The organism is Nocardia citri (assembly GCF_054065835.1).
Genome location: NZ_JBSUQM010000006.1, coordinates 168,539 through 280,271, shown reverse-complemented (window position 1 = coordinate 280,271; position 111,733 = coordinate 168,539). Strand labels below are relative to the sequence as shown.

Here is a 111,733-nt window from a genome sequence, read left to right as displayed (position 1 = left end):
GGCGCAGGCTGTCGGCTTGCTCTCACCTCTCCAGACTGGGTCGATCCATCCGCCTGATCAAGGGCCGGAAGTCCCGGCGAGTGACCGTCTGTCATCGCGGCGGGCCGGTACCGTCATCGTCCGGATCCCCGGACCAAACCGCCGCATCAAGCTGGTTTCCGGCGTACGCATCCACCGCGACCGTGGAGACCACTCAGCGAGCTGTCGCGCTCGACTGCGGAGCTGGCGGAGATGTCTCGTAGCTCTGCGGCTAAAGGGCGTGTGGCCGAAGGTTGTTCAGGTGAGCGGCTGGCCGGTGAAGCTGGCAACGATCAGACGGGCGTCGCCGTCTGACTCGCCCGCGGGATTCACTGATCAGTAGACTCCTGGCGTGACCGATCTTGCGGATTTCGCGCGGCTGATCGCCGGTGACCACGGCCTATGCGTCGTATCGACGTTGCGGGCGGACGGCACGATCCAGTCCTCCCTGGTAAATGCAGGTGTGTTGAACCACCCCGAGACCGGTGAGCAGGTGGTCGGGGCGGTGGTACGTGGCGGTACCCGCAAGCTGGATCACCTTCGTGCCCGGCCGCGCATGACGGTAGTCGTCCGTGTCGGTTGGGAGTGGGCCGCTGTGGAAGGGTCGGTGTGGATCGCCGGTCCGCAGGATCCGGCCCCAGGTATCGACGCCGAACGGTTGCGAATGCTGCTGCGTGAGGTGTTCACCGCGGCCGGTGGCACCCACGAGGACTGGGACGAGTACGACAGGGTGATGGCCGCGGAGCGTCGCGCGGTCGTCCTGGTCATACCGGACCGCGTCTACGGCAACGGCTGAGGGGCTCATCGACCCACGCCGGATCGCTTCTCTCCGAGGAGCGGAATTTCGGTGGTGGCTGAAACCCCATGGGGGAGCTGCGCGACTCGAATTGTGTGGAGTGTTTCGAGGGTGTCGAGTGCTTGGGCGACGTCGGGTGGTGGGGAAGGGCGCGCAGCGGCGTACCCATTGTGATCCGGGTGCTCGGACGCAGGCGGCGAGAGCGGAGGCGCGGGGCGTCGGCGACCGCTCTGGAGCCGGGATACTGTCGTGCGTAAGGCTGCGCTACGCCGCCGATGGGCGGGATTGCCGAACTATTACCCACCGCTTCCCATGTGGTGGAATTTTGCTATTGGTCTTGTGAATTCGTGGTTGCGGCAGGCGTGCTCAGGGAATTATGTAGCGCATGGATTCGAGGAACGCCGCCGCGCGGTTGCTCGCAGAGATCCTTGCCGCCGGGTTCACCGTGGAGGGGTTCATCCGCTGCCTGCGGGCCGACCCGACCGCCGACACCGCGGTGCTACCGCCATTGACGACTCAGTGGCGGATACCGCCGCCGGGGCACAGCTACTGAACCCGAACGCGCTGGGTAGACAAGTGGTTCCGTGCGCCGATCGCGGCAAGGTGCGGGATCGTGTGGGCGGTGGCCACTTCGGACGGGTGGGAAAGCCGGTCAGCACGGTTACGTCGCTACCGTGCTGAAAATACGGTGCCCGGTCGCGCCGTACGAACGTCGGTTGCCCTGACGTCCGGCGAATACCTGTCGCCACGCGTCGAAATTTACCGGCACCTCCGATCAATCCCAGCTCCGGTTTCGGGGCGCCTCCATAGTGGTTTCCGGCGCCTGGCCTGGATGGTGTCGGTATCTCAGTCGAACGGGGCTTTGTCGATGCCGCAGGTGGTACCGGTCGGGGGCAGTTGCCCGGACGTCAGGTACTCGCGCTTGACCTGTTCGGCGCAGGTGCTCGCGACGTACATGCTGCTGTGGCCCGCGCCCTCGATCACGACCACCTGGGCGCTGGCGAGTTCGGCGGCGCCCGCGATCGCGCCGGGCAGCGGTGTGGCCGGATCGAATCTGCCATTGAGGACCAGAATCGGGGCCGAGGTCGAGCGATTCCACGGGCCCGTGTACCGGTCGGCGTCGTGGCCGTGCCAGAAGGCGCAGACGGTTTGGCCGAAAACGCCGACCCGTCCGAAGTATGGTACCCGCTGGTCCTCTGTGATGGCCGCGCGACTGTAGACGGCGGGATCGGTGGGCACGGCGCTGTCACTGCATTGGATCGTGTAGTACGCCTCGGTGCGGTTGCCCAGATACGAGGCCTCAGCGATCGACCGCAGGCCGGCCAGAGACGGAAGGCTGGTACCCGAATCGAACAGCGTCTGCAACAGGGTGGCAAGGTCCGGATAGGTCGACGGCTGCGAAAGTTCGCTGGCCGCAGCGATGATCGCCGAATAGGTCCAGGTCTGATCCGCCACCTTGATGGGCGCTATACGCGCTCGCTGAGTGAGCACCGTCCATTTCAATCGTGGATCGCCCGCACCGAATGCGCAGCGTGGACCGGCCACCGCGCATTCGCGGAGGAAGTCGTCGAAGGTCTCCGCGATACCGTCGGACACATTCTGTCGGGTGTCCAATGGGACTGTGGTGCCCTGGCCGTCATGGCCGTTGATGTTGCCCTCGAAGTCCAGCGACCCGTCGAATGCCATCGCCCGCACTCGGCTCGGAAACATGTTCGCGTAGATCGCGCCGAGTTGGGTGCCATAGGAAATTCCGTGGTAAGTGAGTTGTGGATCGCCGACCGCGCGGCGCAGCAATTCCAGATCGCGCGCGGTATTGGCGGTGGACGCGTGATTCAGGATCGGCCCGGCGTTGCGTTCGCAGCGGTCGGCGAGTTCCTGCGCGTGCGCGAAGTACGCGGCTTCGCCGCTGGCATCCGTCGGCATTTCCGGGCTGGAGTCGAGAAAGGCGCGTTGTTCGCCGGTATTCGGGAAGCAGCGGGTTGCCGAGCTGCGCGCCACCGACCGCGAATCCCAGGCCACGAGGTCGAAGCGCGACCGCAGCTCATCGGAGAACAACCACGGCCACCGAGCCCGCTCCCGGAGCCGGTCGACGCCGGATGGGCCGGGGCCGCCGAAATTGACGAACAGGGTGCCGATGCGACGGCTCGGATCAGTGGCCGGCAGCTTGATCACCGCAAGGTCGATGTGGTCGCCATCGAGCTGGTGGTAGTCCAGCGGCACGCGTGCGGCGGTGCACTGAAAGCCGTCCTGGCAGTCGGACCAGTGCAGTTCCGGCGTCGGCGCGGCCTCGGCGAGACTATCCAGATAGGGGTCGACGCCGTCAGTGGCTGTGGCGGGCGTGCCGAGTGCGGCGGCACTGAAGACGAGCGCGAGTACCACAGCGCTGATTCGACGAGAACCGCCGTACCGCAATCGCCGGACCAATGAAGCCTCCTGTGCGTAGATCACCGAAACCCCAGACAGCGCCGGATCAGGGAAAGAAGTCATTCCTGAGTCGTAATCGACTGGTGAGAGCATCCCGATCGCCGAACGGCGCCCGCTGATGATTGTAGGAATGCATTCAAATGTCAACTGCGGCAAATAGTTCAGACTTGCAATGTAACTGGCTGCGCATCATGCTCGCCGAGTCCGTGCCCGTGGCTCCCAATCTTGTTTCACTCTCTTCTCCGCCGCCACGCCGAGGTGTCGCCTGGGTCGACCTCGCGACCGCACCAGCTCCGCACTCGCCTCTCGTCGCATCAGAAACGGACAGGCGCGCCGCATCTCGGCGGGTCGACACTTTGTGAAGTAGCGGGAAGTATGCTGACGAGCGCTGCAGCGGAGTTTGACCACCCGGTCCGTCATTGCGAACGGAGGCGTATGTCGAGCGATTCCGAACCGGAAACGGCGGGCGTCAATCGGCGCGCGGCGATCGGCACCGGCGCCGCGGCGTTGGGTGGAGCCGCATTGGGCCCGGGATTGATGGCGGCTACCGGCTGCGCCGACACCGTCGCGAGCCAACTGCCGAATACCGGTGAGGTCGCCGAGAACCTGCAGAACTCCCCGCACCTATTCCATCTCACCTCGGCGGATCCGCAGCGTTTCGACGGTGGCACCCTGCAAGGCGCGCACGAGGGTAGCTTTCCGGTGCTGGCCGGGCAGAACGGATCGGTCTACTTCGTGCGTCTGGAGCCGGGCGGCATCCGCGAGCCACACTGGCACCCCAGCGCCTGGGAAATGAACTATCACATTTCCGGCACCGCGAAATGGACCATTCTCGGCACCCACTCCGACGGCAGCTACCACACCCAATCCTTCGAAGCCCACCCGGGCGACCTCGTATTCGCACCGCAGGGCTTCTTCCACTACTTCGAGAACGCGCGCACCGACGCACCCCTCGAGGTCCTCATCGTGTTCAACACCAGTGCGGCCGAAACCAACGACGACATCGGCATCCTCGCCGCGGTCAACGCCATCCCGCGCTCCGTTCTCGCCACCGTGCTCGGCGTCCCGGAATCCGCCTTGGCGGGCATACCCACCGATATCAAACCGGTCGTTGTCACCAAACGACACTGACGGCAATCGCCACGGCCGCACCGACATTCATCGCCGGTGCGGCCCGCGATGGGCGCGTGGTCTGCGGGTCACGCGCAAGCCCCATACGCTCGACGAGGCGGCGAGGCTCATGTAGCGCGCGTAGGCGAGGATGACCAGCAGCACGCCGTAGTCGCCAAGTCCGCGTCGGCAGTACCGTGGCGCACCCGGCGATGATCAGGATGACGTCCGGAACCAGTGCGGGCGCTCCGAGCGGCGATATCGGTGCCGCGCTGGGTATTCGGCGAGCGGACGTTTTCGGTGCCGGACGTAGACCGGTGGGGCAGGTGTATCCGATGGTTGGCGAAGTTCTGAATCTTCGACTTGCGAGGAGGGCTGGTGAGGAACAAACTGGTTCGCCGGATTGTCGGCGTCGGCGCCAAGCTGGCATTGGCCGCTGCGGTGGTAGGTGCGTTGGTGCTCGGCCAGCACAGCGTCGCTCGTGCCGCGCAGACGTTCACATTCCAGCTCCCGCTGGTGAAAATAACCCAAACATGGGGTGTCCCAACGCAATTGAGCATCTACCTGACCGCGACCGTCGGCGACAACCCCGGAGTCACCACCTTCGGTGTCGCCAACCCGGGCCCCTTCGGCGGCAGTACCGCTCTCGATTCCCACGCCCGGATCCAGTGGCTGAACCTGACGACCGGAGCATCCGGTGTCGCTGACGTGGCCGATCGGGAAACGGCGCCGCAGCCGAGCAACTGCGCTCCCGTGCCGGTGCCGGTGTTCACCGGAGCCGGCCGGATCATCGCACTCGCTACCGCGGGCGGCCTCGGTATCACCGTGTCCTCAGGCGTCGGCACTTTCACGGCTGTCTGAGCCCTGCGATGTGCCACAGCGGTGCGAACCCGGACTTCCGCCCGGAACCGCTGTGCCACCCGGATTTCAGAAGGTACGCCGCGATAGTTGTTGGTAGTCGGATCATTCGATCCGGCAATGCTGACCGATCATTGATCCGGCGCGTCACCGCTCGAGCGGGCCGGAGGATGCCGGTACGGGGCAATGCCGATATCGGCATCGGATAGCAGTTCGGCCAGGCCGACTTCCAAGTGTTCGGCGGTCCTGCGCAGTCCGATCGCCACCGTGCGCGCGGGTGTGTCCGCGCTGCTCTCTAGTCGGATCGGGGCGACGGCCATCCCGTCGATGTCGATGCGACAGATATATGCCCGATCCTGCGCCGTCCGGTCTGGGCGGGGCCTCCTGATCGTGATGAGGACCCGCTTGCCATCCACGGCGAGGGTTCTGGTGGCCAAGACCGAACCTCTCCCGGAAGTCATAGCGCCACACTATGACGATCCCTTGGATTGCAAGCCATTTCGACAGCGTGGCGACACGCCCATGCCGAGCCTCGTGCTGGGCCTCGTCCATGATCCAGGCCGCGATCTGGGTGCAAGGGGTGAATCCGAGTTTGCTCAGGATGTGTTCGACGTGGTGCTGTGCGGTGCGTTGGGTCAGGCACTACCGGCGGGCAACTCGGTCGGACTCATCTGCCACGCCTGTGTCAGGGCGTCCTTCAAATGACGCTTTTGCCCGCGCACCTTGACGCTATCGGTCGGTTGTGGGTTCAGTGCCTGTTCCATCATGTGCAGAAACCGCCGTCGGGTCACGCCGAAGGTCACGAGCAGTTCGCTTGCGGTGGCGCCGCCGAACGGTGCCCATCGGATCGCGAAACTGACCACGGCTTTCGCCGCCGCGTCGAGCGCCTTCGCGCCCTCCATGAGTTCACATTCGCGCAGCGATGTCCGCACCCACCACGCGTCGTAGCGGGGCTCGACCACGGGAAGATGCTTCGACCGCACATGGGGCGAACCACCCCCGCACTGCGCCGCGGGACGAACGCCATCCGATTCGGGTGTCGCCTGGCAGACCGCGAAAACCGGGAAGCGATCGATGCGAGGACGCGGCTCGAACCGCACCCGGACCGGCAGGTCCGGAGAGGGTGTGACCTCCCCTTCGATCGTCGCGTATACCCACGGCCCTTCGTCGAGTTCCACGATGGCGATCGTCAACGGCACCACCTGGTCGTGCGGATGGCTCATGCTTCGGTGCACGAGCCGCCACGAGACGATGGAACCGTGACCCGACGATGGCGACCACTCGAGGTCCCAGGACCGGCACGACGAACATTCGGCGGTCAACGGTGCGAACAACTTGTCACAGCGCCCACAGCGCCGAATCATCATGGTGTTGTTCGTCTCGACGGGATTGCTGCTGGATTTGTATGTGTGCTCGGACACGGGAACCTCGGAGTGATAGCCACCAACGCTGTCCCCAACAAGGGTCTACGCCGGTTCGTCCGAACGCGACGGTAGAACTACCTGGGATATACCTATTTCTGCCCGTGGTCCCTTCGTTTGCCCAGGTCGTGTGTGCGCGGCCTGGGCGGCTACTTGCGCGCGGGACGGACATCCGAGTGTACCGAGGATGTTCTCCAGGTGCCGGTCGACGGTGCGCGGCGACAGCGCCAGCCGTTGGGCGATCTGCCGCTCGGACCCTCCGCGACGAGTTCGGGCACTTGCCGGTTGGGCCGTGAGCACGGTGTCCTCGTGTTCGTCCGCCTGGCCGGGGTCGAGTGCGGAGTGGATCGCTTGGGCGTGCCGATGCGAGCAGCTCCCGAAGCCGGGGATCTCCCGCTGCCGTCCGACGAAACCTTGTCACCGCGAAGTGGTAGGTTGGGCCACCACGCGCGTGGGCTTACTTCACCCCCCATAGGACCGAATCCAACCGGGCCAGGGGCTCCGAGTAGGCCCGGTTTGCGAAGGTCGTCCTCGAACCTGATTGCCCAGCGCGCGGGATGCGGATTGTGCTCCGAACACTGCCCGCCGGTACCTACTTATGCCGACGGAACCCGGGTGAGCTGCGGATATGGGTGACGAAGTGGGTGTTTCTACCCATGTCGACACGGCTTAGATCTGTGACGCTCGGTAGTGAGCAGGAGGTCGACCTTGAATTCTCACCATATGTGCCCAACCGATGATGGCCGCCAACGGCAGGCACTACGCCCACGACGGGGTGGAGGCGGCGATGGATAACGTATGTCGAACCGAGGTCGACGGAATGCGTGTGACGTGGCGATTGATTCAGAATCGGCTGATCTCGATCATCTCTGTGGACGACGCGGCTGACGCCTCACCGGTGCTGTCGTTCGGCCCCGCCACCTATCCGGATCTCGCACTAGCACGAGAACTCCATCCCGGACTGGCCGCGCTGTGGGACGCGGTGCGCCACGACTTCTGGTCTACCCTTATTCCGCCACGCCGGAATAAGGGTAGACGTTGGCAACCGTCGTGACGACCGCTGCGTGCCCCGAGCCATCGGCACCGATCGTCGAACCGTCCAGCCAGGCGAGTATCGGGACTCGAATCGCTCACCCGCTGCTGCGCGGCACCATCGGATTCGGGTTGGGGACCCTGGCGCTGATCAATAGCCGGTTCGAGCACCTGCTTTGGCTTGGCCGTCTGCTCGAGTTACCGGCCGCCGCGCTCGTCCCCCCGCACGGCACCAAACGCCGGACCGTTCGGTTAGGCGAGTTCCGCGCCGAATGGTTGTGGCACGAAACCCTGCCCGACCCGCGGCAACGGCACGATTCGGTCCTGCTGTACTTCCACGGCGGTGGGTTCATCGGCGGCGGCATGAATACCCATCGACGCCTTGTCGCCAAAATCGGACATGCCAGCCGGATGCCCGCATTCAATGTCGACTACCGACACCTACCCGACGCGCATTTCACCGAGACCCTCGACGACGCCGTCAAATCGTACGAATACCTGCTCGAGCAGGGCTTCCAACCCGAGCGCATCATCGTCGCCGGAGACTCGGCGGGCGGCGGGCTCGCGTTCCGAATGGCCCTGGCAACCCGGGAACGCGGGTTGCCGATGCCCGGCGCCATCTCCGCGATCGCACCATGGGCCGACTTCGATTCGACCACCCGCGACGCCCACCCCAACCGGCACCGAGATTCCTACATACCCACTCGGATCCTGGATTTGATCGCGCGCCACGGCGTTGCCCTCGACGGCCAACTCGACCTGGCGTGGTCTCCGGTCAATCACGATTTCACCGGTCTACCGCCGGTTCTCATCCAGGTCGGCTCCACCGAATGCCTGTTGCCGGACGCCGAGATGCTGGCTGAACGCTGTGCTCGAGCGAACGTCCCGGTACGGCTGCAGATCTGGGACCGCGCACCGCACGTCCACCACATCGCCGCGGATTTGCTTGCCGACGCTCGAGCCGCGATCCACGATCTGGGGCTGTTCCACCGCGAAATCTTGGCCTGACGCGCACCTCCTGCTGACCGCTCGGGCACTGCCCTCGTCAGTACCAGTGGTGTTGCTGCCAGAATGCCCAGGCCCCGTCGGGGCTGCCGTAGCGCTCATTCATGTAGTCGTAGGTCCAGCGGATTTGGGTGAGCGGGTTGAAGCGCCAATCCCAGCCGTGGGTTTGCATCTTTTCGGCGGGCAGTGCTTGGCCGAGGCCATAGGCGCCGCTTTGCGGGTTGATGGCGAACACGTCCCAACCGCTTTCGTGGGTGATGACGGCGTCGAAGGCCGGGAACTGGTGCAGCGGTACGACCGTCAGGGCCAGGGCTCTGGTGCCCAAGCGGAGCAGTGAGGTTATGAGTCCGGCGGGTGTCGCCGAGTCGCGTGGCCCGGCTGTGGGGGTGACGGTGATGTCGCTGGTCTCTTCGGTAGCCGTGGCGATGCCGTCGTCCAGGTTGTCGGCGGACGTGGCGATGCTGTCGTCGGTCCCGTCGGCGGACGTCGCCATGTTGTCGTCCGGTCCGTCGGCGGTTGTGGTGATGCTGTCGTTCGCATCGTCGGTAGCTGCGGTGAGGTAATGGCCGAGACCGTCTGGATACGTGGCGCCGTCGTTGTTCGGGGGATCGGCGGATGTAATGACGCCGTCGTCTAATCCGTCGATGGCTGTGGCGACGTTCTCGCGCGGACCGCCTGTGGCTGTGGTGGCGCCGTTGTCCGGGGCATCGACGGATGTGCCGGCGCTCTCGTCCAGATCGTCGACGAACGTAGCGACGCTGTCGTCGGAACCCTCGACGACGGCTGAACCGGCACAAACTATGAGGGCACCGACCGCGATTGCGGCCGCGGCGAAGCGCAGCATCGGCTCTCTCCTTAGCTGTATTTGCCTTCCGTATCGATGGGTGTCATGAATTCGCGTAGATCAGCTCGTCCGAATGGTCAAGCCGGGATTATCTTGCAGCACAGTACCGATCGGCTGGCCGAGAAGCAGCGCGACGTGGCCGCAGCCGAGATCGAAGGCGGAACTGACCGTGACGATGGCGCTGCTGAGGCCGAGCGCCCTGGTGCCCGCGAAGATCGGTCCGCCGCTGTCGCCGCAGCGAAACGATCGGGCGGTCGTCGTTCATCCGGATTCCGGCGAATACGGCTGGGTAGGCGGCGCGGGCCTGCTGTGCGAATTCGACAAGCCGACGCGCATTTTCGGTGCGTACGAGATATTCGTGCGCATCTATTCCCAGGTCGCTCTCCAGGGCCGCGATCAGTCCGGGCGGCAGTGCGACGGTATCGGGCTGTGGTGCGGCCGTGGCCGGATGCGCGATCGAACCTGCGATTGCCACCGTGGCACAGCAGCCGAGTGCTGCGCGCCGGGTTCCCGACCTCATCGATCCGCCTCCTGACTATGCGTCGAAGTATGCGATGAACGCTATGTCACATCCGTCACAAAACGGACTATTTGGTTCCATAGCGTGTCGATGCCCGCGGCGCACTATGTCAAACCGAGTCCGTGTGCGAGTACCGGCCACGATCGCTTCAATTCGTCTTCCCAATAACCCCACGAATGTGTGCCCTCGTCGAAATCGTAGGTCGCCGGAATATCGAGCGATATCAGCTTCGCCTGCAGATTCTTCATGCAGTAATTTGCGGCTGCCTCGATCGCGCCGCCGAACAAAATCTGATTTGTCAGCCCGTCGAGGCCGGGGTCGGCATGCGGTTCGTTCAGCGTGTCGTATTTTCCGGGCAGGCCATTTCCCGAGGAAAGGTAGAGGTCGATGCCGCGCAATTTATCGGCGTGCAGGTATGGATCGTTTTTCGTCCATTCGGGTGAACCGACCGGACCCCACATGTTGTCGGCATTTCCGCCGCCCCAGGCGATCACGGTTTTCAGGAATCCGGAACCGATCGGATCGCTTGTCTGCGCGCAGCCGCTGAACGCGGCAGCCGCTCGGTAGAGGCCGGGTTTGGCAATGGGCAGACCGAGCACCGTGGCGGTGGAGGCGGAAATTCCGGCGATCGCGTTGACTCCGTCGGTGCCGAGCGCGGCATCGATCAGCGGCGGTAGCTCTTCGGTGAGGTAGGTCTTCCATTTATTGCGACCGAGTACCGGATCATCGTTGATCCAGTCGGTGTAGTAGCTGAACCTGCCACCGATCGGCTGGACCAGGTTGACATTCTTATCCGACAGGAACTGACGCGCGTCGCTGCGTTCCTCCCATGATGCGTCGTCCTGACCGCCGCCTGCGCCGTTCAATAGATATAAGCTCGGCCGGGGTATCGAGCCATCGGCAGGACGTTGGACCTCCACCGGGAATTCGGCGTCCATCGCCGCGGAATAGACATGAAGTCGGAAATTTCGGTCGTCGATGTGTTCGACGTCGGTGATATGCGAACCATCTTCCGATGCCGTACCGGTAGAAATCTTCGCGGACGTGGTGACCTCGGCCGATACCGTCGGCGCACCGACCACCGTACCGATAAGGATTCCCACGACAGCGATGCCGAGCACTGATCGCGCCCGGCACGATTTCGGCACGCCGCTGATTACACCCCTGTTCATACCAAAGCTTTTAGCATCAGGATTCCGGCTGATGTCGTACCGACACGTCGTGGGCAGGTTCCTGCCCGGGATGAAACAGGTACGGCCGCGATGCACGGGCGTTAATATGTCTAGCGCGCCACCTCACCGGTTGGGGGTGTGTGCGCGGCATTGGGATCGCACCACCTACGTGTCGGTGCCGCATCAAGAGCCGGCGACGCGGACGGCGTGACCCGCTCTTCCACGAGTGGTCGGGGACCCGGTGGCTGGAGAAATGCCATGACCAGAACAATGAATTTCGACTTCAGGGCGCTGCGATCCGCGATCGCCGGGCCGGTATTCGCTCCTGACGACGCCGGTTATGACCATGCCCGCTCCATCTGGAACGGAGCCATCGACCGGCGGCCCGCGGTGATCGCCGAATGCCTGTCTTGCGAGGATGTGGCCGCGGCATTGGCTTTCGCCAGGGACAATGAGCTCGAGGTAACCGTGCGTGGCGGTGCCCACGCCTACAGCGGCACGGCGGTCTGCGACGGCGGCATGATGATCAATCTCGGCGTCATGAACAGCGTCGTAGTGGACCCGAAAGCCGGGACGGCCCGGGTCGGCGGCGGCGCCACAATGGCGGACATGGATGCCGTGACCCAGGCGTACGGACTGGCTGTGCCCGGCGGGATCATCAGCGATACCGGCGTCGGTGGCCTCACGCTGGGTGGTGGCATGGGGTGGCTGACCCGGATAGCCGGACTTTCGATCGATAATCTCGTTTCGGCGCAGGTCGTACTCGCCGATAGCCGGATAATCCGGGCATCCGCCGATGAGAATCCGGACCTGTTCTGGGCGCTGCGTGGTGGTGGCGGAAACTTCGGCGTCGTCACCGAATTCGAATATCGCGCGCATGAGATCGGACCCGAAGTGCACGTCGGGTTCTTCTTCTGGCCACTGACGGATGGGACCGCCGTACTACGTCTGGTTCGCGAGTTCATTCCGATGATGCCGCCCAGGTCGGGCGTGTTGGTCGGCGTCGGGATATCCGCGCCGCCGGAGCCTTTCGTGCCCGAGCATTACCACTTCGTGCCGGGGTATGCCCTTATCGTGGCCGGTTTCGGTACTGCCGAAGAACATGCGGTGATGGTGGCGCCGATTCGCAGTGTGCTCAGCCCGCTCTTCGAATTCATTTCCCCCATACCCTTGACCGGATTGCAGTCGATGCTCGATGCGGCGGAGCCGTGGGGCATCTACGGATATGAGAAGGCGCTCGATCTCGATGACTTCTCCGACGAGGTGATCGCGGTCCTGACCGAGCAGGCCGGGAAGAAGACATCACCACTGTCGTTCATGCCGATCTTCACCCTCGATGGCGCCTTTACTGCCGTCGGTGCCGACGACACCGCATTCGGTGGCGCGCGCACCGCGCACTACGTCTGCAATATCACGGCCGCGGCCTCCGATGCCGAGACCTTCGTCGCCGATACTGCCTGGGTGCGCGCGACCTGGGAAGCGCTGCGGCCGCTCGCCGCCAACCCGGGTGGATATGTCAACTTCATGACGGAGTCCCGCGAGGACCGGATCCGCGCATCCTATGGATCGGCCAAATACGCGAAACTGGTCGATATCAAGACCAAATACGATCCCGAGAACGTCTTCCACCGCAACGTCAACATCAAGCCGGGCTGATCAGTACACGGTTCCCATGGTCGAGGGCTGCGTGCGAAACCTCGTCCGCGCAGGAATGTGGTTGATCAGGGCTGCTCGGGCAGCCGACGCCAGGCCCCGGCAGAGTTTTCGGGTCAGCCTGCGGCGGCCGTGCGGGGATGAGCGCGCTGGACCACGTCGGCGAGCAGGGTGTTGAAGCGGTCGGCGGCCTCGATATTGCCGAGGTGGCCGGTGGGCCAGACCTGATAGTCGGATAGATGACCAGCCCGGGTCAGGGCCTCGACGATCGGGCGGGACATGCGCTCGGGCAGCAGGCGGTCTTCGGCGCCCGCGATAACCGTCGTCGGCACCGTCAGGAACTTGGCCGCATCGCCCAGGTCCAGGTCGGCGAGGGCGGCCGCGTGCAGGCCGCGGGTGAGCGGGCGACACGAGCGGACGATGCCGAGCGCGAAGTCGACCTCGTCGCGGGTGGCCGACTTGGACATCACCCGGGCCTTGAAGACCGCGCTGACCGGCCAGCCACCCGGCAGCGGAATCGGTGCGGTGAGTGCGGTTTTCGCGACGACGAGCGGTACGCGGACGTTGGCGCCGAATACGGTCACCGGGCGATTGGCCAGCATGAGCGGCTTGTTGAACAGCGGCAGCAGATCGGTCTCGTAGCGGATATCGCTGGCCGCGGTATTGGCCAGGATGACGGCGCAGGCGCGCCGCGTGACCTGCTCGGGATAGCGGGATGCCCACGCCTGCAGGGTGATTCCACCCATGCTGTGGCCGACGAGGACGGCGCGCTTGCCGAGCGGGAGGGTGGCCTCGAGTACGGCTTCCAGGTCGTCGGCGAGTGTCTGCGCGCCGGGGCCGCTGCTACCGAGGGTGCTCTCGCCATGCCCGCGCTGATCGTAGGCGACCACGCGGTAGCGGTCGGCGAAGGCATTGATCTGCGGATTCCAGTACTCGATGCAGCAGCTCCAGCCGTGGATCAAGACGATGACATCGCCATCGGCGGGGCCGTAGGCGTGGACCCTGAGCTTGGCCCCATCCCCAGTGGTGACCGGGATGATCTCGGGTGTGGCGGCGGGCGTGTTGAGCGACGCGGTCCGGTAGGTCCGGGACCGGAGTCCGGCACGGTAGGCAGCGGTCAGCGGTCCGTCACCGCACACTTCCGCCAGCGTCCTCATCGACTTGACCAGCATTAGAGCACTCCTTTGTGTCTGCCGCCACAGTACGTCGCAAGCTCGAGTGCTTGCAAGTGCTAGCACGCCCCGTGGTGGAAATCCTGGCGCTATCAGGTGGATACCCGAAATTAGGTCGGCCAATAGTCCATCCGGAAGAAACATCGAGCGCGAGCCTCTTTCTGTGGATATCGCCCAGCCCCGAGGCGCTCGTTACCTCCGCGCAGAGCCGCCTGGTCGGCGCGGTCACCGGCACCAGCTACCGGTTCCGGGCCCGACCGTTCGGATCTGGTCGGGTCGGGCGGCCGCGACTACCTTTGATGCTTGTGGAGATAAGGAATGCGGTATCGGTCGCACCCGCAGGGGATCCTCGCCCCGAACAGCCGAGGCGCACCGGGCTGCGCGCCACGGGGTGGCCGCTGGTGGCGGCAGGCCTCGGGGTCGGGGCCGCGCTGCTGCTGCATTTCCGGGATCCGCACAGCGCGGGTTCCTATGGTGTCTGCCCGGTCTACGCGCTGACGGGGTTCTATTGTCCGGGCTGCGGCGGTATGCGGGGCATGCACAATCTGACCGACGGCCGAATTCTCGATGCGATACACAGCAATGTGCTCGTGCTACCGCTGGTGCTGGCCTTCGTGCTGTGGATCGGTGACTGGTCGATCCGGGCCTGGCGCGGTGAGCGGATGCGACTACCCCGGATCGGCCGCACCACGATGTGGGTGTTCTTCGCGCTGCTCATCGGCTATACGGTGCTGCGCAATACGCCATGGGGGACCTGGCTCACGCCGGTCTAGCCGCCTGCAGGTAGGGCTTCGTATATGAGCGATTCGCTGAAAGAGCGCGTGCGGGCCAAACTATTGCGCCAACTCCATGAGGACGTCCAGGACCAAGAGCAGGACGATCCGCGCCAGATCTCGGTCGGGGCCGATCTCGACGCACTCGACAGCGTCGCCGAAGATCATCCGCTGGTCGAAGAACTCGCGGCGCGCTACCTGGTTTTCTAACGCGAGTTGCTCGTACCGGCCGGTCCACCGGACGGCGGCAATTGCGGCAGCGGCTCGGTGCGCAACCACGCTTCCCATAGCGATCGCAGCGGCACCAGACTGTAATGTCCGGCCAGATCGGTGAACTCCTCGGTGCTCACCGATGCGTGCCGATGGCGAATCGTCCACTCGTGCAGTAGATCCCAGAAGGCCGGTTCGCCGAGCTCGAGGCGCAGCGCGTGCAGGGTGAGGGCGCCGCGTTTGTATACGCGATCGTCGAACATGCGCGGTGGGCCTGGATCGCCGATGATGATGTTCTGCGGCTCCCTGGACAGATTGTGTCGGGCGGCGCGCGCCAGCTGATCGGCCGTCGGCCCGCCCGCGGCCTCCGACCAGATCCACTCGGCATAGCAGGCGAAGCCTTCGTGCAGCCAGATATCGCGCCACTGCCGAATAGTGAGGCTATTGCCGAACCACTGGTGCGCGAGTTCGTGCGCGACCAGGCGTTCCGCACCGCGGCGGCCGTCGCAGTGATTGGCGCCGAAGACGGAGATGCCCTGTGCCTCGACCGGGATCTCGAGGTCGTCATCGGTGATCACGACGGTGTACGCCTCGAACGGGTACGGACCGAACTTCTCGGTGAACAGCGCCATCATCTTCGGCTGGCGCTCGAAGTCGTGGTCGAAAGCGGCGCGCAGCCGTGGCGGGACGACGGCCTGCATCGGCACCGAACCGCGCGGGCTGTCGATGCGATGTTTCCGGTACGGCCCGATCTGGATGGTGGCCAGATAGCTCGACATCGGTTCGGACTGTTCATAGACCCAGGTGGTCTGGCTCGCCTTGGTCTGCTTGCGCACCAGGGTGCCGTTGGCCAGCGCGTAGTACGGGGTGTCGGTGGTGATCGAAATGCGGTAGCTGGCCTTGGAACTCGGATGATCGTCACAGGGGAACCAGGACGCGGCGCCGTTGGGCTGACTGGCGACGAGGGCGCCTTCGGTCAGTTCCTCCCAGCCGACCTCCCCCCACGGCCCGCCCACCGGCTTCGGTATGCCCGCGTACTGGATGACCAGGCTGAGCACCGCGCCCGCCGGAATCCGCTGCTGCGGGGTGATCACGAGTTTGCCGTGCTGATGGATGTATTTCGCGGGCTTGGCCCGGTTGACGAAGACCTTGGCGACGGTGAGCGCCTGGGACAGGTCGACCGCGAAACGGTCCCGCACGGCGGTGGTCACCGCGGTGATCGCGGCCCGGCCCGCCAGCCGGTTGCTGGCGACCTTGTAGGTGAGCTCCAGTTCGTACCGCGATACCCGATAACCCCGATTTCCGTTCTGCGGTAGGTATTCGTCGATGGGTTCTTCGTAGAACTTGCCAGGCATCAGTTGGCTGCTCCGGCCTCGCTCGAGCTCGGCGCCGCACCCGACCACGGCGCGATCGGATTGCCCCACCAGCGGGTGGACGGCGGTACGGTGTCCCCGCGCATGACCAGCGACGCGGGACCGATGGTCGCGCCCGCGCCGATACTCGCGGCGGGCAGGGCGACGCAATGCGGCCCGAGGGTGGCTCCGGCACCGAGGGTTACGGTGTCCATGGCCATGATCCGATCGTGGAAGAGGTGGGTCTGCACCACACACCCTCGTTCCACGGTCGCGCCGTCACCGAGTGTCACCAGGTCTGCCTCCGGTAGCCAATAGGACTCGCACCATACTCCGCGGCCGATCTTGGCACCGAGCCCACGAAGCCACAGATTCAGTACGGGGGTACCGGTCGCCGCGCGCGCGAACCACGGCGCGGCAACGGTTTCGACGAAGGTGTCGGCGACCTCGTTGCGCCACACGAACGAACTCCACAGCGGATGTTCCTCGGCGCCGATGCGCCCGACCAGCAGCCACTTCGCGGTGACCGCACTCGCGCCCGCGATCGCACCGGCGGCCATCAGGACCAGACCGCAGAGCAGTCCGGCGATCAGATAGCCCGCCGATTGCGCGATCCAGGCCAGCGTGAACAGCACGCCGAGACCGATGGCGAAGGTGACGAGCACCGGGACGAGTCGGCAGGTCTCGACTATGCCGCGGAAAACCTTCAGCCGCAGCGGCGGATCGAAGGTGCGTTCGGTATCGCCGGTTTCGGAGGCGCGCCGCAGTCGCACCGGTGGGCTGCCGAGCCAGGATGAACCCGCCTTGGCCTTGGACGGAGCGGCCGAAAGCACCGCGACCAGCCCGTTTTTCGGCACCCGTCGACCGGGGGCGGTCATACCGGAATTGCCGAGGAAGGCGCGCTTGCCGACCTTCGCATCGCCGATATGCAGCCAGCCGCCGCCGAGTTCGTAGCTGGCGATCATGGTGTCGTCGGCGAGGAACGCGCCGTCGGCGACCGTGGTGAATTTCGGCAGCAGGAGCACCGTCGATGCCTCGACGCTCTTACCGACCTTCGCGCCGAGCAGGCGCAGCCACAGCGGGGTCAGCAGGCTGGCGTAGAGCGGGAACAGGAGGGTGCGCGCCGAATCCAGTAGCCGTTCGGTGGCCCACGCCTGCCAGCCGACCCTGCTGCGGACGGGGTGATGGCCCTCGATGAGTCCGATGCTGAGCAGCCGGACCGCGATGACCGTGGCCGCGGCGTACAAGGCGAGGCTGAGCAGCGTTGCGACGGGCAGGATGGCGAAGCCCTTGCCGAGCGCACCCGCGAGGGTTTGCGCGTCGCGGATGAACCAGGCGATGAATGCGCCGCCCGCGGCCAGACCGAGAATGGGCATGGCCGCCAGCACCATCGAGGTCACGCCGAAAATCGCGACCCAGTGCGCGGCTCGTGCCGGGGTGTGCGCGGGCCAACGATGCTGGGCTTTGCCGACTTTCGTGGCGGGCGAACCGGCCCACTCCTGTTCGGCCTTTACTTTCCCCGATACCGACGATCCGGCCGCGATCTCGGCATTCTTACCTATTTTGCTGCCGGGCAACAGGATCGAGCGCGCACCGATCACCGCGCCGGCACCGATGGTGATCGGTCCGATGTGTACGACATCGCCATCGATCCAATAGCCGGACAGGTCGACCTCGGGCTCCACACTGCACCCGTCGCCGAGTTCGAGCATGCCGGTGACCGGCGGCAGGGTGTGCAGGTCGACGCCGTGGCCGATCTTCGCGCCGAGTGCCCGCGCGAACGGCACCATCCACGGTGCACCGGAGAGGCTCTCGGCGCCGCTGGCCTCCGAGAGCCGGACCGCCGCCCACAGTCGCAGGTGCTCCGACCCGCCGCGCGGATAACTGCCGGGGCGTACGCCGCGCAGCAGAATTCGCGCGCCGGTCGCGCAGGTGACCATGCGACCGGGCGGTGAGATGAACAGCAGGAACGCGGCCAGCGTCCACCACCAGGACAGATGCGGCAGCCACGGCAGTGAGCCGGACCAGCCCGCGATATTGCCGACAATCGCCAACCAGGTGAGCCACTGCAATCCGGTGAGCGTAGTGAGCGGGATGATGGCGAGCATTTGGGCGCATTGGGCGCGCAGCGGCGTCGGGCCCACGATGCGTTCCTCGACCTCGGCGCTCGGCGCGGTCTCGTCGAGCAGCTCGGCCAGTGCGCCGAGGCGTGGATGGTCGTAGAGATCGGCGACGGTGATGCGTGGATAACGTTCGCGCAGTGCGGTAACCAACTGGGCGGCCGAGAGCGAGCCACCGCCGAGATCGAAGAAGTCGGTATCCGCTCCGGTGACCTGCGCACCGAGAATCGAATCCCACAGCCCGGCAACCCATTGCTCGGTTTCGGTGAGATCGCCGTTCGCGGTGTCGGTTTCGGCGGTATTCGGCAGTGGCCACGGCAGGGCGTCGCGGTCGACCTTGCCCGAGGTGCGGGTGGGCAGGTCGGCGACGATGGCGAGTCGGGGGACCAGCGCGGCCGGAAGTTGTTCGGCGAGTTGGGCTCTAGCTGCCTTGAGGTCGAAGTCGGGTGCGGTGCCGGTCAGGTAACCGACGAGGATCTTATTGCCCGCCTTGGTGGTTCGGATCGCGGCCGCCGCTCCGGTGACGCCGGGTAGGTGCTGCAGGGCGTTATCGAGTTCGCCGAGTTCGATGCGGCGGCCACCGAGTTTGATCTGATCGTCGGCGCGGCCGAGGAAGACCAGGCCCGCGCTGTCCTTGCGGACCAGATCGCCACTGCGGTAGGCGCGGTCCCAGCCGAGTGATGGCAGCGGAGCGTACTTTTCGGCGTCCTTGGCCGGATCGAGGTAGCGGGCCAGGCCGACACCGCCGATCACGAGTTCCCCGGATTCGCCCTCGCCGACCGGATTTCCGGCGGCATCGACGACGGCCAGATCCCAGCCGTCGAGGGGGAGCCCGATCCGGACCGGGAAGCCGCCGTCGAGCAGCGCCGCACAGGCGACGACCGTTGCTTCGGTGGGGCCGTAGGTATTCCAGACCTCGCGTTCGGAATCGGTATCCGATTCCGGGTGTTCGTGGGACTGCGCGTGGTCTACTACCTCTTCGTCGCCCTTCGCCCGCGCCGAGTGCTTTCCGGCAAGACGTTCGGCGAGTTCGGGCGGCACCGCCTCGCCGCCGAAGATCAGCAGCCGGACCGGGTCGAGTGCCTCGACGGGCCAGGTCGCGGCCAGGGTGGGAACCGTCGAGACGATGCTGATTGCGCGCCGGACCAGCCAGGGCCCGAGATCCGCACCGGTGCGGACCAGGGCGCGCGGTGCGGGCACCAGGCAGGCGCCGTTGCGCCAGGCCAGCCACATTTCCTCGCATGAGGCGTCGAAGGCGACCGAAAGTCCGGCGAGCACCCGGTCACCCGGACCGATCGGGGCGTTCGGCAGGAACAGGCGCGCCTCCGCATCGACGAAGGCGGCGGCATTGCGGTGGGTGACGGCGACGCCTTTCGGGGTGCCGGTGGATCCGGAGGTGAAGATGATCCAGGCGTCGTCGGCGGGGGTCGGGCGGACCGTCGAATCCGCGGCGGTCGGTTCGGACCGTTCGGCGGCGGCCACCGTCGGTTCGACGCCCGCCGCCGTCACGATCGCGGTGACGCGGGCCTCACCGAAGACGAGTCGGGCGCGTTCCTCCGGGTCGTCGGCGTCCACCGGAACATAGGCCGCACCGGCATACAGAATGGCCAGAATAGTGACGTAAAGCTCATATGAGCCGGACGGCATGCGCACCCCGACGCGGTCACCGGGGCGCACACCCTCCGCGGTCAAGCGCACGACTCCGGCATCGATCTCGGCCAGCAATTCGGTGTAGCTGAGCACCACATCACCGTCGTCGATAGCAGGGGCTTCCGGATGGGCCGCCGCGGTGCTGTTCAGGATGTCGACAAGGGTTCTGACCTGCGGCGCGAGGGTGCCGCGCAGCAAGGGTTCGGGGGTGTGGAGCCCGTTCGTCGGGTCCGTGCCCGCCGCGGTGTCGACCTGCGGCTGTAGCATCGTGTCCTGCCCACCTCTCATAGACCTGCCTTGCGCTTCCTCGTTGTTGTCTCACAGCCGGGTTACCAGTGGGCGAATGCCACGTGTGGCCAACTGTCTACGGTACCTGCGGTATCGGTCAAACCTGTTCGCCGAGCGCTTTGAGTGCCAGGCGGTGCAGGGTGCGCCGCTCCTGCTCATCGAGTCGATGCAGCACCCGCTCGGTGGCCCTTTCGATGAGTTCATCGGTCTTGCGGCGCTCGGCGCGCCCGGACGGGGTGATGGTGAGCCGGTACTTGCGCCGGTCTGTCGCATCGCGGGTGCGGATGACGAATCCGGCCTCTTCCAGGCCATCGATCAGCCGGACAACCTCGCTGCGGTCGATGCCGAGCGCGGTGGAGACCTGCTGCTGGGACAGGTCGTCGAACTCCTCCAGGCAGACCAGCACCCACTGTTCGCGCAACGAGATGCCCAGCTCGGCGTGTACGGCCTTGTGCAGCTTGCCGAGCGCATAGGTCGGGAAGCGGAGCAGGCCGCGGGGGTGAATGTGGTCAGCGGGCATCAGGTGATTGTATCTATTGTTGATCAATAAGATTGTTGATAACCTCCGCAATCTCGACGTCGACAAATAGCGGAGGATCCATGTCGGATACTCGAACGGCTCTCGCCGCCGCACCCGCACTCGAACCCATTCCCGCACGGGTGTGGCGGGTGGCCGGTGTGGTGGTCTTCGGTGCGACCATGAGCATGCTGGACACCTCGCTGGTGAATATCGGGCTGAACTCCATCGCGACGGATCTCGGTGCGGCACTGGACAGTGCCCAGTGGATCGCGAGCGGCTATCTGCTCGCACTCGCCGTCATGCTGCCGTTGTGCGGTTGGCTCGGGCGGCAATTCGGCATGGACCGGGTCTGGTTGACCGCGCTCGCCGGGTTCACGGTGACCTCCGCACTGTGTGCGCTGGCTCCGAATATCGGCTGGCTCATCGGGTTTCGGATCGCCCAGGGCTTGGCGGCGGGTCTGTTGGTGCCCGCCGGGCAGACGCTGATCGGTCAGGTCGCGGGTCCGCAGCGGCTGGGCCGGGTGATGAGTGTCTCCGGTATCGCCGTGGTCGCCGCGCCCGCGATCGGGCCGACCATCGGTGGTGTGATGCTGGCGAATCTGGACTGGAAGTGGTTGTTCCTGATCAACATTCCGTTCGGACTGGTGGCATTCGTGCTGGCGTATCGGCTGTTACCGCGGGCGGAGGCGACAGGTAACGGTGGTCGATTCGACGCCACCGGATTCGCGTTGATCGCGGTCGGGCTATCGACGTTGGTCTATGGACTCGGCGAATTCGGCAGTCGCGGTAGCGTTTCCGCGCCCACAGTGTGGGTGTCGATGGTGGTCGGGGTGCTGGCGCTCGGCCTGTTCGTGGCCCGATCGGTGCGCGGGGGCGGTGCGCGCCTGCTCGATGTCGGACTGTTCCGGCATCCGGTATTCGCGACGGCCAATGTGGCGAATTTCTTCGCGGGTGCGTCGATGTATGGGGCAATGCTATTGCTGCCGTTGTACTTTCAGGTACTGCATCGGGACGGCATCATCGCGACGGGTCTGCTGCTCATATCCTTCGGGATCGGTAGCATCATCGCGCTGCCCATCGGCGGCCGGTTGACCGACCGGTATGGCGGCGGCGTGGTCGCCGTGGTCGGTAATGCGGTGACGGTCGTGGTCACCGTGCCATTCGCGCTCGACGGTGCCTCGATGAATCCGGTTGTCGTGCAGGTGCTGCTGTTGATTCGAGGCCTGGCTAATGGATTGACGGGCGTGCCGATGGTGGCCGCGGCCTACGCCTCGGTGCGGCGCGAGCAGTTGCCGGATGCTGCATCGTTCGTGATTATTCTGCAGCGGGTCGGCGGGGCGATCGGCGCGGCATCGCTCGCGGTGGTGCTGTCTCGCGCGGCTGGTGCCGGGCTGTCGGTGGATGCCGGATTCCGGCACGCGTTCTGGTGGCTCACCGCCGCGTCGATCATCTCGTTGGTCGCGGCACTATGGCTGTGGCGCAAGGAGATTCAGCCGAAGCTCTGACGCATGACGGATTACGCGGCCGAGGCGGCCGTGCCGATGCCGAGCGCGGCGAGAATGGCCGCGCTGATCTGCTCGAGCCGATCGCGAACTCGGGGACGGCGCAACATCGTGACCGCCCGCGACGCCAGCAAGGCGAGCAGGATCATCTCGACGGCGGCAATGGAGCATTCGATGGCGCCGAGCGCGAGGGTGTTCAGGAAGGTGATATCGGTGCAGAATTGCGGCAGCACCGCCAGATAGAACAGCCCGACCTTCGGGTTGAACAGGCACGACACCACGCCCGCGGCGAATGCCGAGCGAACCGAAGTTTGCGCCTGCGCAACCGGCTGTCCGGGCGCTGTGGCGGTGCGCGTCCCGCGTTGCTTGCGGTGCTCGATCAACGCCCGAATTCCCAAGTACACCAAATAAATTCCGCCGATGACCTTCAGCGTCCGATAGGCCGTCGCGGACTGCTCCAGCAGGGCGGCGACGCCCGCCGCGACCACTACCGCCCATCCGATCCCGCCCAATGCCGAGCCGATCGCCGCGGCAATGCCCGGTCGCGCATCCACGATCGAGAATCGCAGCACCAGAAACGAATCCGGGCCGGGCGTGATCGACAGCAGTATGCACAGGCCGACAAAGCTGAGCAGTAGCGAAAGCGTCACCGGTCGATCAGACCGCACGGCGCCCAGTACCGCAAGGTTATTTATTCGACTGCATGTGTATGCAGGAAAGGTTCGGTTGACAGGACGGTGCGGCATCTGCCAATCTTTCGGTTCAGGTCATGAGTACCAGCGTCAAGCCCCGGCTAGCTGGTCGGCAACCCTCCTCCGCGGTGGGGTGCTCCGGGTGACGACCGGGCCGCAGCCCGACCGGGTGCGGCAAGCGCGGACTCGGATGAGCACCAGTTTTCGGGTCCCATAGCCGACGGGATTTGTGATGACCGCTGCAATCGATCAAAGCTGTGCCGCCCTCGCTCGGGTCTCCGGTGACGATCTGCGGGTGCCGCTCGTACAGGGCGGAACGACCACCTACGCGAACTTCGACTACGCCGCAAGCGCACCGGCATTGGCGCAGGTCACCGACCGGGTGCAGCAATTGCTGCCGTACTACGCGAGTGTGCACCGCGGTGCCGGTTACGCCTCGCGGATCTCCACCGAGTGCTATGAGGCCGCGCGTGGTTCGGTGACCCGCTTCCTCGATGCCGCCGACGACCAGGTCGTGGTGTTCACTCGCAATACCACCGATGCGCTGAATCTGCTCGCCGCCTGCGTGCCCGGCGACACCGTGGTGCTCGATATCGAACATCATGCGAACTTCCTGCCCTGGACCCGGCACGGCCGTCGTGTCGTGCGGGCGGCGGCGACCGTCGAGGAGACCATTCGTCAGCTGATCGCCGAATTGTGCAGTAAGCCAGCCGCATTGCTCGCGATTACGGGCGCGTCGAATGTGACCGGCGAGGTGCTGCCGCTGGAGCGGCTGGCCACCATCGCGCACCAGTGTGGTGCCCGCATCCTGGTCGATGCCGCGCAGCTGGCGCCGCATCGTCGAATCAGCCTGCGCGACACCGGAATCGACTACCTCGCATTCTCCGGGCACAAGCTCTACGCGCCGTTCGGCGCGGGAGTGCTTGTCGGACGCCGGGATTGGCTCGATGCCGCCGAACCGTATCTGGCGGGTGGCGGCGCCGTTCGCGAGGTCACCACCACCGATGCGGACTGGGCACCCGCACCGCAGCGCCATGAGGCCGGTTCGCCGAATGTCCTGGGTGCGGCCGCGCTCGCCGCCGCATGTGACGCGCTGTGTGCGATCGATCCGAAAACCCTTGCCGTGCATGAGCGACGGCTCGCCGATCGACTGCGCACCGGCCTGTCCACGATTCCGGGGGTCACCCTGTTGCGCATTTGGAACGATAGCCCCGACACCGTCGGTATCGTCGCCTTCACCCTGGACGGATTCGTCCCCGGCCATGTCGCGGCCTACCTCTCCGCCGAACACGGCATCGGCGTTCGCGACGGCCGCTTCTGCGCCCATCCGCTGCTCGCGCGCCTCGGTCTGGACGGTGCGCTGCGTGCCAGCATCGGTCTCGGCACCTGCTCCGCCGATGTGGACCGGTTGGTCGAGGCCATCGCCACCCTGGTCACCGAGGGCGCGTCGTGGAATTACGCTGGCACCGACGGTCTCTGGAATCCGGTGCCCGAGACCCGTCCGTTCGCCCGCCCCGACGCCACCGACGGCGCCGCGCCCTGCTCGATCGGCTGATCGGATCCGACCGCGCAGTCGCCGCGCAGTCGCCGTGCAGCGTCGGGCGCACTGATCGTCACCCGGCGAAACCGTAAACCCGGCCGCACGGTCGGCGCCGCGCCCGGTGTGGTCGGCCCGATCGGATCCGATTGCGCTCGATCTATAGCTTTGCCGCGCAAGCGAATCCGCCCGGCCGCGCTCAGTCTTCGAGCGAGGTCGGGCGGTAGTAGCGGCCGCGGTAGTAGAGCAGCGGTGCGGCGCTGGGTTGTTCGTCGGTATTGTCGTGGACCCGCGTCACCAGCCCGACGACGAAGGTGTGATCCCCGATGGGGATCCGCTGTTGGATGGTGGCGCGGATCCAGATGGGCGTGCCGTGCAGCACAGGCTCGCCGGTGTCCAGCGTGGTCCACAGGGAGCGGTCGCTGAAGCGTTGGTCGGCGGTGCGGGAAAAGCGCTTGGCCAGATCGTGCTGATGTTCGCCGAGGAAGTGGATCACCACGGAATCGGCCGCCCGCAGTGCTGTCAGGCTCGACGACGTGTGGGCGATATTGAAGGAGACCAGCGGGGGTTCCAGGGACAGCGATGCGAATGAGGTGGCGGTGAAGCCGACCGGCCCGTTTTCCGAGCCGATGGTGACCACGGTGACGCCTGCGGGATAGTGCCGCATGGAGGCGCGGTACTGCTCGGCGGTGATACCGCTCAGGTCATCGGGAATCCGGACATCCGCCGCGGGGGGTTGAGCATCGGTCACAGCTGCGCCTCGCCAGCGCTCGGCTCCGCTGCGACCGCTGGTGCTGCGTTGATGGTTGGCTCGCTCACATGACGAAACTACGCCGGGTTTGTCGGTAATTGCTAACCCCGGAATCCTGAAGCTGTCAGGAAGGGCAAAGTAGCGGAATCCTGACGCTGGCCTCGGAATCAGACTCGTGGTGCAGCGTTGCTGATGATGCGGTGGATGGTGGAGCGGCCGACGCTGTATTCCTCGGCGAGGTCTGCCAGGCTCACGTCGTCGGCGGGGTCGTGGTAGCGGCGGTGGATCGTTTCCGCGCTGTGAGGGGAAGTTTCGGCTGTTTACCCTTGAGGCGGCCCTTCGCGCGGGCCTTGGCCATACCCTCGCGGGTCCGCAGGTGATTGAGGCTGGCCTCGAATTCGGCGACCATGGCGAGGGTCTGGAGGAACAGTTCGCCGAACGGGTCGGCCCAGTTGTAGATCTGGTTGCCGAGCCCGAACAGGACATCGCGCTCGCGCAGGCTGGTGAGGATCTCGCCGGCCTCGGCCATGCTGCGGGCGAAACCGGTCGAACTTCGTGGTGGTGAGTACGACCTGCCGCCGGGTAGCGGCGGCTGCGGCTGAGGTAACCGCGGTGAGCGCGTTGTCCAGGCCGGTGCGGTTCTTTCGGGTGGTGCCGGAGAATCCTTTGTCGATGAAAATCCGCTCACGCGGCACCGCGAGGGCGAGCAGTTGCTCGGTTTGGATCTCGACTTCTTGTTCGTCGGTGGAGCAGCGCACGTATCCGACACGGAAGGGCTCGATCACGCCGGAAATCGTTCCATAGGACGGGGGTTCACCGGAACAGTTCGCGGAACACCTCTACGGAACACCGGCGACTAGCGTCGGAATGGTCTCGCCACGGTGTTCCGTTGGCGGATCGCCCTACGGAACACCCCTTGCGTGGTTGAGCCCGGCGTTCATGCTGAGGACTGCCGTGCCGCTCCGCGTGATCGAGGTTCCGGTCCGAGTCGAACCGTGGGGCTGCGACACAGGTGTGTTCGGGGACGAGCCGCTGTTGTGGTCGGAGGTTGCTGTCGTGGCCTCTTATTACTATCGCCGCCATGCGTACTGATTTCCACCGAGCTGCCGAGATAGTTCATCTGGCAATGGGTTTCGACTGGTCGTGGTCGGAGGAAGACCTGGGCCGGTTCTGCGGTGCCGCCGGGGTGGACCGTCGGCGCGCGGCATCCGTCCGGGGGCGAGCTTCACGACTGACCTCGCACATCGCCTGGATGGGCACACGTTCATCAGCGACAAACAGGTCTACGACATCGACTTCTTCGCCAGTGATGTCCTGCCCGAATTCGTGACGGAATCTGTTCAGGCGGCCCAGGGCCGCACAGCCAGTTTCTCGGCACGGGCGATTCACCTGAACCTCCGTAATCCGAAGTACCAGCAAGCTCAGGACGAGTGGGATGAATACTGCGGAACACCGAAGACAGCGAGGGGTAGCCTCCAGCGCAGACCGCTCACACATTTCCACCGTCGCTCCGACGTTGGCTGGCGGACGTCGATGCGGACCTCGTCACCAGGTCGATCATTCCTTCAGGGCATCGGATCAGGCGGCCAGCCTCCTTCAGGATTCCGGGGCCGTCTTGCCGCGCCTTCGGAGCGCGGCAAGACCGGCGAGTGATAGCTACCGCGTGTTCTGTGATGGTGAGGTCACAGGTGCGCGATTGCGGCGTAGGCGCGTCGGCCGTCCTCGGGGGTGAGTGGTGATTGGACGGGGGTGCGGGGGTGATGTTCACGGTGAGGGATTCGTCAGTGGGCTGACGGCTTCGGGTGAACAGCGGTCGGGGCAGCGGGCCGGTCGGGGCGGTGACGGCTGCGGCGAGGTCGGCCAGGCCGTTGAGAGCGTTCAGCGCCGAGTGAGCGATGTCGTCGGTCCACGGCCGTGCCGGGGCCGGCGCTGTGATTGCACTGATGTCGTGTAGCCGTGCGGCGGCCGGGGTGGTCGGCGGGATCGGCGGTGGGATCAGGTAGAAGGAGCTGATCAGTCCGTGCAGGGCCGAGACGATGTCGCCGGCGGGTGTATCACCTGGGTTGGTCTCGACGTCCGGGTCGACATCGGGTGATTGGGCCGGCCGTGGGCGGGTTTGGTAGACGGTGACGCGGCCGTTGGTGTCGGCTTTGACGACCTCGCTGACCACCGGCACGGTCTGCCCGGCTTCGATCTTGTCCGCCAGTGCGGGGTTGATCGCCCGGATCCGGGCCAGTACCGCGGGGTCTTTGAGTTTGTCGGGCAGCAACGACTCCAGATACGGTTCGGAGGTTTGGGGGACCTTCACCGTCCCGCCGTTCCCGTCGGGGACCTGGCGGCCACCGAGTCCGGGCTTGCCGGGCAGCCCGCCCTTCTCTTCGGGCACCCAGATCGCATCCCCGGCAACTCCGATCAGGTCGAGGTCATCGGAACCGCTGCCCTCATACACCTCTTGCCCTTGGACTTCCCGCATCCGCGCCCGGCCCGCGACCTTGCCCATGTCCTCGCTGGCGCGAGTGAAATCACCCCACTTCGTGCCAGTCCGCTCCGCGAGCAGCTGTAGCAGATATTGTATTGCGGTATCAGATCAGGATTATCTTCACGCAGTTTGTTAAGAAGATCCCTGTACCCGTTGTCGGAGATGCTGAGTTTGCTGGTGTCGACGCCGAGTTTCGCAGCCCACCAGTCGCGGGCGGTTTTGAAGAAGTAGTGCTCGAATTGGGATTCGGCTCGTTCGCCTATGTATTTCCACAGTTCTGTTTTCTCTTCCGGGGTGAGTTTGATCGAGTGGGGGTCGAACAATTCCATCAGGAACGCGAAATCACCGCTGGCGTCCGGGTCGGTGACGAAATCTCCGGCGTTGGGGCCGTCGGCCCAGATCAACCGGTTCTTCGAATTGCGTCGCGTGGTCGGTCGCTCGGGATTACCGAGCGGCACCCCGTCGCCGTTGTCACCGGCCGCACCCCCTTCCCCACCGTCACTGCCGCCGTGTTCGTCGCCGGTGTCGGGTTCGCCCGCGCTCTCTGCGGGGTCATCGGTCGCGGCGCGAGGCATGACTGGATGCATCCGCTGAAACAGTGGGGGCAGCAGGACCGGTTCGGGTTCCTTCGCCGGAGCGGGGGTGATGGGCGGGGCAGTCTCGGGGATCCCGGGCAGCTCCGCGGGCGAGATCGGCGGCAGTGGAGCACCGGGTGTGTTCGGGTCCGGTGTCAGGTTGGGGATCGGGGCCGTCTGAGGAGCCGGGGCCGGCACGACGGTCGGAGGGGGTGTCGGGTGTGGTGCCGGGGGCGGTGAGGGAACCGTTCCTGGTGTGGTGGATCCTTGGTTGCCGTCCGTGGCGCCTCGGTAGCTGCCGACGATGGCACCGGTGACGCCGCCGATCACGGCCCCGGCAACGCCACCAACGATCGCTCCCTCCGGGCCGCCCAGGGCACCGACCTCGCCGCCGTCCTCAGCGCCGGCCAGAACCCCACCGATGATAGGGCCCGGATCGAATACGAACTTCGGTTCGTCATTCATGCGTGGAAAACCTCACAAAAGAAAGCGAGGCGACACCACACGGTGGTGTCGCCTCCAAGATGATCGACCAACACCCGCCACATCCCATGCGGTGGACGGTGCTGATCAGGGCAAAGAAAAACCGCCCGGGGGAAACTCCGGCGCGGTCAGATCGTCAGCTATTCAGTAATTCCTCGGTTCTCAGACTTCGTAGTTGTATTCCTCCCGCATCGGCGGAATCGCATCCATCCGCGCCTGATAGACCGGATTCACAAAATTAAGGTATATTCTGTCTGCGGCATGTGACAGCTCAATATTCACGCCATCCAGGTCCCAGCGCAGTTCGGGCTCAGCCCCGCTTATGCGCCTACTAGGTTCTCCATAAATGCCATTGAGCCGGTCGGCCAACTCACCAAAGGCATTGGCCAAGAACTCCACACCGGCGGACTCATCGGGCTCGTCCAAGTGGTCGGTGACGCGCAGGGTTACCCATTTGATCTCATCTCCGTGGCCGGTCACCAGCGCGGTGGGGCGGTTGATCTCTAGCGGACTGGTCAGTGGCCAGTCGAATGGGCCGCGGTCGGAGACCTGCCAGCCGAGCGCGTCGAGGAAACCACCGAGGTCGTCCGCGGCCCAGGTCCAGTCGAACCCGGTGGCGATCCGGGCGGCCTCGAGGGCGCCGTCGATGTCAGCGTGCATGAACAAACACTACTTTCTCGGAAGAGCGATATTGGAAGTCGAGCGGCGTGATGGTGCTCGACTCGAGGGGCGGTGACCGACTTGCGGGGTTGCCGACCTGACCGCGATCAGTGGGCGATGCCACCGCCATACGGTCGACACGGGCATGGGACCGACTGCAGATACGTCGTCGGGAGCGCCACTTCGGGCCCGTCACACAAAAGCCGCTCCCGTGTTTACGGGAACGGCTCTGACGTGGGCGAAGCTACCGAATCGACCCCATCCCCAGCCGACGGCGAAAGCCTAGCACGCCCACTGTGACAAACCCGGAAAAACGATCCTTCACCGCAGGTAGAACATAATCTTTAGGATTGCCTCAGATGACGGAACGCCTGGCATTCGGCCACCCCTGTCGGCCAACAGTGGAGCCGCGGAACGGTGTGGCTCCCCAGAGTGGTTGAGACGGTGCACGATTCCCTGTGGATGGGCAGCTGACAGAGTTGTGCCGTCCCTAGAATGATCACGTACGTCTCGATGCCATGCCAATGGGATGCTGGCTGCCCTTCTCACGATGCTCGCCCGCAAGCCCGTGACCCATCGGACCGCGCCCGGACGCTCATCGGCGGCGGAGCGCTGCGTGGGCGGGCCGTCGACGCGGGCTTGGTCTTGATCATCTCTCGGGCTTCAGCACGCGACGCGTTCCCGGGACAAGTCCAGGCGGGTGGTCATGTCGAGCCGGAACCGGCCGTAAGGGTTGATGTTCGACCAGAACAACGGACTCAGTGCGCGGCGCTCGGTGTCGCCGACCAGATCGTGATTCCGCGGTCCGCGCTACTGCGGGGCGGGCATGGAATTCAATCCACGTCGATGGCAAGCCCGGCGGTAATGCGCATGAGTTCACGAAACGAGGTGCGGAACAGGGTGTTCGGATGGCCGCCCGCGGCCCAGACCTCCCGGTGCGTGGACAGTGCGTTGTCCACCCAGGTCGGCAGGTTGGTGGGATGGCCGACCGGTGCGATGCCGCCGATGGCCTGACCGGTCACCGCCTGCACCATCTCGGCGGGGGCGGGGGTGAGCCTGCCTTCGAGCCGTTCGCTGGTGCGCTCGAGGTGGACCTGATGTGCGCCGGAGACCAGTAGCAGCACCGGATCATCGTCCAAGAGGAAGACCAGTGATTTCGTGACAGCACCGATGTCGATACCGAGTGCCCGCGCGGCATCGGCGGCGGTGGGCGTGGGGGCGGGCTGAGTGACGATGACACCGTGGTGGCCGCGCGCGATCAGGGTATCTGCGACCCGGCATGCGACTGGTGGAAGCGACCTGCGCATGGAACCAGAGTAGAGCGATTGCGGGCCGTACGCGGGCCGAATTTCGTCGGTCAGTATTCGGGGTAGCCCTCGGTGGGCCCGAGCATCTGATCGATCCGATCGTGCACGACCCGTGCCAGTTCGGTCACGCTGCGCTGTGTGACGCGTTCGTGCACAACGGAATCGAAGGCGCGGTCGAGATCGGTTTGGGAGAGCGCGAGCAGTTCGACATCCGCCTTGGCCAGCAGCGCATCTCGATTCGGATAGGGGCGGGCGTCGGCGAGCGTGGCCGCCCAGGTGACATTGCAGCAGACTTCGAACAGTGCGTGGACGGCGTGGGCGCGAGTCATGGCGTTGAAGCGGTCCAGCCCTATTCCTTGATGCATCAACATGATGGTCTCCCAGCCCGATGATGCGGGGATGCTGTCTCGACCATGATGCGGCTGATGTGGACGCCGGAACCAGTGCGTGGCCGCGATTTTGCGCAGCGTTTACACGCGGCGCGGACAGGACGACTGGCCTGATCACACCTGCTTTACGCTCGACGAATGACTGATTGGCGGGCCTTCACCGTGGCGACCGAAGATCACATCGCGCAGGTCACTTTGACCGGCCCCGGTACGGGCAATGCCATGGGTCCGGACTTCTGGCGGGAGTTGCCGGAGATCTTTCGCGAGTTGGACCTCGATGCCGAGGTGCGCGCCATTGTGCTCACCGGCTCCGGAAAACATTTCTCCTACGGACTCGACCTGCCCGCGATGGCCGGGATATTCGGTCCGCTGCTGGCGGATAAGGCTCTGGCCGCGCCGCGTACCGAATTCCTCAACGAGGTGCGTCGGATGCAGGCCTCGGTGACCGCCGTGGCCGATTGCCGCAAGCCGGTCATCGCCGCGATCTGCGGCTGGTGCATCGGCGGTGGGCTGGACCTGATCGCCGCCGCTGATATCCGCTACGCGAGTGCGGATGCGAAGTTCAGTCTGCGCGAGGCGAAGGTCGCGATCGTCGCCGATATCGGATCGCTGCACCGGCTGCCCGGCATTATCGGCGAGGGGCGGCTGCGCGAACTCGCCTACACCGGTAAGGACATCGACGCGGCGCGTGCCGAGAAGATCGGCCTGGTCAACGATGTATTCGCCGATCAGGAGGCGGTGTTGGACGCGGCGCACGCGACCGCGCGCGAGATCGCCGCGAATCCGCCGCTGGTGGTGCAGGGTGTGAAGGATGTGCTGGAGCAGCGCACCAAGGATCAGGTGGCCGCCGGGCTGCGTTACGTCTCCGCGTGGAACTCGGCATTCCTGCCGTCGGAGGATCTGACCGAGGCCATCCAGGCGGTATTCGAGAAGCGGGCCCCGGAGTTCAAGGGTCGGTAAAGGCCCCTTAATCGCTTGCCCTCGCCGCGGACACGCGCACATACTTGTATTACGCAACTAATTGATTGGCACAAGCAAAGGTGAGTCGAGTGGATGAGGACGAGCCGTCGGTCGAGACGATAGCGTTTGAGCTCATCCGGCTGAAACGGATTCAGGAGCGGACCGCGGCGCAATTGCGGAGTAAGGACGGTGTGGATCCGGCGGCGTTCGCGGTTCTGTTCCGGCTGCTCTGTGACGGGCCGATGCGCTCGGGCGCACTCGCCGACGCGGTGCATTCGGATGCGTCGACGATCAGCCGGCATGTCGCCCACCTGGTTGAGCGGCAGTTGGTCGAGCGGCAGGCCGATCGCAACGACGGCCGCGCCACCGTACTGGTCGTCACCGAGCGCGGTCGCGAAGTCGCCGAGCGAATCCGCAGGCGCAGGCGCGAAAACTTGACCCGGGTGATGGCGGCCTGGACGTCGCAGGACCGGGCCACTTTCGCCGGGCTGCTGCGGCAGTTCGTCGACGACTTCGAGCAGGCCATGCCCGCCATGCTCGCGGCCATCCGACAGGACCAGAACATGTACGACCTCGAGACGGAGAACAATTCGTGACCGCACCGGCGGCCGTGGAGGAATCCACGGGTTTCACCCACAGACAGATCCTGACCATCATGAGTGGTCTGTTGCTCGGCATGCTGCTCGCGGCGTTGGATCAGACCATCGTGTCCACCGCGATCCGCACCATCGCCGACGATCTCAACGGCTATTCGATGCAGGCCTGGGCGACCACCGCCTACCTGATCACCGCGACGCTCGCGACGCCGCTGTACGGCAAGTTGTCCGATATGTTCGGCCGCAAGCCCTTCTTCATGGCGGCGATCTCGATCTTCGTGGTTGGTTCGCTGCTGTGCACGATGGCGCAGTCGATGTATGAGCTCGCGGCGTTCCGCGCATTCCAGGGACTCGGTGCGGGCGGCCTGATGTCGCTGGCGTTGACCATCCTCGGCGATATCGTCAGTCCGCGTGAACGCGCCAAGTATCAGGGCTACTTCCTCGCGGTATTCGGTACATCCAGCGTGATCGGCCCGGTGCTCGGCGGTGTGTTCGCCGGGCAGGACACCATCCTCGGTGTCAGCGGCTGGCGCTGGGTCTTCCTGGTGAATGTGCCGATCGGCCTGATCGCGCTCGGCGTCGTCTCCAAGGTGCTCCGGCTGCCGAAGCGGCCGCATTCCACCGACCGGGTGGACTGGTGGGGTGTGCTGGTACTGGCCATCGGGTTGGTGCCGCTGCTCGTCGTCGCCGAACAGGGGCGCGAATGGGGTTGGGGCAGTGGACGATCCATCCTCTGTTATGTGATCGGCGTGCTCGGCGTCATCGGATTCGTGCTGGTCGAGAAGGCCATGGGGGACAAGGCGCTGATTCCGCTGCGGATGTTCGCCAATAAGACCTTCGCACTCGGCGTGGTGATCTCGGTCGTGGTCGGCTCGGCGATGTTCGGCGGAATTTCCCTGCTGCCGCAGTACCTGCAGGTGGTGCGTGGGTCCAGTCCGACGATGGCGGGTTTGCAGATGCTGCCGATGGTGCTCGGGATGATGACCGGCTCGATCGTATCCGGCCAGCTGATCTCGCGAACCGGTCGCTACCGGATCTTCCCGCTCATCGGCGCGGGCATGCTGACACTCGGCCTGTTCCTGCTGCACTTCGTCAATGCCGATAGCCCACTGTGGCTCGCGATGATCTTCATGGCCTGCACCGGATTCGGCCTCGGCAATCTGATGCAGCCACTCACCATCGCGGTGCAGAATGCGTTGCCGCCCAAGGATATGGGCGTCTCCACCGCTGCGGCCACCTTCTTCCGGCAGATCGGCGGCACGATGGGTGTCGCGGTATTCCTCTCGATTCTCTTCGCGCAGCTGACGCCGAACATCTCCACCGAGATGCAGGCCGCGGTCGCCGATCCGGCGTTCCAGCACGCCGTGATCGAGGCCTCGCACAGCAGTAATCCCGCTGATGCCGCGCTCGCGAAAGGCCTACTCGCGCAGGATACTTCGGCGGCCGGTGGGGTACTGAAGGACAGTTCGATCGTGCAGCAGCTGAGCCCGGAGCTGGCCCGGCCGTTCAAGGTCGGTTTCGCGGAGTCCATGTCGACGGTATTCCTGTCGGTGACCGGTATGGCTCTGCTCGCACTGATCCTGGTGGTGTTCTGGAAGGAAGTACCGCTGCGGACGGTCGCCGGAATCCAGGCGGCACGTGGTGACACGGCGACCAATGGATCCGATGTTCTCGAGCGCACCGGTTTGGTGACCGCGGGTGGCGAGGCACTGAGTCCGCCTCAGGAGTCGGTGGATGCCGTGGCGTCGACCAACGGTGCCGGACCGAAATCGACAGGTGCCGCTGGTTCGGTGTGAGTCCGGCGGATGCGCCCGGTGCCAGTCGGTACCGGGCGCATCCGGTACCGACTGCCCTGACCGTTCGTCGGCATTCAAGTGCGTACTGCCGCCGCCGGTAGCCTCACCGTAGCGTCTCGGACATGCGGATCCTGAAGACCTGCGCCCGATTGTTCGTCGCTGATCTCGACACCGCGCTGCCGATTTACGAGAGCATCGTCGGTGCTCCAACGGATCTGCGGTTCGGCTTCGAGCAGGCGCAGATCGCGGCGGTCGGCGATTTTCTGCTCATCGCGGGCGCACCCGAACATATCGACCGCTATCGCTCGACAGTCGGACCGGTCATCGTCGATGACCTCGACCAGTTGATCACTCACCTCACGGACTCCGAAGCCGCGGTGACCGGTGGACCATTCACCAGCGAGACCGGCCGATTCGCCTACCTTCGTCACCCTGATGGGACCGATGTCGAATACGTCGAATGGTCGCCACAGGTGCGGGCCCGAGTGTTCGGTTGAACTCGGATGAGGGTCCTTGTCCGACAGTGCTTCTCGCGGAATCGCGCGGTATTCGATAGGCTTTCCGAGGGCGCGGCGTAGTGTCCCGAAGAGTGTCAGCTGGGCGCGAATCCGCCCAGCTCGAACCCGATCGTCAACGCCAGCAACGAACCTCCGGCCAACACAGCTGTGAGGGCATAGCCGATGGCCGCACGTCGCGTCGTGGGCCACAGCGCCAGCACCGCGGCCGGTGCGAGCAACATGGTCGAGGCGATGATCCAGGTGATCCAGTACGAGGCAGGTACCTCGATCGGACGGGCTCGCAGGTGTGCTGGGGTTGCCGGGATTTCAGGAAGGTCCAGCCATTGCCGGATGACGAAAACGGCCGGCAGGAATACGAACACCGCCAGAACGAGCCCGGCACCGATACCCCACAAGGCGCTACACCGTCGTGTCGCGGTGGGCCGGTTGGTGGTTGGCATGTGCTGGATCCTTCATCTGTCGGGTCATGCGTGCTCGTTCAGCGACAGGCGTGCTCCCTTATGCGGCACTGCCCCGCCGCCAGCGCGCAACCGGAGTTGAGTTCGTACAGGTGGATCTTGCCGGTGTAGTCGTGAACGAACAACAGCCAAGGCGATCCGCCACGCTGTCGAAGAATTGGGCCAGCGCGCGAAGTAGTGCAAAGCATGCGGCAGTGCCGATCAATCGGCGCCCGCACGGGGCGACCTAGGGCGTGGTGGATGGGGTGGTTGAACAAGCGCCATTTGGTACCATTTTTGGTACCAGAACGAATCGAGGAAGTGGACATGACTGCCGCGATCACCGCAAGCGAAGCCCGTAAGAACCTATTTCCGCTGGTCAAGGCGGTCAATGAGGACCACGACACGGTCGAGATCGTGTCCAAGGCGGGCAACGCTGTATTGATGGCCAAGGACGATTATGACTCGCTTATCGCCACGGTCACCTTGTTGAGCGGTCGTGACGGCGCGCGTCTGCGTCGCTCGATCGCGCAGCTCGAGGAGGGGGCCGGCAGAGTGCGCGAGTTGATCGAGGAATGAAGCTGGTCTTCTCGGAGGTCGCGTGGGAGGAGTACACCTCCTGGCTGCATCGTGACCGGACGGTCTTGAAGCGGGCCAACGCAGTGATCAACGATATCCTTCGCGATCCGTTCACTGGGATCGGGAAGCCGGAGCCGCTCAAGCACGACTTGGCGGGCTACTGGTCGCGGCGGCTCACTCAGGAGCACCGGATCGTCTATCGGATCGAGGGTGACGATATCTGGATCGCCAAAGTCGGCACTCACTACGAATAGGCGCAGGCCGACCGATTGGCAGCGAGATTCGGTGTGTCCAGTTCTTGCGTTTCCGGTTGACATGGCCACGGCGATACCCATGCATGCTGACAGTGCATCGAGCCTGCGGATCTCGTAGGACGCGACGGTTCGAACCGACTTCTTCTGATCCGCGAACCGCTTGCGCTCGGCCACAGTGAGTTCCGTGTCGTCGTGGGCATCCGCTGACAACGGGCATCGCTTGTTCGGGGTGAATCCATGGGATGTGCCCGCGCCCGGTGTCAGTAGGTGTCGGGCGCGGACATCGGACTGTGACCAAGGCTAATTCTTCAACGCCCGAATCATATGTACGAGCGTCTCCGCGCCTGCTTGTATCGTTTTTTCGTCTTGGCGCAATATTTTGAACTCGCCGCGCCAGCCGTCGATAGTTGCAGATAGCATGGCGTATTGTGTCGGGGCGTTTGTGAACGGTGGTAAAGCCTGCTGGATCTGTGGGGTATCCGTGACGGTAACATCGTCAACCATCAGGGTGCGTGGAGTACCGCTGCCGGCGGCAAGTGATGGCGTGGGTGCAGGAGGACCGTCGAGGAAGATATATCCAAGATATTCCTCGTCCGCGCTATGGTAATCACATCCATTTCCGATGTCGATCTTCTCGGTCATCGGCTTTGTTGCGATGACGGCCACGCGAAGGTTTTCGGCATGAAAATTCGTAGCGTAGAACTGTTTCGGAAAGTCGCATAGTTCTTGAATAGTGTGACTACTTAGTTGAATCTCGCTGGTACTCTCGGTATGAGATTTTGGCAATATTCCGCAGCCAGAAAGAACAATCGCAAGCATTACCAAGGGTATGGATCTCGGATTCATTCTGCCGCCGTCCATGCTGGAGTCGGATCATTGGTGTCGAACTCGGTGGAGGCGCTTTGCGGCCAATGATCGTTGTAAATACCTTTCGGATTGCTTACAGCGAACTTTATGTTATTTATGCTGTCGACTTCAGCTCTCAGGGCAGTCGTGAGGGTCCTCATGAACGTCACTACGTTGTCGGTTGCGACTTTAAGTAGATCTATTGCGTCTGAAATTCCCCACGGCGTTTCGACGAAGCTGGCTATCTTAGTCAAAGCTGCCGCGAAAGAAGCCAGGAAACCGGCCAATTGCCCGGCCACATCAGTGTAGTATGCCCACGCCGCGTTGGATACGGCAACGAGGCTTGTTTTTACTGTGTCACAGATAGCTTTTACCGAGTCGATGGCGGTGTCTTGGAGCAGCCGCTTGTTGAGGTACCGATCAGCGGCCGTTCCTTTCCAGTATCCTGTGAGATTACCGCTGTTTACCTCGTCATTCTGTGCCTCTCCGATCTTGGACTTGAGTTGTAACCAGTCCCCGCTGGTTTGCAGAAAGGCTATAGGCGCTTTTGTGGCTTCGATGGCGTCGGAGAGACGTTGTAGAAGATCCCGAATCTTCTTCTTTATCTCTTCCTTGTTATCGCTCATATAACCGGAGAAGTCATCCTTGGTAATTGCTCCATAAGCTCCTCCGATTACCGCTCCGACGCCCGGAATAGGGATGATTGCGCTACCTTCACTTGCTGCGGCGGCTATCGCGGCGGTGTTGAAAGCGTCATCTACCTTATCGGGCTGATTCTTGACTTCCTCAACTTTATCCGAGAACTTCTGCAGCGCGTCGTTGATATCCTTCAGGGTCTTGTCGGCCCCCATTACTGTCCTCCGTCGAGCTTGATCAATGTGCCTGCGAACCTACTGTCTTGCTCGTAGTAGACATTGGCAACATGCATTAGGACGGAACCGATCGAATGCGCCTCATTACTCCCCTCTGTAAGTCGATCATGCATATATTTTGCGGCATTAACCTGTGCGTCCCAGACATCTTGGAATGCAGACCACTTGATTTCTTTGTAGCTATTCGCGATAGCATCTCCCTGTTCTGCGGCCTGAGCGAGTGCGGCGCTTGTATCTCGCCACGCGTTTGCGGCCGATCGCAAATGATCCAGGTCCACCTGGAAATTCGTCATCAGAGGTTCCTTGTCAGATAGATTTTGTATTCTCGAAGTTCATTTTCGAGATCCTCGTCGTCGCGGTCAGCCCACGATCCATTATCGTGAAATTCTGGACGTTGTTGCCGGATTTGGTTTGCGCACTCGACGATGTCGTACGCAATGTAAGATGGCTGAGTAGACGCCGCCCACCTGGAATCAATGGAAATGCTGAGAACTCGAGAAAGATTTGCAGTCACGGTGACGGAAGACATTCCGAAAGCGGTCGTCGCAGCGGCTCCAGTAAACCGCCCATCCCCTCGAGCGGCCCGTTCGATCGTCTCCAATTCTGTCAGTGATTGTGTGTCGAGCAATGTGATGATTTCGGCGCGGCGGGAGGGGCGGGCACTGAGCGCGCTGAAGTTCCCGGTAGCGATGATGGCCGCATCGCGAATCCACAGCGCTTTGTAATAACCGGTCATCGCGGCAGTCGAGAAGTCTCGTGCATCCAAGTGGCTGTGCAGATTTCGGTTCACATCGACCTTGACAGGAAGGCGGCCGTCATCGAGTGTCATCTCGAATAGCCCCACCCCGATCAAAGAAGTATTCATCTGGTATTCACTTCCTTTGCTATCGAATCTCTCGTTCAGTCGAGCGCTGCTCCGGTGCCCGGGTTGGCCCGCGTGAACTCCCTCGGTACGTGAGTTCACCAGCGCCGGTGGTGGTCCTGCACTGCAAGGGAATTACAGAAGCGGACGAGTCTTTATCGCTCCTGGCGATTGTCGACCAAATATCCCCCTCACTGATCTTCGACACGGATTTTATCGATGAATCAACAGGCTAGTGCTGTTTCCAGGTGATAACTATCGAGCTCGGGGCCGGGAAGTTCCGTCGAACGCAGCCGAATGATGGTCGCCCACAGCGTATTCGACCGCTATATAACTCTGCTCGGCGAGCGGCCTGAGCTATCTCGATGGGGAATAGGCGGAGCGATCGGCACCGAGACGGGCGGTGAAAGGTGATCTCGAAGTTGTGGAGCATCGGGGTCAGTGGCGGGTGCGGAGGTATTGGTCGTGTTCGAGGTCTTCTTGGTGGTAGCGCTGGGTGAGGGTGGTGAGGCGGTGGATTTCGGTGGACATGGATTGGGGGGCTAGGGGTTTGGCGATTATGGGGTCGCCGGTTTTTACGTAGTAGCGGCCGTCGGGGTAGTCCATCCACCAGAAGCCGCGGGCGGGGGTGGGGCGGGCGTCGATGGCGGGGCCGGGGCAGATGAGTATTTCGCCGAATGCGGAGCGGGGGCGTTGGAAGATGCGGTCGAGTTGGTCGATGGGGCCGATGTCGTGGGCGCGGCGGATGTGGCGGTCGCGGTCGGCGGTGATTTCCGCGCGGCGGATTTCCAGTGGTGGGTGGGTGCCGGGGCCGCATGAGGGGAGTGCGGCTACCGCGTTTTGGGCGACTTGTTCTGCGGCGCAGTAGGTTACGAGGACCTCGCCGCCGGTGTCCGGAGTCGGGCCCGGGAGTTGGTGCAGGGCGGCCCCGGCCTGAGCGCGGACCGCGCCGTGGAACCGGTAGGTGTGCGATAGGTCGGTGCCGCCGAAACCCTTCGACTCGATGCGGACATCGGGCTCGAGCAGTATCTCGATGGCGCGTTCGAGTTCGGGGGAATACTTGGCGAGCAGGGAAGCGCAGGCGGCTTCGCGGTGCCGCTTCAGCTCATCGAAGTCCGCGATTTCCGTGCGATGGTGTAGCGGATAGGGCAGGCGGTCGCGACCGTATGCGGCCCACAGTATTTCGAACTCCATGCCGGTGAACCTGTGCGTATTCACCCGATCGCCTCCGACGAACGGCCCCGCACGGTGCCGCCGTTTTGGTCGCGTCGCTGGTGGGGCAACCGATTGGACAGGAGGTTAGTACCGGGTCGCATCGTCGTGATCACCGCCGATCACCGGAGGTACGGTCTTGGGCTGGGAGTCCAATCCGGTGAGCTCTTGACCGTGCTCGGTCGTGATGAGGTAGTCGGGGACGCCCTTCTTGCGTTCGTCGTCATTGCCCTTGCTCTGGCCGGGGGCGCCCATGCCGGACATGCCGGAACGACCGGTTGATCCGGTGCTCTGGCGGGTGGCTGCGGTGGCGGCGGTCGCCGCGGTGGCGGGTGTGCCGGCGACGCTGCGGCCGGGGCTGTTCTGGGTGGTGGCGGGAGTGCCGGTGTTGGTCGGTCGGCCGGTGCTGGTTCCGATGCCGGGAGTGTTGAGGCTCGGGGTGGACGTGCTCGGTGTATACGTGCTTGGTGTGGTGGTGGCAGGGGAAGTGGATTGGGTTGTCGCAGTTGTGCTTTGGGGGGTGGTGCTCGCCGCGGTCGTGGCATCCGGTGATGTTGTCGACGGGGTTGTTTCGGTGCTCGTCGGCTGACCCGAGCCCTGGCCCTGGCTGCCCGAGCTGTCCGAACCATCGCCACCGGAACCCGAGGAACCGCTATCGGAACCCGAAGGTCCTTGTGTACCACCGGGATTGGGTCCCGGCGTGACCGGGCCGGGGCTGTCGATGATCGTCGGCGCGGTGGGCATGTAGGGGACGCCGACATCGGTCTGCCCCGCGACCTGACCGTAGACCGTGCGCAGAATCCTGCGCCCTTCCTGCTCGGCCTCGGTGCTGGAGTATTCGCCGGTCTTCATGACGCCGTCTTTGGGCAGCGTCTTCCCGGCGATATCCGGACGTTCGGTCAGGCCCGGCATCAAGGCCTGGGTCTGCTCCAGGCCCGTCTTCATCTCCGCGAGCTTGAGGCTGGTCAGCGTGGCCGCCTGCGACAGCGGTATGGACTTGTCGTAATAGTTGTTCACCGCGGTCACGGCGGCCTGGGCTGCGGCACCGGTCCATCCGGTGTGGCCGTTCTGGCCGGTGATGGTGCGTTCGAATTCGCGCTGGAAGAGGTGGAAGCTGCCGTTCAAGTCCAGGCCGATGTTCGCCCACATGGTGACCGCGTCATCGACGAGTTTCGGCTTCATCGCCGAGACCGCGGTCTGCATTTGCTCGAGGGTGAGATGGTCGTAACTGTCCGGTGTGGTGATATGCGCCGGTTGTGTCTCGCCGTCGAAACCGCTGTAGCCCGCCTCGGTTTTGTAGATCCAGTCGCGGTCTCGGTTCCACTGCTCCTGCGCCTCGATGACCCGGCGCTTGTAGTCCTCGTAGGTCATTCCGGGGTCACCTGCGCGAACTGGTAGGCGTTGTGTTGGTCTTGGGCGGCGAAGTTCGCAATCGCCTGAGCCACAACCTGTTTCGCGGCTTCAACTGAGTCGATGTGCTGCTTGATCACGGTGTCCAGGGACCGCTCGGTCCCGCTGGCGGTTTCGGAAAATTTCTTCTCGAGAATCTGACCTGAATTGAAGCTTCCGAACCCTGTGACCCGGCTGATGAACCAAATGTTGTCGAGCACTGTGTTCAGCTGGTCGAGGTGATCATCACAGACTTTGTCCAAGCCCTTTCCGACCTCTGGGTCCAGCGATAGCTCACCAACATTCGCCCTGTCGAGCAAGCGTTTCCATTCGTCAGGATCGACACCCCTATTGATCATTTCCCCTCCTCAACGCGCAGGTAGATACTTTTCCAGGGCTTCACCGAGACGGCGCACTTCGCCACAGGGTTCACCGGCACCGGCACCGGCGGATCCATACCGATTCAGCACACTGAAATCGACCATCCCGTGGGGCACTTCAACACTGAGCCAGCAACCCAGGTCGTGCGAACTTCCGACGTTGCGATACTGGAGCGCTTGACGAGAACCGACGGTCGTTGACACGAAGTCCGTGTAGTCGGAACGCTGCCGGTTCTCTTCCAGCGTGTGATCTGACGACAAGACGCCGAGCGTGTATGTCTTCGGTACCGACTGCCAGCTGCATACCTTCCAGCCAGTCGGGTCGACCCCGGCGATTTTGGTGTCCTTGCTGGCGGTGTTCAGTCCGAGTGCGGAGATTGCGGAATCGGGTATGTCGCAGGGATTCCAGATCGCGGTTTCGGGATCTTTCGACGTAGTCGCTGCTGCCGCCGTACTCGCCGACGCTACCGTGCTGCTCGGTGTCGGAACGCTATCCCCTGAGTTGTCATTGCATCCGACAAGCCCTAGTGCTGCGCCGAGGATCAGGGCCGCAGCGCGGCGCATCTTCGCTGTACCGATCATCCGCGAACCCCTTCGCCGCCACCCGTCCCGAGGGGCCACGCGCGTCCCCCCGCTGCTCGAAAACCCTACCGTCTGGAGTTGGTGACCGGCAATGAGACCATGCAATGATCAGACACCGAACGCCTCCCGCTGCTCTTGCGCTTCGATGACCCGGCGCTGCTAGTCCTCGTAGGTCATTCCGGAGTCACCTGCGCGAACTGGGAGGCGTTGTGCTGGTCTTGGGCGACGAAGTTCGCAATCGCTTTGGCCACAACCTGTTTCACGGTATTGACCGAGTCGATGTGCTGCTTGATCACGACATCTAGTGAACGGTCGGTTCCCGAGGCGGTCTCGGAGAACTTCTTCTCGAGAATCTTGCCGGAGTTGAATGTGCCGAACCCCGTGATGCGGCTGATGACATCGATCTGGTCGAGCACCGCTCTCAGCTGGTCGAGATGGTCATCACAGACCTTGTCCAACCCGTTCCCGACTTCCGGATCAAGCGTCAACTCACCGGCATTCGCCTGGTCGAGCAATCGCATCCATTCACTGGGATCAACACCGTTGATCATTCCCCTCCTCAATGCTCCGGCAGATACTTGGCCAAGGCGTCCGTGAGACGGTGCACCTCGACACACGGGTCGCCGGCGCCGGCAACCCCGTATCGGTTCAACACCCTGAAATCGACCATCCCGTGCGGTACCTCGACACTGAGCCAGCACCCCAAGTCGTGTGAGCTGCCAACCTTGCGGAATTGAAGCGCACGATGGGAACCCACAGTCGTTGACACATAGTCCGTGTAGTCGGTCCGCTGTCTGCCCTCCTCGAGGGTGTGTTCCGACGACAAGATTCCGAAGTTGTATGTTTTCGCCTCGGATAGCCAGCCGCAGACCTTCCAGCCTGTCGGATCTACTCCGGCGACGGTGGTGTCCTTGCTGTCGGTATTCAATCCGAGCGCGGAGATCGCGGAGTCAGGGACGTCGCAGGGGTTCCAGATCAAGGCTTTGGGGTCAGCCGATGTCGTGGCGGCGGCGGTGGTGGTCTTTGCCTCTCCACTTGTGCTACTCGGTGTCGGTGTACTGCCACCGGAGTCGTTATCGCATCCGGCGAGCGCCAGCGCTGCGCCGAGAAGAAGGGCCGCAGCGCGCGGCGTCTTCGCTATACCAAACATCCGCGAACCCCTTCAGTGCGCCCCGTCCCGAGAGGGCACTCGCATCCCCCGCTGCTCGAAAACCCTACCGTCCGGAGTTGGTGACCGGCAATGAGACCACGCAATGATCAGACACCGAAAGCCTCCCGCACTCACATCGTGCGGGAGGCTTTCGGTGTCTGATCACTCAGGACTGGTTGAACTTCCCATCGGCGACGGCCGTGGTGAAGGCATCCCACTGATCGGGGGTGAACACCAGTGCCGGGCCGTTCGGGTCCTTCGAGTCCCGCACGCCGACAAAGGAGCTGGACAGGAAGGCCACCTCGACGCAATCCTTACCGCCTGAGCTGCGGCGGCTCTTGCACCACCTGGCTTCGGATAGGTCAACGTCGTGCTTGTTGGTCACCGCCGTACTCCCTTGCTATTTGCCGAAGCAGGCTTCTGCTTGCGGTCTCGTCCAGCGCTCGCCGCCGGATGGCCTCATGGGCATCATGGTAGCGCTGGACATCTTGTGGTGACTCCAAATACAAATCCCCCGTGAAGTTTTCAAGGTAGACAACCGATGGCTCGATCGGCTCTCCCTTCTTGTCCACGTTGAAATCGACGATCGTGAACAGCCCGATGGGATCCCCCAAGGGGATACCGGCCGAGTGCGGGAGGATTCGCAGCGAGACGTTCGGCAATGTTGAAACGTCCGCAAGATGGCGCAATTGGGCGCTCATCGTCCTCGCATCTCCGACAACGCGGCGCAAAGCGCACTCCAAAAGGACCACATTCAATTCGACTGGTCGCCGTTTGCGAGTGATCGCGCGCTGTCGCCGAAGCTTCAATTGCACGCGGCGATTGATCTCGTCGTCGGTGTCGTTCGGATACACGTCACGAGCGAGTACATGCGCATAGCCGGGAGTCTGTAGCAAGCTCAACACGACATCCGGTGCGTACGATGTCAGCCGCCGTGCCGCTGCCTCCAATCCCACGTACACGTTGAAGTCCTGCGGGATCAACTTCCCATACTCGTGCCACCAACACTTCCCCGACGCCTGCTGCGCCAACCCCAACAGCCCCGCCGTGACCACCTCTTCGGCGTCATACACCGCGCACAGCTCTCGAATATCCAGCAGCCGTATCCGACCTGCCTGCCCGGTCTCCAACCGCTGCAAGGTCGTTTTACCGCGCTCGATCAGCTGCGCCGCTTCGGGCATCGTCATCCCGGCCTGTAAGCGCAGGTCACGCAGATGGCGCCCCAGTTGTCGTCGCGGCACCGTACTTCCTGAATCCGTCATGGCCCCCTACCTCAGTTTTTCGGAAACGAGTGTGATGTGTCCGTGGATGTACCGATCCGCGGATACGGAACTTGTCCTCGCCTTTCGGCGCGATTCGAATGCAGACCCCATGTAGACGCTGACTCCTCCGCCTGTCGCGTGCTGTGCTGTTGCCGCGCCCGGTCGGAGAGCCGTAGGAAACTCGAGAAACCTATTGGATCACAACGGATTGCCGCTTATCCACAGATTCGGCCGGGCGCTTTCGAATTCACCGCGACGAATCGAGGTAATCGATGGACCACCGAGGCCGGGCGCGTGTCCCGAGGTTCGTCCGTGCGCATCCGAACGCGCCGAGGCGAATTGGGAATCCCGTGGACCATTTCGCGTTCGCCGATGCGATCGGGCCGTGTGTCTCGTGGTTCCGTCGGGCGGATCCGCAGGCACCCAGGCGAATTGGGAATCCCATGGACCATTCCGCGCTCGCCGACGCGATCCGGCCGTGTGCGCACCGAGGACGTCCTTGCTGATCGAACCGCTGCCGACGAAGGGGGAGGTGCTGCGTGCCTGCCGTGGCGTCGAGCACGCCGCGCACCCACTCCTACACGCCGCCTATGAACTGACCTGCCTCCACGAGAGTCGACTCGCCGACGGCTGTCGGACCGATGACTGTTGCAGAGCCGACGATAGTTGCCGAGTCGATGACATCGATTGCAGGAGAACGAAATTGGTGCGCCATATCAATAGCTGGGTCCATGCGCACCTGCTGCCCGCGCACGGCAGCGCCTCGGTGCACACCGAAACACTGGGCGCGGTGATCGACCGGCTCGCCCAGTACACCGCCACCGCCTACGTCGCCCTGGCGAGCGCCACGGACAACGACCTCGGCGACGCCTGGGAGGCGCTGGCCGAATTGGCCATCGGCTACGAGGATTTGGCGAGCGAGGTCACCGCGGGCCGTCGCCGCCTCCCCGGCGGCCCGTGAACCCGCCAATCCTGCCGCCGCGCCTCGAGGGGCTTCGGCTGACGAGGAACACGTCGCGCCGCTCGCGAACTCCGCAGCCTGGTGAGGTTCGGCGCGGTCGAGGGTCGCAACGACTACTCGATCGTGCCTGATCCACGCCCCCTCGGCCCGATGCCGACCATCGACACCTCGAGATCAGCATGTACCGGTAGTGGTGAGCGGACCTGGAACGCCGGGGTGAAGCACTATGGCCGGGGTCCTGCAATGCGTCCTCGCGCTCACCACTGCCATAGGGCACAACGACCAGACCGGTCACGGGTCCATCGGTCACCGACCGCTTACGACCACCAAGGCCGGACCGCCAGCCAGGCGTCGCAGCGCCCGGACAGCGGCCCGCCGTTCGGTCAAGCCTCTTCGAGGGCTTCGCCGACCTGGTGGGCGAGGCGATTGTGCTGATTCTGCACCAGCCAATGTCCGGTCGCGAGGACCACCGCGACGGGCCATTCGATGATTTCCGCCGCGACCAGCACGCCGAGTGCGCCGTAGTATGCCAACTGCTCGGGCGGAGGGAGGTGCACCTGACCCAGCACCGGCAGGTCCACCGTGAAACCCTGCGCCGCCACCACCCGATCGACGGCGTTCTGGTGGCTCGTACGCGATTCTTCGGCCATTTGTTGCCTCCCGGTCATGGTGTATTCGAGAGTTCGACTCCTGAGGTCCGCACCGTGTCTGGTGTGATGACAAAAGGTGTAGGAGCCGGCTCGGATCCGTTGGCGGGTGCGCTGACGCAGGTGCTGTCCGTGCCGTTGCGCCAGTTGTACGCGGTGCTGTGGCGCTTCGGGATCATCGAGATCGTCGACTGATCATCGCGCGGTTGATCCTGCGCGGCGAACAGACGCGGCGCGACGGCGGCGACGCCGGTCGCGACGGCGGCCGTCGACAACGCCTGCGACCAGCCGACCGGACCCAACGGTGTACTGCCGAGCATTTGGCTTACTCCAGGTGTACTGATCAGCGCGCCGAGCGCCAACAGTGAGCCGGCCGCGGTGCAGACCACCAGCGGGCTGCGCGAGTCGATGAGCGTCTGTCCCAACTGCGTCGCGACCAACGCCACCAGCGCGACCGTCGACGCCCGCCGCCGTCGGCCCGTCAACCTCGCCAACACCCAAGCGGCCGTCGCGGCGGACGCGGTCGTCGTACCGCGCACCGCCACCGTGTGCCATAATGCGGCTCGGTCCGGCCCCCGGCCGGTATAACGCAGCGCGGTACTGGGCGGGCTGATGGCAAGGGCTGCGGCCGGCAGCGCATCGGTGAGGATGTTGACCAGCAGCAATTGGCGGGTATTCAGCGGCGTTTCGCCGGTGAACGCGGTGCCGGCGATCGCGAAAGCCACCTCGCCCGCGTTGCCGCCGAGCAGTACGGCCACCGCCGACTGGACCCGCCGCCACAATTGCCGACCTTCGTCGAGAGCGTCCAGCAGCGAGCGGATCCGCCCGTCGAGCAGCATGACATCGGCCGCGATGCGGGCCGGGTCGCTACCGTGCGCGGCCACGCCGATACCGACGGTTGCGGTGCGGATGGCCGCCGCGTCGTTGGCGCCGTCGCCGACCATGGCGCACACGTGCCCCAGTCGCTGGATCGTCTCGACGATCTGCACCTTGTTTTCGGGTGACATTCGTGCGAACACCCGCCGGCTTCGCACCGCCCGTTCCTGATCGCACCGGGGCAGCGCCTCCCATTCGGGACCGCTGATCACCTCATCGTCGTCGACGGGCATACCTACCGCGGCGGCGACCGCGGTGGCCGTCACGGGGTGGTCACCGGTGATCAGACGCACCCCGATACCCCGGTCGGCCAACCCGGCCAGCACCTCGGACGCTTCGGCGCGCGGTGTGTCCGACAGGCCGAGCAATCCGGCGAACCGCAGTCCGTCGCCGCACAATTCGGCGAATACGTCATCGTCGTCGCACACCGATCGCATCTGCGACGCCGAAAGCTGCCGGGTGGCGACGGCAATCACCCGCAGCCCCTCAGCGGCCATCTTGCGCACCTGCCGCTGCACCTCCTCATCGGCGTCCGCGCACGCCGCGAGCACCACCTCCGGTGCGCCCTTGATCGACAACAGCTGCGCGCCCACCGATGCCGAGAAAGGGCGACCCGACCGGAACGGCAGATGCGCCTGCGACCCGCCGCGGTCGAGGTGCCGCCCGGCCTCGGCGACCGCGCGATCGGTGGCATGTTCGTGCTGCTCGCCGTTGGCGAGCGGCGTGGCCCGGACGGCGTGGCTGAGCACATCGTCGTCGGACAATCCATTCGCGGCGTATACCGTGGTCACCCGCAGCCGGTTCTCGCTGAGCGTTCCTGTTTTGTCGAAGCACACCACGTCGACCCGGCCGAGCGCCTCGACCGATCGCGGACTGCGCACCAGCGCACCCGCGCGGGTCAGTCGCCGCGCCGAGGCCTGCTGAGCCAGCGTCGCGACCAGCGGCAGCCCCTCCGGAACGGCAGCCACGCTGACCGCCACACCGCCACGGATGGCCTCCCGCAGACCGGTGTGCCGCAGCAGCCCGAGCGCCGTGACCACACCCCCACCGGCCAGGCTGACCGGCCACGCCTTGTTCGTCAAATCTTTGAGCTGGGCCTGCAGGCCGGCAGCCGCACTGTCCGCGGGCGGCGTCGCGGCGGTTCGAAGCGCCTGCGTCTGCTCACCGACGCCGGTCACGATCGCGACCGCGGTGCCCGCGACCACGGTCGTGGTCGCGAAAAGCATGCAGGCACGCTCAGCGACGGGCGCGGCTGGCGTGGCCTCGACTTGCTTGGCCACCGGCAGCGACTCCCCGGTCAATGACGACTCGTCGACTTCCACATCGAGCGCGTGGGTGAGCCGCGCGTCAGCGGGCACCACTTCACCGGGGCGCACCTCGATGACGTCTCCGGGGCTCAGGTCGGCGGCATGGACCGCCACGTAGCGATCGGTGCCGACCAGCTTGCGCGCCGGTGGGTCCTGCGTGGCGAGCAGTCGCCGCAGCAGCCGTTCGGCCCGGATCCGCTGGGTCGCCGCCAGGGCCGCGTTACCGGCGAGTACCGACCCGACCAGGATCGCGTCGATGGGTGAGCCCAGCACCGCGCTGGCGGCCGATCCCACCGCCAGCACCGGGATCAACGGGTCGGACAGCTCCTCGCGCATCGCGCCGGTGAAATCCCGCACTGCCCGGCGTACCGGATCGATGACCGAGTGCGCGGGGCGGGCGGCGGCCGCCACCCGCGAGCGCTTGTGCGTCTGAGCGGGTTGCGGCGGCAGCGCACGACGCGCCTGTTCGATGGACATGGCGTGCCACTCGTGCACGCTGGCGGGAGGCGGCGGCGCCGCCGTGAGCGCTGCGCGAGCGAGCCGGTATCCCGTCCAGGTGCCCGCGGCGGCCCCGACGGTGACCGGCCCCGAGCCGCGGCCCCGCACCCCCGGAATCATCAGAAGTGCGCCCAAAACTGAAGCGCCGGAAGCGATTTCGACGCCGCGTTCACTGGCTTGACGGGCCGCGGGCAGCGCGTGCACGATCCGCCACACGCTGTCCAGGTCGTCGACGAGTACATCGGCGTGCCACGGCGGCGGACTGTGCGCGGCGAGACCGATCGAGACGTCGGCGTCGGCCAGTGCCTGTGCCGCAGCACTCGACACCACCGCCACCGTGCGACCCTCCCGCTGCAACCGGTGCACCGAGTCGGCGAGCGCTGCGTCGAGGGACCCGTTCATCGGATCCAGGTCATCGAAGGACGAGCGCAGCTCGCCCAGCGTCTCGACATCGACCGACACCAGCGCGGCGCCGCTGCGGCGCACTTCGCCGAGCACCACAGACGCCAGTGGATGATGGGCGTGTTGGATCAGTACTCTGCTGCGCCTGTCATCAGCGAACGCCGACCGTGTCACCGGCTGCCACCCGGGTTGCAGTGCGCCGCGGTCCACTTGGTCCTGTGCCCACTGCCATACCACCACTCGATCGTCTTCGGGCACGTCGCGGATGCGCGCCACCCGCAGTTCGTCGGAGCACAATGCCCGAGGGTCGAGCACCACGGCATCGATTCGGTCGAGACGCCGCAGTACCCGGGGCCGCAAGGGCAGCACGCCGTGCCGGTCGGCCAGGCCCCGAGCGAATGTCGCGGCGAACGACTCGCGGCTGGTGTGGGCCGCTTTGGGTGCGGAGACCATGACGGCGGTGGCCGCGGCGGCGAGGTCGGCGCCGATAATGCCGATCGCCGGTGCGGCGGCCGCCTGCGCGAGTCCGCTACGGTCCCCGTGGCGCTCGACGGGTCCCGGTGGCAGCGGCTGCGGTCGGTCCTCGGGCCGGACGGCGTCGACACACGTCGCGTGCGCGGCGAGCCAGGGTTCGCGGCGCTGCCAGATGGCGGCGGCAGCGCGGGTCTCGGCGGCTTTCGCGAGGTGAATGAACATGTCGACGCCCAGTGACGCCGGTTCTCGAGTGACGGTGTACGCGGCCGCCTTGGCGATCGCGATCGCGGTATCGGCGGCGTTGGCGCCGAGGTGCTTTTCCACGGCGCGACGCAGCCAAGGCTGGTAATCGACAAGCGCGACAACGGCGTTCAGTCCTGGCGGCAGCCGCCGCAAACCGACCACCCGGCCAGACAGCGCGACACTCAGCCCGACAGCATTCGCAGCCGCCGAGACCAAGTTGCCGGCCAGCACGATGCCGTCGGCGGGCAGATCGATCGGCGGGTGAGCGAATTCGGGGTGCCGATTTTCGGCAGCGGCCACCACGTCGCACAGCTCGTCCATGGTCGCCGGGTCGCACACCTCGGCGATGACGCGCGAGAGCGGGTAGTTGAGGGTCGCCGAGGTAACACCGGGATGTGCGCGCACGGCAGCGAGTACCGCGGGGCCCACATCGTGGTCCGGCTCGTGTTCGCAGAGCCCGCGCACTTCGATCCAGCAGCGGCCCTCGCCGCGCCAACGCCGCCGGGTCGGCTGACCGCCGAGCTCCGACGCGATAGCGGTAATCGCCTCGACCACCCGGCTGGCGGGCGTCGCGCGCATCGGCAAGGTCGCGAGGTCCACGCCCACCGCGGTGACGACCGCAGCGGACCGCACACCCGACTCGAGGGCGCGCAAAGGCAGTGACCCGGAGGTCCGTATCAGTCGGCTCAGGTCCACCGGCGACGACTACCGTGCGCTCGGCGAGCGTCGCGGCCGGGCCGCCCCCTTATGCGCGGGAGTCCCACCCTCGTCGCCTCGGCGCGGCGTTCGGTCCTCTTCCGAGCGCGGCTCACGGTGTGCGGGACGACCGCCGCCCTCGGGTGAGGAGCGCCCGCCCGACCGCTGACTGATCTGCCGGACCAGCAGTGCGGCGCCTCCGACACCCAGCAGCACAGGCCAGTCCACCAAACCCGCGGCGCCGATCGCCGCCACAGTCAGCGCGGCCGCCGGTGCCGAGTGGCTGCCGCTGCTCAGCCCGCTCTTGACGCCGGCCGCGACACCCTGCATGCCGCCGATCACGCCATTGACGGCGGCTCCGCCCACGGCCCCGGCCGCAGCCGTCGTCGTGTCGGCCGTCCAGGTAATCACGTCCACCACGCCATCGGAAATGTTCATCGTCACCCCATCGCGTTCACGGTTTGGACATCAGTCAGCAAATCGCAGTTTACCCGGAATTCGGTAAAACGATCGGGGTCGCCGAACAAGTACCCGCCAGCTCGCCGATCTCCCGCTCCGACACCGCCCATCAGGGCATTTATGCAAAAAACAGATATGTTTTCAGAAGGTCACGACCTTGAACTGATCCGGGGATGAAGTAGTTCGCGATCCGCTACTACGACGATACGGATCCAGACGGAAAATTTCTGGCAACCAAAGGATGGTCGCGGTGAATTGGTCGACAGCGACGCCCGGAATCCCCTGTGCGTGACGGGTAGGTGCCTACGCCATAGCCGATGTCGAACGCGGTGCATAGCGTTTCCGGGTCGATGGCATCGACGCCTGCGGTGAAACGGTCAGAGAACATCGAATCCGCAAACAGCGCTGACGCTTTCCTGAGACGGGTCACGGACCGGCGCGATCCGCTGGCGGCCATGACTACCCACTCCGGTACTGCCGAATACACCTGCTGTACTGGACTTTTCACTGCGTGCGCGGGTAGGCGGCAGCCCGCGCCTCGCAGTGGTGCGCCGAAAAGTCTTCGGGCGCAAGGGCATCGGGTGGCGAAGGTGGCATGCCCCAGGGGGCGGTTGTTCGAGCCCTAGGGTTGGCTGTGCGGGGCGTGTGCTGTCCTTACCGTTAGCGAGGTAATCAATCGACCTCGCTTTCAGGAGCAGTGAAATGCGAATCAAGTCCTACATCGCGGCCAGTCTTCTTGCTACCGCTGCCGTCGTCGGGGTGTCGACGGCAGCCACCGCGTCCGCCGCAACGAGCTACTACTACGGCACCTACGCCACCTACACCGCGTGTGCCGCCGACGGCGCGTCCCCCGCTACCGGCGGTTACTACTGGGAGTGCGACGAGACCTACAGCGGCTGGGATCTGTACATCTACTACTGAGTCGATCCGCTACTCTTGCCGCGGTGACAAGAAAAGCGGGAAGTCCGAACGCGCCGGACTTCCCGCTTTTCGTTGTGGACGGGCGAATCATGCACCAGCCCAACGAGACTCAGTGGCCGCCGTTCTCCTGCAGGCGCTTGATGGAGGCCTCGACCTCGGCCTCGGCCTCGGCGCGGCCGACCCACTCCGAGCCCTTGACGAACTTGCCCGGTTCCAGGTCCTTGTAGCGCTCGAAGAAGTGTTTGATCGCGGCCAGTTCGAACTCCGGCACATCGGCCAGATCCTGGATGTGATCCCAGCGCTTGTCGCCCGCGGGCACGCACAGGACCTTGTCGTCGCCGCCCTTCTCGTCGACCATCTTGTACATCGCGACCGGACGCACCTCGATCAGGCAGCCGGGAAATACCGGCTCCGGCAACAGGACCAGCGCGTCCAGCGGGTCGCCGTCCTCGCCGAGGGTGTTCTCGATGTAGCCGTAGTCGGCCGGGTAGACCATGGACGTGTAGAGGAATCGGTCGAGCCGGACCCGACCGGTCTCGTGATCGACCTCGTACTTGTTCCGAGAACCCTTGGGGATCTCGATGGTGACGTCGAACTCCACGCCATCTCCTTACTGATGCGTCTGTGGGACTGTCGCGTTGTGGTCGTCGGAACGCCGACTCGACAGGTGTTCGGGGGGAACAGTGCCGGAACGAGGATAGTGTGGTCCGCGGGCACCTGGGTGCGGTAGGTGGGTCGACCCGGCAAGTGCGACGGTCGGGCGATACGAGACAGAGAGACGGCGGGCACGTGGTGGGTGGCAGCAACAGGAATATCGGTGGCTTGGCCGCCGCCAAGCGACGCCGCAGAGTCTGGATCGGCGTCGCGTTCATGCTGGCCTTGCTGCTCGGCGTCGGGGCCGGGGTCGTGCTCGCGCTGAAACCGTGGACCGAGGAGTTCCGCCACGGCGGGCTCACCATTGCGGCACCGCCCGCGCCGGTCGTACCGGCTCCGAAGGTCGAGCCCGCGCCCTCGAACGCGCCCGCACCGACTCCGGCCGGTGTCGCGGCCGCGCTCGCGCGGGTGGTCGCCAATCCTGACCTCGGGGCGTTCGCCGGTGAGGTCACCGACGCGGACTCCGCGGCCGTGTTGTGGAGCGCCGAATCCGATAAGCCGATGATTCCGTCGTCCACGGCCAAGATCCTCACCACCGCGGCCGCCCTGCTCACCCTGCCCGCGGATCATCGGGTGACCACCCGGGTCGTCACCGGCTCCGCCCCCAATGAGCTGGTACTGGTCGGCGGTGGTGATCCGACGCTGACCGCGCAACCCGACGGTAGGGGTTATTACCCGAACGGGCCGCGACTGTCGGATCTGGTGTCGCAGATCAAGGCGTCCGGCCGTGCCGTCGACACCATCGTGGTCGACACCTCGGTGTATTCCGGGCCGCCCATGGCCCCCGGCTGGGATCCGGTCGATATCGGCGAGGGGTCGATCGCGCCGATGGATCCGGTGATGCTCGACGGCGGGCGCCTCGATCCGCTGGTGGAGTACTCGCCGCGCACCCCGACCCCGGCCCTGGCCACCGGACAGCGCCTGGCCACCGAACTCGGACTCGATCCGGCCAAGGTGCGGATCGGCACCGCCGCCGCCGGTGCGACGGAGGTGGCGAGCGTGCAATCCGCGCCGCTGCGGGACCGGCTGCGCGACACCATGGTCTACTCCGACAATGTGCTCGCCGAGGCCATCGGCCGCGAGATCGCGATCGCGTCCGGTAACGAGGCATCGTTCACCGGGGCTGTCGCCGCCCTCGAAACCGCGCTCGGCAAGGGCGGATTCGATTTGACCGGACTTTCGATGCGCGATAACAGCGGTCTGTCGACCGAGGACCGGGTGCCCGCCCGGCTACTCGACAAGATCATCGCGACCGCCGCCAAGCCGAGCGGGGCCAATGCCGTGCAGCCGAGCAATACCAAGGCCAAACCGGAAACCGACCGCGTCGCGACCACCATCGCGCCGCTGCTCGACGATCTTCCGGTCGGGGGTGCGACAGGGTCATTGAGCAGCCGCTATGTCATACAGAACCGGGGCGGCGCCGGATGGGTGCGAGCCAAGACCGGAACTCTGTCGGTGGCGAGCACGTTGGTCGGATATGTGCTGGACAGCGACGGGCGGGTACTGACCTTCGCGCTGATGTCGAACGATCGGCCACCGGAGCTCAGCCGACCCGCATTGGACGCCATCGCCGGCACACTGCGTAACTGTGGATGCTCGTGACGGGTGGTTGACCATGTTCGAAGGCATTGACAAATCGGGCCCAGTGCCTGCCGCGAATTCGGGTGCGGACACCCCGGCCGAGCGGCGACGCTCCGGATTTTCCGGTGCCGTCGATTGGCACCTGGCCGCGCGCACCGGCGCCGTGCTGGTGCCGTCCGGGCCGCGGACCTCGCGATATTCGGCCGAACAGGTGGTCAGCGAGCTGGCCGAGTCCTCGGTGCGGGCGGAGGGACCGGTCCGTGAGGTGAGCGGAATGCGCGACGACCGGCCGGTGCCCTCGGCCCGGATCGTCGACCGGCCCGGCTGGATCACCGCGGCCGCCGATTCCATGTCCCAGCTGACCGGCACCGGACCGGTGTCGGATAAGGGCCTGCTCGCCGGGAAACCCGCGGGTGTGCAGGCGGGCGCGATGCTGGCCTTCCTGTCCACCGCGATCCTCGGCCAGTACGACCCGTTCACCGGACCCGATGGGACGCTGCTGCTGGTCGCACCGAACATCATGGCGGTCGAGCGTGCACTCGGTGTCTCGCCGACCGACTTCCGCTTGTGGGTGTGCCTGCACGAGGTGACCCACCGGGTGCAGTTCTCCTCGGCGCCGTGGCTGGCCGATTACATGCGCGCCAATGTCGACATCCTGGGCGAGGTCGGCGATGAACCGCTCGCCGATATGCTCGCCCGGCTCGTCGACGAGGTGCGCGAGCGCCGCCGCGGCACCGCCTCCGAGGACCCGAATTCCCGCGGGATCGTCGGCCTACTGCGTGCCACCCAGGCCCCACCGCAACGCGAGGCCCTGGACCGCCTGCTGATGCTCGGCACCCTCCTGGAGGGCCACGCCGACCACGTCATGGACGCCGTCGGCCCCGCTGTCATCCCGACCGTCGAACAAATCCGCGCCGCCTTCGACAAACGCCGCAAACGCCCGACCAACCCCATCCAACGCGTCCTGCGCGCCCTGCTGGGCGTAGACGCCAAGGTCGCCCAATACGTCCGCGGCAAGAAATTCGTGGACGCCGTCGTTGCCGAAGTGGGCATGGCTCGGTTCAACACCGTGTGGACGAACTCCGAAACCCTGCCTCTCGCAGCGGAAATCGAGAATCCGCGACGCTGGATCACCCGCGTCCTCGGGTAATCGCGACCCGCCGCTGCGGCGAGTGCAAAAACTGCATTGGTCTGCCGTACTCGCGAGACCGAGAGCGCGTCGTCGCGGCCATCGAACCCGAGCAGCAGCAGCTCGGCATGGCATGAGCCGCAGCCCGGCGCGTCACACTGGGTAGTCTCCGGAATATGAGCCGTACGACGGGAGCGATGCCCGGGAATGCGCGGCGGCTGCCCGAGACCGCGGCGGTGCTCGAGGTGCGGCGGGCGGTGCGGGGGTGGCTGGCCGATTATGCGACGGACGCGAGCAGTGCCGTGGCGGTCGCGTTGTCCGGCGGTGCGGATTCGCTGGCGTTGACGGCCGCGGCTGTGGTGGAGGCAGGTCGGGTCGACGCGCTGGTTGTCGATCATCAGCTGCAAAAAGGATCGGACCGAGTGGCGGCCGAGGCGGCGGCTACCGCGTTGGGGCTCGGATGCCGGTCGGCGCATGTTTTGGCGGTCGAGGTCGGTGGGAATGGGGGAATGGAGGCGGCGGCGCGGGCCGCTCGGTATGCGGCGCTGGACGGGGCGCGCGGTGGGTTGCCGGTATTGCTCGGGCACACGCTCGACGACCAAGCCGAGACCGTGTTGCTGGGGTTAGGGCGGGGGTCGGGTGGTCGGTCGATTCAGGGGATGGCGGCTTTCGCGGATCCATGGGGGCGGCCGCTGTTGGGTGTCCGGCGGGCGGTGACCAGGCAATTGTGTGCCGATATCGGGTTGACGCCATTCGAGGATCCGCACAATTCGGCGGTGGAGTTCACCAGGGTGCGGTTGCGCAATGAGGTGCTGCCGCTGCTGGAGGAGGTGCTCGGGGGTGGGGTCGCGGGGGCGTTGGCGCGCACGGCCGAACAGTTGCGCGATGACGGGGCGGTACTGGATGCGCTGGCCGATGAATTACTGCGGGCCGCGAGTGCGCACGCCCCGGCGAGTAATGATCGAACCCTCTCGATCGAGACCCTCGCCACTGCCCCCGCCGCCTTGCGCCGCCGCGCGATCCGTGTATGGCTGCTGGCGGGTGGTGCTAAAGCCCTGACCAACAAGCATTTACAGGCGGTTGACGAATTGATTACGGGGTGGCGCGGGCAGGGCGGTGTCGCGGTGGGCGGCGGACAACCGGGACGCAGGTTGGTCGCCGCACGCGAACATGGCAGGCTGACTCTGCGTCTGCAAGGGAGCCGATGACACATAATGGATCGGCCGGTGGACACCAGGGAAGGGAAACCAACTGACGTGTACGAGGGCGATATCGCGTCGGTGCTGATCACCGAGGAACAGATCGCGGCCAAAACCCAGGAGCTGGCCGAGCTGATCGCCAAGCGTTATCCGGTCGACGCCCCCGAGGGCGATCTGCTGCTGGTCGGCGTGCTCAAGGGTGCCATCTTCTTCATGACCGACCTCGCCAAGGCGCTGCCGATTCCCACCCAGATGGAATTCATGGCCGTCTCCTCCTACGGCTCGTCCACTTCGTCCTCCGGCGTCGTGCGCATCATGAAGGACCTGGACAAGGACATCGCGGGCCGCAATGTGCTGATCGTCGAGGACATCATCGACTCCGGTCTCACGCTGTCGTGGCTCAAGCGCAATCTGTCCACCCGCAATCCGGCCTCGCTCGAGGTCGTCACTTTGCTGCGCAAGCCGGATGCGCTACGCACCCACGTGGAAGTCGCGCACGTCGGCTTCGATATTCCGAATGAATTCGTGGTCGGCTACGGCCTCGATTACGCCGAGCGTTACCGCGATCTGCCCTATATCGGCACCCTCGACCCGAAGGTCTACGGCGGCGCCTAGTTCAGGGCAGTAGTGCGAATATCGTTGCGGGCGAACCGGATCCACCGATGTAGAGCGCAGCGCCGACCAATACCCAGGCGCCGGTGGCAGGCAGTTCGGCGAGATTCGCCAGACATTCCAAGCTGATCCGATGTTCGCGGTACAGCAGCTTCGACACCGCATAGGTGTCGTCGGTCCCCAGATCTGGTCCGAACGTATCGATGCCGAGCGCACCACGCCGCCCCAGCCGCCCGGTCCGCAATAACCATTCGACCGTCTCGACCGCGAATCCCGGTTGATGATCGGCACTTTCGCCGGTTCCGATGAATTCCGGCGTTCCCCATTTCCCGTCCCACCCGGTCCAGGCCACCACCGCCGACCCATCGGGTATCCGTCCGTGCCGACTCTCCCACTCCCGCAGATCACCGATGCCGATCGCGTAATCCCGATCGTGCGCGCACTGCTCCCGCACGTCGATTTTCACCGCGGGCAGCATGAGATCGTCGAGGTCCAATTCGTCCGCGGCCAGCCCATCGGCATGGAAGTGGATCGGTGCGCCCCAATGGGTTCCGGTGTGCTCGCCTTGCTGGATATAGCGCAGGTAATAACCGTCGTTCGGTACGGTCGCGACAATATCGGTCCGGAATTCGGGATCACCGGGAAATAGCGGTGCCGTCGCCGGATCGTGGACATGGGAAAGGCTGACCAGCCGCCCGAACGGCCGCGGGCCGGTCACCGCTCCCGCTGCGGAATCGCGCGCGCCAAGGCCAGCAGATCGGCCTCGAGCATCCGGAACAACCGATAGCTGAGCACGAATGCCAGGATGCCACCCACACTGAGTACCCGCACCGGAACGATCACCAGATCCAGATCGGCGGCATCGACGAAGGTCGCGCTGGCCACGCCGAGCAGCGGAACCGATGCGGCGACGCCCAGATAGAAGTTCCCGCGCTTGGCGAGTTCGCGCAGTTGCTGCTCGTCCTCGGCGCCGACACCGCCGCGCACCAGCAGCTGTGGATAAATCGAACGCACCGCGTAAACCATGATCGGAAAGAACGGATATGCCAGCGCGATCGCGGCGCACACCACCTGCGCGGCGAAGAAATGCAGAAAGGTCGCGCGCGGTAGTTCGACTCCGAACAGGACCGGCGCCAACGGCCACACCACCCCGGCGAGCAGCCAGAAGCCGAACGGCACCCAAACCGCCCAGTCGCCCATCTGCAATGTGTCGCGTCGCGCGGCGGCCAGGGTGCGCGGGGAGTATTCGCGGCCGCGGGCCAGGCGGAATCCGATGGTCAGCGGGCGGCGGGTGAGGAAAAGCAGCAGCAGTCCAGCGAGCGGGAAGGCGATGAGATTGGTGATCAGGCCGCCCGCGGCGAACCGCTGCTGATCGGTCGGCGTCATCCGATCGATGATCAGTGAGTTGTTCAGGTTGATGTTGTAGATACTGGCGAGGACATTCGGCACACCGACACACAGCGTGAGGATCGGCACCAGCCAGCCACGCGCCCGGCGTGCCAGGCTGTTCGGTGCGGGATCGACCAATTCCCTGGCGCGTTCGTCGAGGCACAGATCCAGTTGGGCGGCGAGTTCTTCGCCATTGCGCCAGCGCCGTTGCGGATCCGCGCGCAGACATTCCAGCAGCACTCGGCGCAGTGCGCTCGGGGTGTCCGCGGGCAGCCGTTGCGGTGTCGCCGCGCTGACGCCGCGCTCGCGCAGGGCCACCATGGTCGCGATGGCTTCGGCGCGGGCGTCCGGATCAGCGGGCAGCGGCGGATCGTCGAACGGCATCGCGCCGGTGAGCATTTCCCACAGCAGCGCGCCGAGGGAGTAGATATCGCTGCGCGGGCCGGGTGGCGGGGCGGCCGGATCGAGGAGTTCGGCCAGTTGTTCGGGCGAGCAGTACGGCAGCGAATCTGGTTCGACGGCAAGCGGATTCGCCGCCGTACGCGGTGCCGCCGCGCGCACGGCGAAATCGGCGAACTTCGGAATGCCCTCCGCGGTGAACAGCACATTCGCCGGTTTGATATCGCGATGCAGTACGCCTTGCTGTTCGGCGTAATTGAGCGCGTCGGCGAGCCGCCTACCGATCCAGGCGACCGTCTCCGGCCAGCTGAGCGTGGCGATTTCGGCGCGCACACTCGAGTCCGACGGCCGGATCTCGCCCCTGGCCTCCATAGTGGCATCGACGGCGCGCAGCAGCAGGGCGCCGCCTGCGGATTCGGGGCCGCGTCGCCGCTCGGCGAGTACCCCGGCCGCCGTGCCGCCGGGCAGGTACTGCATGTAGACCAGCCGGGTCGATGCCGGTGCCTGTGGTGCCGCGGACGATGCGGCGGTGATCAGACGCTGATCGAAAACGCGCACCAGATGCGGATGATCCAATTGGGCCATACTCTGCCCGCCGGCCACTCGACCCGCCGAAAGTCGCACGGCGACAAGGCGTTGCATGGAACGCTGCCTGGCGAGGAAGACCCGGCCCAGGGTGCCGGTGCCCAGATCGGTGAGCAGATCGAAATCATCGATCCGATGACCCGCCGCCACACCCGCTACCAGCGCCTCGGCACGTTCGGCAGCGGCCGCGGCATCGCCGTCCTCATCGTCGACGTAAGCGGCCAGCCGCGCGCGAACATCGTGCGCCAACTCCGGATATTCGGCGAGGAAATCCGCCAGTTCCAGCGGGCCGTATCGGCGTCGGGCCAGGAACTCCTCGCAGAGCAGATCGACCAATTCCGCGCTGCGCTCGACCTCGGGAAATTCCTTGCGATACTCGGCGATGCGCTTGCCGAGTCCCGCCCGATCCCAGCGGTGGCGCAGATCGATGCGAACCAGATCGGTGAGCACCGCCAAACGCACCTGGGTGCCGTCGGGGATGTACTCCGCGATCGGGGGCGGTTCGTTCCGGTCGCCACGCAGGCAAACCTGCCAATCTTCGGTAAATCTCGTTATGGCGTCGGTCTCGCCTCGATCCGCGAAATCGGCAGTTGTCACGATCGCGGCTCCGGCACAGCGCGCCCGCGGTGTTCCCGCTCCCCCGAAACCTGTTCGCGCTCGAGGGAATCCACTGGCGCGACTACCCGCTCCAGTGCGCGCAGATCGGCCTCGAGCGCACGGAAGAGCAGATAGGAGCCGATGAATGCGATGATGCCGCCCACACAGAGCACGCGCACCGCGCCGATCACCTTCGGAATATCGTCGGGCGGCAGGAAGGTCACCCCGGCCACCGCGAGCAGGGGCACCGACGCCGCGATCGCCAGATAGCCATTGGCGCGGCGGTCCAGGCCGCGCAGCCACACCGCGTCCTCGGTGCTGATCTCCCCGTGTCGCAGGAAGATCGGATAGATGCAGCGGACCATGTAGAAACACACCAGGAAGAACGGATACGCCACCGCGATCGCACCGCACACCACGATCGAGGTCAGGAAATGCACCACCGCGCGGGCCGGCACATCCCCGGCGGCCAGTTGCAATGCGATCGGGAAGGTGAATCCGGCGATCACCCACAGTGAGAAGACCACCAGCACCGCCCTATCTCCGAACAGCAGGGAATCCATCCTGGCCAGCCGCAATGTGTCCGCATCGTAGCGTCGGTGGCGGTGCAGCCCGTGCGGCACCGTGAGCATTCTCCTGGACATGTAGAGGATCAGTGCGGCGCCGAGCGGGAAAAAGATGCCGTTCACCACGGTGGTGATGATCATGAAGTTGCGCCCGGCGTCCTCGGGCAGCCGGTCCACGATCAGATGCTGGTTGTGCTGGATGTTGTACGCCGAGGCAAGGATATTCGGGATGCCGACGGCCAGCGTGACGATCACCAGCCGCCACCAGCGCAGCCGCAGCCGCCAACTGCCGGGCGGCGGGTCGACCAGATCCCGGGCTCTGGCATCCATGCACAGATCGAACTGCTTGGCCAGCGTCGCACCGTCGGCCCAGCGCCGCGTCCGATCCGATTCCAGACAGGTCAGCAACACCCGCCGCAGCGCCGCCGGACAGTTCGCCGGAACTCGTTGCAGCGCAACGTTATCCACCCCGGCAGTGCGGCGCTCCAGCATGCCCTCCAACGCCGTATCGTCACCGTGGTCGGTCGCGGTCGCAGTGGAATCGTCGAACGGCTTCGCGCCGGTGAGCAGTTCCCACAGCACCACGCCGAGGGAGTAGATATCGGATCGGGTGTCCAGATCCTCGGCCGTGCGCTCCCGGCCGGGATGGCAGGCCTCCAACTGTTCGGGCGACATATATGCCAGCGACCCGCCGAAATAGGCGACCGGGCTGGTGCCCGCCACATTGCGGCTGAAGCTGATATTGAAATCGGCCAGTTTCGGCACCGCCTCGGCGGTGAGCAGGATATTGGCCGGTTTCACATCGCGGTGCAGCACGCCGTGCGCGGAAGCGTATTCCAGTGCCTCGGCCAATCTGCGGCCCAGCCAGGCCACGGTCTCCGGCCAGCTCAGTCCGGCGATCTCGGCGCGCACGCTGGAATCGGTCGGGCGGATCTCGCCCTTCTCCTCCATGGCCGCGTCGACCGCGTCGAGCAGCAGTTGCCCGCTGCGTTCGGCGGGTGGCGTCGCGCGCACCTTGCGCAGCACCCCGAGCAGCGTGCCGCCGGGCAGGAACTGCATGTACAGCAGTCGCAGCCGTCGCATAGCCGGATCACGGGCATCATCGGAGCCGAGCAGCCGCTGATCGAACACGCGCACGATGTAGTCGTGGTCGAGTTGGGCCAGCGTCTGTGGTTCGGTGCCATGGTCGGCGGAGATCTTCACCGCGACCAATCGCTGCAATGATCGCTGCCGGGCCAGAAATACTCGGGCGAAAGCACCGCTGCCGAGGCCGGTGAGCAGATCGAAATCATCGATGGTCTGACCGATCTCGATCCGGTCGAGCGCATTGAATTGCCCCGGACCGGTTCCGATCGTGGTCGGAATGGCGGTCGCCGTCTCGGGTTGATCGACGGTGGCTCGCGTCACGTCAGTATTACGAGCGGACCCTGGGGTTCGGTTCAGTCCAATGGTTTGAGCGGCCTGCACGGTCCGGGTCAGTTCGGCCGCTGCCCGGGTATTGGCGAACTCGGTCAGCACCGAATCCTCGAGCGAAGCCCGGCGGGTGCTCTGGTCGTCATCGTCGGCATTGAGCAGGGCGCGCAATTGCGCCGCTTGTTCCGGATATTCCCGCAGACAATCCTTCGGATCCACACGTTCACCGCTGTGCCTGCGGATGACGAACTCTTCGTACACCAAACCGGCCGGAATGCCGCCGGATTCGAGTTCCGGAAACTCGGCGCAGTAGTCGAAAAGCCGTTTGCGCGGCGCCGCCGCGGGGGACCGCTGGATCCAGCGATGTCGCAGGTCAACGCGGATCAAATCGATCAGGGCCGCCCGGCGCAGGGATTCTGCATCGGGCAGAAAGTCGGCGATCTCCGGTGGTCGACGCGCCGATTCCCATGCGGTCGAGAAGGCCTGGACCACATCATTCTCGGTGCGCGACAACGGTCCGCCCCAGTCTCTGGTCGGATCGGCTCGGAGACCTGATCGGTACGAATTTTCGGGATCAGCACTCATTTTTCGGACCTACCTGCCGAGCGGATCTCGACAATCCGCAGTGGCCGTTCGGTGGATGTGCCCGTGAATTTCCGCCACACCCGACGACATCGTCCCCCGAGCAGTAATCGAAATGATAACTTGCGCCACAACAGTGGATCACCCGATTTCGACAACGACGCGACGGGGAGAACCAGCACATGAACAACACAGCGGCGCGGACGACCGGCGCTGAGGCGATAGCACAGCTCGACGATGTGGCGCCCTGGGAGCGTCGTAAATCAGATAATGCGGCGGGCACTGAGATGGCGGCAGAGCTCGACGATGTGGCGCCCCGGGAGCGTCGCAAATCAGATAATGCGGCGGGCGCCGAGGGCGCGGAACGCGACCACGGAAAGATTCGGGAGCAGCGCCGTGAATGGAATACCGCGACGGCCGCGGCGGTGGGCGTCGCGGCCACAGACGCGACCGCTCCGGAGGTGCAAGCCCCGGAGGGGCAGAGCGCCCGTGGGGTCGCGGTGGGCGAGACCGACGCTGTGCGTGCTTCGATGGAGTCCAGCATGCCACGCGAATCCGGCCTGTCACGCGGTCCGGCGGTGGCAATCGCGGCGAGTGTGCGTGACGGCTCGCTGACGCCCACCGAAGCGGTCGATACCGCACTGAATCTGATCGCCGCCGAGAACCGCAAGACGAATGCCTTTACGGTCGTTCGCTGCGCCAAGGCGCGGGCCGAGGCACTCGCGCTGGAACAGCGTTCCGATTTGGATCTGTTGCCGTTGGCGGGCGTGCCCATCGCGATAAAACACAACATCGCGGTCGAGGGTGAATCGACCCTCGCCGGCTCCGCCGCGACCGATACCCGCCCGGCAGCCGCCGACCATCCCGTGGTGCGCAGGCTGCGGGCCGCGGGCGCGGTGGTGGTCGGGCTGACCGCGGTCCCCGAATTGGGACTATGGGGTACGACCGAGAGTGTGGGCCGCATCAGCCGGAACCCGTGGAATTCCGCACGCGGCTGCGGCGGTTCGTCCGGCGGTTCGGCCGCGGCCGTCGCGGCCGGGCTGGTGCCGGTGGCGCACGGCAACGACGGGCTCGGTTCGGTGCGCATTCCCGCGGCCTGCTGCGGGGTGTTCGGGATCAAGCCCGGTCGGCACACCGTACCCGCCGAGGTAGGCCTCGATTCCTGGTCCGGGATGGTTGAAAACGGTGTGCTCGCGACGACGGTCGGCGATGCCGCGCTCGCGCTGTCGGTACTGGCCGCACGCCCGGACCTAGCCGAGTTGGAACTGCCGGGCCGACTACGCATCGGGCTGGCCGTGGCGCCACCGTCCCGGTTGTTCCGGGTCGATCGGCACTGGACCGCGGCGGCCCGCACCGCTGCTTCGGCCGCCGCCGCGGCCGGCCATCTCGTGGAATCGGTAGCCCTGCCCTACGGCGAATCACTCGTCTCGGTCGGCCTGCGCTGGTTGGCATTCGGCGCACGCGAGGCCGCGAATCTCACCCGCCCCGAACGGCTGCAGCGGCGTACCCGCCGCCATATCGCACTCGGTCGGCTCGTCCAGCGATTGCGGCTGGTGCGCCCGGCCCAGGTAGACCGGGTCGAGGCCCGGCTGCTGGAATTCTTCGAGCGCTACGACGTCGTGATCACCCCGACGCTCGCCGCGCCACCGCCGCGCGCCAGGGCCTGGCACCGCCTGGGTTGGCTCGCGAATGTTGTTGTCAGCGTGCGATATTCACCGTTCACGCCGCTGTGGAATATGGTCGGCTGGCCTGCCGCATCGATCCCGATGGGCATGCACCCGGAATCCGGGACACCGGTCGCCGCCCAACTCGCCGGCCCGCCCGGCAGTGAATCGACCCTGCTGCGCCTCGCGGCGCAACTGGAATCCATCCACCCTTGGCAGCGAACCGTTGGGGCCTGACCCGACGCGGCGAGTCTTCAGACCCCCACGGAGCGAGTACTGCGAGCCACGTTCGCGGCCAGTCTCGGGTGCGAAGGCGCGGCCATCGACTCAGCCCGAGTCGTCGCAGCGCCTGCGCCGCAGCCGCGGCTATGCGGACAGAGCCTGATGTTGTACCGCGAAACCACCCTCCACCGCGCGTGCGGCGAATTCGAGGATGGTAGGTCGGTTGTCGTCGGCGCGCCAGGCCACCGCCAGTTCGCACGGAGCGAGGCCGGCGAGCGGGCGGGCGGTCAGACCCGGCCAGCGGTACATCGGCACATTGTTCTCGGCCAGCAGGCAGACGCCGAGGCCCAGACTCACGGCCTCCAGCTTGTCCTCCGGTGTCGCCGCCTCGGCGCCGATCTTGGGCTGACGGCCGTTGCGGGCATCGTTGCCGAGCCAGAAATCGCGCACGGCGCCGGCCTCGGTGGGCAGTGCGATGAACGGTTCGTCCAGCAGATCGGCGAAGTCGATGGTCTCGTTCCCGGCCAGCGGATGGTTCTCCGGCAGCAGTACCCAGCGCGGCTCGGTGCGCAGCACCTGCCAGCGGTACCGGTTCGGATCGGGTAGCGGCAGCCAGACCAGGGCGAGGTCGGCCTGCCGACCGGCCAGACCGCTGGACGGGTCGGTCCAAGAGGCGGCGTGCAGCGCAAGGCGGTGCCCGCTCGCGCTCTCCAGATCGTGGAGCAGACCGCGGCCGAGCGCGGACTGGATGCCGACGCGCAGCACTTCGCCCGCCTCCTGCAGGGAGACGTTGGTGACTTCCCACAGCTCCAGGATCTTGCGGGCGCCTTCGAGTAGCTCTTTCCCCGCGACGGTCAGCGCGACACTGCGCTGGTTGCGGTCGAACAGGACCACGTCGAGCTGACGTTCCAGCTGACGAATCTGACGCGACAGGGTGGGTTGAGCGATGTGCAGCCGCTGAGCGGCGTTGGTGAAGTGCAGTTCCTCAGCGACGGCGACGAAATACCGCAGGTCGCGCAAATGCGGGTCCATAGCCCCTTGCTATCAGAATCGGTCCTGAATTTCCAGCGTATTGAGGCCGGAAAGTCTGGATATGGCAGCCAAAACAGTCGACAGGTTTGTTGGACACAGCATATGGCTTGTCATGGTCGTTTGCATCATCGACTCGGCGAATCTCCGGCACTCGCGACCGCCGCTGCCGCCCGGCATGTTAATTGGGCGTATGACCAGCAGTGATGCGATGCGTCGCGGGTTCGCGGAGAGGTTGGAAAGGTGCTGAAGTGTGGCCGGTCACCATCGAGAAACCGGCTCGCAACGGGGGCGGTGCCCCCATCGGCGCATATAGTGATGTTGGTCACAATTGTGTTTGATGTTGGAGCTCGCCTGTCCGGCGGGCACCGACGACGCGGCCATGCGCGGTCTGATCGGAGGAACGCTCGGCCATCCGATCGGAGTGCGCAGTCTGCCGCTGGAGATCGCACTGGCCTGCGTCGCCACCTACGGCGCGGACGCCTTACCTTGAAGCACTACGAACTACTACGTCTGCGCGATCTCGCGATCGTGGCGTAGCGGCGGCTCGGTGACCGGTGCGACCCGCACATCCGGTAAATCGGCGAGCAATTGCGTGGTCGCTGCCGCGATGGCGTTCACCGCCTTGTCCACGGCTGCCTTGGTTGTCGTGCTCAGGCCGGACACGCCACCGACCGTACGCACATACTGCAGTGCGGCAGCATAGATTTCCTGCTCGGTAGGCGCAGGATCCAGGCCGCGAAGGAGGGTGATGTTGCTACTCATGGGAGCACATTAGCCCTCGGTACCGCCCTGCGGCAGGACAAGAAACCAATCCGACAAAGCCCGGCGAATACACAGGTTCATCCAAGATCGATGGGGAACAATCGGGATATGCCTGTCCGCGGTGTACCCACCTTGACAACATTCCCCTACGAAGAGCTCGACAAGCGGGAAGAGGACCATTGGTCCGGCGCGGCGGTATCGGATGACGAGCTGCGCGCGCTCGCGCTCGGCGGCTTCTACGCGGCGCGCTGGGATGCCTTCCACGACGCGCTCCTGCTCGGCCCCGAGCGCGACCATCCGCTCGGTGACCGGCGCGAACTCGCCATCGATACGCTCACCGGCGCGTGGGGCATCACCGACGGCGCCGAGGCGCGGGCCTCCATGGAGCAACTCCTCGAAGGAATGCACGCGCCGCTATACGCGATGGTGCATCCGCTCGTCATGGCATCGATCAACGCCAGCGAGCGCGACCGGTTCGGTGAGCGGGCCGATCGGCATCGGGCGTTTCTGCGTCAGGTCGGCTCGTTCCGGGGGATGGACAATCCGGAGGCGCTGGTCCGCGATTACGACATCTGGTCGCAGGCGATCAAAATCGGTTTCACCGATCATCTGGCCCGTCCGCTGCCGAGCGATATCCACGCCTGGGATCTGGCCCGGGTGGTCGCGGTGGCCCGAATGGCCTTCACCGCCGGCTATCTCGACGCCGAGGTGGCCTGGGACTATCTGATGCGGGCCCTGCCGCTGGCCCAGCGCAAATACCAGAATTGGCGCCAATTCGGCGATGCCTACCTGACCGGCTGGACCTATTGGCAGGCCTGCGAGGATCTGGCCGAACTCAAGGACGGCGGCGTTGATCGGCGCATGGAACTGCTGCGCCTGTGGTTGCGTCCGACCAGCCCGTGGCGGCGGATCACGCTGCAATCAGTTCCCGTCGGGGAGTGAGCGCAGAATTCCACGGCCGTAGCGCTGGAATTGTCCGTCATCGACCATGCCCAGGGAATGCCGCTCCACCAGCAATTCCCATTCGGAATAGAGCTGGGAGACACCTGGATCGGCCGGCCCCGCGGCGCCGTCGGCCGAATCGCGCCGGACGGCGAAATTCACCGCGCAGGTGACGCGCTCGGTATCAGCCCGGTCGGTGCCGGTGAAATGCAACGTGATGTTCCCGTCGTGCACATCGATACCGGTCGCGCCCCGCACCGAGCCGATCTCACCGGGTGCCGTCACGGCGCCCTCGGTGGTGCGCGCCCACATGATGACCGGAATGGGTAGTTCGTGCGCGTACCGTTCGCCGGGGCCGATGGAGATGAACAGCAACCGTCCGGTGGTCGCGGCCAGCAGGCCGGAGCCGGTGCCCGCCGGTGGACGCGCCACGGCGATGGCGGTCTCCAGTACATATTCGTCGATGGTGACGTAGCGATGCAGCGCGGCGATCGCCGCCTTGGCCTCGCGCTTGGGTGCCATTCGCCGCACGGCTCGATCGACGTCGGCTCGCGTCGGTCCGTTCTGACCCCACTGCGGGGCAGGCGGCCGTAGATCGGGTGCGGCCACATCGAGGCGCTGGCCGGCCAGGATCTGATCGTTGATGCGCTCGACTATTTCGGCGGCCGCGGGGAAATCGTGTTCGGCTATCAGTACCGGTAACGGGGTGCGGTCGGCGGGCACGCCGGTCAGTACGGGCGTGGGATAGCGCAGATAGATCTCGATGACGACCGCATCGTCGGCGCGGCGGTTCAGCCGAACTTTGAGCAGGTCGGTGACCGGCACATCCAGAACGCGCTCACCGTCGCTGCCCGGGCGTAGAACGATCAGTCGTCCACGGCCGTGCCGCAGTATCGCTGTGGGTGTCCGTAGCTCAACTATGTCCATACCCCCTGCGCTCTGTTTGATTCGCGGTGCTCCCGGGGCCCTACGTGGTTACGCAAGCTACCGCTTTCGGGCCCGTCGATCGCACCGCGGCTATGTGTCGTCGCTCACGATAGGCCGAACATGACATGATTGTGACCACTTGGCGTAACCCGACCGGAGACTTCGGGAACCACGGACGTTCCCTGACCGTTTACCTGTCGAACTACACCAGCTGCCGAACTGCGCGATGTATCGACTAGACCGTACGCGGTAACGTGGCATGTCCGCATCCGAACTACCGGACGGGACGCGCCCAACGCCACGCTAGGCATGCACCGGAGACACCGGAAAGGACTGGCCGCCCGGCCTACGCTCTATGAACCGCAAGACTGTGTTTCGCACCCTGGCCATAGTCTCGGGCATTTTGCTCGTGATCTATGCGTTCAGCTATTTCGGCAATGACACGCGCGGCTGGAAGAGCGTCGATACCTCGGTGGCGTTGAGTCAGCTGAACGACAAGAGCAACGTCAAGAACGTCCAGATCGACGATCGCGAGCAGCAGCTGCGTATCGAGCTGAACAACGGGAACGACGCCACCTCCGGTTCGAAGAAGATCATCGCCAAGTATCCGGGCGGCAGTGAGACTTCCAACCAGGTCTTCGATGCCGTGCAGAAGTCCGGCGCCCCGTTCAACACCGTGGTCAAGCAGGACAGCTGGTTCACCCAGATCCTGCTGTTCGTGCTGCCGATGGTGATCTTGCTCGGCCTGTTCATCTTCGTGATGTCGCGCATGCAGGGCGGTGGTCGCGGCGGCATGATGGGCTTCGGTAAATCGAAGGCCAAACAGCTGACCAAGGATATGCCCAAGACCACCTTCGCGGATGTGGCCGGCGCCGACGAGGCCGTCGAAGAGCTCTACGAAATCAAGGACTTCCTGCAGAATCCGGTCCGCTACCAGGCGCTCGGCGCGAAGATCCCGAAGGGCGTGTTGCTCTACGGTCCGCCCGGTACCGGTAAGACCCTGCTCGCGCGTGCCGTTGCGGGCGAGGCCGGGGTACCGTTCTTCACCATCTCCGGTTCGGACTTCGTCGAAATGTTCGTCGGTGTCGGTGCCTCCCGCGTGCGCGACCTGTTCGAACAGGCCAAGCAGAACAGCCCCTGCATCATCTTCGTCGACGAGATCGACGCGGTCGGCCGCCAGCGCGGCGCGGGGCTCGGCGGTGGTCACGACGAGCGCGAGCAGACCCTGAACCAACTGCTGGTCGAGATGGATGGCTTCGGCGATCGCACCGGCATCATCCTGATCGCCGCGACCAACCGCCCCGACATCCTCGATCCGGCGCTGCTGCGGCCGGGTCGCTTCGACCGGCAGATCCCGGTCAGCAATCCGGATCTGGCCGGTCGCCGCGCCATTCTGCGGGTGCATTCGCAGGGCAAGCCGATCTCGCCCGAGGCCGATCTCGACGGTCTGGCAAAGCGCACCGTCGGCATGTCGGGTGCGGATCTGGCCAATGTCGTCAACGAGGCCGCCCTGCTCACCGCCCGCGAGAACGGCGCGGTGATCACCGGCGAGCAGCTCGAGGAATCGGTGGACCGCGTCATCGGCGGGCCGCGCCGCAAGAGCCGCATCATCAGCGAGCACGAGAAGAAGATCACCGCCTACCACGAGGGCGGCCACACCCTGGCAGCCTGGGCGATGCCGGATATCGAGCCGGTATACAAGGTGACCATCCTGGCCCGCGGCCGCACCGGTGGCCACGCCATGACGGTGCCCGAGGACGACAAGGGTCTGATGACCCGCTCGGAGATGATCGCCCGCCTGGTCATGGCGATGGGCGGCCGCGCGGCCGAGGAACTGGTGTTCCACGAGCCGACCACGGGTGCGTCCTCGGATATCGACCAGGCCACCAAGATCGCACGCGCGATGGTTACCGAATACGGCATGAGCGCGCGCCTGGGTGCGGTGCGCTACGGCCAGGAGCAGGGTGATCCATTCCTCGGTCGTTCGATGGGCATGGGGTCGGACTACTCGCACGAGGTCGCTGGTGCCATCGACGAGGAGGTGCGCAACCTGATCGAGGCCGCGCACACCGAGGCGTGGGCCATTCTCAACGAGTACCGCGATGTGCTCGATGTGCTCGCCACGGCGCTGCTGGAGCGGGAGACCCTGCACCGCAAGGATCTCGAGGAGATCCTCGCCGCGGTGGATAAGCGACCGCGCATCACCGCGTTCAACGATTTCGGCGAGCGCGTGCCCTCGGATAAGCCGCCGGTGAAGACTCCGGGCGAATTGGCCGCCGAACGCGGCGAGCCGTGGCCACCGCAGGAGCCGCCGCGGCCGAAGCTGCCGCAGCGCGAATCCGCCGGGACCAACGGCTATCCGGACGGCGGTTACCAGGAACCGCGCTATGGCGGCTACGCCCAGCCGCCCGCGACCGGTTACCCGTTGCCGAAGGCGCCGTCGCCGGCCTACCCGCGTCAGGGCGCGACGCACGGGTCGCGACCGGATTACGGTGCCCCGGCCGGTTGGTCGGCGCCGGGTTGGCCGCCGCCCGATGAGCCACAGCAGCAGTCGGGTCAGCCTGGCTACGGCGGCTGGCAGGGTGAGCCGCAGCCCCGCCACGGTTATTCGCAGCCGCAGCAGCCTTGGGGTCAGCCCGGCCGCGGCCACGACGCCTACGACGAGCCCGCCAACAGCACCGGGAATAACAACGGCGCTGGGAATAACGAGGGCGAGAACCACGATTGGGATGGTCCGAGCGGTCGGCACTGATACGTGCCGATTAGGCTCGACCATCTGGGCGCGGGGTAATCGCTCGCACCCGAGATTTTGGAGGTGTCCTCGATTGTCGGTCAACAATCACGTCGGTGGCCCCGGCTCTGTGAACGGTGGTGCCGTTGTGAATGCCAGCGCTTTCGACGAATTCGACGAAGCGGATAATGCCAGGTACAACGGAGCGGGCCCGGCTGAGCCGGATTTGATCGCACTGGAGACCGGCCGCCCATTCGATCAGCCCCGCGCTGAAGCGGCGATCCGCGAATTGCTGATCGCGGTCGGCGAGGATCCGGACCGACCCGGCCTGATCGATACGCCGGCCCGTGTCGCCCGCGCCTATCGGGAGATGTTCGCCGGGCTCTACCTGGAGCCGGATTCGGTCCTGAACACCACCTTCGACGAGGGGCACCAGGAGTTGGTGCTGGTTCGCGATATCCCGCTGTACTCGACCTGTGAACACCATCTGGTGTCCTTCCACGGCGTCGCGCACGTCGGCTACATTCCCGGCTCGCACGGCCGGGTGACCGGTCTGTCCAAACTGGCCAGGCTGGTCGATCTGTATGCCAAGCGTCCGCAGGTGCAGGAGCGGCTCACCAGTCAGATCGTCGATGCCGTCATGCGCAAACTGGATCCGCGCGGCGCCATCGTCGTGGTCGAGGCCGAGCACCTGTGCATGGCCATGCGGGGTATCCGCAAGCCCGGTGCCAGCACCACCACCTCCGCGGTGCGCGGTCTGCTGCAGTCCAACGCGGCGTCGCGGGCCGAGGCCCTCGATCTGATCCTGCGGAAGTGAGGCACCGCGCGGTGTCGACCCACGCCCCCGATCCTCTCCGGAGCAGTGCCGCGCCGCGCGATGCTATTTCGAGCGATCTGCGGTCGATCGCTCGCGGCGGACGCTCCTGCGTGGTCATGGGCGTGGTGAACGTCACCAGCGATTCGTTCTCCGATGGCGGCCACTATCTGGATCCGGGCCTGGCCATCGCACACGGCATCGAGCTGTACGAGGCGGGCGCCGACATCATCGATGTCGGTGGCGAGTCGACCCGGCCCGGTGCGGCGCGGATCGACCCGGAAACCGAGGCCGCGCGGGTGGTTCCGGTCATCCGCGGCTTGGTCGCCGCCGGTGTGCCGACCAGTGTGGACACTATGCGGGCCGGTGTCGCCGAAGCGGCGATCGCGGCCGGAGTTTCGGTCGTCAACGATGTTTCCGGCGGCCGCGCCGATCCGAATATGATGAAAGTCGTTGCGGCAGCAGAGGTTCCGTGGATCCTCATGCATTGGCGGGCGAGTGCGGACTATCGGCACACCGGTCCGGCCGACCACTACGACGATGTGGTCGCCGAGGTGCTCGCCGAATTGACCGCACAGGTGGAGTCGGCCGTGGCGGCCGGTGTGGACCGGTCCCGGCTGGTGCTGGATCCCGGCCTCGGATTCGCCAAGAACGCCGAACACAATTGGGCACTGCTAGGTGCGCTGCCCGAATTGGTCGGCCACGGGCTGCCGATACTCATCGGCGCCTCCCGCAAACGTTTCCTCGGCGCTCTGCTCGCGGATGCCGCGGGCCCGCGCCCCCCCGACGGTAGAGAGACCGCCACCGCGACGGTATCGGCCCTGGCCGCCCTGCACGGGGCCTGGGGCGTCCGCGTCCACGATGTGCGCACCTCACTGGATGCCATCGCAGTGACCGATGCTTGGCGGCGCGCCGCCCGAAGCACCCGAGGAGCCACGCCATGACGGCAGCCGCGCACAGCGATTCGATGACGGTCGGTAGCCGGGAGCGGGATCGGATCGAGTTACGCGGCCTGCGCGCCTACGGCTATCACGGCTGTTTCGACTATGAGCGCCGCGACGGCCAGGAATTCCTGGTCGATTTGACTGTGTGGACCGATTTCGCCGCGGCCGCGGCCACCGACGACCTCGCGAACACCATCGATTACGGCGCCCTCGCCGAGCGCGCCGTGCAGATAATCCAGGGTCCGCCGCGCAATCTCATCGAAAGGGTGGTCGCCGAGATCGCCGACGATGTGATGGCCGATCCCCGCATCCAGGCGGTCGAGGTCGTCGTGCACAAACCGTCCGCGCCGATTCCGCATACTTTCGCCGATGTCCGCGTGGTCACCTCGCGGCAGCGGGGAGTGCTGGCATGACGCGCGCCGTCTTGTCGATCGGCTCGAATCTGGGCGATCGGCTCGCGCATCTGCGCAGCGCTGTCGCCGGGCTCGGACCACGGGTGGTCGCGGTGTCGCCGGTGTATTCGACCGCGCCGTGGGGCGGCGTCGAACAGGACGACTATCTCAATGCCATTGTCCTGGTCGATGATCCGGAGTTCGACGCGCACGATTGGCTGCGCTTCGGCCAGCGGTTGGAACAGGCCGCCGGGCGGGTACGCGAAGTGCGTTGGGGTGCACGCACGCTCGACGTCGATGTGGTGTGGTGCGCCGAGAACGGCGTGATATGTCGCAGCGATGATCCGGAATTGACCCTGCCACATCCGCAGGCGCACAACCGGGCTTTTGTACTTATCCCGTGGCTGGATGTGCAACCGGACGCGGAACTAGAGGTCGAGGGAACTGTGCGGCCGGTGCGCGAGTGGCTCGCCGAACTCGACGCGGCCGAACGCGCGGGCGTCCGGCCGACCGAATTCGTGCTGTCCGCGGCCGCGGAGGGATCGGTGTCGTGAAACTGAAGCCGACCCGGGTATTCGATCTCATCGCGAATGTCGTTGTCGCGGCACTGATCGCGTGGCTGCTCACGCGGATGGCCTATGGCAGTTTCCCGCCGATCTCGATTTACGCGGGCGCATCGCTTTATCCGGTGGCCGCGATCGAAGTTGCGCTCGGCTTCGTAATCCGCGCACGGGTCAATGAACATCAGATCGGCGACGGCAGCCATCAACTGCATCCGATCACCGCGGCCCGCGCGGTCGCATTGGCGAAGGCGTCCGCGCAGGTCGGCTCGCTGGCCGCCGGTGTCTGGCTGGGTTTCCTTTTCTGGGTCTTTCCGCAGCGCGACATCTTGAATGCGGCGGGTGCGGATAGTCCCGGCGCCATTGTCGGGATGCTGGCAGGGGTGGCTTTGGTAGCTGCGGCACTATGGCTCGAGTATTGCTGTCGGGCCCCCGAGGATCCTTCAGATGATCCGGCAACTACTTAGCAAGTAACGCTGTCGGAATCTTCTGGCGGGAATCTGCGCGCGGCTGGCTGATCAAGCTACCCTGGCGTGCATGGTTTCCCCCTCCCGTAGTAGCACCTCTCGTCGACGGCGGGACGACGCGGGAAAATTATTCGTCGGTGCGTTGATTCTGCTCGGTCTGGTTGCCAGCGTTTTCCTGGTTTTCAGTGACCGGCTGCAGTTTGTTCGGATCGGCTTGGTGGCGGCGCTGTGGGCGGCCGCCATCGGCGCTTTGGCTGCGACGCGGTACCGAAAGGAAGCCACGATCGATAAGGCCAAGGTTCGTGACCTGCAGACCGTCTACGAGCTCCAGTTGGAACGCGAGGTGACCGCCCGACGCGAATACGAGCTCGGCGTCGAGGCGCGGGTGCGCGCGGAGGTGGGTGCCGAGGCGACCGAAATGGCCGCCCTGCGCGCCGAACTCACCGTGCTCCGAGAGAGTCTGCAGCGGCTCTTCGACGGTGATCTGCCGATGGACCGGCCCGCGTTGCGCGCCGATGCGACCCGGATTCACGAGCTGCCGAGCGCATTCGGAAATTCGTCCAACAATAGCTCGGCGAATGCCGATGGCTGGCTGGACACGGCGTTCCAGCAATCTCGTAGCACCTTCACTCCGGTCTTCGAATCGAATCATCCGCAGGCCCCGCAGTTCGCCAGCCCCTTCGACGATCCGGTGACCGCGGAGACCGCGGTCGTCTCCATCGACGATGACGACGACGCCGAGCTCGCCGACGCCAAGTCAGAGGATGTGCGCGACACCGACCCGTTGGCCGCCACTACCGGCTGGGCCGACGCGTTCACCGAGGATCCGGAGAAGACCGGCGTCCCGTCCCGGCCGCAGCGGCTGGAGCACACCGTGCCGCCGAGTCTGCCGACACCGGAGCCGCCTCCGTACGAGGCCGAAGCGCACGACTTCTCGACACCGGACCCGCACACCCCGCCTCCGAATTCGGAGCCCGCCCCACACCTGAGGACCACGGTCGCGTCCCTGGGTACCGCCGGTTCGCGCCGCCGTCGTCGCGTCGATACGGACGTCGACTCCGGCAATTCGTCGCGCCGACTTTCGGTGGCCGAGATCATGGCCAACCTGCAGTCTGAAGAAAAGGGACGCAGCGGCCGCTGATCCCCGCCCAGCATCGAGCGCTGCGCACTCCGGACCCCGGAGAGCGAGTCTTACGAGCGAACCCGCCGCGCCGAAGGCGCGGCTATCAGACACTGCGGCGTAAATCACGCGGATGCCCCGTGGCATCGGCGAACCGTGGGCCGATATTCTCGGTGCGCAACGTCTGGTACCCGGTGGTCCGGGACTGGAACGATATCGAGAGGACAACGTTGACCTCGAGAAGTGTCAACCCTGACAATGCTGCTTCGGGTGACCCCGCCCCGGCACGCCTGACGGTGGGAATCGTCTCGGCGGGACGCGTCGGCTCCGCACTCGGCTCGGCACTCGAGCGCGCCGGACACGTGGTATTCGGCGTCGCCGCCATATCCGATGCCTCGGTGCATCGGGCCCGGACTCGACTACCCGAATCCGAGATCCTGCCGGTCGAGGATGTGGCCGCACGCAGCGAACTGCTGCTGCTGGCTGTACCCGATGCCGAACTGCCCGGGCTGGTGCGCGGGCTCGCGTCAGCGGGTGTGGTCCGGGCCGGAACCATCGTCGCGCACACCTCCGGTGCCAATGGCGTCGGTGTGCTGGCCCCGCTGGCCGAGTGCGGCGCACTGCCGCTGGCCATCCATCCGGCAATGACCTTCACCGGACATGACGAAGATGTCGCCCGCCTCGGCAATGCCTGTTTCGGCATTACCGCCGCAGACGAAGTCGGATTCGCCATCGCGCAATCGCTGGTGATCGAAATGGGCGGCGAGCCGGTCCGGGTCGAGGAAGAAAATCGCCAGCTCTATCACGCTGCCCTCGCACACGGCAGTAATCACCTGGTCACGGTGGTTCTGGACGCGGTCGACGCATTGCGCGCCGCACTGGCGGGACCCGGCTTGCTCGGCCAGCAGATCGTCGACGATCAACCCAACGGTCTGGCCGAGCGCCTGCTCGCCCCCTTGGCCTCCGCCGCCCTCGACAATGCACTGCGCCGTGGCCAGTCCGCGCTGACCGGTCCGGTGGCGCGTGGTGACGCGGATGCCGTCGCCGCCCATCTGACGGCTCTGGGGGCGGTCGATACTCGTCTTGCCGCCGGCTATCGCGCCATGTCACTGCGTACGGCCGAGCGCGCCAAGGCCGATCCGGCTCTGATCGAGCTGCTGGGGGGAGGCCGATGATGGATCCGACATTGCCTGGAGGAGGCAGCTTGGGTAACCATGGAGGGCCCCGCGAGCGGCGTATCGGACCCGGCGCGTATCGGCGCGGCGAGCTGACCGTGCACCACGATCCCGAGGTGATCGCCGCGGTCTCCAAGGCACTGCGCGGCGTCGGCCGCACTGTCGGGCTGGTGCCGACCATGGGCGCACTGCACGAGGGGCACCTCGAAATCGTGCGCCGGGCCAAGCGGACCAATCAGGTGGTCATCGTCTCGATCTTCGTGAATCCGCTGCAATTCGGCGCGAACGAGGATCTGGAAAAATATCCGCGCACCCTCGATGCCGATGTCGAATTGCTGCGCAGCGAAGGCGTGGAGCTGGTATTCGCGCCGAGTGCATCGGATATGTACCCGGGCGGTCCGCGCACCACCGTGCATCCCGGCCCGATCGGCGCCGAGCTCGAAGGGGCCAGTCGCCCGACGCATTTCGCGGGCATGTTGACGGTGGTCGCCAAACTGTTGAATATCGCGCGTCCGACCGAGGCGTTCTTCGGCGAGAAGGACTATCAGCAACTCACGCTGATCCGTCAGATGGCGCGCGATCTGAATATGGACGTCGCGATCGTGCCGCTGCCGACGGTTCGCGAACCCGACGGTCTCGCGCTGTCTTCGCGCAATCGGTATCTCGATGCGGCGCAGCGGGAATCGGCGCTGGCCCTGTCGGCGGCGCTGGCCGCCGGTCGGCATGCGGGCGCGCTCGGTGCGGATGCGGTGCTGGCGGCCGCCCGCGCGGTGCTCGACGCGACCCCCGGGATCGATGTCGACTACCTCGAATTGCGGTCGTCCACGCTCGGCCCCGCCCCCGCGAACGGCAATGCGCGATTACTCGTCGCCGCAAGGGTCGGCGCGACGCGCCTGATCGATAACACGGCCGTCGCGCTCGGCGCACCCGTCGACGGTGGCCACCCCACACTTCCCGATTCGCGCACCGCCGCGACCGATTCCCAGCCTGCCCAGGCCGATATTTAGGAAGGGCGACAACGATGTTACGCACCATGATGAAGTCGAAGATCCACCGTGCCACGGTGACCCACGCCGATCTGCACTATGTCGGCTCGGTGACCGTCGACCAGGATCTGCTCGACGCCGCCGATCTGCTCGAGGGCGAGCAGGTCTGCATTGTCGACATCGATAACGGCGCCCGCCTGGAAACCTATGTGATCGCCGGTGAGCGCGGTTCGGGTGTCATCGGCATCAATGGCGCCGCCGCCCATCTCGTACATCCCGGCGATCTGGTCATCCTGATCGCCTACGGCATGATGGACGAGGCCGAGCTGAAGGAATATGCCCCGAAGGTCGTCTTCGTCGATGAGCACAATCGTGCGACCGATCTCGGTTCCGATCCGGCGCATGCCCCGGAGGGTTCCGGTCTGGTCACCCCGCGCACACTGACCACCGTCTGATGCTGCTGACCATCGATGTCCGGAATACGAGCATCGAGCTCGGATTGTTCTCGGGCAGTGGTAGTCATGCGAAGTTGGTGCGGCACTGGCGGATACACACCAATCCGTTGCTGACCGCGGACGAATTCGCGATGCAGGTGCGCGGATTGGTCGGTGCGCAGGTAGCGGAGATCGTCGGAGTTTCGGCGTTGTCCACCGTGCCACCGGTACTGCGCGAGATCAGATCGATGCTCACTCGCTATTGGGATAACGTGCCGCATGTGGTGGTGGAACCCGGTGTGCGAACCGGTATTCCGCTGCTGGTCGACAATCCGAAGGAAATCGGTGCGGATCGCATCGTGAACACCCTTGCCGCGCATCATCGTTTCGGAACGGCCGCGATAGTCGTGGATTTCGGTACGGCCACCACCGTTGATCTGGTGTCGGCCAGGGGCGAATTTCTCGGCGGTGTGCTCGCACCCGGTGTGGAGATCTCCAGTGAGGCGCTCATCGAGCGGGCCGCATTGCGCCGGGTCGAGTTGGCACGGCCGCGTTCGGTGGTCGGCAAGAACACCGTCGAGGCCATCCAATCCGGTGCGATATTCGGCTTCGCCGGTTTGGTGGACGGCCTGATCGATCGGATTCGCGATGAATTCGACGCATTCGCCGGTGACGATGTCGCGGTGGTCGCGACCGGTCACACCGCACCGTTGATCGTGCCGGAATCGGAGACGATCGACCATCACGAGCCGCATCTCACAATGACCGGATTGCGCCTGGTCTACGAGCGCAATCAGCGGCGTAAGGGTGTTTGATACGCCCACCCGGCGAGCTCGCGTACGACCGGCCGCTTTGCCGGTGCTTTTCGCGCTGCTACACTCGCAGCCGTGTATTCCCGCGTGAGCACCCAGGAGTGTTGTCGAGGCTGACCTGCCTCGACCGATCGAGGCTGACCAAGTCCCTCGACCGTTGACATACTCTTGGAGATTCGCTGATGCGTTCTTCTGTTCTTTCCCTCGATTCCGCACGTAATGCCCTGTCGGCTACCCCGCCGCTGGATCGTGCCGTCGCCTCCGCATTACCCACTCGACTGCGTCCCGCGGATCTGCTCCGGTTGACCGACGAGGGTGCCGAAGACGTACTCGCGGGACGTTACGACCATCTGTTGCCCGCCAATGGAATTTGGCCGACCGATGAGCGTTGGGCCACCCGGCTGCTTTCCGACGACGAGGTCGATGTCTGGCTGATCAGCTGGACTCCCGGTAAATCCACCGAATTGCACGACCACGCCGGTTCGCTCGGCGCATTGACCGTGCTGAGCGGTGCGCTGTCGGAATTCCGCTGGAACGGAACGGAACTGCGCCAGCGCATCCTGACCGCGGGTGATCAGGCCTCGTTCCCGATCGGCTGGGTGCACGATGTGATGCGCGCACCGGCCGCTGCCGACTGCCTGCAGGTCGCTCGAAACGGCACTGCCGTGGAATCCGTCGGTCCGCTCGAACCGACGCTCAGCGTGCACGCTTATTCACCGCCGCTCACCGCTATGTCCTATTACGAGGTGACCGGTCACGGCACCTTGCGGCGCTCCCGAACTGTACTCACCGACCAGCCCGAAGGTGATATGTGATGACCCGTTTGACCATCGATCAGATGCTCGAGAACGCGCGGGCCCGCCTGAATCGGATCTATGCCTTCGAAACGCCGCTGGCGCTCGATCGGGGCGCGATTCTGGTCGATATCCGGCCGCAGGCGCAGCGTGCACGTGAGGGCGCACTACCGGGCGCGCTGGTGATCGAACGCAATGTCCTGGAATGGCGTCTCGACCCGTCGAGTTCGGCCCGGCTGGCGCTGGCCTCCGATCACGATGTGGAATGGATCGTCGTGTGCTCGGAGGGTTATACCTCCAGTCTCGCCGCGGCCGCGCTACAGGAACTCGGTCTGCATCGGGCCACCGATGTGATCGGTGGCTATCAGGCATTGAAGGCGGCCGGTCTGCTCAGTGTCGGGGTCCGGGCGCCGCACTTCGCCCGTGAGGTCGAGGCGCTGGCAATACTGTAAATTCGGGCCGAACCAGTTCCATCTCGAAACATACGGGCGCGCACCGGCTTTCGCACGATTGCTGAAGCGCGCCCGTTTTTCGTGGTGCCGGGCAAGGCCGCGAAACTGGGCATCACGGACTGTTCCGGCCGCCGCCGATTCCTTACCGCTCGGTCCTGGCCGGGGGCCCGCAAATCGATTTCCGGTGCCCGCTAGTGTTGTTGAACGTGAGCAACCCGAACACGCCTTCATCCGGTCGCTCCGCGGGTTCGGTTCCTGCGGGGCAAGCCAACCGTCCCGCGCCCGCCGCGGACGACGTTCCGGAGCAGATGCGGATTCGGCGCGAGAAGCGCGAGCGGTTGATCACCGATGGCGGTGAGGCCTATCCGGTGGTGGTCCCGCGTACCCATACTCTCGGCGAAATTCGGGACGCCTATCCGGAACTCGAGCCCGACACCCAGACCGGTCTACAGGTCGGTGTAGTGGGGCGCGTCATATTCATGCGTAATACCGGCAAGCTGTGTTTCGCGACGCTGCAGGAGGGCGACGGCACCAAACTGCAGGCGATGATCAGCCTCAACGGTGTCGGAGCCGACGCCCTGGCGGCCTGGAAGGCCGATGTAGACCTCGGAGACTTCGTATTCGTGCACGGCGAAGTGATCTCCTCCCGGACCGGTGAATTGAGCGTCATGGCCGATTCCTGGGCCATGTCGGCCAAGGCCCTGCGGCCGCTGCCGGTGGCGCACAAGGAGATGAACGAGGAGTCGCGGGTACGGCAGCGGTATGTCGATCTGATCGTGCGCCCCGAGGCCAGGGAAATGGCCAGAACCAGGGTCGCGGTGGTGCGCGCGCTGCGCAACGCGCTCGAGCGCCGGGGCTTCCTCGAGGTGGAGACGCCGATGCTGCAGACGCTGCACGGTGGTGCGGCGGCGCGGCCGTTCGTCACTCATTCAAATGCCCTCGATATCGATCTCTACCTGCGAATTGCGCCTGAACTGTTCCTCAAGCGGTGTGTGGTCGGCGGCCTGGAGCAGGTCTTCGAGATCAACCGGAACTTCCGTAACGAGGGGTCGGACTCCACGCATTCGCCGGAGTTCGCAATGTTGGAAACCTATGAGGCATACGGCACCTACGACGACTCCGCGCGGATGATTCGGGAATTGGTGCAGGAAGTTGCTGGAGAGGTCTTCGGCACGCAGGTAGTAACCCTTGCGGATGGCACCGAATACGATCTCCGCGGCGAGTGGGCGACGGTCGAGATGTATCCGTCGCTGTCGGATGCACTGGGTGTATCGGTGACTCCGGAAACTTCGATCGAGGAATTGCGCGCACTCGCCGATCGGGTCGGACTAGAAATTCCCGAGGACAAGGGCTATGGCCACGGCAAACTGGTCGAAGAACTGTGGGAGCACCAGTACGGTGACAAGCTCTACGCCCCGACTTTCGTACGCGACTTCCCGGTGGAGACATCACCGCTGACCAGACAGCATCGCAGCAAGCCTGGAGTTACCGAGAAGTGGGACCTCTATGTGCGCGGCTTCGAGTTGGCAACTGGCTATTCGGAGTTGGTCGATCCGGTGATCCAGCGCGAGCGGTTCGCGGATCAAGCGCGGCTTGCCGCACAAGGTGATGACGAAGCGATGGCACTCGACGAGGACTTCCTCGCCGCGATGGAGCACGGCATGCCTCCGACAACGGGTACGGGTATGGGAATCGATCGCTTGTTGATGGCACTCACGGGATTGGGAATCAGGGAAACGATACTGTTCCCAATTGTGCGTCCGGTCACGCGCTGACGATCGGATTGCATAGTTCGACCCTCGTCTTGGAATTTTTCGAATTCGAGGTATTCTTGCCTCGGGTAATCGGCCTAGTATGCGGGTCGCACGATTTCGAGAGGACGTTCATCTCATGGCAAAGAAGGTCACCGTTAGCCTGATCGACGATGTCGATGGTGAGTCCATCGCGGACGAGACCATTGAGTTTGCGATCGACGGTGTTTCGTACGAGATCGACCTGTCGTCGGCAAATGCGGCGAAGCTGCGCGACGGTTTGGAAGAGTGGGTTTCGAGTGCTCGGCGGGTGAGTGGTCGGCGGCGGGTCAAGGCCGCAGCCGCGGCTCCCGGTGGTCCGAAGAGTCGGGTATCGATCGATCGTGAACAAAGTGCGGCAATTCGCGATTGGGCGCGTCGGAATGGACACAAGGTGTCCGCCCGGGGTCGTATCTCGGCCGACATCACCGAGGCTTACAACAAGGCTGCGAAGGGCTGAGTTCTTATTTAAATCGAGCTGCCGCCCGGGCGAATCGTGCGACGCCCGGGCGGCGGTTTCGTTTGTGGCACGTCTTCGATATGACTACGGCTGGGAGTCGACTCGATCTTGCTCGCGGTACCAGGACGCGGCACGATGGAACTGTGCGAAGAGCGTCACTGGCGGTGTGGAGAGACGAGGTATCGGCGCAGTGACTGGTTTCGTCGGATCGCTGTTGCGATTCACTGATGACTCGGGTCGGCAGCAGGAGTTCATGCTCACCCCGGACCAGCAGCGCGTCACCATCGGACGTTCCCCGCAGGCCGATCTGGCGCTGCGCTGGGACGCGGAGGTCTCGCGGCTGCATGCGGCCGTCGAATATCTCGGGGCGCACTGGACGATCGTCGATGACGGCCTGTCCCGCAACGGCACCTTCATCAACGGGGAGCGGCTGGTCGGGCGTCGGCGGCTGATGGCAGGCGATCGGATCCGAGTCGGCACGTCGCTGGTGTCGTTTCACGATTTCGGTGGTGTTGTCGATGATGCGACCCGGACCTCGACCGGCACCATTCCCACGCTGCGTTCGCTGACCGACACTCAGCGCGCGGTACTGGTCGCGCTGTGCCGTCCATATAAGAACGGTGCGGGTTTCGCGACTCCGGCTTCGAATCAACAGATCGCCGAGGAATTGTTCCTGAGTGTCGATGCAATCAAGACACATCTGCGGGCACTGTTCGCCAAGTTCGGTGTGGAAAATCTGCCACAGAATCAGAAAAGGGTCCGACTGGCCGGTTTGGCCATGCAGAGTGGGTTGATCTCCGACCGAGACTTGTGACCGCGGCGGGCGCGGACGCCAGCTCGGGTGCCGATCGCTTGAACCATGGATGGTTGCGGCGGTTACCGATGTACTTGAATCATGGCCGGACCGAGTAAATCGGACCAGGTCCGGGTTTCGAGACAGGAGAAATTCATGTTCGCGCTACGACTCGCCGCGTTGGTGGCGGCCATGCTCGCAACCGGCTTGATCGCGGGCTTTTATACGCTTACGCGATATCGGTGATGCCCGCGCTGAACCGCACCGATGATCGCCCGATGATCGATCTGATGCAGAAGATCAATGTGGTCATCATCAACCCGTGGTTCATGATCGGGTTCCTCGGCACCGTCGGCTTCACCTTCCTCGCGGGTGCGCCGCACCTCGGCAACGAGCACCACACCACCTTGATCTGGCTCGGTATCGCCCTGGCGCTCAATGTGATCGCCTTCGCGGTCACCTCCGGATTGAATGTGCCACTGAACGATCAACTTGCCGCCGCGGGCGATCCGTCCCGGATCGGTGACCTGGCAAGGGTGCGCGCCGATTTCGAATCCGGTTGGGTCCGTTGGAATGTCCTCCGCACGATCCTGCACACACTGGCCCTTCTGGTGCTGACCGGCGCGGTGTTCGTGGCGGTATCCAGCACGGCCGCACGCGCGCCGCGCGGGTTCTGTTGGTGCACAGCAGGTTTCATACGCTTTGCCGGTGCTGGGCGCCGACTCGCAGACCGTCGGTCAGCCGTACCGGACGCCGAACATGGCCCAGCAGTACGGATTCGGGCACTGCGGTCCACAGCCGACGGGCGCGCATTCCCTGGCGTAGAAACCAACCGAAACACGCCGCCGTCGGCGCGCTGGGATGTGAACACCGATTCCGACAAGGCGGACCGCGATCTCGCGGATGAGCGGCGTGGTGTTCCAGGTTGGCCGTTCGGTCCCAAGGGTGGGGGATGGCCGGGGCGCACCGGCCTGGCGCGGTACCAATACGGGCGGTGGGGCGGATGTGGCGGCCTTCGCCGACCGGCTCGGCGTCGGGTCCCACTTTCAGTCAAGCGGCGACGGACCCGCCTTCCAGGCAGCGGTCGGTTCGCTGTGTACGGCCTGTACCGAGCTGCCGAGCTGCCGAGCTGCCGCGCGACTCGGCCTGCCTGCGGGACCCGAAAGGCGTCTGCGTTCCCGGCATCACCTGCACCGAAATCAGGGCCGGTCTCGACGAGATCGTCGTTCCCGACGGCGCCGGCTTCGTGCCCGGTCCGAATGCGACGAATATCGTGGTGCAGGACGGCTGCGCTTCGGACTTTTCCGAACAGCCGGGCGGAGACCGCCCGAGTCGTCCTGAATGTCCTGGATCCGGCGCATGCGCGCGGGGTGCCGTGCGAGTTCGTCCCGCCGTTCACCGGGTGACCACGGCTGGGAGGCGGCGAGCGGCGATTTCGCTCAGGGCAAAACCTGAGCGGAAACGTATCCCGCAACGAGCACGTTATGAGTGAATGACCGAGTTGTCGCCGGTCCCGAATAGGGTGGACTGGAGGCGGCTCAATCCCCGGCCAACTAGAGTGGAGGCCGGGGATGTAACCCCGGGCTTCATGGCAGGCTGACGCCACCGAAGCGTCGGACGCCAGAATGTCGGAGCAGGAGAGTGAGGGAGCGATGTTCGAGAGGTTCACCGACCGCGCGAGGCGCGTCGTTGTCCTGGCCCAAGAAGAGGCCCGGATGCTCAACCACAACTACATCGGCACCGAGCACATCCTGCTTGGGTTGATCCACGAGGGCGAGGGCGTAGCGGCCAAGTCGCTGGAATCCCTGGGTATTTCGCTGGAGGGTGTGCGCAGCCAGGTGGAGGAGATCATCGGCCAGGGCCAGCAGGCCCCGTCCGGTCACATCCCGTTCACCCCGCGGGCCAAGAAGGTGCTGGAGCTGAGCCTGCGCGAGGCGTTGCAGCTCGGCCACAACTACATCGGCACCGAGCACATCCTGCTCGGCCTGATCCGTGAAGGTGAGGGTGTCGCGGCGCAGGTGCTGGTGAAGCTGGGTGCGGATCTCAACCGGGTACGTCAGCAGGTGATCCAGTTGTTGTCCGGTTATCAGGGCAAGGAGCCGGTGGAATCCGGTTCGCGCGGCGAGGCCGGGACCCCGTCCACCTCGCTGGTGCTCGACCAGTTCGGTCGCAACCTGACCCAGGCCGCCCTCGAGGGCAAGCTCGACCCGGTCATCGGCCGCTCGAAGGAAATCGAGCGCGTCATGCAGGTGCTGAGCCGCCGCACCAAGAACAACCCGGTCCTCATCGGCGAACCCGGTGTCGGTAAGACCGCCGTGGTCGAGGGCCTCGCGCAGGCCATCGTCAACGGTGAGGTCCCGGAGACGCTCAAGGATAAGCAGCTCTACACCCTCGACCTGGGTTCCCTGGTCGCGGGCAGCCGCTACCGCGGTGACTTCGAAGAGCGCCTGAAGAAGGTGCTCAAGGAGATCAACACCCGCGGCGACATCATCCTGTTCATCGACGAGTTGCACACGCTCGTCGGCGCGGGTGCCGCCGAGGGCGCGATCGACGCGGCGTCCATCCTGAAGCCGAAGCTGGCTCGCGGTGAACTGCAGACCATCGGTGCGACCACCCTCGACGAGTACCGCAAGTACATCGAGAAGGATGCCGCCCTGGAGCGCCGATTCCAGCCGGTGCAGGTCGGGGAGCCGACGGTCGAGCACACCATCAACATTCTCAAGGGTCTGCGCGACCGCTACGAGGCGCACCACCGGGTCTCCATCACCGATGGCGCCCTGGTTGCCGCCGCGACGCTGGCCGACCGCTACATCAACGACCGGTTCCTGCCGGACAAGGCGATCGACCTGATCGACGAGGCCGGTGCGCGCATGCGCATCCGTCGCATGACCGCCCCGCCGGACCTGCGCGAATTCGACGACAAGATCGCCGATGCGCGCCGGGAGAAGGAAAGCGCCATCGACGCGCAGGACTTCGAGAAGGCGGCGCGGCTGCGCGATAAGGAAAAGCAGCTGGTGGCCAAGCGCGCCGAGCGCGAAAAGCAGTGGCGTTCCGGTGATCTTGATGTCGTGGCCGAGGTCGACGACGAGCAGATCGCCGAGGTGCTCGCCAACTGGACCGGTATCCCTGTGTTCAAGCTCACCGAGGAGGAGACCACCCGGCTGCTCCGCATGGAGGACGAGCTGCACAAGCGGATCATCGGCCAGGAGGATGCGGTCAAGGCCGTGTCGAAGGCGATCCGCCGCACCCGCGCCGGTCTGAAGGATCCGAAGCGTCCCTCGGGCTCGTTCATCTTCGCCGGTCCGTCCGGTGTCGGTAAGACCGAGCTGTCCAAGGCGCTGGCGAACTTCCTGTTCGGCGACGACGACGCGCTCATCCAGATCGATATGGGCGAGTTCCACGACCGCTTCACCGCATCGCGGCTCTTCGGTGCCCCGCCCGGGTACGTGGGCTACGAAGAGGGCGGCCAGCTCACCGAGAAGGTGCGCCGCAAGCCGTTCTCCGTCGTTTTGTTCGACGAGATCGAAAAGGCACACCAGGAGATCTACAACACGCTGTTGCAGGTCCTGGAGGACGGCCGTCTCACCGACGGTCAAGGTCGGACGGTCGACTTCAAGAACACCGTGCTGATCTTCACCTCGAACCTGGGTACCTCGGATATTTCCAAGGCGGTCGGCCTGGGCTTCACCCAGTCCAGCGCCGAGGGTTCGAACTACGAGCGGATGAAGCTCAAGGTCAACGACGAGCTGAAGAAGCACTTCCGGCCCGAGTTCCTCAACCGCATCGACGACGTGATCGTCTTCCACCAGCTCACCACGGAGCAGATCGTGGAGATGGTGGACCTGATGATCGGCCGCGTCGCCACGCAGTTGAAGAACAAGGACATGGAGATCGAGCTGTCCCCGCAGGGCAAGGCACTGCTTGCCAAGCGCGGTTTCGATCCGGTGCTCGGCGCCCGGCCGCTGCGCCGGACCATCCAACGCGAGATCGAGGACCAGCTGTCGGAGAAGATCCTCTTCGGCGAGATCGGTCCGGGACAGACCATCGTGGTCGATGTCGAGGGCTGGGACGGCGAGGGCTCCGGCGAGAACGCCAAGTTCACCTTCACCGGTAAGGCGAAGCTGACCAAGGCGGCAGCGACCGAGGAGAAGCCGGAGGTCGTGCTCACGGGTGCGGGCGAAGGTACCACGGCCGAGGCCGCCGGCGAGTAAGTCGCAACGGCTGGAAGATGCCGCCCACCGGAAATCCGGTGGGCGGCATTTTTGTGGAATTCGCACGCTCGGGCGGCGGCGTACCGTGGGGAGCGGTCATTCGGACAACTATCACGGGGGTGCTAGGTGACAAATCCAGATCTGACGTTGATCGCGGTGCTGCTGGATCGGTCGGGTTCCATGCAGGCGATCAAGACCGATACCGAGGGCGGCTTCGATGCCTACATCGAGGAACAGCGCAAGGTGTCGAAGGCGACGCTGGTGACGCTGGCTCAGTTCGACACCGAATACGAGCTGGTCTACGCGAATCGGCCGATCGCCGAGGTGCCGCCGCTGAGCCTGGCGCCGCGCGGCGGCACCGCGCTGTACGACGCGGTGGGGCGGCTGGTCACCGATGTCGGCCGGGAACTCGCGGCTCGACCCGAGCACGAGCGGCCGGGCACGGTGATCGTCGTTGTCCTCACCGATGGGCACGAGAATTCCAGCCGGGAATGGACGCATGCCGCGGTGCGGTCGCTGATCACGCAGCAGCAGGAGGTGTACTCCTGGGATTTCGTATTCCTCGGCGCGAATATGGATGCGGTGGCGGTGGGGTCCGAGTTGGGCTTCGATCCGCGGCGTTCGCTCACCTACGGTGCGACTCCGGCGGGAGCGGCCGGGGCATTCGCATCGGCCGCGGCGTATTCGGCGCGGCGCAGTATGGCCGCGCCTGGGCAGGCGGTGGCTGGGTTCACCGATGCCGAGCGGCAAGCGGCTGATCCGGACGGGAAGTAGTTCCGTAGGGACCCCCATCCGGACATCGGCCTGCCGACGATACTGGCCCTGCGCCTGTGCGCGTACGCGTCTCGCATAACCACTGGGCTCCTCGCACACCGCTGTGCGAGGAGCCGGGAAGTCAGGCGAGGGCGGCGTCGAGGGTGATGTTGTCCACCCCGGCGAGGGCCTTGCTCACTGGGCAGCCTGCCTTGGCGGCGGCCGCCGCGGCGGCGAAGCCGTCGGCGTCCAGGCCGGAGACCCGGCCGCGGACGGTGAGTTTGATGGCGCTGATGCGGAAGCCGCCGTCCGGATCCGGGCCGAGGGTCACATCGGCGGTGACGTCCAGGCTCTCGGGCGTGCCACCGGCATTGCCGATCTGGGCCGACAGGGCCATGGCGAAGCAGGAGGAGTGCGCCGCCGCGATCAGTTCCTCGGGGCTGGTGGTGCCGTCGGCATCGTCGGCGGCGCGCTTGGGGAAGGAGACGTCGTACTTGCCGACACCGGAACTGGCCAGCTCGACCTGGCCGGAGCCGTCCTGGAGGCCACCGGTCCAAGCGGTGCGCGCGGTACGTGTGGGCATCACGGTCCTTTCGAAGATGTGCGAATCACAATTCGCAGTCGAACCTACCCCCGCGGCCGCCGGGCCGCGTGCGAAGGGCGGCCGCCGAAGCGGTGCGGCGGCGGGCAACGGTCAAGTGGGCGCGGCCGATCGAGCTGTCCGAGCACAGCGGCCAGGGCGTCTCACCTGTGCGCAGATCGCGGCGGAGCCGGCCGATTTCGTGCGGTCCGAGAATCGGCGCTGAATGCGCCGAAAACCGCTGATGAACTGTTGTCCGCCAACGGCTTTCGGTTCCTGAATGGTCAGACCATATCGTGCCGCTGCGCCAGCCATACAGTGGCCGCAGCAAAGAGTGCGACGTAGGACACCAATGAAACTGGATGCCAGGGACCGCACCCAACCCGTGGTGATGGCTTACGAGTCCGGCCTGGTCCGCCGCTGGCAGTGAGTCCGTCGCGTATCCGGTGGCTACTTCGCATGCCGCATGAACTCCGGATCAGCCTGCGGAAGTGGCCGATGCTCCTACCGGAGTGCTATCGCGCGTGGCGAATTCGGTGAGCGCCGCGAAACCGAGGCCGAGGCAGGCCCACAGGGTAGCCGTCTCGCCGAGCGATGTCGCACGGAACTGCCATAGCAGCACGGCCGGGAAGTCGTCGGTCACCTCGTTGACGCCGGGCAACAGGATGTAGCCGAGCACGACAACGAGCACGAAAGCCCCGACCCCGCCGATCAGGCGGACCGTATCGAGTTGTGCGGCAAGCAGTTTGTAGACATATAGCCCGATACCGACGGCGGCAAGTCCCAGTAATACCGCCGCCAACCACAGCAGGGTGCGCTGGTTGATGGTGTCCGGTTCACCGACGGCGGGCGGATTGGCCGGGTACTTGAAGAACGGCACCGCCACGATCGCGGTCCAACCGGCCAATGCCAATCCGAGCGCGAGCTTCGGCCCCGACAAGGTGGTGTACCGACGGGCGAAATACGCGACCGAAGCGAAGATCGCGCCGAGCGCGAGTCCGGCGAGCCCGAGCGCAAGGAACTGCCCGAACTTCTGTCCGGACCGACTGACCAGCGGTTCTTCCTCGTCACCGTGCGTATGCCCGGCTGATTCGTGGGCGTGCTGGGCGGCCTGTTCCTTGGCGGTATTGGCTTCTTCGATCGAGATGGCGGCGTCTATTTTGGGTTCGCCGACGAAGTAGCCCACTGTCGCGGCCAGCAGACCGGCGATGAGACCGGCCAGCAGGCCACGCAGCAGTAGGGTTTTGAGCGATCCGATCAATGGCACGGCACACCGAGCAGGTGACGTCCGTCATGCATGAGCTCGTGCAGGTACATCCCGCTACGCGAGATGACGCCCTGGTCGAAACCGACCAGGTACAGCGTGAGCAGTGCGAGAAGAACGACGCCCACTGCGATGAGCAGTGTGCCGAGTGAATCGGTTGCCCGACTTGGTGAATGCGCGATAGCCATTCGAGTCCTCCTAGGGATGCGCGTCCCGTGAGTGGTTCGGTACGAAGGTGCCGGTGTCTGGCTTTCCGGCACCGAGGACTCGGTGCAAGAACACAGTGGCGCGACCGCTTCGGAATTTCACCGAATTACCGCATCACCCTCGCGTATGTCATGTGAACTGTGACATCCGGTCGTCCCCGCCGTCAATACGGCGGGCGACTCGCCCAGGCCAGGATGGGCGAGTCGCCCGCCGCGTCTGTCCAGTGGTATCAGGAATCGGACTTGGCCGCGACGTCCAGTACGACCTCGAACTCCAGCAGCGAGGCACCCGTCGAAACCGGCTTCTGCCGCTCGCCGGCATGCGCCTCCCGCGCGGGCCCGTCCCGCCATGCGGCGAACGACTCCTCCGAATCCCACTGGGTGACAACGAAGTACCGGTTCTCCCCGGCCACCGGCCGCAGCAACTGGAAGCCGAGGAAGCCCGGCGAGCCCTCGACCGCATGCGCACGATGGGCGAATCGCTTCTCCAACTCGGGGCCCGCGCCCTCCGGAACCTCGATCGCATTGATCTTCACAACAGCCATAGCTCCGACGATACGTCTGGGCACCTCGGGCACTGCGCAGCGCATGCGAGGTAGGCACTCGACCGCGACGCTCGCCCGTCCTCCGAGCGTCACCCCTCATCGGATCGCTTCGCGATGCTGATACCCGGGCCGCGAACAGGCAGCGCCGAGGGCGCGGCAAAGCCAACACGGCAAAATCGACACGGTGTTGTACGACGAAGGCGGGGCGGGAGTGCCGATCCTGCTGCTGCACGGACTGATGGGCAGCGCCCGCACCTGGCGCGAACAGCTCGGTTGGCTGCGGGAGTTCGGCCATGTCTACACCTTCGACGCCGCTGGGCACGGGCGCCCCGCGCCCGCGGAACTGACCACCGAGGCCTTCATCGCTGACCTCGCCGCAGCCACGGCCGAAATTTCCGAACCCATGGTGGTCATCGGACATTCGATGGGTGGCCTGCACGGCTGGGTCTTCGCGGCGCAGTACCCGCAGCGGGTGCGCGCGCTGGTGGTCGAGGATATCGCCCCCGACTTCCGCGGTCGCACCGCCGCGAACTGGGCGGCCATGATCGAGGCCTGGCCGCCGTTCCCGGATGCGGACGCGGTGCTGGATTTTTTCGGCCCGGTCGCCGGGCGGTATTTTCTCGACTCCTTCGACCGCGGTCCGGACGGCTATCGCCTGCACGGTTCGGTCGCGACCTTCCGCGATATCTCCGCGGAGTGGGGCACCCGCGACTTCTGGGCGCAATGGCGTGCGGTCCAAGCCCCCGCGCTCTTGATCGAAGGCGAATTCACCATCACCCCCGAGGGGCAGATGCGGCAGATGGCCGCCATCCACCCCGACGCGGTCTACGTCCGCATCCCGAACTCGGGCCATCTGGTGCACGATGACCAGCCCGAGCGCTACCGCACCGAGGTCGCCGCCTTCCTCCGCAAAGTCCTCGACCACCCCCTGTGAGGCTGTTCTAGCCCTCGCCTGCCAAGGCGAACAGCCCGTCGGGGGTTTGTTCGATGAGCCCGTCGACGAGCAGGGAATCCAAGGCGCGGTCGCGCTGACCGGGATCCCGAGTCCAGGCCAGGTCCAAGCGGATTCGCTCGACCGGACCGGTCGCATCGCGCAACACATCGAGCAGCCGACCACGCGCCTGACGATCGGTGCCCTCGTACTTCTGCGTCTTGCGGACCGCATCGGAGACCGGCCGGCCCGCGGCAACCCACGCGCATTCCGGCAGCGGGCAACGCGCGCAGTCCGGTGTGCGGGCCGTGCACACCGTCGCGCCGAGTTCCATCAGCGCGGCGGAAAACATTGCGGCATGGTCGATTCGGTGCGGCAGCAGCGCTTCGGTCTCGGGCAGGTCGCGGGCGGACGGATTACCGGCCGCCGCTCGGCCATGCACCGCGCGCGCCACTACCCGGCGAACATTGGTGTCCACCACCGGAACTCGCTGTCCGTAGGCGAAACAGGCCACCGCCCGCGCGGTGTATGCGCCGATACCCGGCAGACCGAGCAGCACATCGACATCGGTCGGCACCTCGTCGCCGTGTTCCTCGGTGAGCACCTTGGCGCATTCGTGCAGCCGCAGCGCCCGCCGCGGATAGCCGAGCTTGCCCCAGGCGCGCAGCACCTCGGCCTGTGATGAGGCCGCCATGGCGGAGGGGACCGGCCAGCGCGTGACCCACTCCCGCCAAATCGGTTCGACCCGCACTACCGGCGTCTGCTGCAGCATGATTTCGCTCATCAGAATCTGCCAGGCGGTGACATCCTTGCGGCGCCACGGCAGATCTCGCGCGGTCTCCCGGTACCAATCCAGCAACGATTCGGCATCCACCCGGTTGGTGCCCGTCGTGATCTTGGGTTTTCCGCCTGCACGCTGTTGCGCTGCGCCGCCCTCCGACACTGCCCTCACCGTTCCTATTGTCCTGCGGCCGGTCGATATTTGCCGAGCTGTAACGAACCAGACTCGCTGGTAACCACTTCGATGTGCACAATGGTCGGTATGCCGGATTCCAACCCGATCAGCGCCTGGAAATCCCTTCGCGAGGGCAATGAGCGTTTCGTGAGTGGCACGCTGCTGCATCCTAGTCAGGGTGCGGCCGACCGGGCCAAGCTCGTCAGCGGCCAGCACCCGCACGCGATCCTGTTCGGCTGCGGTGACTCCCGCGTGGCCGCCGAGCTGATCTTCGACCAGGGCCTCGGCGATATGTTCGTCGTGCGCACGGCGGGCCACGTGGTGGACAGTTCGGTGCTCGGCTCGATCGAGTACGGCGTGCAGGTATTGAACGTGCCGCTGATCGTGGTGCTCGGGCACGACAGCTGCGGTGCGGTGAAGGCCACCATCGACGCCCTGGACGGCGGTGAGGTGCCGGGCGGATTCATCCGCAGTGTGGTCGAGCGGGTCACACCGTCGATTCTGATCGGACGCCGGGAAGGGCTGTCCACCGTCGACGAAATGGAGGCCAGGCATGTGGTGGAGACCAGCCGTTTGCTCATGCAGCGCTCGATGATCATTTCGCAGCGCGTCGCGACAGGTGAGTGCGCGATCGCCTGTGTCACATACAAACTGGCCGAGGGCGAGGTGAAGTTGCAGCGCGTCGTCGGCAATATCGGTGAGCTGGCCTGAAACGGCTGATCCGAGTCAGTCGACGGTGGGAGCGGAATTTACCTGCCGCGCGCGGGTTTTCCGATCCGACACGCCGGGGTCCTGAGTCGCTGCACCGGATCGTGCCCTTACCGTTGACTCGTGCTGGAACCGAATGGACCGCTGCCTCCGGAGATCTATTGGCGACGCCGCGTGCTCGCCATCGGCATCCTGGTCGTGGCGCTCGCACTGGTGATCTGGTTGGTATTGACGGTCACGCGCAGTGGCGATTCGCCCGGTACGACAAAGGCGGCCGCGACGAGTTCCACGTCCGCGACGAATAAGCCCGCGGGCGCGACCTCCACGCCACCGAGCACCGCCGAATCCAATGCGAAGCCCTCCGGCACCACCACTGCGGCCGCCAGCGCTAGTCAGGTCGCCGCGGGCACCTGCCCGGACCAGTCCCTCGCGGTGAAGGTGACCGTCGAGCAGCCGACCTACAAGACCGGTGAGAATCCGGTATTCGGCGTCGTGATCACCAATATCTCGTCCACGGCGTGTTCCCGCGATGTCGGCTCCGGACTCCAGCAGGTCTCGGTAACCACCCTCGACGGCCAGCGCCGTCTCTGGTCGAGCACCGACTGCTACCCCGACGGTGCCCCCGATGTCCGCACCCTCAATCGCGGCGAACAAGCCGCCTTCATGGTCACTTGGTCCGGCTCGACCTCCCAGCCCGGCTGTGCGGGCGACCGCGTCCAGGTCCCACCCGGCGCCTACGCCGTAGTCGCCCAACTCGGCTCCCTACGCAGCGCCGCCGAACCCTTCAACATCGCCTGACCCTGCCGCATATCCGGCGCTAATCGCGTGTGCGATGGTCGCATGCGGTACGTGAGCACTGACGTTGTGCGACAACCGGGTCAGAAGTCGGGGGCGATTTCGGTGGATGGGTTGCGTTGTTTACGTAGACCGGCGAGGCGGATGGCCGATTTGACGTCGGTCACCTCGTGAATCTTCATGCCGCCCCTGGTGCGTGCCGAACCGGGTGGCACCAGGGCGGTGCTGAAGCCGAGACGTTCGGCCTCGGCGAGTCTGCGCTCCAGGCCGGTAACCCGGCGTACCTCACCGGCCAGCCCGACCTCACCGAGGATGACCCAGCCGACGGGCAGCGCCTGATCGCGCTCGGCACTCGCAATGGCAAGTGCCACAGCGAGATCCGCGGCGGGCTCCAGTAAGCGCATGCCACCGACGGTCGCGGCGTACACGTCGTGTTTGCCGAGGAACACCCGCCCGCGGCTCTGTAGTACGGCGAGCACCATCGCGACCCGGTTGTAGTCCAGCCCGCTCACCGCCCGCCGCGGATTCGGGATCTCGGTGTGCACGGTCAGCCCCTGCACCTCGGCGACCAGCGGCCGCTTACCGTCCATTGCCACCGTGACCGCGGTGCCCGATACCGAATCGGTGCGGTGGTGCAGGAACAGCCCGGACGGATCGGCGACGCAGGAGATCCCATCGTCATGCAATTCGAAGCAGCCGACCTCATCGGAGCTGCCGAAGCGGTTCTTGATGCCGCGCACCATGCGCAGTGTGGAGTTCTTATCGCCCTCGAACTGCAGCACCACATCCACGAGATGTTCGAGCGTGCGCGGGCCCGCGACATTGCCGTCCTTGGTGACATGTCCGACCAGCAGCACCGCGATCCCGCTCGCCTTGGCCAGTGACGTGAGCGCTGCCGCGACCGCGCGCACCTGGGTGACACCGCCGATGGTCCCGTCCACCTCCGGGACGAGCATGGTCTGCACCGAGTCGACCACCAGCAGCGTCGGGCGCACCTGTTCGACATGGCCGAGCACGACCGATAGATCCGATTCCGCTGCGAGATAGACCCTTTCGTGCACCGCATCGGTCCGGTCGGCGCGCAGCCGAACCTGTCCGGCCGATTCCTCCGCGGTGACATAGAGCGACTTCTCGTCGCGCTGGGTGGCCCACCGGTGGGCGACCTCCAAAAGCAGCGTCGACTTGCCGACGCCGGGCTCACCGGAGAGCAGGACGACCGATCCGGGCACGATGCCACCGCCGAGTACCCGGTCGAGTTCCTCGACACCGGTCGGCCTGGCCTTGGTGACCTTGGAATCGATCTGGGAGATGGGCGCGGCGGCGGTGCTCGGCAGCATAGCCTTGCGCCCGACCGGCGATGCCGCGGTCGCCGCGGCTCCGGCTACCTCGTCGACGGTGCCCCAGGCACCGCAGTCCGGGCATTTGCCCACCCATTTGGCGACCTCGTACCGGCATTCGGAGCATCGGAAGATCGACTTGGTCTTTGCCACAGGCGCGCTCCCCCGCCTCTCCGAGTCTTTTGCCGGTCGTAAGCGCCTCGAAAGTCACGAGCCGGACCGGCAGTCGGGCACTCGAACAGCGTTGGGCGTACCCGACGAGTTACCCATGTACTTACGAGATCAGTTGTTACGTCGGCAATCCTACTGTGCAGTCTCCCTCCGGAGATCTGATCAGTGGCCGCCCTTGGTCGCGGCGGTCTGGCCCTCGTGCCGTTCGGTCACCGCGCCTGCGTCGACCGGGACCTGCACGGTCACGGTGCCGTTCTGTTTGAAGTTGAACGTCACCGGATAGGTGAGGCCGGGGGTGATGTCCTTGGTCAGACCGGTGATCTCGATCAGGCCCGGCCGCTTCTCGGCATCGACGGCGGCCTTGTCACCGGACGGAGCCGCGCTGGTGGTCGCAGCGGCGGTGCCGCTCGGCGTCGCACCGCGCTCGTCGGACTTGGCGGCGGTGACGGCGGCGGGCGAGGTCGCCGCGACGACGGTCTGCTGCGGGGCGATCCGGAAGGCCGGGGCACCCGCGGGCGGGGTGATCTTCACCGTGCCGAGGTCGGTGGCGATGCTGGTCAGCTCGTCGGCGACAGTCTCGCCGTTGTTGACGACCGACAGCGCGATGATCGCCTTGCCGCCCTTGGCATTGGTGTACTCGGTGCCGCTGGCCGGGAAGACGATGTGCACATTGCGCAGCGAGATCCGGTCGATGTCGGCGTGATTGCCGTTGACCGCGGCGACCTGGGTCGCGGTCTGCGACACCTGGCCCGCACCGCAGCCGGACAGCACGAGCGCCGCCCCGGCGGCGAGCGCGGCAACCGAAACCATGCGACGACGCGCCCCTGTCGAGGCGGTCACAGCTTTCAGGGCAGTCACGGGTTGTCCTCCATGTCGACCGGGCTCACTCCGATAAGGAGAGTAATAACTAGGCAGCGTAGTAGTAGCCGCTGCGGAGCAGACGGCGGGGTTGTGTCTAATTTGCCGCGCCTGCGGGGGCGCGAACCCTCGCTCGTAAGACTCGCTCCGTGTTGGTCGGCGCGGGCGGGTCGTTCGGCACCTGATGTGCGCGGGTCGGGACTCGCACCGGCGTCGCGTGCGTACGACGACTCGGCTGAGTCGATAGCCGCGCCTTCGCTCGGACGCGAGACGGGCCGTGAACTCGTCGCTGGTAGGACTCGCTCCGTGCCGATTCCCAGTGTTGGAAGGTACGGACACTCCGTGCTCGGCAACCGTTGCGTAACGGTTTTCCGCATGGGCGGCGCGGTTGCGGACACGCTGCTGGGGTCGCGGACCGTCCGGTGCGCTATTCACGCCGGTCGATAACCCGTTCTGCCACAACGCAATGCACACCGCGCCGGTTCTGTCAACCCCGACGGTCGGCTCGTTGTGGCCCTGACCTGCACAGTTGATCGCGCCGTTACCGAGTCGCATGTTAAACTGTGAACATCGAAAGGGGCACGGGACACATGATTTTTAAGGTCGGAGACACCGTCGTTTACCCCCACCACGGAGCGGCGCTGATCGAAGCTATCGAGACTCGCACCATCAAGGGTGAGCAAAAAGAGTATCTGGTCCTGAAGGTCGCCCAAGGTGACCTGACTGTTCGCGTTCCCGCAGAGAACGCCGAATATGTCGGCGTGCGCGACGTCGTCGGCCAGGAGGGTCTCGACCGAGTCTTCCAGGTGCTGCGTGCGCCGCACACCGAAGAACCGACTAACTGGTCCCGCCGCTACAAGGCCAACCTGGAGAAGCTCGCCTCCGGCGATGTGAACAAGGTGGCCGAGGTCGTTCGCGACCTGTGGCGTCGGGAGCAGGACCGCGGTCTATCCGCGGGTGAGAAGCGGATGTTGGCCAAGGCCCGGCAGATTCTCGTCGGTGAGCTCGCGCTCGCCGAGGGCACCGATGACGGCAAGGCCGAGACGCTCCTCGATGAGGTTCTCGCTGCGGCTTCCTGACCGTGAACGTTTCTGACAGCGACGGATCCGTCGTTGCGTTGGTACCTGCCGCCGGCCGGGGCGTTCGTCTGGGTGAATCCACACCCAAGGCGTTCGTCACGGTCGGCGGCAGACCTATGGTCCGGTTGGCCGTAGATGGCCTGATCGCCTCCGGGGCGGTCGACCGGATCATCGTGATGGTCCCCACCGAACTCGTCGAGCGCGCCGTTGCCCTGCTGCCGCCCTCGGAGTCGGTGCGTGTGGTCATCGGCGGCACCGAGCGCACCGATTCTGTGCGCTGCGGTATCGCCGCCGCCCCCGATGCCGGCCATTTCCTCGTGCACGATGCCGCCCGCGCCCTGACCCCGCCCGAGCTGATCGCCCGGGTCGTCGCGGAACTGCGCGCGGGTGCCCAGGCCGTCGTGCCCGCATTGCCGGTGGTCGACACCATCAAATCCGTCGACCCGCGCGGCGAGGTCACCGGTACGCCCGACCGCGCTGGTCTGCGCGCCATTCAGACTCCGCAGGGTTTCGCCGCTGACGTGCTGCGTGCGGCCTATGCCGATGCGCGTCTGCGGGCCACCGACGACGCCGGTCTGGTCGAACTGCTCGGTACCCGGGTGCGCACCATTCCGGGCGACCCCATGGCTTTCAAGATCACCACCCGGCTCGATCTGCAGCTGGCCAACGCGGTCCTCGACGGCGTACGGACGGCGGGTCCAGCGTGAGTATGCGCGTCGGCATCGGCAGCGATGTCCATCCGATCGAAGCCGGCAGGCCGTGCTGGATGGCGGGTCTGCTCTTCGACGGCGATGACGGCTGCGCCGGACATTCCGATGGCGATGTCGCCGCGCACGCGCTGTGCGATGCGCTGCTTTCCGCGGCCGGACTCGGCGATGTCGGCGCGGTCTTCGGCACCGGACGGCCGGAATGGGCGGGCGTTTCCGGCGCGGCCATGCTCAAAGAAGTGCGAAGGCTGCTCGACGAGGCGAATTTCGAAATCGTCAATGCGGCGGTTCAGGTGATCGGCAATCGGCCGAAGATCGGACCGCGTCGCGCCGAGGCCCAACAGGTGCTCGGCGAGTTGCTCGGCGCCCCGGTCTCGGTATCGGGCACCACCACCGACGGCTTGGGGTTGACCGGCCGCGGCGAGGGCATTGCGGCAGTGGCTACCGCCCTGCTACAAGAGTGTCACTGATCCAGCCCCCGCCGACCTGATCCGCTCCGTGAGCGGCCTTCTCTACCAGCTAGGATCGACTTCCGTGACTCTGCGCCTGTTTGACACCGACACGCGGACCATGCGCGATTTCGCGCCACTGGTCCCCGGCCGTGCCTCGGTGTACCTCTGTGGCGCTACCGTGCAGGGGGAACCACATATCGGCCATTTGCGCAGCGGAGTCGCCTTCGACGTACTGCGGCGCTGGTTGCTCGCACACGACTACGACGTGTCGTTCATCCGCAATGTCACCGATATCGAGGACAAGATCCTCATCAAGGCCGCCGAGGCGGGGCGGCCCTGGTGGGAATGGGCGGCCACCTATGAGCGCGCCTTCGACAAGGCCTACCACACCCTCGGCGTCCTGCCGCCCTCGGTGGAACCCCGCGCGACCGGCCACATCACCCAGATGATCGATCTGATGCAGCGGTTGATCGAGCGCGGGCACGCCTACGCCTCGGCGGGCAATGTCTACTTCGATGTCCTCAGCTATCCGGAATACGGCAGCCTGTCCGGGCACAAAATCGAGGACGTGACCCAGGGCGAGAGCGCCGGCCAGGGCAAGCGCGATCCGCGCGACTTCACGCTATGGAAGGCCGCCAAGCCCGGTGAGCCCACTTGGCCGTCGCCGTGGGGTCCCGGTCGGCCCGGCTGGCATCTGGAGTGCTCGGCCATGGCCGAGTTCTACCTCGGCCCTGAATTCGATATCCATTGCGGCGGAATGGATCTGGTCTTCCCGCACCATGAGAACGAGATTGCCCAATCCAAGGCCGCCGGTAACGGTTTCGCGCAGTACTGGCTGCACAACGGCTGGGTGACCATGGGCGGCGAGAAGATGTCCAAGTCGCTCGGCAATGTGCTCTCGGTGCCGAATGTGCTGAAAAAGGTTCGGGCCGTTGAGCTCAGATTCTACCTGGGCAGCGCGCACTATCGCTCGATGCTCGAGTACTCGGACAAGGCGCTCTACGATGCCGCGGCCTCGTATCAGCGCATCGAGGCCTTCGTGCACCGGGTAGCCGAGCGGGCCGGGGAGATCGCGGTCGGCAAGTGGACCGATGCGTTCGCCGAGGCGCTCGACGACGATCTGGCGATTCCGCGAGCCCTGGCCGAGGTACATCGAGTTGTGCACGAGGGCAATAAGGCGCTGGAATCGGGTGCGCTCGATGCGGCGGTCGAACTGGCCGGCCAGGTCCGGGCCATGCTGAATATCCTCGGCGTCTGCCCGTTCGACCCGCAGTGGTACACACCACAGGACAATTCGGTCGCGCTGGACGCATTGGATGTTCTGGTGCGCGCCGAACTCGACCGCCGCCAGCAGGCGCGCGTAGCCAAGGACTGGGCGAGCGCCGATGCGGCGCGCGACCGGCTGCAGGCCGCTGGAATCGAAGTGACCGATACCCCGCAGGGCCCGGAATGGTCGCTGGGCGCGGCACAGCATTCGCCGGGCGCGGTACAGCGTGGAAAGGCGAACTGATGGCAGGCAATTCACAGCGTCGCGGCGCGATTCGTAAGGGCGGCAGCAAGAAGGGTGCGGTCGTCGGCTCCGGCGGGCAGCGTCGGCGCGGTCTGGAGCCGCGTGGTGCGACCCCGCCCGCCGAGGCGCGTACCAAACATCCCGCCGCCAAGCGCGCGGCCGCCAAGGCGAAAGCCGCGACCCAGGGTAGGCCGGGCCCGCGCGGCACTGCTCGTCCGGCCGGACGCAAGAGTGACGACGGTCCGGAGATGGTGCTCGGGCGCAATCCGGTCGTCGAATGTCTGCGAGCGGGTGTGCCCGCGAGTGCGCTGTACGTCGCAGTGGGCACCGAGAACGACGACCGGCTGACCGAAAGTGTCAAGATCGCAGCGGATGCGGGCATTTCGATCCTCGAGGTGCCGCGCACCGATCTGGATCGGTTGAGCGCCAACGGACTGCATCAGGGTGTCGCACTGCAGGTGCCGCCGTATCGGTATGCCCATCCGGATGATCTGGTTGCACGGGTCCTGGATTCGGCCGAACCCGCCCTGCTGGTCGCGCTGGACAATATTTCCGATCCGCGCAATCTGGGTGCCGTGATCCGCTCGGTGGCGGCCTTCGGTGGCCAGGGTGTGCTGATTCCGCAGCGGCGCAGTGCCAGCGTTACCGCGGTGGCCTGGCGGACCAGTGCCGGTGCCGCGGCCCGGCTTCCGGTCGCGCGCGCGACGAATCTCACTCGTACGCTGAAGGATTGGGCCTCGCAGGGCTTCCAGATCGTCGGTCTCGACGCCGGTGGTGACACTACCCTCGATGATTTCGACGGCCGCACCCCCACCGTGATCGTGGTCGGTTCGGAGGGTAAAGGCCTATCCCGGCTGGTTCGCGAGACCTGTGATTCGATCCTCGGTATTCCGATGGCGGGACCGGTGGAATCGTTGAACGCCTCCGTCGCGGCGGGTGTCGTGCTCTCCGAGATCGCGCGCCAGCGTCGAGTCTGAGTGCGGAAAACCTGATCGGCGTCTGGTCGACGTTGCGGACGCGTTCGAACCGCAACGGGCGGACCACAAATCGGCGATCGCGGTCGTCCGGGCGAATCGGCCGACGCGGTTGAACCGCAAATCGACTCCAGCCCCGTAGAATTCGACTCGTGGTCATCCCGAATCAGGCTCCCAAGGAGACGATCGAGCATCCGCATGCGACGGCGGTGCTGGCGCTCGGTGCGGCGGGTCTGTTGTGCTGCGGCGCGCTGGGGCCGGTGGCTTGGGCGCTCGGCAGACGCGCGCTCGACCAGATCGAGGAATCGCAAGGTGGTTACGGCGGTCGCACGCAGGTGCTGGTCGGCTACGTTCTCGGCGTTGTCGGCACGATCCTCATGGTCTGCATGGCGATCATTTTCCTGCTTATCCTGATCGGCGGCCGCGCGTAATCGCGGGACGCGTCAGTCCAGGCTCGGACGTTCCCGTTCGCCCTTGCTGTCCCAGGCGGGCCATTCCTCGCTGATGCTCCCGGTCCAATTGGGCTGGCGGCGATCCCGGAAGGCGGCCATCGCCTCATCGCCGTCGATGCTCTTGCTGACGTGCGCGTTCAGATCGGTCTCGAGTTGTCCGACCACGCTCGGGCTCATGCCGAGGCCCTCCCATAGCAGCCGCTTCGACAGTGCGACCGGCAGCGGCGCCGGCCCGTTCGCGATGTCATGGGCGACGGCGAGTGCCGTCGGCAGCACCTCGCCCCCGGGCAGGCAGCCATTGGCCAGACCCATGGCCTTGGCCTCGTCGCCGTCGAAGGTGCGACCGGTCAGCATGATGTCGGCCGCGTTGGCCATGCCGACCAACCGTGGCAGCGTCCAGTGCGCGTAGCCATCGGCGAGTACACCGCGACGCACCTGATTGAGTCCATAGACCGCGTCGCGCGCCATGTACCGCAGATCGCACTGCAAGGCCAGTGCGAGTCCGATACCGACGGCGTGCCCGTTCACCGCCGCGATCACCGGTTTGCGGACCCGCCACGGCGCCGGTTCGATGGTCGCGCTGACCTCGCCGACCCGGTTGGACAGATCGGCACCCGCGCAGAACGCGGGCGCCGTGCCGGTAAGGACGACCGCGCGAATCGCATCCTCGACATCGCAACGCTGTAGCGCCGCACTCAATTCGGCGGCCATGGCGGGGGTGACGGCGTTCTGCTGTGCGGGTCTGTTGAGGGTGAGGACGGCGATGCCCGCGGAGACATCGACGAGCAGTTCCGAACTCATGCCACAGGATGGTAGTCGCGTTCTCGGCCCGCGCGGCGCGGCGTGTTCGCGGCCCAGGCGGATGCCATCGAAAAACCGCGGATCGGTAGCAGCCAGAGCCCTGCTGACCTGCACTGATAGCTGATTTCAGCGCCGGTTGATCAGGTATCGGCACGCTGTCGGCGCTGTGGGAGATCGTTCGAGCACGGGAACCCCACCGGGCCTCGACGAACAACCCGATGCGGAGAAACCGCCATGATGCCCGGCGCCGCCGTGCCCAGTTGCTGATCGGCCTCGACCTCGCCTTCGTCCGCATTCCGCTGGCGCGGCACCGCTACGGCGCCGCTGCCGAACGCCGAGCATCCACACCACGCACCATGCTCGCGCGCACATAAATGGTGCGCGCCACCGGATCAGGTCGGTGAGTCAGCGGGCGCGGGCGGCCTGTCGGCGGCGGGGGCCGATGACGCGGCATATCAGGTAGATCAGGAAGGAGATGGTGGTGACGAAGGTGGAGACCGGGACACCGGGCGCGAGCGACAACAGAATGCCGCCGACCGCGGCGGTTTCCGCGAAGACCACCGTGAGCACCGTGGCGCGCACCGGATTCGCGGTCAGCTGCGCCGCCGCGGCCGCGGGGGTGATGAGCAGCGCGAGCACCAGCAGTGCGCCCACGATCTGCACTCCGAAGGCGGCGGTAATGCCGAGCATGACCGCGAACACCACCGAAAGCGCTCGCACCGGAACCCCGCGTGCGACCGCGACTTCGGGATCCGAACTCGCGAAAAGCAGCGGCCGGTACACCACCGCGAGTACGGCGAGCACCAAGACGGTGCAGGTCGCCAGCAGTGCCAGCCCGTTATAGCCGACACTGACCACTTGACCGGTCAGCAGCGAGAATTTCGACCCGGCGCGTTCTGGGCCCAGCCACAGGAACAGCACGGAGAGTCCGAGTCCGAACGACAGCACCACCGCGATCACCGAATCGCGTTCTCTGGCTTTGCTGCCGAGCAGACCGAACAGCACCGCGGCCACCACCGAGCCGACGATCGCGCCGAGCCCGACCCCGATTCCGGCCAGCAGCGCGGCGGCCGCACCGGTCAGCGAGAGCTCACTGGTGCCGTGCACCGCGAACGACATCTGCCTGCTGATGATCAAGGGCCCGATCACCCCGGCCAGCAGGCCGAGCAACGCGGCGGCGAATACCGCTTGCTGGACGAAGGAATAGGAGAGCAGATTTGCGGTGGTGGTGAAGTCGAACATCTTCGAGATGACACCGGACAGCTTGTCGATCATGAACGAACCCCACTCGATTCGGGCAATTCCTCGGAAAGCGTCGCGCCGTGGCAGTGTTGGGCCCCGGCCGCGCCGAGTGCGTCCATGGTGTCGCCGGTACCGACGACGACCAGGCGCCCGCGCACTCGCAGCACGTCGACCTCGGTCTGATACAGCTCCGAGAGCACCGCCGAGGTCATCACCTCATCGGGCGTGCCGATCCGGAATTTTCCGTCGACCAGATACAGCACCCGATCCACCAGCGGCAGAATGGGATTGATCTCATGTGTCACGAAAAGCACTGCGGTGTCATGGGTTCGCCTGCGTCGATCGATCAGCTCCGAAACCAACCGCTGATTGGCCAGATCGAGGCTCAACAGTGGTTCATCGCAGAGCAGCACCTTGGGATCGCCGACGAGCGCCTGCGCGACCCGTAGCCGCTGCTGTTCACCGCCGGACATGGATTCCAGTGGTGCGTAAGCGAATTTCTGCGCGCCCACATCGGCGATGGCGGCGCGAACTTTGCGTTTGCGCTCGGCGCGGTGCCGCAGGCCGAGGCCCCAGCGGTGCCCGTCGACACCGAGTCCGACCAGATCGACCCCGCGCAGCTGCACACCGGCATCGATCGTCTTCTGTTGCGGCACATAGCCGATATCGGGGTTGCCGGCTCGTGCGGGCCCACCCGCGATATGGGCGGCGCCGGAGCTGAGCGCGAGCTGACCGAGCAGTACCTTCAGCAGCGAGGTCTTACCGGATCCGTTCGGCCCGAGCACCGCGACGAATTCGCCGGGCGCGATCTCGAGATTCAGCCCTTGCCAGAGCGTGCGCTCGCCGAATGCCAAGCCGGCGGAATCGAGCTTTACGGCGACTGAACGGGTCTCGAAGCGACGCCCGACCTCGTCGGCCGGCCCGGCTCCCACGGCCTCGCCCGGCATCGGGTCGCCACCGCTCATGGAATCGCTGCACAATGCTCGCCCAACCGTCACCGGACCACCATCCCCCACGGAATCGCTACGCGATATTGTCATGATGATCAGGCCAGCGCCGCGGCCAGTGCCTGGGCGTTATTGGTCTGCCACTGAATGTAATCGACACCGACGGGCAGTGTTTCGGTCACCTCGACAAGGGGGAGTCCGTTCGACTGCGCGAGCGCCCGCAAATCCTTGGTGATCTTGTCCTCGGTCTGGGTGTTGTAGACCAGTGCGCGGACCTTCTTACCGGTCAGCAGATCCTGGGTGGCGGCGACGGCGGCCGGAGCCGGATCGGTCTCCTGCTCGATCGCCTCCTGGAATTCGTGCGGGGTCAGATCCTGGGTTCCGGCGGCGACCAGCAGGTAGTGTGCCAGCGGTTCGGTCTGCAGCACCGGGGTCCCGGGGTGCTCACCAGCGACCTTGGTAGTTATCGCGGTGATGGCGCTCAGCCGGCTTTTGAACGCTGCGGCGCGGTCGGTGTACGCGGTGGCGTGTGTGGAGTCGATCTCGCCGAGTGCGCTCGCTATCCGGTCGGCGACCGTGCCTACCGTGCCGATGTCGTAGAAGACGTGCTCGTTCCCATCGCTCTTATCGGTGCGGGCTTCGAAGGCGTCGACGGTGTGCTTGTCCTTGCCCTGGATCGCCTTCTCGATGAACTCGTCGTAGCCGCCGCCATTGAAGACGATCAGATCGGCATCGCTGATCCTGGCCGATTCCACCGCCGAGGTCTCGTGGGAATGGGGATCGGCGGCGGGATCGGTGATCAGTGCGGTCACCGAGGCATCCGGACCCGCGATGGTTGTGGCGATATTGCCCCAGACATTGGTCGAGGCGACGACGTTGGGCTTATCCGAATCCTTCGAACTACCGCATGCGGTGAGAGCCACAGCGGTGGCCACCCCCACGGCGATACCGGCGAATCTGATGGCAATCGGTGTGCTCACGCGCGGGTACTCCTGGCAATACGGCAGATCAGAGCGTGCTCTAGATCATAATGGAAATCGTTACCATTTGAACTGTAGCAGGAGGTCTGTCATGGCACGAGTCGATGCTTGCCGGAACACGTCGGGATCCGGACCGGGCCCGCGAACCGATGGGTTCGCGGGCCCGGAACTTGTGGCGGTTGGGCTCAGACGAACGCTTCCACCGGCTTACCCAACAGCTGCGCACAGCGCAGCAGGCCGAGATGGCTGTAGGCCTGTGGATGATTGCCGAGCGAGCGTTCGGCGACCGGGTCGTACTCCTCGCTGAGCAGACCAGTCGGTCCGGCGACATCGACCAGCTGCGCGAACAATGCCTCCGCATCCGAGCGCTTACCGATCAGCAGATACGCCTCGACCAACCAGGCCGCGCACAGGTGGAAGCCCCCCTCGCCGCCGGGCAGGCCGTCGTCGTGGTGATACCGGTATACCGTCGAACCGCTGCGCAGTTCCGCCTCGGTGGCGACGACCGTCGCAGCGAAACGCGGATCCGACGGATCGATCAGTCCGCTGAGGCCGATGTGCAGCGTGGCCGCGTCCAGATCCGTGCCGTCGTAGGCGGCGGTGTAGGACTGGACATCGTCGTTCCAGCCTTTGGTCTTCACCTCGTCGGCGATGGTGTCGCGCAATGTGATCCAGGCCGGATCGATCTGACGCTGGAACCGCTGCGCGAGCGTGATGGCCCGGTCCACGGTGAGCCAGCCCATCACCTTCGAGTACACGTGGTGGCGCGGGTTGCCGCGGATCTCCCAGATGCCGTGGTCGGGCTCCTGCCAGCGCCGCTGCACCGCGGCGACCATGGCACGCACCAGTTCCCAGTCGGCGTCCGGCAGCACCTCGGCCGGATCGACCAATCCGTTCGCCTCGCGTCCGTGCGACAGCGATGCGATGAGATCGACGATCGGACCGAAAACATCCAGCTGCACTTGCATATTCGCGGCGTTGCCGACGCGGACCGGACGCGAACCGGCATAACCGGGCAACTGATCGATCGATGCCTCGGGCGGCAGGGTTTCGCCGTAGAGCGTATACAGCGGGTGCAGTCGCTCCGGGCCCGGCAGCGTCTCCAGGACTCGATGTACCCAGCCGAGGAATTCCTCGGCCTCGGTCAGCGAGCCGAGCGAAACCAATGCCTGCGCGGTCAGTGCGGCATCACGCAACCAGCAGTAGCGGTAGTCCCAGTTGCGTACGCCGCCGATGTCTTCCGGCAGTGAGGTGGTGGCGGCGGCCAGGATGGAACCCGACGGTGCGTGCACCAATCCGCGCAGCGTGAGCGCCGAACGCTTCATCAGATCCGGCTTCAGCGGCGGCAGTTGCAATCTGGCCGCCCACTTCGACCAGTAGTCCTCGGCATCCCGGCGCCGCTCCGGCTCGCTGCTCATGGCGGGCGCGAGATCCTGTGTGCCGCAGCGCATTTCCAGCACAATCGGACCATTGGACGGATCGATGACGGCGCGCGCGGAACTGTGCATGCCATCGGACTGGATCTGCCATCGCACACCGGGGGAGCGCAACACTATCGGATCATTGGTGCCGACCACGCGCAGTCCGGTCGGTTCGATTTCGATGCTGACCGGCACCTGGCCGAATTCCGGTCGGGGCGCGAAGGTAACGACCGCTTTCGCATCGCCGGTGATCACCCGGGTCAGGTCGGTGCGGGTGGGTGCCACATCGTGCGGCAGATAGTCCACCACTTGCAGACTGGCCCAGCGGGTTTCGACGGTCATGGTGCCATCGATATAGCGCTGCGACAGCGGCAGGCCGGGACGTTCCGGTGCGATGGTGAAGTGACCGGCCTGCGGTCCGCCGAGCAGATGGGCGAAGACCGCGGCCGAATCCGGCTCGGGATGGCAGAACCAGGTGACGGTCGCGTCGGGTGTGAGCAGTGCCACCGAACGCGGACTGGCCAGCATGCTCAGCCGCTCGATGCGCGGCGCGCTCGCGCCGGCCAACCAGGTGCGCCGCTCCTCGAGCAGGTAGGCCAGCGCCCAGGACACCGCTTCGGTGCTGTCGACCCGGTATTTGGCCAGGCTCTCGCCCTCGCCGACCTTGATGCCGACGTCGGGGCCGGACAGCATGCGGAAGGCCTTCTCATCGGTGACATCGTCACCGAAGAACACCGCGGCCGACGCGCCCTCCTGATGGCGGACGGTATCGAGTGCGACGCCCTTATCGGTCTGGATCACCGCGAGCTCGATAACCGATTTACCCTCGGTCACCTGGACGCCGACCCAGCAGGACGGACCCTGCCGCACCGCCTTCAGCGCGCGCAGCCCGATTTCCGGACTCGCGTTGCGCACATGCAGCGCGACGCTGGCCGGTTTGATCTCCACGATGGCGCCGGGATTTTCCGCGGCGATCTTCGTCAGACTCGTCTGGACTTCGACCAGCAGTTGTTTGGCGTCATTGTCGATGGCGTGCACGAAACCCACATCGAATTCCGAACCATGACTACCGATCAGTTGCACTTCGACCGGAAGTCGCGACAATGCCGCGAGATCTCGCAGGGCGCGGCCGGAGATCACGGCCGCGGTCGTTCCGGTGAGACCGGCGAGCGCTCGTAGCGCGCTTACCGATTCCCGATGTGGAAAAGCTTTCGCCGGGTCGGACACGATGGGCGCGATTGTCCCGTCGTAGTCCGATGCGACCAAAAGCCGTGGCACGCGCGCGACCGTCGACAGTGCACGGCGAAGTTCCAGTGGCAGATCCTGTGCGCTCACGCGTCCAACCTAGTGATCGGAGGAGTTTTTTCAGGGGCAGGCGTGACAATACTGTGTTGAATTTGCCGCACCGAAGCGTGCCGCGTGGCATGCGTAGGATTGCGCACGCGCCAACCGGCCCCTTTTCAGGATCTGCCCAGCTGAGGTGTTTTTACACAACCGCCAGCGTGTGCAGTGCTCCCGTCGGCCGATCCGGTCGATGCGGCGCGATCGGCCCGCTCGATGCCGCGGATGAGCCGACCCGTGCTAGCTACCGCCGGCGCCGTTTTCGCCGAGCAGCAGGTCCACGGTGAGTTCCAGGCGCTCGGTCACATCCGTGGCCGAGGCGCGCCTGGTCAGCCAGGCCACCAGATTCGACAACCAGACATCGCTTATCACCCGCGCGATCGCCAACTGGCGTTCAGTGGGCTCACCGTCGTTCATGGCCCTGGCGAATACCCGGTCCATCACTTTGCCGACCCGGTCGACCTCCGCGGCCGCCGAGGCGTCGGCGAACATGAACGCGCGCGTCATCGCCTCGGTGAGCAACGGGTCGCGCTGCATCATCCGGGTGATCTGGGTCAGCAGCAGATGCATGCGCTCATTCGGCGTCTGGCCGGCGAGCGGTTTGCGTTTGCCCTCGATCTGCTCGAATTCCCGCGATAAAGCCGAAACGAGCAGATGCACTTTGGACGGGAAATACCGGTAGAGCGTGCCGACCGCGACATCGGCGCGTTCGGCGACCGCGCGCATCTGCACGGCGTCGTAACCGCCCTTGGAGGCCAGTGCGAGCGTCGCGTCCAGAATTCGCTTACGCCGTTCCCGCTGCGCGGCCGAGCTGAGTTCGTCCTCGCTCAGCGTCGTGACCGTCGCGGTAGCCGATGCTCGCCCGGCCGCATTCGAATCGGCTGGCTGCGATCGGTTGGGACTGGCCATCGATAAGAGTCCTTTCCTGCACTATCGGTTTTCGCGTCGGCGGCGTGCGCATTCCGGCAACGGGCATCGGTCGTCTCTTGACTTCCGCACAGCTAGGATATTAGAACATGTTCTAGGTGTGGGAGTCACGCCGGGAAGGCGGTATGGACTGTGACGATCGCCACCACTGACGAGCATAAAGCCGTTCAGGAATCGCTGCGCGGATGGGCCGCAACGGTAGGTCCGATTGCAACAATGCGGGACGATCCGGCGGACTTCTGGCGCGCATATTGGCCGGGTCTGGCGGAGTTCGGAATCTTCCGGGTCACCATTGCCGAAGCGGCCGGAGGCTACGGTGGCTCAGTCGCCGACTTGGCGGTATTCATCGAACAGGCGGCACATGATCTGGTCGGCGGGCCGGTGCTGTCCACCGCATTGGCGAACATGGTCACCGCGGGCGCGCTCGCCGCGGATATGCCGTGCGGTGTCGCGGTGGACTTCGTTGCCGGGGATGCCGCGAGTGAGCGCAGCGAACCAGCCATCGACACCGTGCGCTACGCGCTCGACCGAGCCGAGCGCCGACGAGGCGAAGCGCAGAGCGTACCGGCCGCGTCCGGCGAATATGTGCTCACGGGTGTCTGGGAATCGGTGCTCGGCGCGGCGCCGGGCACGTCGGTGCTGTTGTCTGTGCATACGGCGGATGGGTTGCGCTGGTGTGTGATCGGACCCGGTGCCGAAGGTCTGCGCATCGAGGCGCTGGCGCCCGCCGATCCGAGCACGCCGCTGGCGCGGGTGCACTGCGCCGAGGTGCGGGTACCCGCGGACCGGGTGTTCGAATCGCCGCATCCGGTGGAAGGGCTACTCGCGGTACTGGTTTCGGCCGAACTCGCCGGTGTGGCCGGTTGGTGTCTGGAAACCGCCGTCGAATACGCCAAGGTCCGTGAGCAATTCGGACGTAAGATCGGCTCTTTCCAAGCGCTCAAACACATGTGCGCGTGGATGCTGTGCCGGGCCGAGCTGATCCGCTCCGTCGCGGCCGATGCCGCGGCCGCCGTCGACGAGGGCGGTGCCGAATTGCCCATCGCGGCCGCCGTCGCCGCCGCGATATCGCTGGATGCCGCGGTCGAGACGGCCAAGGACTGTATTCAGGTGCTCGGTGGCATCGGTTTCACCTGGGAGCACGACGCGCACTTCTATCTGCGCCGGGCCACCGCACTACGGCAGCTGCTCGGTGGATCGGCGCGCTGGCGGGCCCGGGTCACCGAGCTGACCCGGGCCGGTCAGCGTCGGACTACGGGTGCGGATCGGGTTTTCGCCGCCGCGCCGCGAGCGACGGCAGCGCAACGATCGAGGCAGTCGGTCGGGGGCCGTGCGTTGCGGGTGACGGTGGGCGACGGGCGGGCCCACGGCGGGGCTCGGGAGCACCGCGAATCGAAGACAGCGGGTGTCGAGGTCGATGACAGCAATGTGAACGAACTGGCCGCCGAAGTGGCCGCGATCGCCGCGCTGCCGGTCGATCAGCAGCGCGATGCGCTGGTCGACGCGGGGCTCGCCGTGCCGCACTGGCCCGCGCCCTACGGGCGTGGTGTGAATCCCATGACGGGACTGATGATCTCGGAGGAGCTGCGACGCGCGGGCCTGCAGTCGCCGGATCTGGCGATCGGTGGCTGGACCATCCCGACCCTGCTGCGGTATGGCACCCAGGAGCAGATCGACCGGTTCGCGTGGCCGACACTGCGTGGCGAGGTGCTCTGGTGCCAGCTGTTCAGTGAACCGGAGGCCGGTTCGGATCTGGCCGCGCTGCGCACCACCGCCAAGAAGATCGACGGCGGCTGGGTGCTGCGCGGACAGAAGGTGTGGACATCGCTGGGTGATCGCGCGAATTGGGCGATCTGCCTGGCTCGCACCGATCCGGACGCGCCGAAACATCGCGGCATCAGCTACTTCCTCGTCGATATGCGCAGCGCCGGGCTCGAGGTGCGTCCGCTGGTGCAGATCACCGGGGAGGCGCGCTTCAGCGAGGTCTTCCTCGACGAGGTGTTCGTGCCCGACGACTGTCTGGTCGGTGCGCTGAACAACGGCTGGAAGATCGCCCGCTCGACCCTGTCGACCGAACGCGTCGCCATGGGCGGCCATGGCGTCGGGCCGGAGCTG

General features: G+C 65.4%; 110 protein-coding genes, 2 pseudogenes and 2 riboswitches (1 of these 114 only partly in view). Of the genes and pseudogenes, 57 read left to right on the top strand and 55 right to left on the bottom strand.

The genetic code is table 11. The annotated features are described in order from the left end of the window. Positions 1-370 precede the first annotated feature (370 nt). Positions 371-814 carry a TIGR03618 family F420-dependent PPOX class oxidoreductase gene (locus tag ACW2Q0_RS12450; protein WP_457189395.1) on the top strand — a complete coding sequence of 148 codons (444 nt, stop codon included), beginning with the start codon at positions 371-373 and terminating at the stop codon, positions 812-814. Positions 815-1,199: 385 nt separating this feature from the next. Continuing rightward, positions 1,200-1,367, top strand: coding sequence for a hypothetical protein (locus tag ACW2Q0_RS12445; RefSeq protein ID WP_457189393.1), 168 nt, complete (start codon positions 1,200-1,202; stop codon positions 1,365-1,367). Positions 1,368-1,660: 293 nt separating this feature from the next. Here ACW2Q0_RS12445 and ACW2Q0_RS12440 read toward each other — a convergent pair whose 3' ends face one another. After that, a complete protein-coding gene (locus ACW2Q0_RS12440; RefSeq protein WP_457189391.1) occupies positions 1,661-3,301 on the bottom strand; it encodes an alpha/beta hydrolase in 1,641 nt (546 codons plus the stop codon). Between the two features lie 372 nt (positions 3,302-3,673). Here ACW2Q0_RS12440 and ACW2Q0_RS12435 point away from each other — a divergent pair, with 372 nt between their 5' ends. After that, positions 3,674-4,369, top strand: coding sequence for a cupin domain-containing protein (locus ACW2Q0_RS12435; protein ID WP_457189389.1), 696 nt, complete (start codon positions 3,674-3,676; stop codon positions 4,367-4,369). 357 nt (positions 4,370-4,726) lie between these two features. Further along, a complete protein-coding gene (locus tag ACW2Q0_RS12430; protein WP_457189387.1) occupies positions 4,727-5,209 on the top strand; it encodes a hypothetical protein in 483 nt (160 codons plus the stop codon). A 128-nt stretch (positions 5,210-5,337) separates the two neighbouring features. Here ACW2Q0_RS12430 and ACW2Q0_RS12425 read toward each other — a convergent pair whose 3' ends face one another. From ACW2Q0_RS12425 to ACW2Q0_RS12415, 3 genes are all read right to left on the bottom strand, one after another. Continuing rightward, entirely contained in the window at positions 5,338-5,643 is a 306-nt protein-coding gene (locus tag ACW2Q0_RS12425) for a hypothetical protein (RefSeq protein WP_457189385.1), read from the bottom strand. A gap of 198 nt (positions 5,644-5,841) precedes the next feature. Then, positions 5,842-6,570: a Zn-ribbon domain-containing OB-fold protein gene (locus ACW2Q0_RS12420; RefSeq protein WP_457189522.1), complete on the bottom strand. Its 729-nt coding sequence runs from the start codon at positions 6,568-6,570 to the stop codon at positions 5,842-5,844. Between the two features lie 102 nt (positions 6,571-6,672). After that, positions 6,673-6,927 carry a LuxR C-terminal-related transcriptional regulator gene (locus ACW2Q0_RS12415; RefSeq protein ID WP_457189383.1) on the bottom strand — a complete coding sequence of 85 codons (255 nt, stop codon included), beginning with the start codon at positions 6,925-6,927 and terminating at the stop codon, positions 6,673-6,675. 436 nt (positions 6,928-7,363) lie between these two features. On the opposite strand from ACW2Q0_RS12415, the gene ACW2Q0_RS12410 reads away from it, so the two are divergent. Further along, the gene (locus tag ACW2Q0_RS12410) at positions 7,364-7,681 is read left to right on the top strand and encodes a hypothetical protein (RefSeq protein ID WP_457189381.1); all 318 of its coding nucleotides are present in this window, start codon (positions 7,364-7,366) and stop codon (positions 7,679-7,681) included. Then, positions 7,666-8,667, top strand: a complete 1,002-nt coding sequence (locus ACW2Q0_RS12405; RefSeq protein WP_457189379.1) for an alpha/beta hydrolase — start codon at positions 7,666-7,668, stop codon at positions 8,665-8,667. Before ACW2Q0_RS12410 ends, ACW2Q0_RS12405 begins: the two co-directional genes overlap by 16 nt. 37 nt (positions 8,668-8,704) lie before the next feature. Here ACW2Q0_RS12405 and ACW2Q0_RS12400 read toward each other — a convergent pair whose 3' ends face one another. Then, positions 8,705-9,508: an aggregation-promoting factor C-terminal-like domain-containing protein gene (locus tag ACW2Q0_RS12400; protein WP_457189377.1), complete on the bottom strand. Its 804-nt coding sequence runs from the start codon at positions 9,506-9,508 to the stop codon at positions 8,705-8,707. Positions 9,509-10,132: 624 nt separating this feature from the next. Further along, complete coding sequence (locus ACW2Q0_RS12395; RefSeq protein WP_457189375.1) at positions 10,133-11,200, bottom strand: alpha/beta hydrolase; 1,068 nt, start codon at positions 11,198-11,200, stop codon at positions 10,133-10,135. A 258-nt stretch (positions 11,201-11,458) separates the two neighbouring features. Between ACW2Q0_RS12395 and ACW2Q0_RS12390 the strand changes: the two genes are divergently transcribed. Continuing rightward, positions 11,459-12,856 (top strand): FAD-binding oxidoreductase, encoded by a 1,398-nt coding sequence (locus ACW2Q0_RS12390; RefSeq protein ID WP_457189373.1) that lies wholly within the window; start codon positions 11,459-11,461, stop codon positions 12,854-12,856. A gap of 113 nt (positions 12,857-12,969) precedes the next feature. Here ACW2Q0_RS12390 and ACW2Q0_RS12385 read toward each other — a convergent pair whose 3' ends face one another. Then, positions 12,970-14,025 carry an alpha/beta fold hydrolase gene (locus tag ACW2Q0_RS12385; RefSeq protein WP_457189371.1) on the bottom strand — a complete coding sequence of 352 codons (1,056 nt, stop codon included), beginning with the start codon at positions 14,023-14,025 and terminating at the stop codon, positions 12,970-12,972. Positions 14,026-14,324: 299 nt separating this feature from the next. On the opposite strand from ACW2Q0_RS12385, the gene ACW2Q0_RS12380 reads away from it, so the two are divergent. Continuing rightward, on the top strand, positions 14,325-14,798 hold the full coding sequence (locus ACW2Q0_RS12380) for a DUF2752 domain-containing protein (protein WP_457189369.1): 474 nt from the start codon (positions 14,325-14,327) through the stop codon (positions 14,796-14,798). 24 nt (positions 14,799-14,822) lie between these two features. Beyond that, entirely contained in the window at positions 14,823-15,008 is a 186-nt protein-coding gene (locus ACW2Q0_RS12375) for a hypothetical protein (RefSeq protein WP_457189366.1), read from the top strand. Here the strand turns inward: ACW2Q0_RS12375 and ACW2Q0_RS12370 are convergent. From ACW2Q0_RS12370 to ACW2Q0_RS12360, 3 genes are all read right to left on the bottom strand, one after another. Continuing rightward, a complete protein-coding gene (locus ACW2Q0_RS12370) occupies positions 15,005-16,363 on the bottom strand; it encodes a M1 family metallopeptidase (protein WP_457189364.1) in 1,359 nt (452 codons plus the stop codon). The two genes, ACW2Q0_RS12375 and ACW2Q0_RS12370, sit on opposite strands and share 4 nt — an antisense overlap. Then, a complete protein-coding gene (locus tag ACW2Q0_RS12365; protein WP_457189520.1) occupies positions 16,363-20,397 on the bottom strand; it encodes a Pls/PosA family non-ribosomal peptide synthetase in 4,035 nt (1,344 codons plus the stop codon). The genes ACW2Q0_RS12370 and ACW2Q0_RS12365 overlap by 1 nt, the downstream gene beginning before the upstream one ends. 118 nt (positions 20,398-20,515) lie before the next feature. Continuing rightward, positions 20,516-20,938, bottom strand: coding sequence for a MarR family winged helix-turn-helix transcriptional regulator (locus ACW2Q0_RS12360; protein WP_457189362.1), 423 nt, complete (start codon positions 20,936-20,938; stop codon positions 20,516-20,518). Positions 20,939-21,018: 80 nt separating this feature from the next. Here ACW2Q0_RS12360 and ACW2Q0_RS12355 point away from each other — a divergent pair, with 80 nt between their 5' ends. Further along, positions 21,019-22,443, top strand: a complete 1,425-nt coding sequence (locus ACW2Q0_RS12355) for a DHA2 family efflux MFS transporter permease subunit (protein ID WP_457189360.1) — start codon at positions 21,019-21,021, stop codon at positions 22,441-22,443. An 11-nt stretch (positions 22,444-22,454) separates the two neighbouring features. Here the strand turns inward: ACW2Q0_RS12355 and ACW2Q0_RS12350 are convergent, their stop codons facing one another. Beyond that, complete coding sequence (locus ACW2Q0_RS12350) at positions 22,455-23,090, bottom strand: LysE family translocator (RefSeq protein ID WP_457189358.1); 636 nt, start codon at positions 23,088-23,090, stop codon at positions 22,455-22,457. Between the two features lie 115 nt (positions 23,091-23,205). Continuing rightward, positions 23,206-23,319, top strand: a riboswitch (SAM riboswitch). Positions 23,320-23,364: 45 nt separating this feature from the next. Between ACW2Q0_RS12350 and ACW2Q0_RS12345 the strand changes: the two genes are divergently transcribed. Beyond that, a complete protein-coding gene (locus tag ACW2Q0_RS12345; protein ID WP_457189356.1) occupies positions 23,365-24,687 on the top strand; it encodes an aminotransferase class V-fold PLP-dependent enzyme in 1,323 nt (440 codons plus the stop codon). 181 nt (positions 24,688-24,868) lie between these two features. Here ACW2Q0_RS12345 and ACW2Q0_RS12340 read toward each other — a convergent pair whose 3' ends face one another. From ACW2Q0_RS12340 to ACW2Q0_RS12305, 8 genes and pseudogenes are all read right to left on the bottom strand, one after another. Next, the gene (locus ACW2Q0_RS12340) at positions 24,869-25,336 is read right to left on the bottom strand and encodes a flavin reductase family protein (RefSeq protein WP_457189518.1); all 468 of its coding nucleotides are present in this window, start codon (positions 25,334-25,336) and stop codon (positions 24,869-24,871) included. Between the two features lie 334 nt (positions 25,337-25,670). Beyond that, a complete protein-coding gene (locus tag ACW2Q0_RS12335; RefSeq protein ID WP_457189354.1) occupies positions 25,671-25,949 on the bottom strand; it encodes a recombinase family protein in 279 nt (92 codons plus the stop codon). A 73-nt stretch (positions 25,950-26,022) separates the two neighbouring features. Next, a pseudogene (locus tag ACW2Q0_RS12330) lies at positions 26,023-26,178 on the bottom strand (recombinase family protein); the annotation flags it as partial. Between the two features lie 731 nt (positions 26,179-26,909). After that, on the bottom strand, positions 26,910-27,869 hold the full coding sequence (locus ACW2Q0_RS12325) for a hypothetical protein (protein ID WP_457189352.1): 960 nt from the start codon (positions 27,867-27,869) through the stop codon (positions 26,910-26,912). After that, complete coding sequence (locus tag ACW2Q0_RS12320) at positions 27,833-28,939, bottom strand: hypothetical protein (protein ID WP_457189350.1); 1,107 nt, start codon at positions 28,937-28,939, stop codon at positions 27,833-27,835. Before ACW2Q0_RS12320 ends, ACW2Q0_RS12325 begins: the two co-directional genes overlap by 37 nt. Positions 28,940-29,119: 180 nt before the next feature. After that, the gene (locus ACW2Q0_RS12315; RefSeq protein ID WP_457189348.1) at positions 29,120-29,617 is read right to left on the bottom strand and encodes a DUF6301 family protein; all 498 of its coding nucleotides are present in this window, start codon (positions 29,615-29,617) and stop codon (positions 29,120-29,122) included. Between the two features lie 833 nt (positions 29,618-30,450). Beyond that, complete coding sequence (locus ACW2Q0_RS12310) at positions 30,451-30,924, bottom strand: YbaK/EbsC family protein (protein WP_457189346.1); 474 nt, start codon at positions 30,922-30,924, stop codon at positions 30,451-30,453. Between the two features lie 50 nt (positions 30,925-30,974). Beyond that, entirely contained in the window at positions 30,975-31,295 is a 321-nt protein-coding gene (locus tag ACW2Q0_RS12305) for a 2-oxo-4-hydroxy-4-carboxy-5-ureidoimidazoline decarboxylase (RefSeq protein ID WP_457189344.1), read from the bottom strand. Between the two features lie 156 nt (positions 31,296-31,451). Between ACW2Q0_RS12305 and ACW2Q0_RS12300 the strand changes: the two genes are divergently transcribed. The 4 genes from ACW2Q0_RS12300 to ACW2Q0_RS12285 all read left to right on the top strand — a co-directional run bounded on the left by ACW2Q0_RS12300 (position 31,452) and on the right by ACW2Q0_RS12285 (position 35,162). Beyond that, on the top strand, positions 31,452-32,273 hold the full coding sequence (locus ACW2Q0_RS12300; protein WP_457189342.1) for a crotonase/enoyl-CoA hydratase family protein: 822 nt from the start codon (positions 31,452-31,454) through the stop codon (positions 32,271-32,273). Between the two features lie 89 nt (positions 32,274-32,362). Beyond that, positions 32,363-32,869, top strand: coding sequence for a MarR family winged helix-turn-helix transcriptional regulator (locus tag ACW2Q0_RS12295; protein WP_457189340.1), 507 nt, complete (start codon positions 32,363-32,365; stop codon positions 32,867-32,869). A gap of 59 nt (positions 32,870-32,928) precedes the next feature. Then, positions 32,929-34,665 carry an MDR family MFS transporter gene (locus ACW2Q0_RS12290; RefSeq protein ID WP_457189516.1) on the top strand — a complete coding sequence of 579 codons (1,737 nt, stop codon included), beginning with the start codon at positions 32,929-32,931 and terminating at the stop codon, positions 34,663-34,665. 122 nt (positions 34,666-34,787) lie between these two features. After that, positions 34,788-35,162, top strand: coding sequence for a VOC family protein (locus tag ACW2Q0_RS12285; protein WP_457189338.1), 375 nt, complete (start codon positions 34,788-34,790; stop codon positions 35,160-35,162). Between the two features lie 95 nt (positions 35,163-35,257). Here the strand turns inward: ACW2Q0_RS12285 and ACW2Q0_RS12280 are convergent, their stop codons facing one another. Continuing rightward, positions 35,258-35,623, bottom strand: coding sequence for a hypothetical protein (locus ACW2Q0_RS12280; RefSeq protein ID WP_457189336.1), 366 nt, complete (start codon positions 35,621-35,623; stop codon positions 35,258-35,260). A 324-nt stretch (positions 35,624-35,947) separates the two neighbouring features. Between ACW2Q0_RS12280 and ACW2Q0_RS12275 the strand changes: the two genes are divergently transcribed. Together ACW2Q0_RS12275 and ACW2Q0_RS12270 are read left to right on the top strand one after the other, a co-directional pair. Beyond that, positions 35,948-36,199, top strand: coding sequence for a type II toxin-antitoxin system Phd/YefM family antitoxin (locus ACW2Q0_RS12275; RefSeq protein ID WP_457189334.1), 252 nt, complete (start codon positions 35,948-35,950; stop codon positions 36,197-36,199). Then, positions 36,196-36,453 carry a Txe/YoeB family addiction module toxin gene (locus tag ACW2Q0_RS12270; protein WP_457189332.1) on the top strand — a complete coding sequence of 86 codons (258 nt, stop codon included), beginning with the start codon at positions 36,196-36,198 and terminating at the stop codon, positions 36,451-36,453. Before ACW2Q0_RS12275 ends, ACW2Q0_RS12270 begins: the two co-directional genes overlap by 4 nt. A gap of 300 nt (positions 36,454-36,753) precedes the next feature. On the opposite strand, the gene ACW2Q0_RS12265 is transcribed toward ACW2Q0_RS12270, so the two are convergent. From ACW2Q0_RS12265 to ACW2Q0_RS12210, 12 genes are all read right to left on the bottom strand, one after another. Then, a complete protein-coding gene (locus ACW2Q0_RS12265) occupies positions 36,754-37,314 on the bottom strand; it encodes a hypothetical protein (protein WP_457189330.1) in 561 nt (186 codons plus the stop codon). Then, entirely contained in the window at positions 37,296-38,150 is an 855-nt protein-coding gene (locus ACW2Q0_RS12260) for a hypothetical protein (RefSeq protein WP_457189328.1), read from the bottom strand. The genes ACW2Q0_RS12265 and ACW2Q0_RS12260 overlap by 19 nt, the downstream gene beginning before the upstream one ends. Continuing rightward, a complete protein-coding gene (locus ACW2Q0_RS12255) occupies positions 38,150-38,464 on the bottom strand; it encodes a hypothetical protein (RefSeq protein WP_457189326.1) in 315 nt (104 codons plus the stop codon). Before ACW2Q0_RS12255 ends, ACW2Q0_RS12260 begins: the two co-directional genes overlap by 1 nt. Continuing rightward, positions 38,464-39,036: a hypothetical protein gene (locus ACW2Q0_RS12250; RefSeq protein WP_457189324.1), complete on the bottom strand. Its 573-nt coding sequence runs from the start codon at positions 39,034-39,036 to the stop codon at positions 38,464-38,466. Before ACW2Q0_RS12250 ends, ACW2Q0_RS12255 begins: the two co-directional genes overlap by 1 nt. Before the next feature lie 435 nt (positions 39,037-39,471). After that, positions 39,472-40,227 carry an ESX secretion-associated protein EspG gene (locus ACW2Q0_RS12245; protein ID WP_457189322.1) on the bottom strand — a complete coding sequence of 252 codons (756 nt, stop codon included), beginning with the start codon at positions 40,225-40,227 and terminating at the stop codon, positions 39,472-39,474. A 105-nt stretch (positions 40,228-40,332) separates the two neighbouring features. After that, a complete protein-coding gene (locus tag ACW2Q0_RS12240; RefSeq protein WP_457189320.1) occupies positions 40,333-41,616 on the bottom strand; it encodes a hypothetical protein in 1,284 nt (427 codons plus the stop codon). Further along, on the bottom strand, positions 41,613-41,993 hold the full coding sequence (locus ACW2Q0_RS12235) for a hypothetical protein (protein WP_457189318.1): 381 nt from the start codon (positions 41,991-41,993) through the stop codon (positions 41,613-41,615). Before ACW2Q0_RS12235 ends, ACW2Q0_RS12240 begins: the two co-directional genes overlap by 4 nt. A 9-nt stretch (positions 41,994-42,002) precedes the next feature. Next, positions 42,003-42,596, bottom strand: coding sequence for a DUF3558 domain-containing protein (locus ACW2Q0_RS12230; RefSeq protein ID WP_457189316.1), 594 nt, complete (start codon positions 42,594-42,596; stop codon positions 42,003-42,005). A gap of 173 nt (positions 42,597-42,769) precedes the next feature. Continuing rightward, positions 42,770-43,147, bottom strand: a complete 378-nt coding sequence (locus ACW2Q0_RS12225; RefSeq protein ID WP_457189314.1) for a hypothetical protein — start codon at positions 43,145-43,147, stop codon at positions 42,770-42,772. 8 nt (positions 43,148-43,155) lie between these two features. Continuing rightward, the gene (locus ACW2Q0_RS12220; RefSeq protein WP_457189312.1) at positions 43,156-43,746 is read right to left on the bottom strand and encodes a DUF3558 domain-containing protein; all 591 of its coding nucleotides are present in this window, start codon (positions 43,744-43,746) and stop codon (positions 43,156-43,158) included. 166 nt (positions 43,747-43,912) lie between these two features. Further along, a complete protein-coding gene (locus tag ACW2Q0_RS12215; protein WP_457189310.1) occupies positions 43,913-44,131 on the bottom strand; it encodes a DUF397 domain-containing protein in 219 nt (72 codons plus the stop codon). Further along, entirely contained in the window at positions 44,109-45,008 is a 900-nt protein-coding gene (locus ACW2Q0_RS12210; protein WP_457189308.1) for a helix-turn-helix domain-containing protein, read from the bottom strand. The genes ACW2Q0_RS12215 and ACW2Q0_RS12210 overlap by 23 nt, the downstream gene beginning before the upstream one ends. Positions 45,009-45,393: 385 nt before the next feature. On the opposite strand from ACW2Q0_RS12210, the gene ACW2Q0_RS12205 reads away from it, so the two are divergent. Further along, positions 45,394-45,969, top strand: a complete 576-nt coding sequence (locus tag ACW2Q0_RS12205) for a DUF4254 domain-containing protein (RefSeq protein WP_457189306.1) — start codon at positions 45,394-45,396, stop codon at positions 45,967-45,969. Between the two features lie 383 nt (positions 45,970-46,352). On the opposite strand, the gene ACW2Q0_RS12200 is transcribed toward ACW2Q0_RS12205, so the two are convergent. Then, positions 46,353-46,619 (bottom strand): hypothetical protein, encoded by a 267-nt coding sequence (locus tag ACW2Q0_RS12200; protein WP_457189304.1) that lies wholly within the window; start codon positions 46,617-46,619, stop codon positions 46,353-46,355. A gap of 66 nt (positions 46,620-46,685) precedes the next feature. Here ACW2Q0_RS12200 and ACW2Q0_RS12195 point away from each other — a divergent pair, with 66 nt between their 5' ends. Further along, positions 46,686-46,811 carry an Rv1535 domain-containing protein gene (locus ACW2Q0_RS12195; protein WP_457189513.1) on the top strand — a complete coding sequence of 42 codons (126 nt, stop codon included), beginning with the start codon at positions 46,686-46,688 and terminating at the stop codon, positions 46,809-46,811. An 11-nt stretch (positions 46,812-46,822) separates the two neighbouring features. Here ACW2Q0_RS12195 and ACW2Q0_RS12190 read toward each other — a convergent pair. Then, positions 46,823-51,112, bottom strand: a pseudogene (locus ACW2Q0_RS12190) (HAD-IC family P-type ATPase); the annotation flags it as partial. Positions 51,113-51,121: 9 nt separating this feature from the next. Continuing rightward, a complete protein-coding gene (locus ACW2Q0_RS12185) occupies positions 51,122-51,550 on the bottom strand; it encodes a hypothetical protein (RefSeq protein ID WP_457189302.1) in 429 nt (142 codons plus the stop codon). A 723-nt stretch (positions 51,551-52,273) separates the two neighbouring features. Between ACW2Q0_RS12185 and ACW2Q0_RS12180 the strand changes: the two genes are divergently transcribed. Beyond that, complete coding sequence (locus ACW2Q0_RS12180) at positions 52,274-52,492, top strand: hypothetical protein (RefSeq protein ID WP_457189300.1); 219 nt, start codon at positions 52,274-52,276, stop codon at positions 52,490-52,492. Positions 52,493-52,601: 109 nt separating this feature from the next. Here the strand turns inward: ACW2Q0_RS12180 and ACW2Q0_RS12175 are convergent, their stop codons facing one another. Further along, on the bottom strand, positions 52,602-53,093 hold the full coding sequence (locus tag ACW2Q0_RS12175) for an inorganic diphosphatase (RefSeq protein WP_387294223.1): 492 nt from the start codon (positions 53,091-53,093) through the stop codon (positions 52,602-52,604). 188 nt (positions 53,094-53,281) lie between these two features. On the opposite strand from ACW2Q0_RS12175, the gene dacB reads away from it, so the two are divergent. The 4 genes from dacB to hpt all read left to right on the top strand — a co-directional run bounded on the left by dacB (position 53,282) and on the right by hpt (position 57,670). Next, on the top strand, positions 53,282-54,748 hold the full coding sequence (gene dacB / locus ACW2Q0_RS12170; protein WP_457189297.1) for a D-alanyl-D-alanine carboxypeptidase/D-alanyl-D-alanine endopeptidase: 1,467 nt from the start codon (positions 53,282-53,284) through the stop codon (positions 54,746-54,748). A gap of 13 nt (positions 54,749-54,761) precedes the next feature. Continuing rightward, positions 54,762-55,877 (top strand): zinc-dependent metalloprotease, encoded by a 1,116-nt coding sequence (locus ACW2Q0_RS12165; RefSeq protein WP_457189295.1) that lies wholly within the window; start codon positions 54,762-54,764, stop codon positions 55,875-55,877. A 155-nt stretch (positions 55,878-56,032) separates the two neighbouring features. Further along, a complete protein-coding gene (gene tilS, locus ACW2Q0_RS12160) occupies positions 56,033-57,064 on the top strand; it encodes a tRNA lysidine(34) synthetase TilS (RefSeq protein WP_457189293.1) in 1,032 nt (343 codons plus the stop codon). Between the two features lie 48 nt (positions 57,065-57,112). Beyond that, positions 57,113-57,670 carry a hypoxanthine phosphoribosyltransferase gene (gene hpt / locus ACW2Q0_RS12155; protein WP_457189511.1) on the top strand — a complete coding sequence of 186 codons (558 nt, stop codon included), beginning with the start codon at positions 57,113-57,115 and terminating at the stop codon, positions 57,668-57,670. Between the two features lies 1 nt (position 57,671). Here hpt and ACW2Q0_RS12150 read toward each other — a convergent pair whose 3' ends face one another. The 3 genes from ACW2Q0_RS12150 to ACW2Q0_RS12140 are packed head-to-tail and all read right to left on the bottom strand — an operon-like array spanning position 57,672 to position 63,201. Continuing rightward, positions 57,672-58,385: a cyclase family protein gene (locus ACW2Q0_RS12150; RefSeq protein ID WP_457189291.1), complete on the bottom strand. Its 714-nt coding sequence runs from the start codon at positions 58,383-58,385 to the stop codon at positions 57,672-57,674. Further along, complete coding sequence (locus ACW2Q0_RS12145; RefSeq protein ID WP_457189289.1) at positions 58,382-60,637, bottom strand: protein kinase domain-containing protein; 2,256 nt, start codon at positions 60,635-60,637, stop codon at positions 58,382-58,384. Before ACW2Q0_RS12145 ends, ACW2Q0_RS12150 begins: the two co-directional genes overlap by 4 nt. After that, positions 60,634-63,201, bottom strand: coding sequence for a serine/threonine-protein kinase (locus ACW2Q0_RS12140; RefSeq protein WP_457189287.1), 2,568 nt, complete (start codon positions 63,199-63,201; stop codon positions 60,634-60,636). Before ACW2Q0_RS12140 ends, ACW2Q0_RS12145 begins: the two co-directional genes overlap by 4 nt. A gap of 527 nt (positions 63,202-63,728) precedes the next feature. On the opposite strand from ACW2Q0_RS12140, the gene ACW2Q0_RS12135 reads away from it, so the two are divergent. After that, positions 63,729-65,099 (top strand): amidase, encoded by a 1,371-nt coding sequence (locus tag ACW2Q0_RS12135; RefSeq protein WP_457189509.1) that lies wholly within the window; start codon positions 63,729-63,731, stop codon positions 65,097-65,099. Between the two features lie 129 nt (positions 65,100-65,228). On the opposite strand, the gene ACW2Q0_RS12130 is transcribed toward ACW2Q0_RS12135, so the two are convergent. After that, positions 65,229-66,116 carry a LysR family transcriptional regulator gene (locus tag ACW2Q0_RS12130; RefSeq protein WP_457189285.1) on the bottom strand — a complete coding sequence of 296 codons (888 nt, stop codon included), beginning with the start codon at positions 66,114-66,116 and terminating at the stop codon, positions 65,229-65,231. 337 nt (positions 66,117-66,453) lie between these two features. Between ACW2Q0_RS12130 and ACW2Q0_RS12125 the strand changes: the two genes are divergently transcribed. After that, positions 66,454-66,606 (top strand): hypothetical protein, encoded by a 153-nt coding sequence (locus tag ACW2Q0_RS12125; RefSeq protein ID WP_457189283.1) that lies wholly within the window; start codon positions 66,454-66,456, stop codon positions 66,604-66,606. A 14-nt stretch (positions 66,607-66,620) separates the two neighbouring features. Here ACW2Q0_RS12125 and ACW2Q0_RS12120 read toward each other — a convergent pair whose 3' ends face one another. Then, a complete protein-coding gene (locus ACW2Q0_RS12120) occupies positions 66,621-66,878 on the bottom strand; it encodes a DUF2277 domain-containing protein (protein WP_457189281.1) in 258 nt (85 codons plus the stop codon). Positions 66,879-66,986: 108 nt separating this feature from the next. On the opposite strand from ACW2Q0_RS12120, the gene ACW2Q0_RS12115 reads away from it, so the two are divergent. Further along, on the top strand, positions 66,987-67,820 hold the full coding sequence (locus ACW2Q0_RS12115) for a DUF1266 domain-containing protein (protein WP_457189279.1): 834 nt from the start codon (positions 66,987-66,989) through the stop codon (positions 67,818-67,820). Here ACW2Q0_RS12115 and ACW2Q0_RS12110 read toward each other — a convergent pair. Next, on the bottom strand, positions 67,800-68,747 hold the full coding sequence (locus ACW2Q0_RS12110) for a hypothetical protein (protein WP_457189277.1): 948 nt from the start codon (positions 68,745-68,747) through the stop codon (positions 67,800-67,802). The genes ACW2Q0_RS12115 and ACW2Q0_RS12110 overlap by 21 nt on opposite strands. A gap of 355 nt (positions 68,748-69,102) precedes the next feature. Between ACW2Q0_RS12110 and ftsH the strand changes: the two genes are divergently transcribed. From ftsH to ACW2Q0_RS12015, 19 genes are all read left to right on the top strand, one after another. Then, entirely contained in the window at positions 69,103-71,499 is a 2,397-nt protein-coding gene (gene ftsH / locus ACW2Q0_RS12105) for an ATP-dependent zinc metalloprotease FtsH (protein ID WP_457189275.1), read from the top strand. Between the two features lie 205 nt (positions 71,500-71,704). Beyond that, on the top strand, positions 71,705-72,295 hold the full coding sequence (gene folE, locus ACW2Q0_RS12100) for a GTP cyclohydrolase I FolE (protein WP_457189507.1): 591 nt from the start codon (positions 71,705-71,707) through the stop codon (positions 72,293-72,295). Between the two features lie 116 nt (positions 72,296-72,411). Continuing rightward, on the top strand, positions 72,412-73,236 hold the full coding sequence (gene folP / locus ACW2Q0_RS12095) for a dihydropteroate synthase (RefSeq protein ID WP_457189505.1): 825 nt from the start codon (positions 72,412-72,414) through the stop codon (positions 73,234-73,236). Beyond that, positions 73,233-73,649, top strand: coding sequence for a dihydroneopterin aldolase (folB, locus tag ACW2Q0_RS12090; RefSeq protein ID WP_457189273.1), 417 nt, complete (start codon positions 73,233-73,235; stop codon positions 73,647-73,649). Before folP ends, folB begins: the two co-directional genes overlap by 4 nt. After that, a complete protein-coding gene (gene folK, locus ACW2Q0_RS12085) occupies positions 73,646-74,182 on the top strand; it encodes a 2-amino-4-hydroxy-6-hydroxymethyldihydropteridine diphosphokinase (protein ID WP_457189271.1) in 537 nt (178 codons plus the stop codon). The genes folB and folK overlap by 4 nt, the downstream gene beginning before the upstream one ends. Before the next feature lie 2 nt (positions 74,183-74,184). Continuing rightward, complete coding sequence (locus ACW2Q0_RS12080; protein ID WP_457189503.1) at positions 74,185-74,655, top strand: DUF3180 domain-containing protein; 471 nt, start codon at positions 74,185-74,187, stop codon at positions 74,653-74,655. Positions 74,656-74,725: 70 nt separating this feature from the next. Beyond that, positions 74,726-75,796, top strand: a complete 1,071-nt coding sequence (locus ACW2Q0_RS12075) for a DUF6779 domain-containing protein (RefSeq protein ID WP_457189269.1) — start codon at positions 74,726-74,728, stop codon at positions 75,794-75,796. Between the two features lie 209 nt (positions 75,797-76,005). Further along, the gene (locus ACW2Q0_RS12070; RefSeq protein WP_457189267.1) at positions 76,006-76,950 is read left to right on the top strand and encodes a Rossmann-like and DUF2520 domain-containing protein; all 945 of its coding nucleotides are present in this window, start codon (positions 76,006-76,008) and stop codon (positions 76,948-76,950) included. A 29-nt stretch (positions 76,951-76,979) separates the two neighbouring features. Continuing rightward, complete coding sequence (panC, locus tag ACW2Q0_RS12065; RefSeq protein ID WP_457189265.1) at positions 76,980-77,957, top strand: pantoate--beta-alanine ligase; 978 nt, start codon at positions 76,980-76,982, stop codon at positions 77,955-77,957. Between the two features lie 14 nt (positions 77,958-77,971). Then, a complete protein-coding gene (gene panD, locus ACW2Q0_RS12060; RefSeq protein ID WP_457189263.1) occupies positions 77,972-78,391 on the top strand; it encodes an aspartate 1-decarboxylase in 420 nt (139 codons plus the stop codon). Then, positions 78,391-79,185 carry a type III pantothenate kinase gene (locus ACW2Q0_RS12055; RefSeq protein ID WP_457189261.1) on the top strand — a complete coding sequence of 265 codons (795 nt, stop codon included), beginning with the start codon at positions 78,391-78,393 and terminating at the stop codon, positions 79,183-79,185. Before panD ends, ACW2Q0_RS12055 begins: the two co-directional genes overlap by 1 nt. Positions 79,186-79,364: 179 nt before the next feature. Then, positions 79,365-79,997, top strand: a complete 633-nt coding sequence (locus tag ACW2Q0_RS12050) for a cysteine dioxygenase (RefSeq protein ID WP_457189259.1) — start codon at positions 79,365-79,367, stop codon at positions 79,995-79,997. A gap of 8 nt (positions 79,998-80,005) precedes the next feature. Next, positions 80,006-80,428 carry a rhodanese-like domain-containing protein gene (locus tag ACW2Q0_RS12045; protein ID WP_457189501.1) on the top strand — a complete coding sequence of 141 codons (423 nt, stop codon included), beginning with the start codon at positions 80,006-80,008 and terminating at the stop codon, positions 80,426-80,428. Positions 80,429-80,736: 308 nt separating this feature from the next. Next, complete coding sequence (gene lysS / locus ACW2Q0_RS12040) at positions 80,737-82,203, top strand: lysine--tRNA ligase (RefSeq protein WP_457189499.1); 1,467 nt, start codon at positions 80,737-80,739, stop codon at positions 82,201-82,203. A 115-nt stretch (positions 82,204-82,318) separates the two neighbouring features. Further along, complete coding sequence (locus ACW2Q0_RS12035; RefSeq protein WP_364392867.1) at positions 82,319-82,678, top strand: histone-like nucleoid-structuring protein Lsr2; 360 nt, start codon at positions 82,319-82,321, stop codon at positions 82,676-82,678. Positions 82,679-82,931: 253 nt separating this feature from the next. Next, positions 82,932-83,492, top strand: coding sequence for an FHA domain-containing protein (locus ACW2Q0_RS12030; RefSeq protein ID WP_457189496.1), 561 nt, complete (start codon positions 82,932-82,934; stop codon positions 83,490-83,492). Positions 83,493-83,716: 224 nt separating this feature from the next. After that, positions 83,717-84,877, top strand: a complete 1,161-nt coding sequence (locus ACW2Q0_RS12025; RefSeq protein WP_457189256.1) for an anthrone oxygenase family protein — start codon at positions 83,717-83,719, stop codon at positions 84,875-84,877. A gap of 246 nt (positions 84,878-85,123) precedes the next feature. Beyond that, entirely contained in the window at positions 85,124-87,682 is a 2,559-nt protein-coding gene (locus ACW2Q0_RS12020) for an ATP-dependent Clp protease ATP-binding subunit (protein ID WP_457189254.1), read from the top strand. Between the two features lie 126 nt (positions 87,683-87,808). Beyond that, on the top strand, positions 87,809-88,456 hold the full coding sequence (locus ACW2Q0_RS12015) for a VWA domain-containing protein (RefSeq protein ID WP_457189252.1): 648 nt from the start codon (positions 87,809-87,811) through the stop codon (positions 88,454-88,456). 121 nt (positions 88,457-88,577) lie between these two features. On the opposite strand, the gene ACW2Q0_RS12010 is transcribed toward ACW2Q0_RS12015, so the two are convergent. From ACW2Q0_RS12010 to mhuD, 4 genes are all read right to left on the bottom strand, one after another. After that, a complete protein-coding gene (locus ACW2Q0_RS12010; protein ID WP_040686169.1) occupies positions 88,578-89,018 on the bottom strand; it encodes an OsmC family peroxiredoxin in 441 nt (146 codons plus the stop codon). A 475-nt stretch (positions 89,019-89,493) separates the two neighbouring features. Continuing rightward, positions 89,494-90,282, bottom strand: coding sequence for a CbtA family protein (locus tag ACW2Q0_RS12005; protein WP_457189250.1), 789 nt, complete (start codon positions 90,280-90,282; stop codon positions 89,494-89,496). Continuing rightward, positions 90,273-90,467, bottom strand: a complete 195-nt coding sequence (locus ACW2Q0_RS12000; RefSeq protein ID WP_040686176.1) for a CbtB domain-containing protein — start codon at positions 90,465-90,467, stop codon at positions 90,273-90,275. The genes ACW2Q0_RS12005 and ACW2Q0_RS12000 overlap by 10 nt, the downstream gene beginning before the upstream one ends. A 35-nt stretch (positions 90,468-90,502) precedes the next feature. Further along, positions 90,503-90,644: riboswitch (cobalamin riboswitch) on the bottom strand. 71 nt (positions 90,645-90,715) lie between these two features. Next, positions 90,716-91,030, bottom strand: coding sequence for a mycobilin-forming heme oxygenase MhuD (gene mhuD / locus ACW2Q0_RS11995; RefSeq protein ID WP_457189248.1), 315 nt, complete (start codon positions 91,028-91,030; stop codon positions 90,716-90,718). 184 nt (positions 91,031-91,214) lie between these two features. On the opposite strand from mhuD, the gene ACW2Q0_RS11990 reads away from it, so the two are divergent. Then, complete coding sequence (locus ACW2Q0_RS11990; protein ID WP_457189246.1) at positions 91,215-91,964, top strand: alpha/beta fold hydrolase; 750 nt, start codon at positions 91,215-91,217, stop codon at positions 91,962-91,964. A 7-nt stretch (positions 91,965-91,971) separates the two neighbouring features. Here the strand turns inward: ACW2Q0_RS11990 and ACW2Q0_RS11985 are convergent, their stop codons facing one another. Beyond that, positions 91,972-92,856, bottom strand: a complete 885-nt coding sequence (locus ACW2Q0_RS11985) for an A/G-specific adenine glycosylase (protein ID WP_457189494.1) — start codon at positions 92,854-92,856, stop codon at positions 91,972-91,974. Between the two features lie 147 nt (positions 92,857-93,003). Here ACW2Q0_RS11985 and ACW2Q0_RS11980 point away from each other — a divergent pair, with 147 nt between their 5' ends. After that, positions 93,004-93,627 (top strand): carbonic anhydrase, encoded by a 624-nt coding sequence (locus ACW2Q0_RS11980; protein ID WP_457189244.1) that lies wholly within the window; start codon positions 93,004-93,006, stop codon positions 93,625-93,627. A gap of 120 nt (positions 93,628-93,747) precedes the next feature. After that, positions 93,748-94,422, top strand: coding sequence for a hypothetical protein (locus tag ACW2Q0_RS11975; protein ID WP_457189242.1), 675 nt, complete (start codon positions 93,748-93,750; stop codon positions 94,420-94,422). A gap of 80 nt (positions 94,423-94,502) precedes the next feature. On the opposite strand, the gene radA is transcribed toward ACW2Q0_RS11975, so the two are convergent. Together radA and ACW2Q0_RS11965 are read right to left on the bottom strand one after the other, a co-directional pair. Continuing rightward, the gene (gene radA / locus ACW2Q0_RS11970) at positions 94,503-95,909 is read right to left on the bottom strand and encodes a DNA repair protein RadA (RefSeq protein WP_457189240.1); all 1,407 of its coding nucleotides are present in this window, start codon (positions 95,907-95,909) and stop codon (positions 94,503-94,505) included. Positions 95,910-96,089: 180 nt separating this feature from the next. Then, on the bottom strand, positions 96,090-96,785 hold the full coding sequence (locus ACW2Q0_RS11965; protein ID WP_457189238.1) for a hypothetical protein: 696 nt from the start codon (positions 96,783-96,785) through the stop codon (positions 96,090-96,092). Positions 96,786-97,375: 590 nt separating this feature from the next. Here ACW2Q0_RS11965 and carD point away from each other — a divergent pair. The 6 genes from carD to ACW2Q0_RS11935 all read left to right on the top strand — a co-directional run bounded on the left by carD (position 97,376) and on the right by ACW2Q0_RS11935 (position 101,938). Next, entirely contained in the window at positions 97,376-97,864 is a 489-nt protein-coding gene (gene carD / locus ACW2Q0_RS11960; protein WP_011206964.1) for an RNA polymerase-binding transcription factor CarD, read from the top strand. Between the two features lie 2 nt (positions 97,865-97,866). After that, positions 97,867-98,571, top strand: coding sequence for a 2-C-methyl-D-erythritol 4-phosphate cytidylyltransferase (gene ispD / locus ACW2Q0_RS11955; RefSeq protein ID WP_457189235.1), 705 nt, complete (start codon positions 97,867-97,869; stop codon positions 98,569-98,571). 2 nt (positions 98,572-98,573) lie between these two features. Next, the gene (ispF, locus tag ACW2Q0_RS11950) at positions 98,574-99,041 is read left to right on the top strand and encodes a 2-C-methyl-D-erythritol 2,4-cyclodiphosphate synthase (RefSeq protein WP_457189492.1); all 468 of its coding nucleotides are present in this window, start codon (positions 98,574-98,576) and stop codon (positions 99,039-99,041) included. Positions 99,042-99,105: 64 nt separating this feature from the next. Beyond that, positions 99,106-100,533, top strand: coding sequence for a cysteine--tRNA ligase (gene cysS / locus ACW2Q0_RS11945; RefSeq protein ID WP_457189233.1), 1,428 nt, complete (start codon positions 99,106-99,108; stop codon positions 100,531-100,533). Beyond that, positions 100,533-101,510 carry a 23S rRNA (guanosine(2251)-2'-O)-methyltransferase RlmB gene (rlmB, locus tag ACW2Q0_RS11940; protein ID WP_457189231.1) on the top strand — a complete coding sequence of 326 codons (978 nt, stop codon included), beginning with the start codon at positions 100,533-100,535 and terminating at the stop codon, positions 101,508-101,510. Before cysS ends, rlmB begins: the two co-directional genes overlap by 1 nt. A gap of 149 nt (positions 101,511-101,659) precedes the next feature. Then, positions 101,660-101,938 (top strand): DUF4190 domain-containing protein, encoded by a 279-nt coding sequence (locus ACW2Q0_RS11935; protein WP_457189229.1) that lies wholly within the window; start codon positions 101,660-101,662, stop codon positions 101,936-101,938. A 12-nt stretch (positions 101,939-101,950) separates the two neighbouring features. Here ACW2Q0_RS11935 and ACW2Q0_RS11930 read toward each other — a convergent pair whose 3' ends face one another. Next, a complete protein-coding gene (locus tag ACW2Q0_RS11930) occupies positions 101,951-102,760 on the bottom strand; it encodes an enoyl-CoA hydratase/isomerase family protein (protein ID WP_457189227.1) in 810 nt (269 codons plus the stop codon). 218 nt (positions 102,761-102,978) lie between these two features. On the opposite strand from ACW2Q0_RS11930, the gene ACW2Q0_RS11925 reads away from it, so the two are divergent. After that, positions 102,979-103,134, top strand: coding sequence for a hypothetical protein (locus tag ACW2Q0_RS11925; protein WP_457189225.1), 156 nt, complete (start codon positions 102,979-102,981; stop codon positions 103,132-103,134). A gap of 31 nt (positions 103,135-103,165) precedes the next feature. On the opposite strand, the gene ACW2Q0_RS11920 is transcribed toward ACW2Q0_RS11925, so the two are convergent. The 5 genes from ACW2Q0_RS11920 to kstR all read right to left on the bottom strand — a co-directional run bounded on the left by ACW2Q0_RS11920 (position 103,166) and on the right by kstR (position 109,600). Next, positions 103,166-104,035, bottom strand: coding sequence for a metal ABC transporter permease (locus ACW2Q0_RS11920; protein WP_457189223.1), 870 nt, complete (start codon positions 104,033-104,035; stop codon positions 103,166-103,168). Beyond that, a complete protein-coding gene (locus ACW2Q0_RS11915) occupies positions 104,032-104,967 on the bottom strand; it encodes a metal ABC transporter ATP-binding protein (protein ID WP_457189221.1) in 936 nt (311 codons plus the stop codon). The genes ACW2Q0_RS11920 and ACW2Q0_RS11915 overlap by 4 nt, the downstream gene beginning before the upstream one ends. 80 nt (positions 104,968-105,047) lie before the next feature. Continuing rightward, the gene (locus tag ACW2Q0_RS11910) at positions 105,048-105,929 is read right to left on the bottom strand and encodes a metal ABC transporter solute-binding protein, Zn/Mn family (protein ID WP_457189219.1); all 882 of its coding nucleotides are present in this window, start codon (positions 105,927-105,929) and stop codon (positions 105,048-105,050) included. A 185-nt stretch (positions 105,930-106,114) separates the two neighbouring features. Beyond that, a complete protein-coding gene (otsB, locus tag ACW2Q0_RS11905; RefSeq protein WP_457189217.1) occupies positions 106,115-108,685 on the bottom strand; it encodes a trehalose-phosphatase in 2,571 nt (856 codons plus the stop codon). Positions 108,686-108,931: 246 nt separating this feature from the next. Continuing rightward, complete coding sequence (gene kstR, locus ACW2Q0_RS11900) at positions 108,932-109,600, bottom strand: cholesterol catabolism transcriptional regulator KstR (RefSeq protein ID WP_457189215.1); 669 nt, start codon at positions 109,598-109,600, stop codon at positions 108,932-108,934. Between the two features lie 150 nt (positions 109,601-109,750). On the opposite strand from kstR, the gene ACW2Q0_RS11895 reads away from it, so the two are divergent. Further along, positions 109,751-111,733: the 5' portion of an acyl-CoA dehydrogenase gene (locus ACW2Q0_RS11895; RefSeq protein WP_457189213.1), read on the top strand. It continues 366 nt past the right edge of the window; only the first 1,983 of its 2,349 coding nucleotides appear in the window; it begins with the start codon at positions 109,751-109,753; the stop codon falls past the right edge of the window.

What these genes read in the sequence shown, in the direction of transcription:
- ACW2Q0_RS12420 (WP_457189522.1), bottom strand. Translation starts at nt 6,570, where the DNA reads ATGATTCGGCGCTGTGGGCGCTGTGACAAGTTGTTCGCACCGTTGACC.
- ACW2Q0_RS12270 (WP_457189332.1), top strand. Translation starts at nt 36,196, where the DNA reads ATGAAGCTGGTCTTCTCGGAGGTCGCGTGGGAGGAGTACACCTCCTGG.
- folK (WP_457189271.1), top strand. Translation starts at nt 73,646, where the DNA reads ATGACGCGCGCCGTCTTGTCGATCGGCTCGAATCTGGGCGATCGGCTC.
- ACW2Q0_RS12245 (WP_457189322.1), bottom strand. Translation starts at nt 40,227, where the DNA reads ATGGAGTTCGAAATACTGTGGGCCGCATACGGTCGCGACCGCCTGCCC.
- ACW2Q0_RS12030 (WP_457189496.1), top strand. Translation starts at nt 82,932, where the DNA reads ATGCTCACCCCGGACCAGCAGCGCGTCACCATCGGACGTTCCCCGCAG.
- ACW2Q0_RS12180 (WP_457189300.1), top strand. Translation starts at nt 52,274, where the DNA reads ATGCGAATCAAGTCCTACATCGCGGCCAGTCTTCTTGCTACCGCTGCC.
- ACW2Q0_RS12345 (WP_457189356.1), top strand. Translation starts at nt 23,365, where the DNA reads ATGACCGCTGCAATCGATCAAAGCTGTGCCGCCCTCGCTCGGGTCTCC.
- ACW2Q0_RS12365 (WP_457189520.1), bottom strand. Translation starts at nt 20,397, where the DNA reads ATGCTACAGCCGCAGGTCGACACCGCGGCGGGCACGGACCCGACGAAC.
- carD (WP_011206964.1), top strand. Translation starts at nt 97,376, where the DNA reads ATGATTTTTAAGGTCGGAGACACCGTCGTTTACCCCCACCACGGAGCG.
- ACW2Q0_RS12025 (WP_457189256.1), top strand. Translation starts at nt 83,717, where the DNA reads ATGCCCGCGCTGAACCGCACCGATGATCGCCCGATGATCGATCTGATG.
- ACW2Q0_RS11925 (WP_457189225.1), top strand. Translation starts at nt 102,979, where the DNA reads ATGCGGAGAAACCGCCATGATGCCCGGCGCCGCCGTGCCCAGTTGCTG.
- ACW2Q0_RS12140 (WP_457189287.1), bottom strand. Translation starts at nt 63,201, where the DNA reads ATGAGTGCTGATCCCGAAAATTCGTACCGATCAGGTCTCCGAGCCGAT.
- ACW2Q0_RS11915 (WP_457189221.1), bottom strand. Translation starts at nt 104,967, where the DNA reads ATGAGCGGTGGCGACCCGATGCCGGGCGAGGCCGTGGGAGCCGGGCCG.
- ACW2Q0_RS12220 (WP_457189312.1), bottom strand. Translation starts at nt 43,746, where the DNA reads ATGTTTGGTATAGCGAAGACGCCGCGCGCTGCGGCCCTTCTTCTCGGC.
- ACW2Q0_RS12000 (WP_040686176.1), bottom strand. Translation starts at nt 90,467, where the DNA reads ATGGCTATCGCGCATTCACCAAGTCGGGCAACCGATTCACTCGGCACA.
- ACW2Q0_RS12235 (WP_457189318.1), bottom strand. Translation starts at nt 41,993, where the DNA reads ATGATCAATAGGGGTGTCGATCCTGACGAATGGAAACGCTTGCTCGAC.
- ACW2Q0_RS12400 (WP_457189377.1), bottom strand. Translation starts at nt 9,508, where the DNA reads ATGCTGCGCTTCGCCGCGGCCGCAATCGCGGTCGGTGCCCTCATAGTT.
- ACW2Q0_RS11920 (WP_457189223.1), bottom strand. Translation starts at nt 104,035, where the DNA reads ATGATCGACAAGCTGTCCGGTGTCATCTCGAAGATGTTCGACTTCACC.
- ACW2Q0_RS12250 (WP_457189324.1), bottom strand. Translation starts at nt 39,036, where the DNA reads ATGAATACTTCTTTGATCGGGGTGGGGCTATTCGAGATGACACTCGAT.
- ACW2Q0_RS12355 (WP_457189360.1), top strand. Translation starts at nt 21,019, where the DNA reads ATGTCGGATACTCGAACGGCTCTCGCCGCCGCACCCGCACTCGAACCC.
- ACW2Q0_RS12110 (WP_457189277.1), bottom strand. Translation starts at nt 68,747, where the DNA reads ATGGACATAGTTGAGCTACGGACACCCACAGCGATACTGCGGCACGGC.
- ftsH (WP_457189275.1), top strand. Translation starts at nt 69,103, where the DNA reads ATGAACCGCAAGACTGTGTTTCGCACCCTGGCCATAGTCTCGGGCATT.
- ACW2Q0_RS12340 (WP_457189518.1), bottom strand. Translation starts at nt 25,336, where the DNA reads ATGCGGCACTATCCCGCAGGCGTCACCGTGGTCACCATCGGCTCGGAA.
- folB (WP_457189273.1), top strand. Translation starts at nt 73,233, where the DNA reads ATGACGGCAGCCGCGCACAGCGATTCGATGACGGTCGGTAGCCGGGAG.
- ACW2Q0_RS12390 (WP_457189373.1), top strand. Translation starts at nt 11,459, where the DNA reads ATGACCAGAACAATGAATTTCGACTTCAGGGCGCTGCGATCCGCGATC.
- ACW2Q0_RS12440 (WP_457189391.1), bottom strand. Translation starts at nt 3,301, where the DNA reads ATGACTTCTTTCCCTGATCCGGCGCTGTCTGGGGTTTCGGTGATCTAC.
- ACW2Q0_RS12075 (WP_457189269.1), top strand. Translation starts at nt 74,726, where the DNA reads ATGGTTTCCCCCTCCCGTAGTAGCACCTCTCGTCGACGGCGGGACGAC.
- ACW2Q0_RS12120 (WP_457189281.1), bottom strand. Translation starts at nt 66,878, where the DNA reads ATGAGTAGCAACATCACCCTCCTTCGCGGCCTGGATCCTGCGCCTACC.
- panD (WP_457189263.1), top strand. Translation starts at nt 77,972, where the DNA reads ATGTTACGCACCATGATGAAGTCGAAGATCCACCGTGCCACGGTGACC.
- ACW2Q0_RS12395 (WP_457189375.1), bottom strand. Translation starts at nt 11,200, where the DNA reads ATGAACAGGGGTGTAATCAGCGGCGTGCCGAAATCGTGCCGGGCGCGA.
- kstR (WP_457189215.1), bottom strand. Translation starts at nt 109,600, where the DNA reads ATGGCCAGTCCCAACCGATCGCAGCCAGCCGATTCGAATGCGGCCGGG.
- ACW2Q0_RS12310 (WP_457189346.1), bottom strand. Translation starts at nt 30,924, where the DNA reads ATGCGCAGGTCGCTTCCACCAGTCGCATGCCGGGTCGCAGATACCCTG.
- ACW2Q0_RS12135 (WP_457189509.1), top strand. Translation starts at nt 63,729, where the DNA reads ATGGAGTCCAGCATGCCACGCGAATCCGGCCTGTCACGCGGTCCGGCG.
- ACW2Q0_RS12055 (WP_457189261.1), top strand. Translation starts at nt 78,391, where the DNA reads ATGCTGCTGACCATCGATGTCCGGAATACGAGCATCGAGCTCGGATTG.
- ACW2Q0_RS12165 (WP_457189295.1), top strand. Translation starts at nt 54,762, where the DNA reads ATGTTCGAAGGCATTGACAAATCGGGCCCAGTGCCTGCCGCGAATTCG.
- ACW2Q0_RS12285 (WP_457189338.1), top strand. Translation starts at nt 34,788, where the DNA reads ATGCGGATCCTGAAGACCTGCGCCCGATTGTTCGTCGCTGATCTCGAC.
- ACW2Q0_RS12230 (WP_457189316.1), bottom strand. Translation starts at nt 42,596, where the DNA reads ATGATCGGTACAGCGAAGATGCGCCGCGCTGCGGCCCTGATCCTCGGC.
- ACW2Q0_RS11930 (WP_457189227.1), bottom strand. Translation starts at nt 102,760, where the DNA reads ATGAGTTCGGAACTGCTCGTCGATGTCTCCGCGGGCATCGCCGTCCTC.
- ispF (WP_457189492.1), top strand. Translation starts at nt 98,574, where the DNA reads ATGCGCGTCGGCATCGGCAGCGATGTCCATCCGATCGAAGCCGGCAGG.
- ACW2Q0_RS12300 (WP_457189342.1), top strand. Translation starts at nt 31,452, where the DNA reads ATGACTGATTGGCGGGCCTTCACCGTGGCGACCGAAGATCACATCGCG.
- ACW2Q0_RS12320 (WP_457189350.1), bottom strand. Translation starts at nt 28,939, where the DNA reads ATGAATGACGAACCGAAGTTCGTATTCGATCCGGGCCCTATCATCGGT.
- ACW2Q0_RS12125 (WP_457189283.1), top strand. Translation starts at nt 66,454, where the DNA reads ATGTTGGAGCTCGCCTGTCCGGCGGGCACCGACGACGCGGCCATGCGC.
- mhuD (WP_457189248.1), bottom strand. Translation starts at nt 91,030, where the DNA reads ATGGCTGTTGTGAAGATCAATGCGATCGAGGTTCCGGAGGGCGCGGGC.
- ACW2Q0_RS12370 (WP_457189364.1), bottom strand. Translation starts at nt 16,363, where the DNA reads ATGCCTGGCAAGTTCTACGAAGAACCCATCGACGAATACCTACCGCAG.
- ACW2Q0_RS12290 (WP_457189516.1), top strand. Translation starts at nt 32,929, where the DNA reads ATGAGTGGTCTGTTGCTCGGCATGCTGCTCGCGGCGTTGGATCAGACC.
- ACW2Q0_RS12380 (WP_457189369.1), top strand. Translation starts at nt 14,325, where the DNA reads ATGCTTGTGGAGATAAGGAATGCGGTATCGGTCGCACCCGCAGGGGAT.
- ACW2Q0_RS12130 (WP_457189285.1), bottom strand. Translation starts at nt 66,116, where the DNA reads ATGGACCCGCATTTGCGCGACCTGCGGTATTTCGTCGCCGTCGCTGAG.
- ACW2Q0_RS12020 (WP_457189254.1), top strand. Translation starts at nt 85,124, where the DNA reads ATGTTCGAGAGGTTCACCGACCGCGCGAGGCGCGTCGTTGTCCTGGCC.
- folP (WP_457189505.1), top strand. Translation starts at nt 72,412, where the DNA reads ATGGGCGTGGTGAACGTCACCAGCGATTCGTTCTCCGATGGCGGCCAC.
- ACW2Q0_RS12445 (WP_457189393.1), top strand. Translation starts at nt 1,200, where the DNA reads ATGGATTCGAGGAACGCCGCCGCGCGGTTGCTCGCAGAGATCCTTGCC.
- ACW2Q0_RS12185 (WP_457189302.1), bottom strand. Translation starts at nt 51,550, where the DNA reads ATGAACATTTCCGATGGCGTGGTGGACGTGATTACCTGGACGGCCGAC.
- rlmB (WP_457189231.1), top strand. Translation starts at nt 100,533, where the DNA reads ATGGCAGGCAATTCACAGCGTCGCGGCGCGATTCGTAAGGGCGGCAGC.
- ACW2Q0_RS12335 (WP_457189354.1), bottom strand. Translation starts at nt 25,949, where the DNA reads ATGGCCGAGGCCGGCGAGATCCTCACCAGCCTGCGCGAGCGCGATGTC.
- ACW2Q0_RS12375 (WP_457189366.1), top strand. Translation starts at nt 14,823, where the DNA reads ATGAGCGATTCGCTGAAAGAGCGCGTGCGGGCCAAACTATTGCGCCAA.
- ACW2Q0_RS12305 (WP_457189344.1), bottom strand. Translation starts at nt 31,295, where the DNA reads ATGTTGATGCATCAAGGAATAGGGCTGGACCGCTTCAACGCCATGACT.
- ACW2Q0_RS12435 (WP_457189389.1), top strand. Translation starts at nt 3,674, where the DNA reads ATGTCGAGCGATTCCGAACCGGAAACGGCGGGCGTCAATCGGCGCGCG.
- lysS (WP_457189499.1), top strand. Translation starts at nt 80,737, where the DNA reads ATGCGGATTCGGCGCGAGAAGCGCGAGCGGTTGATCACCGATGGCGGT.
- ACW2Q0_RS12410 (WP_457189381.1), top strand. Translation starts at nt 7,364, where the DNA reads ATGATGGCCGCCAACGGCAGGCACTACGCCCACGACGGGGTGGAGGCG.
- ACW2Q0_RS12315 (WP_457189348.1), bottom strand. Translation starts at nt 29,617, where the DNA reads ATGCACGCTGACATCGACGGCGCCCTCGAGGCCGCCCGGATCGCCACC.
- ACW2Q0_RS12255 (WP_457189326.1), bottom strand. Translation starts at nt 38,464, where the DNA reads ATGACGAATTTCCAGGTGGACCTGGATCATTTGCGATCGGCCGCAAAC.
- ACW2Q0_RS12265 (WP_457189330.1), bottom strand. Translation starts at nt 37,314, where the DNA reads ATGGACGGCGGCAGAATGAATCCGAGATCCATACCCTTGGTAATGCTT.
- ACW2Q0_RS12195 (WP_457189513.1), top strand. Translation starts at nt 46,686, where the DNA reads ATGACAAAAGGTGTAGGAGCCGGCTCGGATCCGTTGGCGGGTGCGCTG.
- ACW2Q0_RS12360 (WP_457189362.1), bottom strand. Translation starts at nt 20,938, where the DNA reads ATGCCCGCTGACCACATTCACCCCCGCGGCCTGCTCCGCTTCCCGACC.
- ACW2Q0_RS12240 (WP_457189320.1), bottom strand. Translation starts at nt 41,616, where the DNA reads ATGACCTACGAGGACTACAAGCGCCGGGTCATCGAGGCGCAGGAGCAG.
- ACW2Q0_RS12050 (WP_457189259.1), top strand. Translation starts at nt 79,365, where the DNA reads ATGCGTTCTTCTGTTCTTTCCCTCGATTCCGCACGTAATGCCCTGTCG.
- ACW2Q0_RS12260 (WP_457189328.1), bottom strand. Translation starts at nt 38,150, where the DNA reads ATGGGGGCCGACAAGACCCTGAAGGATATCAACGACGCGCTGCAGAAG.
- ACW2Q0_RS11980 (WP_457189244.1), top strand. Translation starts at nt 93,004, where the DNA reads ATGCCGGATTCCAACCCGATCAGCGCCTGGAAATCCCTTCGCGAGGGC.
- ACW2Q0_RS12385 (WP_457189371.1), bottom strand. Translation starts at nt 14,025, where the DNA reads ATGCTGGTCAAGTCGATGAGGACGCTGGCGGAAGTGTGCGGTGACGGA.
- ACW2Q0_RS12115 (WP_457189279.1), top strand. Translation starts at nt 66,987, where the DNA reads ATGCCTGTCCGCGGTGTACCCACCTTGACAACATTCCCCTACGAAGAG.
- ACW2Q0_RS12010 (WP_040686169.1), bottom strand. Translation starts at nt 89,018, where the DNA reads ATGCCCACACGTACCGCGCGCACCGCTTGGACCGGTGGCCTCCAGGAC.
- ACW2Q0_RS12210 (WP_457189308.1), bottom strand. Translation starts at nt 45,008, where the DNA reads ATGACGGATTCAGGAAGTACGGTGCCGCGACGACAACTGGGGCGCCAT.
- tilS (WP_457189293.1), top strand. Translation starts at nt 56,033, where the DNA reads ATGAGCCGTACGACGGGAGCGATGCCCGGGAATGCGCGGCGGCTGCCC.
- ACW2Q0_RS12280 (WP_457189336.1), bottom strand. Translation starts at nt 35,623, where the DNA reads ATGCCAACCACCAACCGGCCCACCGCGACACGACGGTGTAGCGCCTTG.
- ACW2Q0_RS12200 (WP_457189304.1), bottom strand. Translation starts at nt 46,619, where the DNA reads ATGGCCGAAGAATCGCGTACGAGCCACCAGAACGCCGTCGATCGGGTG.
- ACW2Q0_RS12035 (WP_364392867.1), top strand. Translation starts at nt 82,319, where the DNA reads ATGGCAAAGAAGGTCACCGTTAGCCTGATCGACGATGTCGATGGTGAG.
- ACW2Q0_RS12225 (WP_457189314.1), bottom strand. Translation starts at nt 43,147, where the DNA reads ATGATCAACGGTGTTGATCCCAGTGAATGGATGCGATTGCTCGACCAG.
- ACW2Q0_RS12275 (WP_457189334.1), top strand. Translation starts at nt 35,948, where the DNA reads ATGACTGCCGCGATCACCGCAAGCGAAGCCCGTAAGAACCTATTTCCG.